Raw genomic sequence first — 112,932 nt, forward strand, 5'->3', positions numbered from 1 at the left:
GCCCCTCCTCGATCCCCAGGTACCCCCGCATCGCCCTAGCCACGCCCTCGGTCGAGTAAAGGTCGACGCGGTCGGGGAAGAACTCCACATCGACGTGGTCGTCGAAGGTCCGCTCGATGTCAGACCCGATGAGGGGCATGCGTTCGAGGATGGTCTCTTTATCGGTACCGACAAGCCGTTCCAGATATTCGTAGTTGAGGGTGATGACTGCCATGACTCACTCCTGCCTCCTGATCGCCGGGCTCTCCCTGAGCCACTCGATGTCGCTGCGGTAGAGTTGCCTGAGGTCTTTGAGGCCGAGCCGGAGCATCGCGATCCGGCTGATCCCGAGCCCCCACGCGAGGACCGGGGTCTCGATCCCCCACGGGGCGGTGACCTCCTGCCTGAAGATCCCGGCGCCGCCGAGTTCGACCCAGCCCAGGCCGTCGACCCAGACCTCGGGCTCGACCGAGGGTTCGGTGTACGGGAAGTAGCCCGGCCTGAACCGCACCTCGTCAAAGCCCATCCTGTTGTAGAACTCCTTGAGGAACCCGAGAAGGTGCCTGAACGAGACGCCCTCGTCCATGACGATCCCTTCCAACTGCTCGAACTCGGGCAGGTGGGTGGGGTCGATCGCCTCGCGCCGGTACACCCGGCCGAGGGCGAAGGCCTTGACCGGGGGGTTGGGGTGGGAGATGAGGTACTGGACCGAGAGCGGGGTGGTGTGGGTGCGGAGCACGCATTTCTGCGCCACCTCCTCGTCCCAGACGCCGCCCCACCCGGTCGAGGTGGTCTCGCCGCCGCAAAGGTGCATGTCGCGGACCCGCTCCCATCCCTCGGGCATCGGTTCGGTCCGGTCCAGGTAGAAAGTGTCCTGCATCTCGCGGGCCGGGTGGTCCTGGGGCTGGAAAAGGGCGTCGAAGTCCCAGAAAGCACTCTGCACGATCTCGCCCTGCATCTCCACAAAGCCCATGTCCAGGAGGACTCTCTTCACCTCGTCGATGATCCGCTGGTACGGATGAACCTTGCCCGGGTACACGCGCTTCGGCGGGGTCTCCAGGCTGTACCGCCTGAGTTTTGCCTCGCGCCACGACCCGGTGATGATCTCTTCCCTGGAGAGCGTGCCGGTCTCCTCGACCAGGTCGAGCCCGGCCTCGACGAGGGCGCGGCCCTCGGGGGTGATCGCGACACGGTACGAGACCGCCTCGTGCTCTTCGACGAGGTTGCGCTTGAGCAGGTCGGCGATGCCCGGCATCCCGTCCTTCGGGTCGGCGAGGGCGATCTCGTCCTCGCCTGCCGGGGCCTCGCCGGTCTTCTCGGCGACGCCTTTCGTGATCGCGACCCAGCCTTTCTTCCTGAGCCACCCGATCCCGATACGCGAGAGCGGGTGGGCCTGGAGATCCTTCATCGAGATCGCGTCCGCAAAACTCTCGTAGATCTGTCGCTCGGGGAGGCCGTGCTCCCGGTATTCCTCGCCCTCGGGGGTGAGGGTGTAGGTCGTCGTGCTCAGCCGCTCGACTGCTGCAAGCCCGTGCTCGGCGCAGAGGTTGGCATACTGGACGGCCGCTTCCTCCGTCGTCCCGAGGGCCGCGGCGAGGTCGCCGGCCCCGGCCTCGCCGAGCGGGGCAAGGGCGACAAGGAACTTCTTCTCATTCAAGGTGAGGTCAGCCATTATCCTTCCACCAGGTGTGCTGTTTCGTCCATCTTCTCTCTGAAGTCCTTCAGGAACTCCTTCGTCCGCTCGAGCGTCTCCTTCTTGCAGGTGCCGCACATCAGTTCGCCGTCCCGGCACTTGCGACAGATCTCGACGAGTTCCTCGTCGTCGGGCGTCATATGGAAGAGGTTGAGGAGATAGACCGGACACTTCTCGGGTTCGCCGCCGAGTTTCTTCTGCTCCTCCAGGGTCGTCCGCCCGCCGGTGAGCGCCCCCATCACCTTCTTCTTGAGGTCTTTGTCGCTCTCCCAGAAGGAGATGAAACTATCGGGGACGCTCGACGACATCTTGCCGCCCTGGAGACCTGGCATGAAGGTGTGGTAGGTCGCGGAGGGGAGGAAGAACCCGAACCCGCCGTGCTCGATCTCGATCCCGCGCACCCGCACTTCGACCTCGGCGAGGGCGGCGCCCGGGATGTCCACATGGCCCTCGTACCGCTTCGAGCCCGGATACGCGGCGTGGACGGCGTCGATCGCAGCCTCGGGGGCGTTCTTGCTCCGGACGCTGACATAACCCTCCCGCTGCTCCACGGTGAAGAGCCGGAGTTTGTGGGCGACGTCGCGCGTCAGCCTGATGTGAGGATCCTGGTCGATCCCGACCGGCACGACCGTCGGGGCCGGGCCGCCGTCGAGTTGCGGGTACAGGATGTCGCCGACCTGGGTGGCGACGCTCATCGCATGGGCAAGGGCCGTCTCCTGGCTGAAACCGTAGATCGCCGAGAGTTCGGAGAAGTTGATCTTGATGGCCGCCTCGAAGGCGAGGTCTTTGAGGGCGGTGTTCTCGCTCTGGTAGTAGGTGTGCCCCTCGTACCCGAGCGCATACAGGCAGGCGAGATATTCGCGCCCGTACTCCTTGCACTGCCGCCATGAGAGCCCCCGCACCGCATGGGCCTCGCGGTCGGCGACGCCGATGTACCCGGTGCCGCCCTGGGCGACGTGCCAGGCCACCTCTTTCATCACCATCAGGTGACCCAGGTGCGGGTGACCCGAGGGCATGAACCCGGTCATCACGTTGAAATGTTTCTTCTCCCTGATCGCCTCTGCGATCAGCCCATAGTCCCGGTGCCCGACGACGACCCCCCTGCGTATGAAGGAGGGGACGGTCGGGAGACCACCGGTGACGTCCTCAATCGGCTCGATGCCGAACTCGGAAAAAAGTTTTCCGACATCGATCGACTGGTTGCTTGCCCATGGATTGATCCCCTGTGTCATGTCGATTCTCACATTTTTATTCGTGCAAACTCGATATACTGGATATCGTTGTTATGTACACAACCAAACAACATCTTCTTTTTGACACTGTGTGCCAGACGGACCGAACGAGAGATCGCCGCCATGGTGAGGGTCGTCCCGGCCGGCAGGGCGTGGACGAGCATGAGGGAGTGCTTGACCCCGCCGCCGTAGACCCTGAAGTGGTGACCGAACTTGTACCCGGTCTTGGGGGCGTAGCCGCGCCGGCGAAGGTCGGTGTAGAGGACGGCTTTTTCGGCGATCTCACTGTCTGCGGCGGCGGCGAGGGCATGGTAGACCTCGCGAGTGAGTGGGGTGCCGTTTTCGGTGAGCGTGAGCCTTCCCTCGTCCATGAGATACAGCACCTCAGGCGGGGAGAGCATCGTCTGCTCCTGGTCGAAGGGCTTGCCGTACCCCTCCTCAGGAAGCCAGGGTGCCTTGCCGGTCCTGACCACAGCGACCGGGCCGAAAGCCTCGCCGCCTGCCGTACCCTTACCGGCCGGGGCCTCCCCCTCGGGCCCGGCGAGGTGGTCGACCTTCACCTCATAGTAGGTGAGTTCGCCCTCGTCGTCGACGGCGGCGACCAGGTAGATCTTTCGCATATTCCCGGCGGTCTCCACCTCGGCGGCGACCTGGGCGAAGTCGACGAGGTCGCGCTCGGCAAGCACCCGCACCAGGTGATGAGACTGTCCCTTGCCCGGACGTTCGCCCCGCCGGAAGACCCGGAAGTCATGCGGGCCGGTCTGCAGGGCATAGCCCCGTTCCCGAAGGTCGCGGTAGACGAGGTACCGCCTGAAGAAGACCGGGTCCTTTGAAAGTTCCTGCAGAAGTTTCTCGAAGTCGTAGCCGGGCAGTTCGATCCGCTTGCGCGCCAGGAGGTAGAGTCCCTCCTCAGGGGCGAGGCGGAGTTTCCCCTTGTCGGGCCGGCCGTAGCCACCGCTCTCGTAGAGAGCAAGCCCGTCCTGCCCGAGCCAGAGCCAGGTGCCGTCAAATGTCGCCTTCACGTAAGGAGAGTACTGGGGGGGCAGGGGATATATAGGATAGGGAATTGCCAGACCGCGGGGCGGCGTCTTTTTTCTCCGACCGGCAGGTGAATATATCAGGTGGGCGCGGCCGGGATGGTCGGGTCTGCGAAAAACCTTCCAGACATCTCCTCCGGGATGCCAGACCAATCCCGTGATATATTAATCTGATCATATCGCTAAAATTTCCATATTCTCCAATTCTGCGATAAAATCACGACCTTGCCGGGCCGAATGCCCTGCCGCCACCCCACCACCTTTATACCCCACAGGTCAACCGCGATCCAGGGACGATTCATCCATGAACGTGAGACTACCCGACCTGAAAGCCAGATATTTCGTGGCCATCGGCCTCATCATCTGCTCGCCCATGCTCTTCACCTATATGGCCTGGGAGGGGCAGAGCACTTCCACCACCACCCTCGCCTTCGAGGGGGCGCCCGGGGGCGTGGTCTTCATCGCCGATCCGCACCTGCGAGAGGAGAATCTCGACCATGTGAGAGGGATGATCCAGGAGATCAATGCCATGCATCCCTCGGTGGTGCTCATCGGCGGGGACTTTGTCTATGGCGAGGAACCCGATCTCTCCCTCCAGCAGGTCTGGCGGGAGGTGGATGCCCCGGTCTACGCCGTCCTCGGCAACCATGATTATAAGTCAGGGGTGGACACGGTCAGCGGACTGCAGAAGGTGATGGCGGTCTCGGAGTCCAACCGGAGCGTGGAGGGCTACGACATGAGCATGCTCAGGGACGAGACCACCGACACCGAACTTGCCGACGCCCTGACAACAGAACTTGAGAGCACCGGGGTGCATGTGCTGAGAAACGAGGTCGTGGACCTCTCCATCGACGGCACGCCCGTGCGGATCGTCGGCGTCGACGACGGGTGGGCCGGCATGGCCGATCCCCCTGAGGTGCCTGAGAGCGACGCCTTCACCATCTACCTGATCCACGAACCCGAGTGCCGGGCCGACTGGGACGCCGACCTGATCCTTGCGGGCCACACCCACGGCGGCCAGGTCATGATCCCTGGTGTGAAGGAACTGAACGATGCCGGATATTTTGAGTTCTCCGGGCTGATCCAGAAGGGAGAGACCCCCGTCTATGTCAGCCGCGGGATCGGGACTTCGAACCTCAAGACCGAACTGCGGTTGAACAATCCCCCCGAGATCGTGGTGATCGCACCGTCGCCGGGTGGGGCGGATCTGAAGGCTGTATAAAAATTCCTGACCAGGAAGGGGGCGGCACGCCTCTTTTCAAGATCTCTTTTTTCGGCTTTGCTGAATCAAGCATGAGCCGAGAGCACGCCTCAGACAGACCGCATGAACATTGTTCTGAGCAGCGCTTCGGAGTGGTGAAGGCACCACTCAACCGCCGCCCCCCGCCCATCTTCCCTGTGGGGGGTCCGGGGGGTCTCGCACCGGGGGTGCTGCCCCCAGACCTCCGGGATGAAGATGGGGCCGGGAAGACCTGTTGATCAGACAGCCCCCTCCGCCGGCAGATTCTGCCCTGCCGTCCCATGGGAACATGTCAAGATCCCTTGACTTAGAATCCGTCCCCCATCAATGCCCGGAGTTCAGGAACATCCTGACCATCTCCTCCTTCTCCACCCGCCGGAGATAGAAGTTCCCGACCGCGGCGATGATCAGCGCTCCCACCAGGTCGAAGATGAGGTCGTACATCGTGTCCTCAAGCCCGTGCTGGAGTTCGGTGCCGAAGATGGTGTCGAAGGCGAACTCGTAGATCTCCCAGAACGCACCGAGAGCCATCGTGAAGATCACGATGAAGAAGATGATCATCGGCCGCGTCAGTCGCAGACCGCTGTACCGGTCGACGATGAGGACCATCGCAAACCCGAGGACCGAGATGGTGATCGAGGAGACGAAATGGGCGATCTTGTCGTAGTAGGGCGAGAAGAGATCATAATATGCGGAGATGTGCCCGGCGACATGGAGGTAGAGAGAGATGGCGATGAGGAGGTTGACCTCCCAGGGCATGCAGATGTCGGTGCGTCTGCTGACGATGTACGGGACGGTGGTGACCAGAAATCCGAAAAATCCGACGATCGCCAGGAAGTAGTCCCCGATAGCAACGCTGTACCCGACGTTCAGGAGGATGAGTCCCTGGACAACATACGCAGCAACCTGACCGGGTGGCCACCGCCAGATCATCGCGGTGGAAGATGGTGCGCCGGGGATATATATCTGACACTCGGGGCCATTGCACCGCGCGGCAGGTTGCAGGCCCGAAAAATAAAATGAGTTCAGTCCCGCCGCATCACGAGGACGACGAGAGCAAAGGCCGCGGCCGCCGCCAGACAGGAGATGGGCGATGGCTGTGGCGCGGTCGTTTCGGCGGCATCGGGGGCCGTCGTCGCGGTCGTTGTCTCTTCCACCGTACCGGTCGTCTCGACTTCGGTCTCGGTCTCGGTGACGGTTGTGTTTTCTGCCTCAGCCTCAGCCGAGGCGTAAGTCACGACGGGCGTCGGGGTCACGGCTCCTCCCTTTGTCTCTGTGATCGCAAAGTAGGGGAAGCCGGACGCCTGTGCACGGAAGTATACTTTCCCGCCTTCAATACGGAGGAGTTCGGTCGGGAGGTCCTTCCACTCGCCGTCGTCGTAGTATTTCAGGACGATGTCCCCGGGATTCAGCCCATTCGCTGCAAGCCAACTCTCCGGGATCTCGAAGTAGATCCAGCACTCACCAGGATTGTCGACATATTTGAGCGAGATCTCATAGACGCCAAAGACCGCCCCGTCGCCGGGTGCGTCGGCATCCGGGGGAAGGTTATTCGGGGTGATCTGGATGAGTGCCCCGCTGACCGACGAGGTCACCAGGAGGTTGATGCGGGTGATCGGGCCATTGGAAAAGGTGAAATTTGCCCAGCCGCCCGCGGGGATCGAACCGCGAGCACTGGTAAAACCAGCCCAGTCATCGCCGTCGCCCCCCGAAGAAGTTCGGGTCGGCTCGGTCGTCGGCTCGGTCGTCGGTTCGGTCGTAGGAGGGACGGGCGGTTCGATGGTGAAGAAGAGAGGCAACATATCATAGAAAACCACTCCCTCATCATCATTATACACCTCATAGGGATCGTCGCAGAACCCGTCGCGATCTGAGTCGGTTGCCCCCGTGTATCTGGCCCAGTAGTTCCCGCCAATGGATGGGCCGCCGATGATGTTCGGGCCGGAGCGTCCGGTGACATTCCAGGTATTCGATTCGCCCGCATTCATCAGGTCTCCTTTCGTATTGTCCCTGAAGATGTTGTTGTAGATGGTGTTGGAATCGGAATAATAGAGGTCGAGGCCGATAAAATTGTCAGTGATATTGTTGCCGGTGATGACGATATTCTTCGAATGATAGAGGTAAGGTCCCGAGTAACTGCTCATCATAACCCGGCAGTCTTCGATCGCCCCGCCATCGGCATAGGTATACATGATGTTGCGATAGAAGCCCGAGATCGTAACGTTCCTGAGGGTGACATTGTTTAGATGGGCATCAGATCTTCCCTGGACCCAGATCCCGTTTTCTATCCCGGAACCCTCCGGTCCTCTGCCGTCGATGATGTATTCACCGCCATCGAGTACGACATCCGGGGCGTTGATGATGACCGCCCATTCACCGGAAGTGACATCGCCGGTAAGAATGTTCCCTTTCAGGTTGTAGTCCCCGGACTCGTTGATCCAGATCGGATAGTTCCCGTCCGGGACGATTTCTTTCGCCGCCGCGGGGACGGCACAGCTGCACAGCGTCGCAAAAATCAGTGCACATGCGAGCACGAGCACAAAACCATCATAATTCTTTTTCTTCATGACTTCAACCTCCTGCAGGGTGCCTGAAGGATCAGGCATAATCGAGAGGCTCATTGGAGAGATGGAGAGGGTGAATTCTGAGACGATTTAATCATCAAACCAACCATAAACCTTCAATGCCACATATGACGGCATTGAACCCTTTGGTTTTGATATAATTGAATAAGGTGACGGGCATATATTCGTTGTGGAATTCCGCTCGAGTTATATTCCGATGGAATATCCCCATATTGCCTTAGAGAGACCAAATACCGAGCAAAAAGGCAAAAAATAGACTTAAAAAATCACAAACGGTTGAAAATGATAATATACTATATTTCACACAATCGTTTCCCTCTACTCGCCTCTCTGATTCGGATATTATTCCGAATTCCCTCCTGGAAATATGACGACGCGGGATCAGATCCAGCTGATCCCCGCTATCATCATGGAGAAGAGGACCAGGTCATAGGTGGCATGGGTGACGGCGCTGACTGTCGTGGACGTCCTGGCCCGCAGAACGGCAAAGACCAGGCCGGCCAGGAAGACGGAGACGAGGCCGTCCCAGGCGTACTGGTAGGCATGGAGGGCGGCAAAGACCAGACAGGAGAGGAGGATCCCGAAGCGCGGTTGGAGTACGCCGCGGACCGCCACCTCTTCCCCGACGCCGGCGACGATCGCCGCCACGACCGCCGCAACCGGGGTGAGATATGAACTGAAGAGCGCCTCGGTGTAGGCCTCGTCGGTGACGTACCACCCGAAGTATTCCCAGACGGCGACGATGACATGGTCCACCACACCGAAGACCAGGACCAGACCGAGTCCCACCGCGACGGCGAAGGAGAAGGAACGGATAGTCGGCCTGACCAGGCCGAGACGGTCGAGGACTTCAGGGAAGGAGCGTTTCACAAAGAGCCCCACCGCGAGGAACGCACCGGCGAGGGTCCAGACCAGCCCGTAGAGGTCGGTCTTCGCCGCTTCCGTGGGGGTGAGTGCGCCGAAGTCCATGGAGGGATCGCCGATGAGATCGACGAGCGGCGGGTGCCCGAGGACCAGGAGGGGGACGAGGGGCAGGAGGGCGATGGCCGCAACGACGACAAAGGCCGTGGTGTGGACAAAGTTCTCGGGATCGATCGGGATCCACCTCGCGAGGAAACGCCTCACCCGCACCGAATAGAGGAGCAGACAGAGGGAGGCCGCCCCGATAGAGAGGATAAAACCTGCCAGGAGGGCCACCGCGGCCTCTACCGGCATCTCCCCGGCGTCCATGATGTCATACCAGGGAGCGATGGAGAAGAACCAGCCGACGAGCGCAAGTCCCAGGACGAAGAGTGCCGTCAGGAGAGAGACGACCGGCCGCAGGCGAGGGCGGTCGAGGGCGAGGAATGCCAGGGTGGCGATCAAAAAGATCGGGGCCGCTTCGGCACCGGTGGAAAAGAAAAGTCCAAGGTCGCCCTGCGGGTTGCCGGAGAGCCCGAAGACCAGGGCGACCGCCCCGGCCACGAGGGCGATGAGGACCAGATAGGGGTGAAATCTCTGTGTATCCATAGAATTCCCGTGCCGTCTAAATCTGTGGGCATCGGGTATAGAGGTGACTCCGGTTCCGGGTGTGTAGAATTGGGGGGCCAGGGAGCACGCCCCACGCATACTTGAGGCGAGATCTCCCGGCGTGAAGATGGAGGAAGGCATGATGATCTGATGTGCCGCCCTCATCGTCGAATCTCCCCCGCCGTCTCGCGCCGGGGGGCGTTGCCCCCCGGACCCCCCACGGCCAGAAGATAACCGAGGGGCGGCGATGGAGTGATCCACCTGTCGCGATTGAGAGGGATCCACCCACACCTTGAAACGCTACTCAGCAATCTTCATGGCGTACGCTTGAGCCCGGGGTTCATGCCCAATTCTAATGAGCCCGGTCTGCCGGACTCATTCCCCGGCGAGTTCCCGCACCACCCTGATATTCCCGGCGTCGTCCCGTCGCTCGTCCACCGGGGTCTCGCAGATGAGGGGGAGGCGCCTGATTGCCGCGACCGAGAAGAAGGCGCTAAAACCTTCCTCGCCGATCGCACCCAGACCGATGTGCTCGTGGCGGTCGAGGTGGGAACCGAGGGGGCCCTTCGAGTCATTGCAGTGGACGACCCGCAGGCGGTCGAGTCCGATGACGTCGTCGAAGGCGTCGAGGCTCTCGCCGACAGCGTCGGCGGTGCGCAGGTCGTACCCGGCGGCAAAGGCGTGGCAGGTGTCGAAGCAGACCGCGGTCCGCTCCTCAGGCAGGGCATCCAGGATCGCTCTGATCTCCTCGAAGGTTCCGCCGAGGCTGTTCTTCGTTCCGGCCGTGTTCTCCAGGAGGAGGAGGGTCTTGCCCTCCGCCTCTTCAAAGGCCTGCAAGACTCCTGCGATCAGTCTCCGTCTCCCACCCTCGATCCCGGTCCCGAGATGGCTGCCCAGGTGCATCACGAGGTACGGGATCTCCAGGGACTCGCACCGCCCGAGTTCCGCGGCGAGGGTCGTCACCGACTTTGCATAGACTTCTTCCTTCGGTGAGGCAAGGTTCGGGAGGTAGGGCATGTGGTCGACGACCGGCCCGATCCCGGAGGCGTCAAGGGCCCCAATGAAGGCGGAGATGTCGCCGTCGGTCAGCGGCTTGAACCGCCAGCCCCTAGGGTTCCGCGAGAATATCTGAAAGGTCGTGCATCCCCGTTCCCCGGCGCGGCCCACCGCCGCCGCCAGAGATCCGGCGATCGAGACATGACACCCGACGCGTAGCATGGGAGAAGCGTGGGGGAGGGGAGGAGATGAGGGTGACGATCCGGGAGGGGGAAGATAGCCGAGGTGGCGATAGGTGTGTTCTCACCCGATCCATCGCTTCGTCGAGATCTCCGGTGTAGCCATTTCATCACCCGCACGACGAACCTGCTGTCCCGCGGCCCGACAGAGACGATGACTCTTACACATCGCCCTAAGGTTATCCTCCGCCTTCCTCCTCAACGATCCGGCAGATCTCCCGCCGGAGTTCAGGCACGCGGTTGACGACCGTCCTCCAGACAAGCAACGTGTCGACGCCAAAATAGGTATGGATCAGTCTGTCCCGCATTCCGGCCATTTCCCTCCATGGAACGGCAGGGTACCTCTCCCTGATAGACGGAGGGATCTTTTTTGCCGCCTCCCCGATGACCTCGAACTTCCTGATGACGGCGCTCTGGGTCTTATCGTCATGGAGAAACTCGTCGTAGGTCATGCCCGCGGTGAACTCCTCGATCTTCTCCAGGGCAGCGGCGACATCCGAGAGATAGAGAATAGGGGCTCTCATGCAAAGAGGAGATCCCGCGTCACCTGGTTGCGGATCTCCGGGCGGAGTGCCGTTTCCGGTACGACATCGACGCTACGGCCAAGTTTTTCTTCGAGGTATTGCGACAGGCCGACAAAATCAAAGAGGTCGGCACCGGCGTCGAACGCGACGAGGACATCGATGTCGCTGCCCTCTCGCTGTTCCTCACGGGCATATGATCCGAAGAGGGCGATGCGCTCGACATGGTACCGCTCTCTGAGTTCGTCTTTCAGGGACCGGAGGATATCAAGGACTTCGGCGCGGTTTTTCATGGAGGTCATGTCTCTGTGGTATGTCCTCCTGTGCCGCCGGGGTGCTTTAAGGTATTGATCGCCCGGTCCCAATCCCTGATTCCTAAAAAAAGATCTGCGATATTCCAGACCGCCAGGGATTCCCGTGGACGACGGCAGAAACCATCCGCACACGAAAATGAGAGGATGTACCACCAGAGAGAAGCGATGAAACCCCTCACACAGATCAGGCAGAACCTCCGCACAATCAGGCGATGCTACGGCGTGGCACACATCAGAGTCTTCGGGTCTGTTGCACGGGAGGAGGACACCCCCGCACGCGGCATCGAGATCTCGGCGGAGTTCCGGGGAACACTTTCCAGTCGAAGGGACAATCGTTGATACGGCCTGTTAACGCGTATATTGAAAGCAATTTCCCTCTAAACCTCTTTCAAAGGCGAACCCGCGGGTCGATGTACCTCCATGCAGAGACTAAATTCTGGCTCTGTTGAATCGGGCATGAGCCGAGAGCATGCCTCAGGCATACGCAATGAACATTGTTCAAAAGATCTTCTGATCGACGTGCCGCCCCGACCACAGAATCTTCACCACCGTCTCGCACCGGGGGGCGTTGTCCCCCGGACCCCCCGCATCAGGATAGGAGCGAGGACGACAACCCCCTCTTCAGGTGCATCAATGGCGCCTTCCCGGCCCTATCTTCACTTCATCCCGGGGGTTCGGGTGCAGAACCCCCGGCGCGAGTGAGTGAGAAGGCGATGGATTCGGTCATAGGGGGGTTGAAGGGATGAAAAGAGGATGGTTTCTACAGGGCCAGAATTCGAAAACACTCTTTGACAGTATCCATCTCCGCCGGTTGCGACCATCTCATAGCAACTCCAGGACAGAGTCAAAAGAAAGCAGGCATAGCGTGCGCACGAAAAAGGAGGGGAGAGTGTATCAACGGACATTTTCGATCTATTTTCAGAAATAGTATGGTGTCAATCATAGTCCTCTCTGAGAGCGATAGAATCGGCATGTCCGAGAACATAGGGACAGGATTTTTCTATACACGTACGATCAGTCCAACTCGAATCGTTGCTTTCTAAGCGATACCCCCACGTACCCGCTGGAGCACTGTACGGATACCACCCATATTCACCGGTATCATATTCGTCCCATTTGAAGATCACATCTGTTTTATACGCATCATTTTGAGCGTCATAATCCAGAATTACCTCTGCAACGTCTGAATCCTGCTCATAAGAGATCACATCCCCTATCGCGTACGCAGGTTCCGACAAAGGTGCGGAAGGAACGGGGGGTGTCGTTGTATACGGCGTATTACCCGGTTGAACTCCTAGAGACGAAGATGGCTCTGGTTCGGAGTACACGACTTCGGCGTTATCCGCAAAAGCAACCCTCAAAACGTCCCACCCATCAGAGAGATCATCGGGATTCACAGAAAGATGGATCTTAATGGTTTCTCCAGGCCCTAACGCATCGACAAAATCCCGGTCCAGCATTAAATCCTCATTCTGAGAGTCATTCAGCGCCGTAATCTTTAAAATCTCAGTACTCTCCAGCGCAGAAGAGACATCAGATTCAGGCAGAGTAATCACAGCAACGACAATGTTATGCGCCGTGGTAGATCCGGTGTTCTTGACGGTCATGTACGTGTCAATGGAAGACATGCTCTGATCTTCAGCACCAACATCGAGTATGTGCAGGTGCGTATCACCTTCGCTGAGAGATGAATCGGTACATCCTCCCGTTAAAACAACCGCAATGACAGAAACAAATAGCAGAAACAACGGAGTTATTTTCATATCCATTTTAAAAGGCCTCGTTATCTAAAATGACACAGAATCGTGCGACATCTGGAGGGATAATCATTTTGATTTGGAATTCTTGAAATATAGACATTGAAGACCCCCAAAAAATATTGTGCATGAAAAAAGACTTCTTTTTAAGATCTAGGCTCTGTAAAAATCCTCCGGATAGTTTTCTTCGCCGGGGGGCGGCAATGTCCCCCTCATAGTCATTGATGGTGCCTTCCCGGCCCTATCTTCATCCCGGGGGTCCGGGGGCAGAGCCCCCGGCACCGATGTTTGGGAAGGCGTGATGATCGGATGTGCCGCCCCTCGTGCAGGATCTTCACCGTCATCTCGCGCCGGAGGGTTGCACCCCCCGGACCCCCACGACGAAGATAGCCGAGGGGCGGCATGATGCTCGACTTCTACTCCCTTCTCGAACGCAAGGATGAGGGTCAGGAATCGATCCAACTCCGATATGAAATTTTCATCCCCTATGCTTGAGGCATGATCTCGCCTCATGTTGAATTCTAAAAAGCCAAAAAAAAGTATAAAGCAATTCAAAAGGGCTTCTTTCCCTCGAATATCCTCTTCACCCCAGACGCCCCAGCACCGCCTCGCCGAACTCGACCGTCGTCGCCGACCCGCCCAGGTCGGACGTCTTCACCCCGGCACCGAGCGTGCTCTCCACCGCCGCCTCGACCGCTGCCGCTCCTTCGCGGTCGCCGGCATGATCGAGAAGCATCGCCGCACTCCTGAGCGCCGCCACGGGGTTGGCGATGCCCTGGCCGGCGATGTCAGGCGCCGAACCATGGACCGGTTCGAAGAGGGCGTGGTCGTCCCCGATATTTGCCGACGGCAGGAGCCCGAGGCCACCGACCAGGGAGGCGGCGGCGTCGGAGAGGATGTCGCCGAAGATGTTGGTGGTCACCACGACCGCATACCGGTCGGGGTGCATCAGCACGTCCAGGCAGAGGGCGTCGATGTACTTCTCCTCCCACTCAACCCCGGCCGCCTCCGCCTCCTCGACGGCGCACCGGCGGAAGAGAGCGTCGGACTTGAGCACGTTGGCCTTCGTCCCGATGGTGAGCCGACGACCTTTCGCAAGCGCCGCGGCGAAACGTGCGATCCGCCTGCTTCCGACCTCGGTGACCACCCGGAGGGTGCAGGCCGAACCTGGAAGATCCCACTCGATCCCCGAGTACAGGCCCTCGGTGTTCTCGCGCACGATGGTGAGGTCCGCGCCGGGTCCGCGGACCGGACGGATATTGGCATAGAGCCCGAGTTCCTTGCGGAGCATGACGATGACGCTCCGGTAGTCCGGGTCGGGCGGGGTGGTCACCGCCCCGAAGAGCACGGCGTCGGCGTCGCGGAGGGCCCGGAGTTCTTCGGCACCGATGGCCGCACCGCACCGCTTCCACCGCCCGTACCCCACCTCGACCGGGAAGTAGTCCCACTCCGGGTGGAGACGCCTGAGCGCCGCCTCGGCCACCGGGACGACTTCCTCCCCGATCCCGTCACCCGGAACGACCGCGACCTTCATCCTCTCTCCACTCCTCCAGCATCCTTCTCAGGACCAGATCGATGGTATGCGGCGACGCACCCCAGTGGACCACGCCACCGTACTTCTCGTTCCAGACGCCGACGCCCTCGCGCTCGCCCCGACAACACCTGGCGATAAACGGCTCCTCGGCCACCTGGGTGAGCGGACAGATCTCCGCGATCTCGATCCCATCGCCATAGTTCTCGGCGCAGAACTGCCTGGCCGTGAGGCACCCGGCCACCCGCTCGTTCCCTTCCAGACGGTCGGCGTCCAGCGTCCGGTCGAATCCCCCCGCCCGGCAGGGATAGACCTCGGCCTCCAGGTCGCGGATATCTCTGATATGATACTCGAAGGTGACATTGAGATCGCCAAAGAGCCCGGTGGCCTCAAGTTCCTCCAGCACCGCAGCCAGGTGGGCCCGCGGCGGGACGATGTCATAGACATGGACAGTGAGAAAACTCCCGGGTTCCGGGTCGAAGACAAAGGTCCGCGACTCGTCCGGACTTGTGAAGATCGTGCACCGCTTCCCGCTCTCGCTAGCAAGACGGAGCAGACGGGAACGGTCATTGATATTCACCGGTTCGGGCCAGACCGCCGTCTCTTCGGGGGTGGCGAGCACCCAACCGGCCTTCACTTCGCGCATCAATTCGTCTCCATCGGCGAGACTGACCGCGAGCACCTCCGGTCCCTCGTCCGTCTCCCTGATCAGCCAGCGGGAGAGGAAGTAAACCTTCTCGCCCAGGGGTTTCGTGGTGGCGAGTCCCACATATTTGCACTCTTCAGGAAATATCATTCATGTCCTCCGCTGAGATAGGGGACGAGGCCCCCGGCCCGGAGGATCTCCCGCATCCGCGGGGAAAGCGGTCGGAGAGGCCGGCGGACACCGGCGGCCTCGACCCACCCCTCTTCGAGATCGAAGCGCACTGTCTCGCCCTCCTGGCATGGGACCTCGCACTCAAGCACTGGAAGACCAATATTGACCGCGTTCCTGAAGAATATTCTGGCAAAGGTCGGGGCGGCGACCGCCACGACTCCCGCCTCTTTCAGGGCGACCGGTGCCTGTTCCCTGGACGACCCGCACCCGAAATTCGGGCCCGCGACGATCACCGCACCCCTGAGCCGTCCGGCAAGGGCGGGGTCGAGGTCCTCGAAGGCATGACCGGCCCAGACCGAACGGTCTTTCGTCCGCAGGTACCGCCCGGCGATGATCAGGTCGGTGTCGATGTCGCGGCCCAGACAGACCGCACGTCCCTCCCCCCTCACAGGCATCCCTCCGGGGAGGCGATCTCGCCGGCAAGCGCAGTCGCCGCCGCGGTCGAGGGGGAGGCAAGATAGATCTCGCCGCCGACGCCCATCCGGTTCCTGAAGTTCCGGTTCGCCGTCGAGAGGCAGACCTCGCCCTCCCCGATGACGCCCATATGCGCACCCAGGCACGGACCGCATCCGGGCGTCCCGACGGCGCACCCGGCCTCGACGAGGGTGGTGAGGACGCCGGTCTCGACTGCACGGAGGAGCACGGCCCTCGACGCCGGGACGACGACCGTCCTCACCTTCACCTTTTTTCCCTTCACGATCGCAGCAAAGCGCTCCAGATCCTCGTATCGCCCGCAGGTGCAGGTGCCCAGGAAGACCTGGTCGACCGCCATCCCCTCCTTCTCCGCGACCGGGCAGACGGTGTCCACCCGCGGCGGGAGAGCGAGGAGGGGTTCGAGATTTCCAAGATCGATCGTCACCTCGTCGGGGTAGCCGTCGACCTCCCGGTGTTGGACCCCGACCTCGTGCCCGAACCCGGCAAAATATTTCTGGGTCGTCTTGTCCGCATAGAAGAGCCCGGCCTTCGCCCCGGTCTCCACCGCCATGTTCGAGAGGGTGAGACGGTCGGCCATCGAGAGACCTGCGGCCCCCTCGCCCACGAACTCGAGGGCGCGGTACGTCCCCCCGTCCATCCCGAGGGCGGCCACATAGGCGAGGGCGAGATCCTTCGCCTCGACCGCCCCGGTGAAGTGTCCTTCCAGGAAGATCCCGATCGTCTCAGGCACCCGGAACCAGGACTCACCGGTCGCCCAGACCCCCGCGAGATCGGTCGCACCCACCCCGGTCGCAAAGGCGCCGAGGGCCCCGAGGGTGCAGGTGTGCGAGTCGGCACCGACGACCACCTCGCCGGGCAGGGCGCACCCCTCGGCCATCACCTGGTGGCAGACCCCGCCGCCGACGTCGGAGAAATGTATCTTCTGCTTCTTTGCAAAGGCCCGCAACTCGTGCTGGAGGTCGGCGGTCAGCGAGGTGTTGGCCGGGGCGATGTGATCGAAGATGAGATGTCGGCGGTCGGGATCGGTGAAGACCCCGTTGCCGATCGCACGCCAGGCCTCAAGGGCCAGGACACCGGTGCCGTCATGGGCAAAGGCCCGGTCCACCCGCCGGTCGAGATACTCACCGGCCGGTGCGCCGAGGATCTGTTCTGAGAGGGTGCTCATCCGTGCAACACCTCCCTCCCCCTCACCGCGGTGCAGAGGATCTCCTTGAGCACCTCGGGAGTCACATGACACTTCGCCTCGCTGCGCCGTTTCACTTCATGCAATACCCAGCGCACCCCCTCGTCGTCCAGATGATACCCGAGGGACGCCGCCACATGCTCGACCGCGTGCCGTCCCGTATGCTTGCCGAGCACAAAGGTCCGCTCCCGGCCCACCAGGTCAGGGGAGACATACTCGTAGGTCGAAGGGTCTTCGAGAAGGGCGGCGATGTGGATCCCGCTCTCGTGGGCAAAGGCGTTGGCACCGACCACCGCCTTGTTCCTGGCCACCTCCACCCCCGACGTCCGGGCGACCAGGTCGGAGAGGCCGCCGATCTGAGAGAGGTCGTACCGGTCGATCCCGACCTTCGTCGCAAGGACGACGAGCACCTCTTCAAGCGGAGTGTTCCCGGCCCGTTCGCCCAGGCCGTTGACCGTCGTATGGAGCTGGAAGGCCCCGGCCTCCGCGGCGACAAGGGTGTTTGCCGTGGCGCACCCGAGGTCGTCATGGCAGTGGATGCAGAGCGGGAGGTCGACCTCGCTGCGGATCGCCTGCATCCGATCAAAGGTCTCCATCGGGGTCATGCACCCGACGGTGTCGGCGAAGGTGGCGAGGTCGGCCCCGGCCTCTGTTGCCTGCCGGTACGCACTGATGAGGGCGGGGAGTGCAGTCCGCGAGGCATCTTCGGCCCCGAACCGCACCTGCACCCCGTGGTCGTGGGCGTACTCGATCATCGCACAGGTCTCGGCCATCACCTCTTCCCGGCTCTTCTTATATTTGGTCCTGATATGGAGGTCCGAGGTGGCGGCAAAGAGCCCGATCATATCGACGCCGCAGTCCAGGGCGGCGTCGACGTCCCCCTTTCTCGCACGGGAAAGCGCACAGATCCGGGCGTCGAGGCCCATCCGGCAGACCGCCTGCACGGCCTCCTGTTCCTTTGCAGAGACCGCAGGGAACCCTGCCTCGATCACCTCGACCCCGGTCGCGTCGAGGAGGGACGCGATCTCCATCTTCTCCTCGCGGGTAAACGTGACGCCCGGCGTCTGTTCGCCGTCACGCAATGTTACGTCACAGATCTCAATATGCAACTTTTTCATGACATTCACCAGCAGGGCATTCGCCGCTGACGATCACCGTCTGCGGACGATCCGGCGGGACAATCAACCGCCGCAGTCCGGGCAGGTCGTCGGCCCGGCAGTACGCGGGGTCGGCCCATCCGAGATACCGCCCGACACCGGGCGTCTCCTGGCCGCCGACCATACCCATACGCCTGTTCTCCAGCACAATACAGAGGAGCGGGAGCTCCTTTTCGTAGACATCGACGAGGGCGTTGAGCCCGGAGTGGAGGAGCGCATAGTCTCCGATGAGGGCCACCCCGGTACTCCGCGCTCCCACTCCCACCGCCGCACCGAGGCCGTAACTGGCGGTTCCGATGCGGTACGGCGGGTTGACGGCGAGGAGCGAACACCCGGCATCGACCGCCGTCCGCATCCCCCGTTCCACGAGCAGGGCAAAGAGCGGGCGGAAGGGGCAGTTCTGACAGAGGGTCCGGTAATACCCGCGGTCGGAGAACCGTTCGGGCGGGCCTTCGGGTGCGGTCACCGCCGGGCAGGTAATCCTGACACCCGCCGGGGCCGGACGTTCCGACGAGACGGTGGCCATGACCTGGAGGGCATGTTGCCATCGTCCCAGGTTGGTGAGGTCCGGATCGGCGAGTGCGCCTGAGCCCGGCGTCCTGGGGAGAGGCGTCCCCGCCGCCTCCGCATCGAGCACGTCGGGGACGACTCTGAGAACCGCAACTCTTGAGAGCGCTTCGGAGAGAGAGAACGCCTCTTCGACCGCAGCCGCAAGGGCGAACCCCCCCTCGGGCTCCACCACCGGAACCATCGCCACCGGGCCATAGGCACGGGAGTCTTCGGCCGCCTGCGATGCTCGTGCCAGGGGGTCGTCGCCGGCGATGACCACGACACCGGCACCGAGCCCCTGGGCCGTTGCCTGGACCATCGGGTCGGCAAGCAGATTCATCCCCACGTTCTTCACGACGACCGCCGCCCGTCGACCGACAAGCGAGTCGCCGAGGGCGTACTCCAGGGCCACCTTCTCGTTGGTGCAGACCTCGGCCCCGGCCGCGGCGGCGAGGTCGGTCACCGGATAGCCCGGCACGCCGTAGATCCGGTCGGCCGCCGCCCGCAGAGCGGTCGCCAGAGTCTCGGTCCCTCGCATCTCAGTCCCTCCCCGGGATCAGGTCGCACCCGGTGCAGGCCGCACACATCGTCCGTGCCGCCGCAGGGTCGAGCCCGGCCTCGTCCAGCGCCTTTTTCAGCACCGCATGGAGACGGAGCAACCGTTCGGCCGACGGTCGGGCAAAGTGAGCGAGCCCGGCGCCGGGCGAGAGCGGCCTGAGCACCGGGATCACCCCGATGGAACAGAGCCGACGGATCACGGCTTCCATTTCTTCATCGCTCTCGCCAAGCCCGACGATGACATTGCTCTGGACATGGTTCTTCCCGAAGAGCCCGACCGACTCTTCGAGCACCTCCCAGAGGAGGTTCCAATCCTGTCCCGGACACATCTCGGCGAAGAGTCCGGGCGTCGCCGCTTCGAGGTTGAACTTCACCTCAGCGACGCCCGCCTCCCGCAGCAGCCTCGGGGTCTGCGGCGTCGGGTAGATGGAGACTCCGATCGGAAGGCCGAACGGCACGAGGAGCCGAACGATCCCGATCGTCCGCCGCTCTTCCTCCGCCACGCTCCCAGCCACGCCGCTGGTGATCGAGATGGCGTCGATCTCTCCGAGGACCGAGCGCACCATCTCGATCACCTCGTCGAGCATCTTTATGCGGCCCTGGTTGAGCGGCACGGCGCAGTATTTGCACGAGAAGATGCACCGCTCGGAGAGGGTGATGTAGGCCTGGCGGGGACAGTGGAGAGGAGCGGGTTCGAGCACACCCCGCACCAGTTCTCCCCCGAAGGGGATGGTCGCCTTCCCCATCCCCTCGTGGATGAGCGTCAGGTCGGCTTCGGGATCGACCGAGAGCCTGACCCGTCGGCCGTCGACCGAGAAAAAAAGAGAACCCGTACCCCCGGCACCGGGCCCGGCCGTCGAGGATGAGACATACTGCTTCGCCGGCACCCCGACCACCTTCACCCGACCCCTGGCCAGGAGTTCGGCCTTCAGTCGGAGCCAGTCCATAGGGCAAGCGCCTCCTCGAAGTCGGTGTAGAAGGGGATCGCACCGACTGCTCCGATGAGCCCGTTCCCGTCCATCACGACCCTGACCTGCGGGAGCACGGCCTCAAGGTCGGCACGCGAGACCTTGCCCCGCTTCACCGCCTCGCCATACTCCCGGAGGGACGAGGGATCGAACCCCACAAAGGCCGCCATCCCGGTCTGGTCGGAGAGGGTGTAGCGTCTGAGTAATACCGCGAACCGCTCGATGAGAGCGTCGGGATCGGTGGAGGCGAACTCCACCGCACAGGCCACGCAGTTCTTCGTCCGTTCCGGCACCGGGAAGAGTTGCACGATGGTGTGCGAGAGGTAGACCGAGGCCTCGTCCGCGATCTGCCGGGCGATGTTGTGGACCAGGGTCCAGGTCGCCCCCGCCTCGGGAGTATCGGTGTCGTCCACCCCGATCACCACCCGTTCGCGGCGGGGGAGCCAGACCGTCGAGCCGGCCAGTTTCCCGCCACCCGACTCGTCACACTCGGCCCTGATCACGCCCCGACCCCGCGCCCGGCAGGCCGAGGCACCGACGCCCCCCCCGCCCATCCCGAGATAGGTGACCGAGACCTCGTCGCCCTCGACCGACGCTCCGGCAATGCCGGCAGGGAACTTCGAGCCTTCGAGCCCCAGGTCGACCGACCCGGTCCGCAGGAGGTAGCGCGTCGTCGGCCCGACAATCCGCGCCGACTCGACGAGCGGGCTCTGCGCATAGTGGCGACGGACCCACTGCGCACCGCCGGTACATTCGTAGAACTCAACGATCTCGGCCCGGTCGCCGCCGGCATCGGCGACGGCGACGATCCCGGGGTACGAGATCACGTATGGATCTTGAAGTTCCTCAGATGCTCCCTTCAGGTCGTTCGCCATAGAGACCAGCCGCCTCCACGCCGCGGTTGCCCCAGAGCACAGCGCCCAGAGCACCTATCCGGCCCTTGCTCGCCGCGGAGTCGATGAAGGTGATCCCGAGCCTCGCCGCCTCGGCCTCCACCTCGTCCTGGGTGAGCAGTTCGGTCTTGATCTTCCTGGTGTACTCGGTCTCGGGCAGGCCGATCCCGCGGTAGTAGGCGATCCCGGTGTCCCCCGAGACCGCGTGCTCCTCGATGTAGTCCTTCACAAAACCGAGGAGGTCGTCGACCGACCCCGGCCTGACCGCAAAGTTCAGCACCGAGCCGACACAGTTGGTCGTCTTCTGCGGGGCCTTCGGGTTGAGTTGAACCAATCTCATATTAAGGTACTCCGCTCCTTCGACCTTGCACGCCTCGGCACACTTGAGAGCCAGCACCCAGGTTGCCCCATCCTCTTTGGTATCGGTGTCGTCGATCCCGATGGTCACCTTCTCATACTTCGGGGAGACGATCCGCACCCGGCAGATACGCGCACCCCCGATGTGGAGATCGTCCTCACCCGGGTACTCGGCCCTGATCACCCCGGGTGCCTGCGGGAGACATGCGGCAACGCCGACACCGGCACCGGCGATCCCGGCCCAGGTGGTCACGACCTCGTCGCCCTCCACCTCGACGCCGGCAAGGGCCTGGCCCCCGATCTCCTGACCTGCCGCCCCGAAGTGAGGTTCGTACGCACCAAGGCGAGCGGCCATGGTCATCGACGAACCCTGGACGTCGGCGGCGGTCAGCGCCCCGCCGGCACGCCGTCGATTCATCACGTCCCACTCGATGGTGCCGCGGTGCCGGCAGGTCTCCAGGATCTCGGCCAGGCCTTTCTCCTCATCCACCATCACGATAAATTTCTCTGCAAAGAGCGGCCCAAAGCGCTCTCTCACTTCGTCGGGGGTCAGCACGATCATAGTATACACCGAAAATTTCGTTGACGAAATATTCGGTATCATCTAAGATAAAGGGATCGCAGGTGAGCGAGAGGAGCAGCCCCCCATATGCTGACCTCACTCAGAGAGAAACACGCCCATATCGCCCTCCGATCCGGGAGGAGGGGATCTGATCCGGGCTCATATTGAAGAGATTTCAGGATCCTGGCAGAGAAGGCCCCGTTCACGAAACGCCAGCAATATCATGAACTCTGTCGGCCCCATAAAGCCCCCGCATGATTGTGAGAGATATCAGGGCATATCTCCTCCAGGAAAGGCGACATCTGGCCGTCGTAGACGCATGGAAATCGCCGCGATTTTTCGGGCAGGCGAAGGCCCGAGGGAGGCAGAATCGTGGGTGAGAGGTCGGGATTCCGGCCCGCTTAACAAAAAGGGCTCTGTTTCTGAACGATTCGTCCTCTGCCTTCCTGTCCCCATCCTCATCGCGGCGGTCCGGGGGCAACGCCCCCCGCACGGAGGTCTGGGATGACGTGATGAATCAGACATCCCGCCACCCAATCGCAGAATTTTCACCGCCATCTCGCGCCGGAGGGCCTTGCCCCCCGGAGCCTCCCAGGACGAGGATAGGCAGGGGCGGCGAGGGGCGAGATTCACACCCCGGAGATCCATTCTGAACAATTTTCATCGCGTATGCTTGAGGCGTGCTCCCGGTTCATGCCCGACCCTACAGAGCAAAAAAAGAATTATCTTCTTCTCATCATGACCGCCGCGCCGAGGGCGAGGATCGCAAGCCCTTCCATCACCGGGGACTGTTTCGGGACGGTGGTGCCTGCCGGGGGCGCGGATGTTTCGGCGGTCTGCACCACCTCAGTTGCCGGGGCCGTCGTCTCTTCTAGTGGCACGGCCGCCTCTGCGGCGACGATCTTCCCCGCGACGATCGCGAAGTACGAGAACCCGTCGGCTTCGGCCGAGTAATAGACTCTCTCCTCGTCCTCCTTCAGGAGCGTCGTGGGAAGGCTCTTCCATCCCTCGTCGGCGTACTGCAGGAGCGTGATCTGACTGCCTGAAAGCCCGTGTGCATCCAGCCAGGTCTTCGGCACCGAGAACTCGATGACGAGACCCGCAACCGCGGAGGGGTCGGCGCGATACAGCGTCATCTTCTCGATCTCATAGACCGTCGAGCCGGGCATCTCGATGCTCGTCGGGAGGGACGCCTTCTCCACGGTGACCAGGAGGTTGGAGATGGCGTCCCAGGCCTTCACCGTGACCCGGTCGATTGCGGTGCGGTCCACCGAGAACGACCTCTTCTCCCCTGCAGGGACCGATCCCGCAAATGAAGCCACATCAGAGAGGCCGCCGCCCGAAGAGGATGACCCGCTTCCGGACGGTTGCGACGCCGGCCGGGATGTCGCCGACAGCCCGAAGAGCGAGAGGCCGTTGGGGGAATATGCCTCGAAGATCATGTTGCCGGCGGGATCGGTGCCGACCAGCCTGGTGTCCAGCACCTCCTTCGTGTCATCTTCCGCCCACCGGATGATCCGGATCGCACCGACGCCGCCGTGGGCGTCGACCCATGCCGGGCTGACGGTCATCCTGACAGAGGCGCCAGTGATCTCCTTCCCGTTCGTCAGGTTCGTCTTCTTGATATTCATCGTGAAGGCGACCGCATCCACCTCCAGGCCGTCGCCACTCGCAGCGAGCTGGAAGGCCGACTGCACATCCTCGGTTATGTTCTGGCTGAGGGTGGTCGTGATGCCCGCCCCGGCCGGCAGGCCGGTGAGGTTGGCGCGGATGCTCCCCGAGACGGTGCCGGGGAGGGGGAGGTCGGCGACGAGGGGATCGGTTTCGAGGACCAGTTCGTCGAAGGTCGCGTTGATTCGCCCGCCCGCCGGTTCCTCCATCGACGTGGTCCTGACGGCGAGGTTGAAGCCGTCGCCCTGCAGGACAAGGTGGCTGCCGTTGATGCCGGCGATGCTCGCGTTGACCGATATGAAAGGCGCCCCGCTGCTGTTCTCAGCGAAGGTGCAGTCCGGCACCTCGAAGGAGACCGTCTCCGTCTTCTTCGTCGCGGGGACCACGGTGACGATCGCAGAACCCGTGCAGCCGCCGCACCCGGCGGTGATCGTCACCTCTCCCGGCGAAAGTGCTTCAAAGCACCCGGTGGTCGCGTTCACGACACCGAGGGTCGTGTTGCCGCTCGACCACACCAGCACGGTGTCGGGAAGTTTCTCACCACGCTGGTCGAAGACCTCCGCCGTGAAGGTCACGCTCTCGGCCACTTCGAGGGTTTTGGCGGGCGGGGAGACGGTGATGGTCGTGGGGGTGAGGATGAGATAGGCGTCGATCGGGGAGATGAGGGGGTGGTAGTGATCTTTGCCTCCGGCCGTGAACGGCGTGTCGCCGAGGCCGTCGCCGTCGGTGTCGTTGCCGGCGTAGGTGGCAAAGTGGTTGCCGATGAAATTGGAGTATGCGGTATCGTTGTACACGTAATTGACCGGTTTCGTGGAGTTTAGAGTGAAGGGAGAAGAACTTCTACAGTAAAAAAAGCCACCGGGTTTTGCAGGGTGGGTGCTGATGGAATTCATATAAATATTGAAGGATTCTCCACCTTTTACTTTCTCGAGATAGAATGTACCCATTTTACCCCCTTTCAGTTCATTGCCAGTGAGCGTAAGGTTCTTTATAGACCCCTCTAAATAGAGATTCATTTCCGTGCATTCACCGATGGTATTATCCTTGATGACTATGTCTTGTCCCCCAAGAATGCCCAATCCACTCATTGCACCATTATAAATCACGTTATTTACGATTTTAACATCGTTACAGTACAAAGAGTCAATCCCCAGAACACTTCTACCTGGGAAACAGCTTATTGTATTATTCTCAACGATGTTTCCGGTGGATTGTCCTTTTCCCCAAACTGTAATTGCACTATCAAATACATTTTCGATGACATTATCTCTGACAACAGCATGATCACAGGTTTGCAAATATATCGACGTTGTCGGACTGTTGAATCTATTCCCTGCAATCGTTAGATAACTTACATGGTGCTTATATACGTAGATACAATACTTCGTTTCCGAAAAAATATTTCCTGAGATCGTGCAATTGTCGCCTTTCGTGATTCTTATTGCATTTTTACTTGCAATTGTTGCAAATCCAGTCTGCTTTAGAGTAAAACCCGATATCGTTACATTGTCAGCCCGAACTTCGATCATAAGGGCCCTTTTATTATTCGTGATGGTTGTGCCTGAAGGGCCGTTCTCCGATCTGAGTGTTATCCCTTTCTCAATCTTAAACAACTCATCATAGATTCCATCCCTGACGAGGACGGTGTCGCCATCCCGTGCACAGACGACAGCGTCAGTAATCGTTCTGAAATCACCGTTGCCGGACTGATCGACGATCCATGTATGCGGGGGAAGATCGTCGGGATAGACATACACAGTTGCTGAACCATTGACTCCGGCAAAACTGGCCTGAACTTCAGTTATGCCTGGACCTATAATGGTGAAGTATCCGGTTTGGTTCACGGTGCCAACTGAAGTGTTGCTGCTCGTCCACTTGAATGGAACAAACGGGATCTCAGTTCCAGATAGATCATATGCCTTCCCCTCGAACTGGAGAGGTTCACTACTCTCCCAGGTTCTTACAATATCAGGCGTGATGTTTATCTCTCTGATATCAGGGGGGAACTCAAGAGAAATTTCTGTGACCTCTTCGAGATTCTTACCAACATGCGCAATTCCCGAACCCGTCAACTTTAGCGGCCAGTATGTTCTTCCATCAATCGGCTCTTCTGGGATCTCGAACCCGTCCACTTTATAGGCGGCAATAAAGGTCTTATCACCATCGAGGAACTCACGACTGGCAATCTGGACGGTCTTATCATTGCCTGCTGCTTTGCCGATGACGGTGACAGTATAGTCGCGAGACGCCAGCGACACATTGAACATTGCAGGATCCTGATCGTCGACAAGCCCGACGACTGCAGAGAGATTGACCCCCTCCCACAACTTTCCGCTGGGGTCGGTATATGAGAGAAGTCCGCCTTTGGAGAGGTCGATGATCGTTGAACGATTCAGCGTTCCGTTCACCGCTCCGATCAGGTTGACATTCCAGTCAGGATGTGATTTGATTACAACCGTAGCATTCCCCGAAACGCTGCCGTTGGTCGCCCGGACAATGGCGGTTCCTTCTCCACGTCCGGTAAACAAACCATTTTCATCGATGGTTCCGACGGACGGAACCGTGCTGGACCATGTAACCAACACCGGAGAGATTTCGTCTCCGAACTGATCATACCCCGTTGCAGTGAACGTGCAGTTCTCAATCTGATCCGCGTACATCACGACATCTGACGGCTCTAAAAGAATGGATGTCAGAACCTTCACAACAGGAGCGGTTACTGTTACGGACGCGGTCTGGGATGCACCTTTTGTAGAAGCGGTAATAATCGTCGAGCCTTCGGCGACTGAAGTGAAAATTCCCTTATTATCGATAGTCCCGACACCAAGGTCGCTGCTGGACCATGAGATCTGTGCCCCTTTGATTTCATCGCCACTTGCATCATACGCTCTTGCCGTGAACCTCTGTTTTCCGTTTGCAGGCACTTCTGCGGAAGGAGGCGAAATCGAGAGCGTTGCAGCATCGGGCAGCGGAACACCGGAGACGTACCAGCCACTGAATTCTGTTGGATAAGGCCCGGTCAGTCGATTGGTCCAGGAGGTGAGATTATATGCCCCGATATCGGCGTTTTTGCCATAACCATAGACATTGAAGGCCAGGAGGGTGTTCAGATTTTCAACCTCGTACTGTACCCTGAGAGGATGAGCGCGAAGAATGCCGCCATTAAGGTCGACAAACATCAGCCTGAAGGTATTTGAGGTATCACTCAGGTTCTGACCGGGAAATATTGGATACTGAGTTTCTGCCGCCGGCCGCCACGTCTGCGGACCATAGATAAAATCGTCTTTTGTGAACCACTCATCAAGTGTCACCGGTTCGTAATGTTCTGTGCCGGGGGCGGGCTCTGCATGAGGGATCGGATTCGGTACCCACTGGTATCCATCAGCCCGAATATGCACCTTGAAATCGTCGGGAATCGTTCCGTTAACTGCAACACAGAGGAATATTTCGTCATGATAACCGCGTCCTCCAGTCTCTGTTACATAAAAAGTTCCTGACGGGTCGTGGGTGTTGGTGACCTGTCCATATTGCATATACCCGCTTGAATTCGAGATGTGAACCGCATTCAGACCCCCGCCGGTCCATTTGATCCGAAATGTATCGTTGCCGAAATCGTTGAACCTCGCCCCATCGTCGTTTGCAACCTTCAGGTACACGTCGTCCACTGCCTGAATCATGCCCCCGAAAACATCACGAACAGAGGACAACACCTCCATGGTGCCCACCGGTGTCGGCGAAACCTCGGGCAACGGAGCCGTCACCGTCGCCGCCGCACTCCCGTTCACGGTGCTGTTCGCGACCGTGGCGGTGATCACTACAGATCCCGGAGCACGCGCCGTGAACGAACCGGTGCCGTTCACCGTCCCGACAGACGGGTCACTACTCTCCCAACTGAACATGACATCGGGAACGACCGCGCCCGAAGGATCATATGCCGCCGCCGAAAACGGCCGCACCTCGCCCACTGTCATTTCGGTGGATACCGGCGTGACGGTCACCCACGAGATCACAGGCTGCATCGATGTCGGTGTCGTGGCATTCCCGTCTCCTCCGGACTCCGGATCCAAAGGAGAGAGCACGGTGCCGTTCATGTCGCCATTGATGCCGGAGACATTCGCGCCGGAAATGTTCTCCGCCCCCCCCGGAACGACACAGAGTGCGACCATAACAAAAATTGCAAAACTCAGCAATACGAAGGAGTAAACATTATTCCAGCATCTCTTGCCGGACCAGTAGACAATATCAAGAAGACTCATAATCCAACCCTTTAATCAATGATGTTCGAGTATCTTCCCAAATCAATACTCTGTGATCGATAGAGGACAATAAAATATAATCATTATTATTTGGCTCTTGGTTAAATATATCCCGATAACTCCAATTATCCACAACAATGATCCAAAACATAAAATGCACCGCATCACCCAAAACAATGCTAAAAACAGAAATATTAAATAAAAAAAGCAGAAAAATTCACGATAAAATCATCCAAACAAAATCATCTCCGAGCGCCTACGAGCACACCCACCATGCTAAAATCGCCCACAATGAGACCAAAAGCACCAACCACCAAAAAATAACCATACGAGGATATAATCGGACATTTTCAAACAATCCCTTTTCTTCGACCAATCGATTACCTCAATCGCCGGCCCTGAAAAATTACTCATGAAACTGAATCTCAGGCGGTCCTTTGATAAATCTCGCAAGAGTTTTCGTGGCGATCCACTCCCAAGAGGGAGTTACCACCACTCGAAACACTCCGGTGTTTCTTAAGATGGAGCATACCCCTTAAGTATCTGAGACATGAATCTTCGCCTGGATCAAACTTCTTCATTCCAGGAATCCTGAACGCGTATCTTCCGCAAGGGCGAATGCCCCCCCGAACCCCCACACATGAAGATTGGCAAGAGACGGCACCCCCTCTTCAAAATCATCTCTCCGCCTTCCTAGCCCTATCTTCGTCCCGGGGGTCCGGGGGCAGCGCCCCCGGCGCGAGGATAGAGGAAGGCCATAGATACATGTTCGCACTGCGAAGAGGTGAAGATCTCTCCACCATCATCCACCTCCATCTTCTGGAGGGTAGGGCCGGAGAGGTTTTGGGATGACCTCATGATGCATCAGCCTATGAGGGAGAAACAATCTGGCTCGATCAGGAAAACATCTGATACTTGGGATTATAAAAAGAGAAAAATGGGGGTTAGAAACCAATAGTCCAGCCACTGCTTCCTGTACCTGTTATTCTGTTCGTCCAGGAAACGGATTTCCCTTGTTTCGACTGGTTGCACCAGGTGTAGATGTCGAATAAGGCATTTCCGTTATAACCAGTAACGCCATAGTCAACTTTGATCATGCCATTGTCTGTCAGGTTGAGGCCGGTGGCGTTCAGGGTACCAAGCCCGGTGTCGATGAACATGACCTTGTACGTATCAGACGTATTCGTCATGTTCTGGCCGTAGTACATCGGATAGTCCTCATCGAAATACGGGCGCCACTTGCAGTTAACGAGATCACGACCATTCTTAAGGAAATGACCGTTACCAAACGTGCCGATACTGACATTACTATAGTGCGTGAGACTGCCCGACGGCGGGAACATAATCGTCGGTGTCAGAGTCCAGTTGTATCCGGAAGCCGTGATGCTCAATGCAAGATTCGTGGTATTGGCCGCTCCCGGGACTCCGAACATGAGGATGGCAGAATCACTGCATCCCGGATCCTTACTGGTGTCCGAAATGTAGAATGTCCCGTTCAGATTTTGATTGGCGTAGACAGCTCCATTTTTGTTCGTGATACTGTTCGTGATATGAATTGCTTTGAGGCCGCCGCCGGGCTTTGAGAAGTTGAAGTAGTAGGTGTCATCGCCATGAGGATCATAGAACGCCCCATTGGCCATCTCAATGTACGTCTGGTTGTTATCAGCAAAATCAACCGCAGAAGCCGGCGCGACACATGCGGCGAGCATCAGCACGACTGCCGATGCCATCGCCACCTTCAGTACCATTGCTTTTCCTTCATTTTTCATCTGAAATCCTCTCTTTCGTTCATATGATCCGGGCATCCGAAGAGGCACCGGGATCCTGCCAACAGAAGCCGGACAGTACTCAGTAAATCCAATAAGATTTACTTGAAGCCCCGGTCAACGATCAATACCACAAAACTAATACAATATATAATTACCGAATTAATATTGCATCTAATTCTTGACGTAATTACGTGCGAATATAGAGAGCAGCCAAAAATGGATCCACTTTAAAATAGAACAACCGTCTCTCTCGATACCAGATATCATTCCCCTCAGCACTGCATCCCACACAAAGAACCCAATCACAAAATAGCCATTTTCATTCCCGGTAGAGAGAAAAGAACCCATAGATACTACACGGCTCCCCACGACACACCGGTCGAAGAGATCAAATAAGAAAATGCTGCAAGCCACCGCTCCTGCGCGTTGCATTCGGCCCCCGATCACATACACAGAGAGCGACCAACCCGACAAAACCCACACGACCAGTCGGGCCTTCCAGACGACAGACACCGGCACACCCCTCCCGCCGGCGACACGATCGCAACGGACGCAAAAACCGCTCGAAGACAAAAACAAAAAAAAGATTAGAAGAGGTTCTTCAACTCGATCTTGAAGGGCCCGAGGTTGCCGCCGAAGTTGCCGGCGCTGATGAAGACGACGCCGGGCACCATGGCCGCGGCCTTGACACCTACAGCCATCGCTTCCGTCACCGACTCCTCGTCGACACCGTCGATGACGATCTCGTAGATCGCCTTCACGCCCTCCGGCACCATGGAGTCCTCGACCTGCTCACGCAGCGTCGGACAGTACTTCTCGTTCGTAGTGGCCGACATGAACTTGTACTTGGTGCTCCCGACCTTCGAACCCGACGCAACGACGCCGCCGGGGAAGGAGGTGATCACACCACAGACCGCACCGATCGCATCGACCGCAGCCTGAGCGCCCACAAGGGCGGCCATCTGGTTCTCGCCCATGATGAAGAAGTTGCCGCCGGCAACGCCCTTGACGATCCCGAAGTCCTCCTCACCGACGTACTCGCCGTTCATGATCGGGATAGCCCAGCACTGCCGGCCTCCGACCTCCTTCTTGTACTCGTAGCCATCACCGAAGAAGTGGAGTTTCAAGGGAATACGCTCCTCAGCCTCGGGCAGACCGTCGAAGGCCGCCGTCGTCGGGGCGGTGAGGATACACTCAGAGAGACGCTCGAGAACCCGCGCCTTGAGCTTCTTCTTGCCGGCACAGATGAGGATCGCATAGCCCGGTCTTCCGTCAGGGGTCTCTTCAGCCGGGACAAAACCCTCAACCCCGGCCTCGCACGGGCAGCCGATCGCCGAGGTGGCAAACCCGGTCGCTTCAACGGCGGCCTTGTACGCCCACTCCTCGGTCACGGCGGTAATGATCACCCTGGACACCCAGGTGGGGAACGCTTCAGCGTATGTCTCGTCGATGGTCACACCGTTATATTCCATATGTGTACACCGTTACAGAGTTGCAACAGGCAAACAGAAGAATATTTCTAAATCATCCGTGAGAACCGCGGCCGGGCCGACGACATTCGGAGATCAGATATGAAACCCAATACCCTCCTCTCAGAATTGGGCATGAGCCGGAAAAACGCCTCAGGCATGCCGCAGGAAAAGTCTTCCATAGCAATCCTGAAAAAAATAGAGTGAGACAATACGTAGTTAATATGATATCAAAATCAACATAATTGACTTGTCTGGGGACGTTTCCGGGTCTTTTTTAAGGATGTCATGATTCAGAAAGTTTATCTATATTATTTGCCAACTCTTTCTTAATCGATTTTCAATCGAGATAGCTGGTGCGTGAAACCATGGCATTTGCAGTGCACGTCAACATGGAACGTTGTACCGGTTGTAACAATTGTGTGGTCGCGTGCCCCGTAGACGCACTGGAGCTCAACACTGTAAATCCTGTCACCACCGACAAGATTTATAAGGTGATGAACGGCAAGGCAACCGTCCTTGACGTTGATCACGAGCTCTGCGCCGGGTGCGGCGTATGCGTCGAGGCATGCCCATACGGTGTGATACAGCTGGTCGTTGGATCAATGCAGTCCGGGTCTCCGGCCCCGATGACAGCAAAGGAGTGAGGGTTACTCATGGCGATCTTTCCGAAATTCTCGAAAACAAGAGATGGTGTGAATATCATCAATGAGCAGCGGCTCCTCAAGCAGGTCAACCACCTTATTCTCGACACCCAGCGGTGTACGGGATGTGGCATCTGCTCTGAGTCATGCCCTGAAGAAGCGATTACCGTTAGCATGGTCGGTGCGACCAAGAGGAACAAGGGTATCAGCTACGCAACCCCCGTGAACATTGACGAGGTCAAGTGTTCATACTGTGGTGTCTGTGTGGTTATGTGCCCCTTCAACTCGCTGACTCTCAAGATCGATGGCGAAGAGAGTCTCCCCATCGTAGAGCGGGAAGGCTTCCCGCAGTACGACATGCTCGCCAAGATCGACGAAGAGAAGTGTGTGCGGTGTACCGTCTGCGAAGACGTCTGTCCCCGTGACGCCATCGACCGCGACGTCCCCGCCTATGAAGGCAGCGTCGAGGGCGGGCGCGAGCGCCAGACCGCACTGACCGCAAAGACCACCTTCGAGGTCGACACCGACAAGTGTACGGTCTGCGGCATCTGCGGTTCGCTCTGCCCGGCAATTACGGTCAAGCGCAAGGAATTCTCTGCCGAGACCGGTGCGGTCGAAGGCGACGTCCTCTGGGACGAGAAACTCTGTGACGCCTGCAAGGTCTGTACCGAGGCCTGCCCCGAAGAGGCGATCACCGTCACCCGCGAGGTCGAGACCAAGAAGCTCCCCGGCAAGGTCAACATCATCGAGGATGACTGCTGCACCTGCCGCTGGTGTGCGGAGAACTGTCCGACCGAAGCGATCACCGTCGAGAAGATCTTCGAGGGTGAGATCGAGTTCCACGCCGAGAAGTGCCCTGGCGGCTGCTCGACCTGTGCCGAGATCTGCCCGGCCCACGCGATCTATCTCCCCTCCCCTGCACCCGCAGCCGAGATGAAGGGCGAGAAGGAAGCAAACATCGCGGTTAACAAGGATCTCTGTATCCTCTGTGGCGCATGTGTCAACGCCTGCCCCGGTGAAGACATCATCGTCCTGAAGCGGACCGGCGTCCGCATGAAGGGCAAGGAGACAGACCTGTTCAACAAGATCAAGGCAAAGCTCTTCACCCCGCGGACCTCCAGGGTCAAGGAAGGCGTCGCACCCGGCGAAGTAGAGCTCAAGGTTCTTGAAAACGCGTGAGGTAGTGACATGGCAAAAGGATATAATGACCCTGCAATGGAAGAGAAGTTCCAGGACAGGTATTTCCACGCTACAACGGAAAGCAACCCCGAATTTATCAAGGAAGTAGAGCGCCTCGGCCGTACCCCGGCACACATGTGCTTCCAGTGCGGTACCTGCACCGGTTCCTGTCCCTCGGCCCCCCGGTCGAGCTACCGGATCAGGAAGTTCATGCGCCGCGCAGTCCTCGGGCTCGAGAGAGAGGCCCTGACCGACCCGGACCTCTGGCTCTGCACCACCTGCTACAGTTGCAGTGACCGGTGCCCGCGTGACATTGCCCCGACCGACGTCATCATGGCAATGCGCAACCTCGCGTTCAAGGAGGACATCGTACCCAGGAACTTCCTCAAGACGATCCAGCTCATCTACAACACTGGTCACGGCGTGCCCAACAACGACGTGAACCGCGCTGCCCGTGTCAAACTGGGTCTTGAGGCCGAGCCTGAAACGACCCACAAGTACCCCGAGTTCATCCCGGGCATCCAGAAGATCCTGGACCACTATCACATGAAAGAAAATGCAGACAGAATCCTCTCAGAGGGTGAGCAGTAAATGCACGAGTATGCGTTTTTCCTCGGGTGCATCGCACCGAACCGTTACCCAGGCTGTGAAGCAGCCGCCATCAGGACGAGCCGGAACGTCGGCATCGAACTTCTCCCACTGAAGGGCGCGAGCTGCTGCCCGGCACCGGGTGCGTTCGGCGCAGTCGACCTCCGCGTCTGGTACGCGATGGCCGCCCGCAACATCTGTCTTGCCGAAGAGATGAACCGCGACATTGCCCTCATCTGCAATGGTTGCTACAAGTCCATCTACGAGGTCAACGAGCGTCTCAAGGAAGACGACGAACTCCGCGACGAAGCCAACGAAGTCCTCGCCGAGATCGACATGGAGTTCAAGGGCTCCATCGACGTCTACCACCTCGCCGAACTCTACTACGACCCCAAGGTCTGCGGTGTCGAGAAGATCCGCGAGTCCGTGGTCAGACCCCTCGACAACACCAAGATCGCAGTCCACTACGGCTGCCACCTCCTCAAGCCACTGAAGGAACGCCGGTTCGACGATTCCGAGAACCCGATGTGGATCGAGGCACTCGTAGAAGCAGTCGGCGCAGAGCCGGTCCAGTACCGCAACAAGATGCAGTGCTGCGGTGCAGGCGGTGGTGTCCGTGGCTTCGACCTGGCCCACTCGCTGGACATCACGAACGAGAAGCTGATCAATATCAACGAGGCAGGGGCCGACGCCCTCACCGAGGTCTGCCCGTTCTGTCAGCTTCAGTTCGACCGCGGCCAGATCGAGATCAAGGAGAAGTTCGGCATCGAATGGGGCATCCCGGTGCTCCACTATAATGAACTGCTGGGCCTTGCCCAGGGAATGAGTCCCCAGGAACTTGCACTTGACCTCCACGCCATAGATTGCAAGCCATTCCTGGACAAGGTTCTGTAAGGGAGGAATATCAATGGCAGAAGAGAAGAAACAACCTAGAATTGGTGTGTTTGTGTGCCACTGCGGTACCAACATCGCCGGCACCATTGACGTGGAGTCAGTCAAGGACTATGCCGCGACCCTCCCGAACGTCATCGTCGCCGATGACTACCAGTATATGTGCTCGACCCCCGGCCAGGCAAAGATCATCGACGCCATCAAGGACCACGACCTGACTGGCATCGTCGTCGCCGCCTGTACGCCCCGTCTGCACGAACCGACCTTCAGAACGGCCACGAAAGAGGGCGGTCTCAACCCGTTCAGGTTCGAGATGGCCAACATCCGTGACCAGAACTCCTGGGTCCACATGCATGACCCTGAAGGCGCCACGGCAAAGGCAAAGGATGCCATCAGGATCGCCGCTGCAAAGGCGTCCCTCCTCGAAGATCTGTACCCCAAGAGCGTGCCGGTCGAGCACGCAGCCATGGTCGTCGGCGCTGGTGTCGGCGGTATTCAGGCCGCACTCGACCTGGCGAACGCCGGGATCAAGACCTACCTTGTCGAGAAGAACCCGACCGTCGGCGGACGCATGTCCCAGCTCGACAAGACCTTCCCGACCCTCGACTGTTCGCAGTGTATCCTCACCCCGAAGATGGTGGACGTAGGACGTCACCCGAACATCGAGCTCCACACCTACACCGAGGTCGAATCAGTCGACGGATATATCGGCAACTTCGACATCACCCTCAGAAAGAAGGCCCGGGGCGTCATGAGCCAGGACGAAGCCACGGCCAAGGGCATCGTCGGCGGCGGCTGCAACGGCTGCGGCGACTGTGCGGCGGCCTGTCCGGTCATCAAGCCCAACCCCTTCGAGTTCGGGATGGCGCCGAGAAAGGCGATCTACATCTTCCACCCGCAGGTCGTGCCTCTGGTCTACACCATCGACTTCGACGCCTGCGTGAAGTGCGGGCTCTGTGTCGAGGCCTGTGGCGAGAAGAAGGCCATCGACCTGGAGATGACGGACACCTTCGAGACCGTCAAGGTCGGCACCGTCATTCTCTCCACCGGGTACGACATGTTCGAGATCGAGAAGAAGCGCGAGTGGGGCTACAAGCAGTTCGACAACGTCATCACCTCGCTCGAGTTCGAGCGCCTCATCTGTGCCTCCGGTCCGACCGGCGGTCACCTGATCCGTCCGTCCGACGGCGAGACCCCGATGAAGGTCGCCTTCGTGCTCTGTGCCGGGTCCCGTGACAACACCGGGGTCGGCAAGCCGTACTGCAGCCGGTTCTGCTGCATGTACTCGCTCAAGCACGCCCACCAGATCATGGAAAAGATCCCGGGCTGTCAGCCATACATCTTCTACATGGACATCAGGTCATTCGGCAAGATGTACGAGGAGTTCTACTACCGTATCCAGAACGAGGGCGCGAAGTTCATCCGCGGCCGTGTCGCCAACGTCCTTGAGGACGCGAAGACGAAGAACCTCCACGTCTATGCTGAGGACACGCTCCTCGGGCGCCCGGTCGATCTCGAGGTCGACATGGTTGTCCTTGCAGCAGCGGTTCAGCCCACCGAGAACATCGACCCTGTCAGGAAGATGTTCGGCGTCTCCTGTTCGCAGGACGGCTGGATGCTTGAGGCTCACCCGAAGCTCAACCCGTGCGGCACCACGACTGCCGGTGTCTTCCTTGCCGGTGTCTGTCAGGGCCCGAAAGATATCCCCGACACAGTCGCCCAGGCCGAGGGTGCGGCATCCGCAGCATCCATCCCGATCCACACGGGTAAGGTCGAGCTCGAACCCTACTTCGCCCAGTGCCTTGAAGAGAAGTGCGCTGGCTGCGGTATGTGCATAAGCCAGTGCCCGTATTCCGCTCTCGACCTCATCGAGAAGGACGGCAAGCAGGTCATGCACGTCACCGAGGCAAAGTGTAAGGGCTGCGGTACCTGCGGTGGGTTCTGTCCGGGAGGTGCGATCTATATGCAGCACTTCACCACCCCGCAGATCGTGGCTCAGATCGATGCATTCCTCCTTGGAGGTGAACAGTAATGGCAGAAGGAGAATGGCAGCCCAAGATCATTGCAATCATCTGCAACTGGTGTTCCTACGCCGGTGCCGACCTCGCGGGCAGTGCCCGTACTCAGTATCCGCCTGACATCCGTGCCATCCGTGTGATGTGCACCGGCCGTGTCGACCCGCTCTTCATCATGAAGGCCTTTGCCGACGGGGCTGACGGTGTCCTCGTTTCCGGGTGCCACTTTGGTGACTGCCACTACATCGCAGGCAACTTCAAGTGCGCCAAGAGGATGTTCCTCCTCAAGAGTGTCCTCAAAGACCTCGGCATCGACGATCACCGCCTCAGAATGACCTTCGTCTCCGCATCAGAAGGTGCGAAGTGGGCGATGGTCATGGAAGACGTGGTCAAGACGGTCAAGGAACTTGGACCCAGCCCGATCAACCAGCTGAAGCAGTAAATTCTGGAGGTTGTTACGGTGCCAGAAATCGAATTAAACCTCATATCCGGGCGGACAATTCATCAAGGAGTTTCCATGGAGGCGGGCAAGGAAAAGCCCGCCTATACCAAAGCTTGCGGCATCATCGAGATGGATGATGCCGACTTCAAGCGTCTGGGCGCATGGAGAAACACCAACGTCCGTGTCACCAGCGAATACGGCAGCGTCGTCGTCAAAGCAGTCCAGACCACCCAGGGTCCCCACCCTGGTCTCGCCTTTATCCCGATGGGGCCGTGGGCAAACATGGTCATCAGCCCGAACACCTACTCCACCGGGATGCCGACCTTTAAGGGCGTACCGGTCAAGGTCGATGTCGCCGGGGACGAGCCGGTGTACGATTCGCTCGACCTCGTCCGCAAAGCCTGCAGGGGTGAGATCTAATGGCGAAAATTATCACTGACGTAGTCTGTCCGTTCTGTGGGACACTCTGTGACGACCTTGAGGTCAAGGTCTCCGACGACGGCAAGGAGATCCTTGAGGTCTACAACGCCTGTGTCATCGGCACGGAGAAGTTCCTCCACTCACAGGCAGAAGACCGCCTGACAGTCCCGATGAAACAGGACGAGGAGGGCAACTGGAACGAAGTCTCAATCGACGAAGCCGTCGACTACACCGCCCAGATGCTCTGCAACGCGAAAAAGCCCCTGATGTACGGGTGGTCCTCGACCAACTGCGAAGCGCAGTCCGCGGGCCACGAGATCGCCGAACTCTGTGGTGCAGTCGTCGACAACACCGCAACGGTCTGCCACGGCACCACCCTTATCGCCGTGCAGGACGTCGGTGTGCCGAGCTGCACCCTTGGTGAGGTCAAGAACCGTGCAGACCGGATTGTCTTCTGGGGCTGCAACCCTGCCCATGCCCACCCGCGGCACATGAGCAGGTACTCGATCTTCCCGCGTGGGTTCTTCACCGGGAAGGGTCACAAGGCCCGTAAGATGGTCGTTGTCGACCCGCGGAGCACCGACACGGCAAAGATGGCCGATCTCCACATGCAGATCGAGCAGGGCCGGGACTACGAACTTCTCAGCGCCCTGCGTGTCGCCATCCGCGGCAACCCGCTGCCTGAGACCGTCGCCGGCATCCCGAGAGAGACGATCCAGGACGTCGCCGAGACCCTCAAGTCAGGCCGTTTCGTGGTCATCTTCTTCGGCATGGGTGTCACCCAGTCGCTCTCGAAGAACCACAACATCGACATCGCCATCGCACTCACCCGCGACCTCAACGACTACACCAAAGCGGCCATCATGCCGATGCGCGGTCACTACAACGTCACCGGCTCGGGCCAGGTGCTCGGGTGGCAGTTCGGGTTCCCGTTCTGTGTGGACCTTTCCCGCGGCTTTGCCCGTTACAATCCGGGCGACTCGACCTCGAACGACCTGCTTCGCAGGGGCGAGGTGGACGCGGTCTTTGTCCTGGGCTCTGACCCGGGTGCACACTTCCCGATCTCTTCGGTGAAGAAGATCGCACAGCTCCCCTCGGTCTGTGTCGACCCGCACTACACGCCGACCAGCGCTGTCTGCAAACTCCACATGCCGACCGCATTCGTCGGTGTTGAGGAGGGCGGCTGCGCCTACCGGATGGACAATGTCCCGATCGAGACCAGGAAAGTCGTCGAGCCTCCCGAGGGCATGCTCAGCGATGAAGGGTTCCTCGAACGTGTGCTCGCACGGGTAAAGGAGATCAAGGGAGTTGCGTGAAATGGCAGAATATCTGATCAAGAACGGTTTCGTCTTCGACCCGGTGCTCGGGATCAACGGGGACAAGGTTGATATTGCCATCAAAGACGGCAAGATCGTCCAGTCTACCGAGATCAAGAACCCGACGGTCGTCGACGCAGCCGGCAAGACCGTGATGGCAGGCGGTGTGGACATTCACGCCCACGTCGCCGGACCAAAGGTCAACGTCGGCAGGAACTACCGGCCAGAAGACAAGCTCTTCACCTACGAGCCCGGGAAGGGCGTAAAGAGGATGGCCGGCGGTTTCTCAGTTCCGACAGTCTTCAGGACCGGCTACAAGTACGCCCAGATGGGGTACACGACCGTGATGGAAGCGGCAATGCCGCCGCTGTACGCCCGCCACACCCACGAAGAGATGCGGGACACCCCGATCCTCGATCAGGGAGCCTACCCGGTCTTCGGAAACAATTGGTTTGTCCTCGAGTACCTCAAGAACCACGAGGTCGAGAACACGGCGGCCTACATCTCGTGGCTGCTGCGGACCACCAGGGGGTACGCGATCAAGATCGTCAACCCGGGCGGCACCGAAGCCTGGGGCTGGGGTCTGAACTGCAACTCGATCCATGACCCGGTCCCGTACTTCGACATCACCCCGGCCCAGATCATGAAGGGCCTGATGGACGCAAACGAGGCCCTGAGGCTCCCGCACTCCGTCCACATCCACACCAACAACCTGGGCAACCCGGGCAACTACGAGACCACCCTCGACACCTTCAAGCTCTTCCAGGGCGAGAAGCCGAACAACGACTTCGGGCGCGAGCAGGTCATGCACCACACCCACGTCCAGTTCCACTCCTATGGCGGTGACAGCTGGGCCAATGTGGAGTCGAAGGCCGACGAGATCATGAACTATGTCAACAACAATGACAACATGACCATGGATCTCGGCTGCGTGACCCTGGACGAGACGACGACGATGACCGCCGACGGGCCGTTCGAGCACCACCTCACCGAACTTAACCACCTCAAGTGGGCGAACACCGATGTGGAACTCGAAACCGCCGCAGGCGTCGTCCCGTATATCTACTCCCCGAACATCAAGGTCTGCGGTATCCAGTGGGCGATCGGTCTTGAACTCGGACTGCTCGCCAAAGACCCGATGCGGGTCTTTATCACCACCGACCACCCGAACGCCGGTCCGTTCTTCAGGTACCCGCGGGTCATGAAGTGGCTGATGAGCCAGGATGCCCGTGAAGCCCAGATGGACGCGCTCAAGTGGGCAGAGAAGGTCAGGTCTGCCACGCTCCTCTCCGGCCTCGACCGCGAACTCACCCTGTACGAGATCGCGGCGATGACCAGGGCGGGCACGGCCAAGGCGCTCGGCCTCAGCCACATGTACGGCAGTCTCAAGCCCGGCCTTGAGGCCGATGTTGCGGTCTACGACTACAACCCCGAGACGGCGGAGGATCCCGAACTTATCGAGAAGGCCTTCGGCAACGCGGCTTACCTCTTCAAGGGCGGAGAAATCGTCGTCAAGGAAGGCGAGGTCGTCAGCAACGGAAACAAGAAGACCCTATGGGTCGACGCCAAAGTCGCCGAGAACCCACAGGTCCAGCGGGACATCGCCGAGAAGTTCATGCGGTACTACACGGTCACCCAGGCGAACTATGAGGTGAACGAGAAGGTCTTCATGAAGAACCCGTACAGGATCGAGGTCGACGCAACCCAGTGAGGAGATGACGATGGAGACGGTAACACTGACACCAAAGGAGCAGCCCGAGCTCTTTATCGACGCGGAAAACATCACTCCCAATGCATTCGCAGGGAAAAACGCCGCGGAGATCGCCGGGCTGTCTGTCTTTGAAGGGAACCAGACCCAGACTCTCGGCCAGTACTTCGAGGTCGCCGGCAAGGCCGGGGCCACGGCCGAGGAGACAAAGATCGTCATCAAGGGCGATGTCACCAAGGTCAAGTACATCGGCATGAGGATGAACGGCGGCGAGATCGTCGTCGAGGGTTCAGCCGACATGTACGTCGGGGCCTGGATGGAAAGCGGCAGTATCCATGTGAAGGGTAATGTCGACGCTTTCTCTGGCACAGGCATGAAAGGCGGCGAGATCGAGGTCGACGGCAATGCCGGAAACTATCTCGGCGCCGCCTACCGCGGTGACTGGAGAGGCATGCAGGCCGGGACCATTCGTGTCCACGGCAATGCCGGCTCTGACATCGGAACCTTCATGAACGGAGGAACCATCATCGTCGAGGGTGACGTGGACGTCCACGTCGGCACCCACGCCGAGGGCGGTACCATCATCGTGAAGGGCAACGGCAAGTCCAAGATCGGTGGCCAGATGGTGAAGGGCGAGATCTACGTCTTTGGCACCATCGATGTCATGATGCCCGGTTATGTCTACCGGGAGGACGTTGACCTTGAAGTCGACGGTGCATCAGCCAGGTTTGCCCTCTTTGAGGGTGATATGGGTGAACGCCATCCCAAGCGGAAAGGTCAGGTCACCTACGGTAAAATCTACCAGAAATACTAAATTTCAACCTTCTTTTTTCTGGAAAGAGAGCGCGAGTCCGGATGTTATATTTATAGAAGTATAATATCATTCAGTAACACGCACTGCAAAATATCTCACACATGAATTCAATAGACTCCGAGCCGCAGGCTCCTCTATTTGAATCTTCTTTCTTGACCACGATATATCCGTGCATATATAAATCGGCGGACGCACCCCAAGATAGCAACGCTTATATGGCGGGATGGTGACTATGCAATTGTCCCTTGAGGGACGTGCAGTAGCAACAGCAGCGATTATCAGCGATTCCTTTAGTGATTCATTACACAGTTCCTGTATTGTATTGGAAAATACATCAAATCCGGAGGAATTATATGGCAAAATACTCAGACACGATCGACCTCTACGACGACGAAGGAAAACTTCTGAAGAGCGGGGTCGCACTTGAGAGGATCAGCCCGGTTGTCAACCCGGCGATCAAGAAGGTCATCGACATGACCAAGCGGACGATCGCGGTCAACGTGGCCGGGATCGAGAAAGGCATCAAGACCGGTGCGGTCGGTTCCAAGGCCGACTCAATCGCCGGGCGGACGATGGACCTTGACGTTGTCAAGGACGTCGATGCCATCAAGGCGAAGATCCAGGAGATGGTCCAGGTCGAAGAGGGCGACGACACCCAGATCAAGGACTTCGGAGGCAAACTCCTCCTCGTCGAGGTGCCGAAGGCCCGTATCGAGGCCGCCGCCACCTACGACGCGGCGATCACCGCCGTTGCGGCGGCGACCACCTACGCGATCCTCGACCAGTACGACATCGGGCCCTTCGACGCCCCGATGGTCAAGGCGGCAGTCTGGGGCACCTACCCGCAGACCATGGATATGAAGGGCGCAAACGTCGCTTCCATCCTGTCCATCCCCCAGAACAACGAAGGTCTCGGTTTCGCCCTGAGGAACATCCCGGCCAACCACGTCGTGATGATCACCGGTCGCAACGCCATGCAGGGTGCGGCCCTTTCCTCGACCTTCGAGCACGCGGGTCAGTTCGAGATGGGCAACGCCATCGGACCCTTCGAGCGCGCCCAGCTCCTCGGCTATGCCTTCCAGGGCCTCAACGCCAACAACCTGGTCTACGATCTCGTCAAGACCAACGGCCAGAGCGGCACGGTCGGCACCGTCGTCCAGTCCCTGGTCGAGCGTGCGATCGAGGACAAGGTTATCGCTCCAGGCAAGAAGGGCGGGTACTTCCAGTACTACGACACCAAGGACCCGATGCTCTGGAACGCCTATGCGGCAGCCGGCACCCTTGCCGGGACCATGGTCAACTGTGGTGCCGGGCGGTTCGCCCAGGCGGTCTCCTCGACGCTCCTGTACTTCAACGACCTGCTTGAGCACGAGACCGGTCTCCCCGGCTGTGACTACGGCCGTGTAATGGGTACCGCTGTCGGGTTCTCCTTCTTCAGCCACTCCATCTATGGTGGTGGCGGTCCGGGTATCTTCAACGGCAACCACGTCGTGACCAGGCACTCGGCAGGCTTCGCCATTCCGTGTGTGGTCGCCGCCTGTTCTGTCGACGCAGGCACCCAGATGTTCGCGCCAGAGGGCACCTCCAAGATCTACGGCGAGACCTACGGCCAGATCGAGGAGTTCGCAAAACCGATCCAGAACATCGCAAAGGAAGTATAAAGGTAGCAGCGGATGACAGAAGCCACATATCCCCAGTGTAGGATTGTGCCTGCGCGTTTCCTCAACCCGGAGACAGTGGAACGTCTCCTCACCAGGATCCTGGAGATCGGTGGGATCAGGAGGCTGATTTTGAACGGACCCCGCCTCCCCCCCACCGTCCCCTATGGCCCGGCCCGGGGTACACCAAACCCTCACCCCATGCGAAAGGCGATCAGGGTCGGAGACCAGGAGATGGAACTTCAGGTGCATGTGGGAACGATCCTCCTCGAACTCGAGGATCGGTCGTACATCGACTCCATAAGGCAGGCATGCGACGAAGTCTTCGTGAAATTCCCGTACGGTTTCTCGGAGGGGAAGTTCATAAAGACACAAGCGACCGTTTCAGACTATGCAAAGTACGGACCCGACGCGGACAAACTCATCCTCGGCATGACCGATCCGAAGAGCCGCAGCGGGCCCCTTATTATTCAGGGAACTAAGTGATTTCAATGCCGATCGGAAGGGTAACCCAGGTAGTGGACTGCAGAGAGAGTATGGGTATGGGCAAAGGCGGAGGCCTTGCCCAGCGAGGAACCATATCAGAATGCCGCCGCCCCGACGTAATCGTCGTCGGGATGTCGCCAGGACGCAGGCATGTGACAAAGCCGGTCTGCGACATCACGTCCGCCCTGAGAAGGGAAGGGGTGGAGTTCTCAGTGAGCACGCTCGTGTTGAACGCGGGCAGCGGTGTTCCCCCCGATGCCCCCGGCATTGCGGGGTCAGTCCTTGGCGCCTACTTCGGGCTCACCCCCCAGGAGATCGAGCAGATAGAAGAGCATAAGGTCGCGATCCTCCACCACGGGAATGTCCGATCCCATGTGGTGCAGAAGGTCAGGTTCATCCTGGAGCATGTCGACGTCAAGGCCGTCGTCGTCTCCCAGTGTCCGATCGACTACGAGGATCTCGCAAAAGAGGGCGTCAAGACCGCCCTCGTCATGCCTCCCCCGGACAGGGTCAAGACCAGAGGAAGTGTCGAGGCGATCGTCTCCGGCGTCACCCGTGGCCAGACCCCTAACAGGGAGAAGATGGCTGAAGTCATCACAGCCGTTACCAGATTGATGAAAGAACACAACCCAAGGTGAATTGTCTATGGCATATAAACCACAGTTTGGACCAGGTACGTCTGTCGTCGCCGAGAACCGGCGCAAGCAGATGAACCCGGACTACCAGCTCGAGAAGTTGCGTGAAGTAACTGACGAGGACATCGTCCTGATCCTCGGGCACCGCGCCCCTGGCGCAGCCTACCCGACGGCCCACCCGCCCCTGGCAGAGCAGCAGGAGCCGGACTGCCCGATCAGAAAGATCGTCGAACCGACCGAAGGCGCAAAGGCCGGCGACCGCGTCCGCTACATCCAGTTTGCAGACTCGATGTTCAACGCGCCCTCGCAGCCGTACCAGCGGACGTACATGGAGTGTTACCGCTTCCGCGGCATCGACCCCGGTACGCTCTCCGGCCGTCAGATCGTCGAGTGCCGCGAGCGTGACCTGGAAAGTTACTCCAAGGATCTTGTCAACACCGAGGTCTTCGACCCGGCCAGGATCGGTGTCCGCGGTGCAACGGTGCACGGTCACTCCCTCCGTCTTGCAGAGGACGGCATGATGTTCGACATGCTCCAGCGCTGCGTACTCGGCGATGACGGTATCGTCAGGTACGTCAAGAACCAGATCGGCGAGCCCCTGGACCGTGCGGTCGAGGTCGGCAAGCCGATGGACGAGGCCTGGCTCAAGGCGCACACCACCATGTTCCACTCACTCGCCGGAACCGGGTTCCGCGATGACCAGGAGTATGTCGAGTATGTGCAGCGGATCCACTCGCTGAGGACCAAGTACGGCTTCATGCCGAAGGAGGAGTGATTGACATGGCAAAGATTGAGAGGGCACAGAAACTGTTCCTGAAGTCGCTCAAGGAGAAGTTCCAGGACCAGGACGTTCAGTCCGAGAAGACCGAATTCTACAAGTTCGGTGGCATCCGCCAGTCCCCGAGGAAACTCGAGTTCATGAAGGCGAGCCAGGCAATTGAGATGCAGCGCGGGATCGCGATGTATGACCCCGAGCGCTGCCACCTTGGCGGACTGCCGATGGGTCAGCGCCAGCTGATGACCTACGAGGTCTCAGGCACCGGCGTCTATGTCGAGGGCGACGACCTGCACTTCGTCAACAACTCTGCGATGCAGCAGATGTGGGACGACATCCGCAGGACCGTCATCGTCGGCATGGACCTCGCGCACGCCACCCTCCAGAAGAGGCTGGGCAAGGAGGTCACCCCCGAGACGATCAACGAATACCTCCACATCCTCAACCACGCGATGCCGGGCGCAGCCGTGGTTCAGGAGCACATGGTCGAGACCCACCCGGGCCTTGTCGATGACTGCTATGTGAAGGTCTTCACCGGCGACGACGAACTCGCCGACGACATCGAACCCCAGTTCCTCATCAACGTCGAGAAACTCTTCCCCGGCGAGTCGGCGGAGGCCCTGAAGGCCGCGGTCGGCAAGTCGATGTGGCAGGCAATCCACATCCCGACCATCGTCTCCAGGACGTGCGACGGCGGTACCACCTCCAGGTGGTCTGCGATGCAGATCGGTATGTCCTTCATCGCCGCGTACCGCATGTGCGCCGGTGAGGCGGCAGTCGCCGACCTTTCCTTCGCTGCAAAGCACGCCGGCGTCATCCAGATGGCCGACATCCTCCCGGCCCGCCGTGCACGCGGTCCGAACGAGCCGGGCGGCATCAAGTTCGGTCATTTCTCCGACATGATCCAGGCCGACCGGAAGTACCCCAACGACCCCGCAAAGGCGTCCCTCGAGGTCGTCGGTGCCGGCACGATGCTCTTCGACCAGATCTGGCTTGGTTCCTACATGTCAGGCGGTGTCGGGTTTACCCAGTACGCCACCGCAGCGTACACCGACAACATCCTCGATGAGTTCACCTACTATGGTATGGACTATATCAAGGACAAGTACAAGGTGGACTGGCAGCACCCGAACGCCGCAGACAAGGTCACTTCCAGCCAGGACGTCGTCAACGACATCGCCACCGAGGTCACCCTCAACGCGATGGAGCAGTACGAGCAGTTCCCGACCATGATGGAAGACCACTTCGGCGGTTCCCAGCGTGCCGGCGTCATCGCCGCGGCGTCCGGTCTCTCCACCGGTATCGCAACCGGCAACTCGAATGCCGGTCTCAACGGCTGGTACCTCTCCATGCTCCTGCACAAGGAAGGCTGGAGCCGTCTCGGCTTCTTCGGCTACGACCTGCAGGACCAGTGCGGTTCAGCCAACTCGCTCTCGGTCAGGCCTGACGAAGGCTGTATCGGCGAGTTCCGTGGCCCGAACTACCCGAACTACGCAATGAACGTCGGTCACCAGGGCGAGTACGCCGCCATCGTCGGCAGCGCCCACTACAGCCGCGGCGACGCGTGGTCCATGAACCCGCTGATCAAGATCGCCTTCGCCGACCCGTCCCTCAAGTTCGACTTTGCCGAGCCGAGGCGCGAGTTTGCAAAGGGTGCGATCCGCGAGTTCGAGCCTGCAGGCGAGCGCTCGCTCATCATCCCGGCCAGGTAAATCCCACAAACACAATTTTTTTTGATCTACTTCAAATGGGCATGTTGAAATCCCAGAATTATGCCCAAAATAGTATTTTAAAGCATCTAAGGAGAGTATTCCAAATGCTTTCCGAAACCTTTAATTGAATAATAAACGACTGTTAAATGAACCACAAAGAGTTTGTACTCCATCTGTGTGGTAACGCGAACAGAAACTCTCGTGCATCGTTCCTGTGTGCGCTGGGAGGGAGACGAATGGAAAGCGTATTATTTGGCATTGGAGTAACAGCATTGGCAGGTGCCCTTGCTACAATTGCAGGCGCTGCTGAGGATACTGAGTCCAACATCGGGTCGCAGGGTGACCCGAACTCTCAGGTCCAACTGGCTCCACAGATGGGCTATATTCACCGGATTTACAACAAGGCTGTGTCCGGTGAGCCGCCCGCATATGGTCTGTGGGTCACCATCAGCGCAGGTGTAGCGTGGGCATTCATGGCAACGGGGATGAACCCGGTGCTTGCCCTTGTTATCGCTTCTGCACTCGCAATCTTCGTGCAGGGTGTGTATGCAACGACTGCCTACCTCGGAAGGACGGCCAGTCTTGCGAAGTTTGAACAACCGGTATACATCGATGTCATCAAGTCGGTGACCACCGTGACGATGGCGCACGCCTTTGTCGCCGTGTTCCCGGCAGTCGTGATGTGTTACCTTCTCATCGCGGCACTCGGTCACCCGTTCCCGCTGCCTCTTCTGGGCATCGTCTGGGGTATCGCTCTTGGTGCCGCCGGTTCTGCGACCGGAAACCCGTTCTATGGTAAGGAACGTCAGTACCAGTCCCAGAAGTTCGGCGCTGGTGTGCCGATCTCCGCGTCCGGCAACATCGTCAGGTACGCGGAAGCAGGTCAGCGCAGCTCTCTCGACAACGGCTGGTTCACCGCAAAGCTCGCGGGTCCGGCATCAGGCATCTGTTTCGGCCTGATCGTGTTCCTCGAAATCTGGAGAACCGTGCTCTTTGAGGACGTTGCCTCAGGCTGGGGCGCTATCATCGCCGGTGTCGTGATCATCCTGATCTTCACGATCATCGACCGGTACGTCGAAGTCTGGGCACGGAAGAATTACGGTCCGTACCAGGCAGAAGCAACTGAGGAGGTGTCCGCGTGACCGCAATTGCAGCAGGCTCAGGCGGAGGCGAAGGGATCAACCCCGTCGCATCAGCCATTGGTATTGTTCTTATTCTCATCACGCTCGCAATTACCTACTTTGCCGTTCCAGCCGGCCTGGCGGCACTTGTCGGCGTCATTGTCGGTGGCCTTCTCATCGGCTTTGGTATTCACTTCGTGCCGGTCGGCGGTGCCCCGGCTGCCATGGGGCAAGCCCCAGGTATTGCGACCGGTGTGGCAATGCTCGCCACCGGTGCCGGTCTCGCCGGCCTCTTCGGTGGGGCATGGGCCGCAGCCAACCCCGAGTTTAGTTTTGCGGTCGTCATCGCCGCCGGCGCTGTCGGTGGCGGTCTGATGATGGCGATCACCTGTCTGATGGTCAACATCATCTACATCTTCGGCATGGGTATCCCGGCCGCGTCCGGTAAGGTCGCAAAGGATCCGATCACCGGCGACACCCAGGAGGCATACAAGTCCCAGGGTACCGAGGGTCACGGTCTGCCGTTCATCTCCTATGTCGGAGGTGTCATTGGTGGTCTCCTCGGCGGTGCCGGCGGTACGCTCATCTACTACGAGCTCCTCCAGGTCTATACCGCGACTCTCCCCGGCATGTTCGGTGCCGACGCCGCTGAAGTGCTGCCGATCGCAGTCTCGCTCGCCGGGATCTTTGCCGTCGGTATGTTCCTGGTGAACGCCGTGCTCGCCGCGTACAACATCACGGGTACCATCGAAGGCCCCCACGACCCGAAGTTCAAGCGCTTCCCGCGTGCCATCATCGGGTGTGCAACCGCTTCGGCTGTCTGCGGGCTCTTTGCAATTCTGATTGTGATGGGGGTGTGAAAAGATGACCGTACAAATTACTGCATCCGAAGGCGGCATCCCGCACAACACGATCATGGCAGTCGGCCTGGTCGGCTCTCTGGTCTGTCTGTACCTGACCTATGCCAACCAGTTCCTCAACGCCGAGTATGCCGCGTTCTTTGGCGGACTCGCCGCAGTGTTCGCCCTTCTCTGGGGAACTGACACCATCAAGAACCTCTGCAGCTACGGTATCGGTACCGGTGTCCCGTCGGCAGGTATGATCGCCTTTGGTACCGGTGTCATTGCCATGCTGCTTGCAACCAAGGTCGAGACGATAGTCCCGTTCTCCGCCCCGATCGCCGCCGTCGTATTCGGCGCAATCGTCGGTGCGGTGGCAGGCTGGATCGCAAATGAGGTCATGCGGATGAACATCCCGGTCATGGTCCGCTCGCTCACCGAGATGGCCATCATCGGCGCTATCGTCCTCATGGGCTTCACTGCCGCCATGGCAGGCGGGTTCGGCTTCGACGCCCTCGCTGCGCGGGAGATCGCAATCCTCGGACCTCTCACCACGACGTCCTATGTCGGCTCGCTCCTTGGCGGCTGTCTGCTTGCGGTCTCGTTCATGCTCGGCAGCCTCGCCCTGCAGCACCCGTTCAACGCGTGCCTCGGACCTGGCGAACAGCAGGACAGAACCATGATGCTCGCTGCTGAGTGCGGGTTCCTCTCGATGATTGCCGTCGCTGCGATCTCGTTTGCGTTCATCGCCTTCCCGGCGGCTCTTCTCTCGCTGATCGTCGCTATCGTCGGGTGGTACTACACCTACGTCCGCTTCATCGAGCTCTCCAAGCGCGATGCCTTCGCGTGGCTCGACGCAAAGCCGATTCTTGAACCGAAGGGTGATGACTGATGGGATACGTGCAGGTACTGCCCGAATTCGGGCTGGTCGCTGACCCGATGGTCGGCGTTGTTACCACAGCAGGCGTCTCCTACCAGCCAGTGATCGATAAGGTCGAGTTACTTGAGAAGTACACCGACGACCTCGTTGGGATGCTTTCCGGAGAGGGCGCTTTCGTTGCTTCTTTCCCTGGCAGGGAGAAGTCACTGGCCATCGCCGGCAGTGTCACCGCCCTGTGGTATGGTATCGCAGTCGGACTGCTCATCGCAGGGGTTATCGCCCTTGCACTGATGTGAGGTGAAGAAATATGGCAGACAAGACATCACCGGCGAGTGGCTGGCCCCTGATCAAGGGCGACTTCCACTCTGGCGACGCAAATTCATGTGTCGCCGTCGTCACCATGGGCTCTCACCTCGACGAGCAGGGGATCTGTGATGCAGGCGCCGCACTCTGCGGTTCATGCAAGACAGAGAACCTCGGCCTGGAGAAGGTCATTGCAAACGTCATTGCAAACCCGAACATCAGGTTTGTCCTCCTCTGTGGTACCGAAGTCAAGGGCCACCTCTCAGGCCAGACCCTCAGGGCGCTCCACGAGGGCGGTCTCGAGGGTGGCAAGGTCGTCGGCTCCAAGGGCGCTATCCCGTTCATCGAGAACCTCGATGACGCAGCGGTCAAGCGTTTCCAGGAGCAGACCGAAGTCGTCGACATCATGGAGTCCGAAGACCTCGGCGAGATCAAAGCAAAGATCTCCGAACTCGTCGGAAAGGATCCGGGCGCGTTCGACGCGGCCCCGATCGTTGTCGAGGTTAAGGAGGAAGAAGGCGGAGCAGGAGAGGAAGCCGGAGAGGCTGTAGAACTCAACGGGGACCTCGCACTTATTCACGCCAGGTTCAAGACCATCGAGAAGATGGTGACCGACATCGGATACCGGGACAGGTTCGCCGCCGGTGTCTACTCAGGCAAGATCGAAGGACTGATGATCGGCCTGATTGTGTCGTTCTCCATCCTCGGGCTTCTCCTGCTGGGGTGATTTGAGATGGCGGAAGAAGACAAGAAGACAGGTGGCGCGATCAGGATGAATGCTATCGACAGCATCGTGGCAGACATCCAGTACAAGTCGCAGATTATCGCCAGGACAAACAAGATCGACTCAGGCATCATGGACTCCGGGATCCCCGGCTTTGCAGCCGGGCTGTTCATCTCGCTGCTCCTTATCGTGGTGCCTGTAGTGGTGCTGATGTGAGGTGGATAAAACATGGCAGACAAGACATCACCGGCGAGTGGCTGGCCCCTGATCAAGGGCGACTTCCACTCTGGCGACGCAAATTCATGTGTCGCCGTCGTCACCATGGGCTCTCACCTCGACGAGCAGGGGATCTGTGATGCAGGCGCCGCACTCTGCGGTTCATGCAAGACAGAGAACCTCGGTCTGGAGAAGGTCATTGCAAACGTCATTGCAAACCCGAACATCAGGTTTGTCCTCCTCTGTGGTACCGAAGTCAAGGGCCACCTCTCAGGCCAGACCCTCAGGGCGCTCCACGAGGGCGGTCTCGAGGGCGGCAAGGTCGTCGGCTCCAAGGGCGCTATCCCGTTCATCGAGAACCTCGATGACGCAGCGGTCAAGCGTTTCCAGGAGCAGACCGAGATCGTCGACATCATGGAGTCCGAAGACCTCGGCGAGATCAAGGCAAAGATCTCTGAACTCGCCGGAAAGGATCCGGGCGCGTTCGGCGCGGCACCAATAATCGTCGAGGTCAAGGAAGCCGAAGGCGGCGCAGAAGGCGGAGCAGTCGCCGGCGCAAGCCCACAGTTCCTTGAGATCGAGCAGAGACTCGACGAGATCGAAACAAAAATTGAGTTCGTAAACGCCGAGGTCGCCCAGCGTGTCGGCCGCAAGGTCGGCAGGGACATCGGCATTCTCTACGGATTAGTGGCAGGACTGATCGTCTTCATGATGCTGATTTTCCTGCTCCCCAAGTTGATGTAAAGGAGGCAAGATCAGAATGTTCAAATTCGAGAAGGAACAGGCCGTTTTCGACTTTAACGGCATCAAGATCGGCGGTCAGCCGGGCGAGTACCCACGGGTGCTCGGCGCGTCCATCTTCTACAACAAACACGAGACGGTACTTGACGACCACACGGGAAAGATCGACAAGGCAAAGGCCGAGGCGCTCTGGAACCGTTGTCAGGAACTCTACGACCAGACGGGCAACCCGTACTTCATCCAGATCATCGCTGAGTACGGTGAGGCCTTCGAGAGTTACTTCGACTGGTTCTGCTCCATCGACGACAAGACTCCGTTCCTGATGGACTCCTCCGCACCGGAAGCCCTTGTCCACGCATGTGAGTACGTCACCGAGGTCGGCATCGCAGACCGTGCGATCTACAACTCGATCAACGGCTCCATCGTCCCCGAGAACATCGAGGCCCTGAAGAAGTCCGATGTCAACTCCGCAATCGTCCTCGCCTTCAACCCCGGCGACCCGTCGGTCGTAGGGCGTGAGAAGGTGCTGACAGAGGGCGGTGTCGCCGGTCAGGCACAGTCCATGATCGGGATCGCCGAGGAATGCGGCATCACCCGCCCGATCCTCGACACAGCGGCCACCCCGCTCGGTATGGGTTCCGGCGGTTCGTTCCGTGAGATCCTCGCCTGCAAGGCGATCCACGGTCTGCCGACCGGTGGTGCATACCACAACATGACCGTCTCCTGGACCTGGCTGAAGCGCTGGAGAAAGAGGGTTCTTGCCGAGCAGTATGAGGGTAACGACGTCCTTCTTGAGCAGATGTCCCACCACCACTTCGGCGGGATGGATGGTATCAGACAGACCGCATGGGCTGCACCTGATATCGGCTGCAACATCATGGCCATGACCCTCGGTGCCGACCTGATCATGTTCGGGCCTATCGAGAACTGCGAGGGTATCGCCACCGCGGCCGCCTTCTCAGATATCGTCCTCACCGAGGCTCTCAAGGAACTCGGCGGCGATCTCCAGGCCGAGAAGCACCCGATCACGCTTCTCGTCTAAATTCAATCTCTCTTTTTTTCTCTGGTTTTGGAGCACTTCTTTCCCTTCTGTCGCGGCGAATCTTTGATCCCCGGCACCGCTGGATGGTGGTGACAGAAAGGCAACGATGGAGATCCCCGTTCACTCACTGTATCAAAACAGCGGACGAGGCAGCACCTCGCCGCCCCCCAGTTATCTTCTCGCGAGATGGCAGGAAATGATCGTGCGATCGGGGGCGGTACGCCTGATCATCATGCCTTCCCATACCCTCGCGCCGGGGGCGCTGCCCCCGGAACCCCCGGAATGAAGATAGGGCCGGGAAGGCTCAATCGATGCACCTGAAGAGAGGGTTGCCGTCCCCGGTCCTACCCTGATGCGGGGAGTCCGGGTTTCTCCTCCGGCGTGAAGGAGGGAGGGGACATTCTCCCTCCCGGCGCAAGACGGCGGAGACGATTCTGTGCCGCAATGGGGAACGGAATGGCACACCTGATGGGTCTGCCGCCCCGTATTCACGCCCTCTTCTTCTTCCCCTGCAAATAATCAAGACTCGGCCGCACGGCACGGGGGTCCAGCACCTCGACGACGGCTGTCGCCGACGAGGGGACGGCTGCCATGACGGCTGAAAAGTCAATGGACCCGCTGCCGCAGGCGGCATGGAGGTCATTGACCCCGTCGTTGTCATGAAGATGAAGATGGACCGGCCGCCCCTCAGTAAGGAAGGTCTCAAGGGTACCGGTGAGCGCGGCGTGCCCGACATCGAGGACAAACCCAAGGCCCAGGTCGTCGAGGACCGGGAGGAGAGCGGGGTCTCTGAAGTGACAGCAGGTCCATGAGCCCATGTTCTCGACCGCAAGGACAACCGAGACCTCGTCCTGGAGGGCGGCGAGGTCGTGGAGGGATCGGAAGAGGGCCTGCTCCGAGGCCTGCCAGAGGAAGGGTTCCATGCAGAATCCAGGATGGACAACAAGACGGCAGGCCCCGACCTCGTCACAGATCCGGGCAAGATCGGCGATCACCTCGACCGAGGCGTGCCGCATGCTTTCGTTCGCTGCGGCGAGGTTGATGTCGGTGGTCGGGGCGTGGACGGTGTAAGCGAGGTCGAAGGAGTCGCAGACCTCCTGATGAACGAAAAGAGTGTGGAGGGAATCGGAGAGCACCTCCACAAGATTGGTTTCGGCGGCGAGGAGCGCGAGGGCCTCGTCGAGGGGGCGGTCCATGAGGCAGTAGGTGGAGCAGCCCGGGAACCCCATCATACTGTCCCGTTCCTGAGGGCGGCGAGGTGCGCGACGAGGGACGGAATGTCCCTGACAGTGACGGCACCCCCCCTACAGAGGGACGAGAAGAGCGCGGTCGCATCGCCGCCGGTGTAGTCGCGGCTCGAAAGCGGGGTGCCGTCCCGTGCCAGCACAAATATTCTGAGGCCAGGAGATTGCTCCAGTGCCCTGAGGTTTGCGATGTTGCCGGGGCCGACCGGCATCTCGGTGATGACCACGGCGTCGGCTCTCTCAAGAAGCGCGACATATTCTGCAAGCGAGCGCTCGGAGACCGGGGCAAAGGGGGACTCCCTGACAACCGGGATCCCGAGCCCTTCGGCAGTGGTGCAGTCCGAATCATTGGCCGAGAGGACGCCGGCGGTGACCTGGTATCCCTGTGAAGAAAGGGCGTACATCGTCTCGGCCCCCGTCCCGCCGCCGCAGACGACATGGACGCGCAACGGCGTTCCGGTGGAGACTGCCGGGGCCGGTTCATAGCGCGGGACCAGGTACGGTCTGCCGGTGAGCGGGTGGATCCTGACCATCATCGGAACGTCAAAGACCTGCCTGATGTGTGCATCGGTGAGCACCTCCGCCGGCGTGCCGACGGCGACGATCTTTGCCTTCTCCATGAGGATCAGCCGGTCGCAGAAGTAGGCGGCGAGGTTGAGATCATGGAAGACCGCGATCACGGTCACCCCCGGAGTGAGGCTGCGGATGATCGACAGGATCTCAATCTGGTGGTTGATGTCCAGGTGGGAGGTCGGTTCGTCGAGGAGGAGAGCCTTCGGCTGCTGGGCGAGGGCGCGGGCGATGAGCACCCGCTGCCGTTCGCCCCCGCTGATCTCGGTGATGAGTCGGTCGGCGAGATGGGCGGTGCTGGTCAGGTCCATCGCCTCCCGGCAGATCGCATAATCCGCCTCTTTCATCGAGGAGAGACGCCCGAGGTAGGGGTGGCGACCCATCTGCACGATCTCCTCGACCGTGAACCCGAAGGAGACTGCAGTCTCCTGGGGGACGGCGCCAAGTCTGGTGGCCAGTTCGCGGGGAGAATATTCCCCGACATCTCTGCCGTCGACATAGACCGCTCCGGCCGCCGGGTTGATGACGCTCGATACCGCGCGGATGAGGGTGGTCTTCCCGCACCCGTTCGGCCCCAGGATCCCGATGAACGTGCCCTCGTTCACGGCAAGTGAGACCGCGTCCAGGACCTGGACGTCGCCATACCTGACGTCGAGATCCTCTGCCCTGATCATCTCTGCTGTCATGTCCGTGTCCTGCTCCGTAAGAGGTAGATGAAGAATGGTGCGCCGAAGAACGCCGTGACGATCCCGACCGGGATTTCGTTGGGCATGGTGCGGGCGAGGGTGTCGGCCCACATCAAGATGACCGCCCCGGCCATCATGGCCGAGGGGAGGAGGATCCGGTGGTCGGGACCGACAACGATACGCATCACATGCGGGGTGATGAGCCCGATGAACCCGATGGCCCCGGCGACCGAGACGGCGATCCCGGTGATGAAAGAGGAGAGAAGGAGAAGAGCGAGTTTGAGTTTTTCGACGTCCACCCCCAGGTGCAGGGCGTCCTCCTCGCCGAGGGAGATGACGTTGAGGTCTCTGGCAAAGAAGAAGAGCATGAAACAACCGACAAGGATGAGAAGGGCGACCCTGACATCGTCCCACCAGACATTCCAGAGGCCGCCCATCAGCCAGAACATGATCTGGTGAAGGCTTTTGCCTGAGATGTACATCACAAAGGAGAGGAGAGAGGAGAGGAAGAGTGAGACCGCGATCCCCGAGAGAAGGAGGGTCTCGACGGCCACCCGACCGTCACGTCGGGAAATAAGGTAGACGACGACGGTCGAGGCGGTGGCGCCGATAAAGGCGAAGATCGGCAGGCCCCATCCCATAAGAAAAACAATAGAAAGGGCCGCACCGAGGGCGCCGCCGGACGACGTGCCGATGATGTAGGGGTCTGCCATCGAGTTCTTGAAAAGTCCCTGCATCGCGGTTCCGGCGGCCGCCAGTCCCGCGCCGACGAGGAGGGCGGCGAGCACCCGGGGGAGACGGACATCAAAGAGGATCTGCATGATCCCCGCGGGGCCGAGGTCGAGGAGAGAGAGACCGCTGGTCCCTATTGCGGTGGTGAGGATGACGCTTGCACCCAGGAAGAGAAAGAGGGCGACCAGCACGATCCAGGTCTTCTTCTGCATGGTATTCTACATAAATGAATCTTACCCTAAGGAAAATAAAGTTACCCAAATGATCGGTTCCAGGCAGACTCCGGGGGGTGCGCCCGGTTCATAGACGACCGGGAATGCGTGGGGATTCCGGAGAGAAAAAAAGACCAAGAGCGCATGAAGTCCTCAGGTCTCATATTCGACACTTGACAACCCCGGTTCTGTCTCTAGTTCCCGGATCCTCTTGAGGTCCGCCTCCTTCAGCATCGAATAGTTCGTCCTGACGTACGCAAGGAGCGTCACTCCCATCTCCTTCTCAATATTCTTCACTTTTTCCACCTATTCGGGAGATCTGCTTGCATATCCCATAGAGATCATGGCACTCACCGTAGAGATAGCAGATATATTGAGAGATACTCTCGGGCACGCATCGAAAAAAATATTTACATAACTCCACATTATTTTATTAACGATCCATAATGAACACCTCTGTGGAGATAGAACTATGAAACACCATTCTTGTGCAGGGATGATATGCATCCTTCTGATCCTTCTTATCGCGCCTGCCACGGCCGACTACCTGATGTTTGGCGCGGACGAGGCGCGGACCGGGGCCATATCCTCCGGTGGCCCCCTGACCAATGCCACCCTCTGGGTGGCGGAGACCGCCGAGTACGCCGAGGGTTCTCCGGCGGTCCATGACGGCAAGGTCTTTGTCCCGACCTGGCCTGACATGAACTTCACCGACAACGAACCAATGGGACTGGTCTGCTATGACGCCGGCACCGGTGCAGAACTCTGGACCAACGAACTTGGTGGTGCTGCCGTCGGGGCAGTCTCGGGGGCGGCCGTCGCGGACGGGCATGTCTATCTCGGGGGGACTGACGGGAAACTCTATTGTGTCGACGAAGAGACCGGGGCCACACTCTGGTCGAGCGACACGATCGACGAGACCGGATACTTCGGTCTTTCCTCGTCTCCGCTGATCTTCAATGGCAAGGTCTACACCCTCTCGGCCTCAGACAGCGTGCTCCATGAGTTCAGCCCGGACGGCGACGAGACCTGGTCGTTTGCGATCGGCGGCGGAGCGGCATATTTTGTTTCACCTGCAGCGGCCGGCAGCAAGATCTACTGCTCGAACATGACCGCACTCTCCTGTATCGACCCTGCAACACAGAAAGAGGTCTGGAACACCACGCTTCAGGATGTCATTCTCTCGACACCGACCGTGAACGAGAACACCCTCTTCTGTGCCGCCGCCATCAAGACCCATGCCTTCGACCGCGAGACCGGAGACGAACTCTGGAATGTATCCATCGCCGGCACCTCGTCTTCCCCTGCACTCAACGGCGACAGTCTCTATGTCGGCGCAAATGACGGCCTCCATTGCCTGGACACCATCACCGGTGCGGAGCGCTGGACCTTCCCCTCTGCGAAGATCACGGTCTCCCCGGTGGTAGCAGACGAGACCGTCTATTTCGCGACAAATGAAGAGGCAGGATCTGTGTATGCGGTGAACGCCACCAGTGGTGTTGAGGTCTGGTCTTACACCCTTGAAGCACCAGGCGACGGCAATTTTGCCGCGTTCTATGCCTCTTCACCTGCAATCTCCGACGGCGTCCTGTACATCGGGGCAGAGGACAACCACTTCTATGCCTTCGGCGAAGGGGTACCCGGACCGGAGACCATCTTCGACGGCACCGTCAGCCTCACAGACACCACCTTCACCTTCGTGCCGTCGAACAATGTCACCGGATCCTACCAGGTCAACCGCACCACCGACCTCGGCGCGCTCGACGCCGCCGCCGACCTCGGGGGATTCACGTTCAACGCAAGCGATGCATGGTACGGTTCATACGGTTCCTTCAGCCTCGAATCAATCAACGGCATCGCCAACGAGGACTGGACACAACCAGCCGCACGCTCCTGGTCCATCTTCATCAACAACCAATCGGCAACCAGAGGCCTGGGCGGGAACACCCTCAAAGACGGTGACCTCCTCGCGTTCTTCTACTGCCCGGTCAACCAGACGACCTATGCCCCGCTCATCGAGGAGGCCGACGCTGTTGTCAGGTGCAGGGTGAGCATGACGGACGCCACGCTCTCGGCACTGAAACTCACCGGCGGCAGTCGTGGCGGGAGTGTCCGTGCCGATGTCACGGTCTCCGCCGTGAACGGAGGCGGCTATGTCGTCGTGGTGAGCGGAACGGACGGGAACGGTGAGACTCTCGCAGGGGCCGGCACCGTCCACCTCGCCGCCGGCCAGAGTGCCGGGATCCCGGTCATCGTCACCATACCTCTCCAGGCCAGGACCGGCGCCTACACCCTCCATGCAGGCATCTATCACATCGAAGACTATCCACAGCACTGTCTCTTCACGAGCGAGGGTATCGAATGCACGGTAACATGACGTGGGCCTTTCCCCTTCTCCTCCTCATGCTTGCAGCACCGGTGGCGGCACTCAGCATGGACGTCGCCGGATCGTCCCCCGGTTCGGCCGTCACGGTCGCCCTTGACAGCGAGGCCGACGTAATCTTTCAGGTGAACGGGGGAACCCCATACTACGCGCACGGGACGACGGTGAAGTTCGTCCCGCACATCACCGGCACGCTCTCCGTCACCGCCATGGCAGAGGGGCAGACCATCCAGAAAACAGTCCGGATCACCTCGGGAAGTAGTGGAGACGGGGGGAGCGACGATGACGACTCAGGTCTCTGGAAGAAAGTTGTCCTCGGCCCTGAAACCTTCAATGTGACCGCAGAGAGCGGTGAGACGTACGAAGTGAAGCGACGCACCGCCCTCGGTGCCCTTGACGCCTCGGACGCCACGTACGTCCTCAACGACGAGTGGTACGATCAGTATGGCACGCTGTACCTCAAGTCCATCAACGGCCGCGCGGGTGAGGGTCTGGCCGGGTGGGTCTACCAGGTGAACGAAAAGTCGCCGTCGGTCGGCGCCAATACCTATAGTGTGAAGAAAGACGACAGGGTCGTCTTCTACTACAGCGAGAGCATGTCGGCACAGCCCGAGGACTCGGTCGAAGCGATCTATCTGAAGGTCGCCTTCGGCACCAGCACCTCAAACGGGGACGATGGAGAGGAGTCGAAGATGATGCGAGGGAGTCTGAAACCGGCCGATAGTTCTGAGATCAATCTCGGTCTCCCCGAGGGCGTGACCATGACCTTTGGTGCAGGTGGAGCGCGGATCTCGGTCCTCCAGGGGGCTGGCGGCGGCGACGAGGAGGTGATCGTCAGGGGTGACCGAGTCATCATCATGCGTCCCGGCCTCCTGCTGACCGTCCTGACCGGTGATCTGAAAATGGAGGACAACTCCTCGACCGGACAGGTAAGGAGCGTCACCGCCGAACTGATGCCCAACACTGAAGGCCTTGGCGGCCTGAGTGGTGCGGGAGGAAGGATCATCCTCACTCTTGCCGGAATACCCGGCGACGGATCCATCACCACCGGGTTCAGCGACCGACCGTCCTCAGAGATGACAGAATCCCTCGAAGGCCTTGCCGCCACAGAGGGCCGGTCCCTCCTGGGCGTCGCCTATGTGATGGAGATCAACAAAACCAACCTCAAGAACGGCGAAGACATTCTTGGCACCGTGATCAGGATGGAGGTCGACCCGGCCTGGGTGAAGGAGCACGGCGGCACCGGCGCGATCCGGATCGTTCACATCGCCGACGACGGAACGATCGAGTTCCTTGAGACCAGAAAGATTCTGGAGACTGAAGACTCCGTCACCTTCGAGGCGGAGTCAAAGAACGGTCTCTCGTCATTTGTCCTCGGCGCCATCGGAGGGGGAAAGAGAGCCGCGACGCCTGTGATGACAGCACCCGCAACAGGGAGTGAGGCGGGCACCACACCGGCACCGACCGCTCCGCAGCAGACACCCCTCTGGGCCTGGGCCACCATTCCGGCGCTCTTTATTGGGGGCGCCGCATATCTCATGAACAGGAAGGAGGAATAGAACTGAAGAAACTCTGCGCACTCGTCATCCTCATCTGCACCGCCTGCATCATGAGCGGTGCGGCCTACCCGCTCGATGCGGAGGACGACACCATACAACACAGTCTAGAATATCTCAAGACCTGTCAGCAGCCTGACGGAGGTTTTGCCGAACCAGGACGAGAGACCAACCCCGGCACCTCGTGGTTTACGATGATGGCGATCGTCGCCGCAGGTCAGGATCCCCACACCTGGACCGTGAACGGCACCTCAGCGGTCGACTACTGGGCACACCCCGGTGAGGACCTCAAGACCGAGGGGACCGCCGAACTCGGCCGGATGGTAACCCTCATCACCGCCGTCGGCGGTGACCCGCACGACTTCGGTGGAGAAGATTATCTTGCCGACCTGAAGGCGCGGATGAAACCTACGGGCCAGTTCGGCGACTTTGTCTACACCTCGTACTGGGGGATCTTCGGGCTCGCCGCCGCGGGCGAGGATACCGCAAAGCCCCTCGCCTGGCTGAAAGAACAGCAGAACGAAGACGGCGGGTTTGGCTGGATGCCGGGCGCCGAGAGCGACTGCGACGATACCGCCGCCTCCCTTATGGCGATGATCGCCGCCGGAGAACCGAGAGACTCTCCACCGGTGAAGAAGGCACTTGGGTATCTGAAGAACGCCCAGATGGACGACGGTGGGTTCAACTATGGTGGCTCTTCCTCCTCGAACGCGGCGTCGGCCGCATGGGCGGTGCAGGCGATCGCCGCAGCAGGTCAGAACCCCTCGACCTGGGTGAAGGACAATAAAAATGTCGTCACATACCTCACCTACCTCCAGCAATCCGACGGTTCTTTCAAGTGGACGGCCCAGGTCACCGACAACCCCTGCCGGATGACGGCCGCCGCAATCCAGGCACTCCTCGGTCGGCCGTACCCCATCCTGCCCGGTCAGTCCGCTCCCGCACTCTCGGGACAGACCGCAGAGGCGGAGAATACTCCTGCCGCCGCGACTCCGGTCGTCGCCGCCACGAGCGCACCGGCCACCGGCGGCCCCTGGGAACCGGTCACCGTCACCGACGACTTCGGTGAAAAAGTCACCATCACGAAGGAACCCCTGCGGATCGTCTCCCTTTCCCCGGCCAACACCGAGATCCTCTTTGCCCTCGACCTGGGCGACCGGGTGGTCGGGGTGACCGACTTCTGCAACTATCCTGAGGAGGCCACCGAGAAGCCGAAGGTCGGCGGGTTCTCCACGGTGAACATCGAGCGAGTCGTAGCGGCAAAGCCCGACCTGATCTTTGCAGCCCTGGGCAACACCGAAGAGGTGGTCGACCACCTCAGGAAACTCGGCCTGACCGTCGTCAGCCTCAACCCCGACTCGGTGCAGGGGACGCTCAAGGATATCAAACTCGTCGGCAAGGCCACCGGGAAGGAGGCAGAAGCCGAGACGCTCGTCACCTCAATGCAGACGCGGATCGATGCCGTTGAAACAAAGGTGGCAGGCGCAACCGAACGTCCGACCGTGATGCATGCTGTCTGGTACGACCCCATCTGGGTGAGCGGCAACGGCACCTTTCAGGACGAACTGATCGAGATCGCCGGCGGAGAGAATGCCTTCCCCGATGTTGAGGGATGGCAGATCATCACCCTCGAAAAGGTACTCACCAATGATCCGGAGGTGATCCTGGTCAATTCAGGCACCGGGATGGGCGGCGCGGAGAACGACCTTATCTATCGGTACTTCGCCGAGGAGCCGCGGTTCCAGAAACTTCAAGCAGTGAAAGAAGACCGCCTCTCCATTGTGCCCTCCGACATCATCGACCGCGGCGGCCCCAGGATCGTGGATGCCATCGAAGCGGTGGCGGCGGACATTCATCCGGAACTCTTCGGGACAGAGGAGGAGACATCGGCCCCGTCCGGCGCACAGAGTCCGGGCTTCGGGCTTCTTCCGGCGATAGCCGGACTGCTGGGTGCATGTCTCCTCCTCAGGAGGGCTCGATGAGAGTCACCCTGTCCATCCTCTTCCTGCTCCTCCTCTCGGCACTCCCGACTCTTGCGGCCGCGGCTGCACCCGGAGAGATCCCGCTCTGCGAGGTGACCGTCCCCGGAGAGATAAAAGAGATTGCACTGAACACCGACGGCACCGGGATGGCCGTCCTCTCGGATCAGACGCTTTCATGGCACAACAGCGACGAGACACCAGGCTGGGAAGTCCCGGCAAACAATGCAGAAACCATCGGAGTCTCTGAAGACGGTTCGCTCCTTGTCTCAGGCGGCGCCGACCTCAGAACCTACGACCGTGACGGTGGTCGGGCCTTCAGGTTCGACACGGGATACTTCGCCCTCGGGACCGCCGTGTCCCCGGAAGGTTCCTGCATCGCCGCCGGGTTCGACAACAAGAGTCTGACCGTATTCAGGGCCGACACACAGGATGGGTTTGAACCGGTCTGGACGGCCGGGACCACGGAAGACGTCATCAGTATGGCGCTCGCCGACAACGGGTCACATCTTGCGGCCTGCACGAGAGACGGGATGGTCAACTCCTATACCGGAGACGGGAGATTGCTGTGGCGCTACGACACCGGGAGCGAGAGACTCACCTGTGCCGTCACCGGCGACGGTTCGTATGTCGTCGTCGGCGCCGACCACGGCGTCGTCCTTCTCTTGAACAGGAACGGGATCCTCATCAGAGAAGAGGTTGTCGGGGAACGTCTCCCCGCGGTCTCGATCTCGGCCGACGGATCGGTCGTCGCCATCGGCGGGGACGACGGGGTCGTGCTCCGCTCTCTCCAGGGCGACGACCTCGGCACGATCGGGAATGGGAGCGTGCAGGCGGTTGCGCTCTCGGCCGACGGGAGTCGAGTCGCCGCCGGACAGGGGGAGCACCTTGCCCTCTTCTCGACAGGCACCGATGAGATCATGCCGGTGACCGCGGCCGCAGCCTCGACCACCGCAGGGACCGACACCACCGGGGGAGAACCTGTCCCGGCCCGGACCCAGCAGGCCGGGCTTTCTGTTCTGCCCGCCCTTGCGGCCGTCGCCCTCCTTCTGGGGGGAAGGCGTTAATCCTTTTTTCATTCACCATCATCGGCCTCTCTGAGATAGGTCTCCCTGACATCGACGGCCCCCTCAGGGCAGAGTTCCTGACAGCAGAAACACCTGATGCAGCGGGCCATGTCGATCGCCGGGAGACCGTCCGGGCCGGAGGCGATGGCGCCTGGAGGGCATCCCCCCACACAGACGCCGCATCGCCTGCACCGTTCACCGTCAATGACCGGGCGGGCCGGCACCAGTCTCCCGTCCAGTTGTGTGACAAACGAAGGGAGAACAGGATGAAGAGCGGTCGGCGCGGGGACAAAGTCCCTGACCCGCACCATCTCCAGCGGCGGGCCGACGATCTCGACCTCCGCCAGGCACCCTGGCCCCTCGCCGCGCGCCGCGGCCCGCGCAAGCGTCGGGAGGGTGGCGGGGTCGAGGCCGACGACTGTTGCGGCGATATAGTCGAGGGCCGTGCAACTCTCTGAGGCGAGGAGCAGTCCGATCTCTCTGGGATCTCCATGTTGTGGCCCCTTGCCCTCCATCCCGACAACCGCATCCATGATCGAGAGCGTCGGCCGAAGGAGCGTATGGAGATCGAGAAGGAGGTCGGCAAATGTCTCCTGATCCTGGCCGGCATGGAGGTGATAGGCCGCCTTGGAGACCCCCGGCACAAAACCGTACAGGAGTTTGACCGCCCCGGTGTATCCGGTGAGGGCATGGGTCTTCAGTTTGGGCAGACCGATGACGACATCGACATCGAAGGGGACCCGCGCCACGGTGAACCGGCGGAAGGTTCTTGCCTCCGGGGCCATGACCGTCACGGTCTCACCATCAAAATAGATAGACCCACACCCGGTCTCCTCGATGACCCCCGCCATCCCGGTCGTCCTGAGAAGACTCTGATATGAGGCCCGGGTCTGACCGCCGCCAGGTGAGTCCCCGATGACGGCGGTGCCCCCACATCCCTGGACCAGCGTGACCACCGCCTTCGCGAGAGCGGGATGGGTCGTCACCGCCCGTTCGGGCGGTTGGGCGGAGAGAAGATTCGGCTTGATGAGGACGCGCATGCCGGCCTTGACAAAGGTCTCCATCCCTCCGAGGGGTGCAAGGGCCTGCTTCACCGCTTCCAGAACGGTCTCTTCGTCATAGGTCGGGCACCGCGCCAGGGTGACTGTGGGACAGGACATCTGAGAGAAAGGTGCACGTCCATCAGGGATAGAGGTACTTCCGGATATGGCTGATCACTTCAATCTCACCAGAAACACCCCGACTCCATCCATACTTTCATATCCGCAGACCTCTACTTTTCAGGTACGGTGAATCCATGGACTTAGCCACCATTATTGTACTCGCAGTCGTAGTGCTGATCATCCTCGCCCTCGTCGGCTGGATCATCAGCATCTACAACCGTTTCATGAACCTGAAAAACTCTGGCGAGGCGACCCTCGGCCAGATCCGCGTTGCCATGAAGAAGCGGCTCGACCAGATCGAGCAACTTCTCGGGGCCGTCAAGAGTTACGCCTCCTTCGAGAAGGAGACCCTCACCAAGGTCACCGAGATGCGGGCCGGCGTCGGCAAGGCCGATCCCGGCGACCTCAACGAGGTGGAGCGGCAGTCGCGCTCGATCGTCGGCCGCCTCTTCGCAGTCGCAGAGGCCTATCCCGACCTCAAGACGCAGGCAACGGTCTCCGAACTGATGGCATCCATCAGGCAGATCGAGGACGAGATCGCCCGCCAGCGCTACACCTACAACAACATCGCCCAGCAGCTCAACACCATGACCGAGACGATCCCCTCCAACATCGTCGCCTCCATGGCCCACATCCAGAGACTCGATTATCTCGAGTTCGAGGAGAAGATCGAGCAGGCGCCGAAGATCGAGTTCTGAGGTGGACGTGGTGAGTGAAAACCGGCAGATCGCTGCCCTCATCATCATCACCCTTTTTCTCGGCGTCGCGGCCCTCGGCCTCAGCGCCGCCCTGCCCTTCCTCACCGAGGGCGACCTGGTTGTCGACGATTACCAGGCGGTTCTGTACGAGAACGGGACACTGATCGAACGCTACACCTATGATGTCGGATCCTCGGGCGATTATAGGATGCTCTTCCGCTTCTTCGACGACCGCCTCACCTTTGTCGACACTTCAAGTCCGCATGTGAAGTTCGAAGGGATGACCGCACCCGAAGGGGTGATCGGGTATGCAAAGGACGCTTCAGGCGAAGTCAGGACTGTGCCAGAGGCCAGCGAGGCCGAGACCGAGTTTATCAGGAGCAGGGCCCTTCCCAACGAGGTCGGGCTCTACAACCCGGGATATTTCAATGCCGGGAAGTATACCGTCGAGTACCGCTTCGTCATGCGCCCGCCGGTGGAGTACGATGCCGAGGTGGCCCACGTCAACCTCAAACTTGTCCGTCAGCACATCCCATACCGCCACCTCGCCATCACCCTCCCTGACTGGGAGGGGATCGAGACAGTCTATGCCTATCCACCCGGCCTCACCGTGGAACGGCAGGACGGGACGGTGACGATCACGGGAAGCGCCGCCGAAGACGATCCGGTGGCGGTCGAACTCCTCCTGCCTCTCTCCTATCTGGATCAGACCGGCGGGTTCCCGCACCAGATCGAGGAGGTGAGGCAGAAGACCGAGGACGGTGCCTTCTGGTATAACCTCCCGTACCATGCGGCATCGACCCTCCAGATGCTTGCCGCCCTCCTGGTCCTCCTCCTCCCCTTCGGCCTCCTCCTGCTGTATCGCAGGTATGGCCTTGAGAAGGCCTTCACCGTCCCCGAGTACCTCAGTTTCACGCCCAACACCGCCCTCAAGCCCTGGCAGGTGAACCTCCTCTTCAAAGATGACGTGAACGACTTCGACGAGAACGGGTTCTACGCCACGCTCCTCGACCTCCATAGACAGGGCGCGGTCACCATCAAGGAGAAGGACGATGCAAAAGGGATCACGGTCACAGTCAACCGCAACCATTCCGACGATCCCTACGAACAGCGGGCGCTCAACTACATCTCCAGCGTCGCCGGCAACGGTGTCTTCGACTCCGGGAAACTGGAGAAGATGGCGACACAGGCGGCGGAGGGCAGAACCGACCTGGCCGCGGTGCAGGGCTACCAGCGCAGCCTCCAGGCGCTCTTCAGCGCGGTGGACACGCGTCTCTCCGCCCGGTATGCCGTCGACGGTCGGAAGTTTGTCGCGCCCCTCCTCTTCCCACCTGCGTTCCTCCTCGGCCTCGCGGTCCTGGTCTTCGTGCTCGCTCCGGCCACCGGGGCTGCGACGGTACCGGCGATCGTCCTCTCGATCGCGGGCCTCGTCGAGGTGGCCATCGCCCTCATGATGCCCTCGACCCTCTTTGGCCACTGGAAGGACGACCACTTCAAGGAGAAACTGGAATGGGACAGTTTCTCCAGGTTCCTCTCAGACATGGCACAGATCCAGAAGTATGCCCCAGAAGATCTCTCGATGTGGGGCGAGTGGATGGTCTACGGCACCGCCCTGGGCCTGGGCGACCAGGTCGAGAAGGCGATGGAGAACCTGAACATCTCCTATGCCGAGGTGGGAATGCCGGTCTACTCCCATATGCCCCTGGCCTTCATGCCGATCGCCCACTTCTCCGCGCCCTCCAGCGGCGGCGGTGGCGGTGGGTTCGGTGGAGGCGGCGGCGGATTTGGCGGCGGCGGCGGGTTCGGCGGCGGCGGAGTCGGCGGCCGCTGAACCGGGACTATCACCTTTTTTGTGGTGTAGAAGCGGATATGAACCCTGGACTCAAGCATACGCGATTGGACATTATTCAGAGAACCCCTATCCTCGCGACAGTGGCGGTGAAGATTCTGCGATGAGAGCGGCCGATCTGATCGACGGGCCTTCCCGCACGCTCTCGCCGGGGGCGCTGCCCCCGGGGTTCCTGCCCGATTCAACAGAGCCGATCTTCTTTTTTCCAGGGGGCAGGCCGATCCCGACACCCCGCGGGCGCCAGAGAATTTATGAGGTCACATGGCAGAAGGGGCCTCATGCTCAGGACATGCGTCGTCTATGAGAGCAAATACGGGACAACGGCCGAGGTGGCCAGGGCGTTCGCCCTTGTCCTCGGGCCGTCCAGGATGTGCCGGCCCGAGATGTTCTCAGAGGATCTGAAATCCTCTGACCTCTTCGTGATCGGCACTCCCATCTACAATGGTGAGGTCGCCCCCTCGATCCGGCGGTTTGTCGAGACCAACGCCTCATGGCTGCGGGAAAAACCGGTGGCCCTCTTCTGCACCTGCATCAAACTCCACAAGGGACGGACGTACCTCACAGAACTGCACACCTTTCTCGGGGATGAAGTGCCGGCCGTCGCCTTCGGCGGGAGACTCAGGACCGCCGACCTTGACCGCGACGACAGAAATGCCCTCACCTTTTATGCGAAAAGGACCGGGTTCATCCTGCAGGACCGCGACCTCCTCGATATGAAGGCGGTCGCCGCGTACGCCCTGGCCCTCCGCGAGAGACTGGAGTGCATCGACCTGATGCCTGAAAAAGAACTGAGGGCCAGGGCCGACCGTTTCCTCCGCACCCATTCGGAGTGTGTGCTCGCCACCGGCCACGGAAGAGCGGTGCGGGCCACGCCGGTCGACTACCTCTACGCCGACGGGCGGATCTACATCTACAGCGAGGGCGGGGCGAAGTTCGCCTACCTGGTCCAGAACCCCCGCGCCTCGGTTGCCATCTACGACCACCACACCTCTATGGAGGACGTGCGCGGCATGCAACTCACCGGCGGCGTCGAGGTGCTCAGGCCGGGCGAACCGGGCCATGAGGAGGCGCTCGCCCTCCGCGGTCTCACCGCAGACGAGATCGCCGCCTTCCCGGCAGACCTCAACGTGATCAGGATCACTCCCGACGAGACGGTCTACCTGGACACCTCCCTCAAAAAAGAAGAGTATGCCGTGCGGCAGGTTCTGCGGGACCGGACGTTCAGCCTTTCACCGCGGCAACAAAGGCCCTGACCAGGGCCGGATCCTTCACCCCCGGCTCGATCTCGACACCGGAACAGACATCCACCGCATACGGGCGGACGGCCCTGACGGCGGCGCGCACATTCTCAGGAGTCAGTCCCCCGGCAAGCACCACCGGCACCCTGCTCTCCTCCACAAACGAGCGCGCAGAGGCCGGGTCGAAGAGGTGGCCCCGTCCCATGCTCTCGTCCACAATGTAGGCGTCCGCATGGAGGGGAGGTGCCGGACGTTCCCGGCCGACCACCCTCATCACCGCCGTCCCGCACCCGGTGGGAACCCCATGGGGGTACGAGATCTGGACCGCGGTCGGATGGAGGGCGAGCACCCTCGCAAGATCCTCCGGCGAGGTCGTGTGAGTGACCACCACCCGCGCCGTAAACGGCCCGAGGGCCGAGAAGACCGCCGCCGCCTCGTCAGGACCGATCGACCGGGGGGAGTCGGAGAACATCACCACCCCGACGGCGTCGGCCCCGGCCGCCTCCGCCACCCGTGCATCTTCCGGCCTTGTCACCCCGCAGATCTTCACCCGCACATACCCATGCTCCATGCCGTACTCTCTCACCCTCCTGCCTGATGGAATCTCCGCGTGGCGATGACAGAGAGGCGGAGAGTCCAAAATGCTATAAACCACCCCGCCACCTCACGGGTTGATGACACGGAGGTACTGGGACGAGACGATCGAGACGATGGAACGGGGCGACCTCGACGCCCTCGTCGACGAGCGCATCCGCTACACGGTCAGGTACGCCGCCGAACATTCCCCCTTCTACAAAAAATGGTTTGCAAAAGAGCAGATCGACCCGGCTGCCGTCACCTGCCACGAAGACCTCCTCGACCTTCCGGTCATCTCAGGCCAGGTGATCAGGGAGCACCAGCCCCCGGCCGCCGCCGACTTCGCCTTCCGCTCGGTGGGATGGGAAGAGGTGTTCACCGTGCACGAGACAAGCGGGACGAGCGGCGTGCCCAAGACCTTCTTCCTCATCTGGGAGGACTGGGAACGATATGCCGAGAAGTATGCGCGAGCCTTCACCGCCCAGGGAATCGGCGCGGGCGACCGTCTTGTTCTCTGCACCTCCTATGGGATGAACATCGGGGCGAACACCATGACCCTCGCCGCACGGGACCTGGGGGTCGCCGTCATCCCGGAAGGAAAATGTACCTTCCCGGTCCGGGTGGTGAGGGACTATCACCCCACCGCCATCGTCGGGAGCGTCTTCAAACTCCTCAGGCTTGCCCGGCGGCTCAGGGCAGAGGGGATCGAACCGCAGGACTCAGGGGTGCAAAGACTTGTCATCGGGGGGGAGGGGTTTGCCGCGGAGTCTCGCGCCCACCTGGAGAAGGTCTGGGGCTGCGAGGTCTACAACACCTATGGCTCCACCGAAGGAACGATGTGCGGAGAGTGCCAGGCCAAGAACGGGCTGCACTGTCCCGAAGACCTTGTCCACGTCGACCTGTACGATCCTGCACTCCGGCGTTTCGTCAAAGACGGAGAAGACGGACGCCTTGTCCTCACGACGCTCCTCCCCCCCGGAGGGAAAGCCGGCACCCTCCTTCTCAACTATGACACCGAGGACTGGAGCAGGGTGGTGAGCCGCGGCACCTGCCCGTGCGGCCGCACGCACCTCAAGATCGAACCCCCCTGGCGGGAGACCGAGACGGTCACCGTCGCCGGGTGTGCGATCAACCGGGTCGATATCGAGCGGGCGGTCTTTCAGCCCGAGAACATGGCATACCTGACAGGCGAGTATGAAGCCTTCGTCTACGGTGAAGAGGACGAGACCGTGCTTCGGGTCAGCATGGAGTGTGAAGACCTTGCCACGGCCGACCGGAACACCATCAAAAACCGTTTTCTTGAGACGATCTTCAAAGATAAACCCACACTTGCAGAGGCCTGCGAGGAGAGCAGGTGCAGAGTGCTCTTCCATTTCACCGCGCCGGGCGGGCTCGAACTTGCCTCGGTGAGGGGACGGCCGAAACGTCTGGTGGACCGGAGATGACATTTAAGTCATTTAACACGAGAACAAAGTTAAATAGACAGATTTAATAGTCCTAACGACAAGATGATGAATAACCGGAGTTGTTAAGCGCACCTTTCGGGCACCAACTTCGGGCTCAGTTTCTGGCACCCAACACCCTTTTTTTCGATCCTAAAAGGGGAAAAAGAAGAATTCAGGAACTGCCCAGGACCGGTGTCCCGTCAGCAGTCCAGAGGTTACTACGCGACCAGATGACCTCGCCGCTCTTTACTGCATAGGACTCGAGGAAGAAGAGGTCGATCCCTTCCATCTCAGCAGAGATCTCAACATCCTGCGGAACAACCAGGAGCATCTTCTTGACCGGCGCCTTCTTTGAAAGAAGGCTTTCGGCCGCAGTCCGCATACGAGTTACATCAGCAGACCCGATCAGAGCGGCAATCCTGACGTTCACCGCGATCAGTTCGAGAGAACCGGGGCGGCCCCTCTTCAAAAGGAAGTCTGGCGCGATCCCGTCAACTTCAGAACTGCGCTCGAGTTTCCAGCCGTCTTCACCTCTGTACGCCCTTTTCAGGTCACGTTCTACCGTGTTGTAATACGCCTCTTTACACGCACCCATTGTAAATTCACTCTCATTACCTATTCCGCAAGCAACATTAAAAGCGTTGTTCAATGTACCTGATGGTTCATGAACGGACAACATCGCAAGGACATCAAACCAGGGATTACCGTGGACATTGTCCTTAAAGCAGACCAGAAAACCGGCAAACTTACCCGGGGCATCGTTGCGGCCATCCTCACCAACTCATCCTTCCATCCTCATGGGATCAAAGTCCGCCTCAGGGACGGAAAGGTGGGGAGGGTCCAGGAGATCCTCACATCTTCAGGCGACCAGGAGAGCGACAAAGGGGATGGTCCCAACACAGAAAAGCGTTGAGAGAAAGACCCCTCTCGAAGCGAGTCTCGTATCTGCATGACACTCCTCTGCAAGGATAGCCGCAAAGGCAGCGGCAGGCATCGCCGCCATGATCACCGGCACTCCCAGCAGATAGGGATCATGAACAAAGGGTACGAGGACTGCCCAGACAATGACCGGCATCAGGAGAAGGCGTGCTGCCGTGACCGCATAGACCCGCCACCCTGCAAAGACCTCGGCCGGATCGATCCGTGCCAGCATCGCTCCAACGACAATCATGGAGAGGGGAGTCGTCAGAGAACCAAGAGACTCAAGCGCCCCTGTGATCGGGAGGGGCGGGCGCATTGAGGTGACGAAGAGAATCAGTCCGATGATGACCGAGACGATCCCGGGGTTGAGCAGAATTTTCGGGTCAAGGTGACCCTTCTCCCCTGGAGCACCCCACCTGAGCATGATGATCCCGATGGAGAAGACCAGCAGGTTGAAGGGCAGGTTAAAGACTGCAGTATAGAAGAGAGCCTCTTTGCCGAAGATTGCTTCAATGACCGGGAATCCCATGAACGCCGTGTTCGAGAACATCAGGATGAACCCGTACACCCCGCGGTCGGTCTCAGGCGCCCTGAGAATCCTGGGGAGTTCCCAGGCAACGACCAGAGAGATCGCATAGAAGACAACCGAGATGATAAGCATCTCGCCACATGCCGTCAACCGCTCCGGACTGAACGGAACCATCATCGAGGAGATGATCAGGGCCGGGAGGGTTACCTTCACCAGCAGACTACAGAGGCCGCTGGTTGTCTCATCGTCAAAGACCCCAAGCCACCGGGCCCCGTACCCAGCCAGCACCAGGAGGAAGAGAAGTAAAATCTGGTCAAAGACCGTGACAAAGTCCATAACATAAGCCTCTGTATGGGACATTTATTGAATGCGCCTGCCCAAAATCCTTTAATTCCCGATATATATGGAAAAAGGAGGGTGGAGATCATTGGGTCGGCGGTCTCACACACCAGAGAGGGCATTGTGCAGTGCCTTTATAAATATTCTTTTTTTCTATAAGAATGTTCCTCTGAGAGGGATAGAGTAAAAGAGGATAAATTAACATACGTCATTTATTTGAGAAAATCCATTACCTTAGATGAGTGAGAGCAATGCATCACTTTGAAGACAAAACGGTATTCCAACTCTACCTATCGGCCAAAAATGACACTGAACCGATGGTCAACGATATCCAGCGCGACGCAGTCGACCTTCTTGGCATCATGGCACAGAAAGGCAATGCAGAGGCCTATGACGCCCTCAATGCCCTTGCTGACGCACCGATGATCCACCCGCTCCTCCGGGAGCAGATCCGGCAGACCGCCAGGATCGCGCCGCCGGCTACGAAATAAGTGATCTGCGCCGACAGGCAGACACCACTCAGGACTTTTTTCCGGTGCGGCCCCCCCGCACCGGGTTATACCCCACACGCCGACATTACAGATAGGCTGGTGACCTTCACACAAAAAAAGTTTTGTTGACTCGGTATGAACCTTGGGCTCAAGCATACGCGATTAAGCATTGTTCTGAGTAGCATTTCGAGGTTTGGATGGATCTCTCTCTCCGCAACAGAGCACCCGGGAGGATACGGTTCAATCGCCGCCCCTCGGCGATCCTTTGTCCGTAGGGGATTCTGGAGGGCAAAGCCCCGCGGTGCGAGACGGCAGCGAAGATTTTGCGATGGGGGCGGTCCTTCTGATCGACGTGCCTTCCCACACGCTCGTGCCGGGGGCTCTGCCCCCGGATCTCTGCCGACCCATCAACGGAGAGGCAAGGGTGTGAGCAGCCCCTCATGTTCACTCCTGAAGAGGAATTACTATGAAATACTTTTCATCCGGCATGCTTGAGGCGCGTTTTCGCCCCATGCTCAATTCTACACAGCAAAAAAAGAATTATTCGTGCAGGGAGGCAATCGCCGCATCGACAATCGCACCCAACCCCTCGACGTCCCAGCGCTCGGAACTGAGGACCAGATCATACGCCGAAAGATCCTCGATATCGATATCATAATAGGAGAGGTAACGCCCCCTCTCGCAGGCCTGCCGTTCCTCAGTATGCCTGCGCGCGTCGTCCTCTCCCTCGCCGTCCCGCGATGATATCCTAGTCGTCCGGCACTCCATCGACGCCGACAACCAGATCTTCAGATCAGCATTCGAGACCATCCAGCCCGAAAGCCTCCCCTCGGCCACGATATTGTCCTCGGCCTCGGCCGTTTCTTTCTGGCGTGCATCGATGAGTTTGTCCACCGCAGGGTCGGACTCGGCAAGTTTCCCGAACCTGGCAAGATCCATCCCGCGCTCTTTTGCAAGCGTCCGGAACATCTCACCGGCCGAGATCACCCTGAGCCCGTGCTTTTCAGCGAGGTACCGGGCAAGCGACGTTGTACCACTGCCCGGCGGCCCGCTGATCGTGATCCGCATCTACAGTCCCCCGATATTGAGCGACTTCCTGATCACCTGACTGATCGCAATCGAACAGATCATATACCACAGGATCCAGATCGGGAAGAACCCGAGAACCACATCCATGAAATTCAGCGTCCCCGCATAGGGGAGGGTCATCGTCTGTTCGACACCCGGCAGACGGAAGAGAAGCCAGAAGAAGATCGGCACCGTCAGGAGGAGAATAAACGCCATCGGCTTGAACTGCTGCTTGGAGAGTTCCATCTGCTCCTGCATCATCCGGTCCCTCTTCGCCTCGAGTTTCTTCAGCTTTTTCTCGTCGCCACCGAGTTGAGCCTCACGGAACTCCGTCTGGAACTCCTTCATCCTCCCCTGGACCCGCTGCATCTTCTCATAGTCGATGGTATACTTCTGGATCAGCGAGGAGTACAGACCGGTGACCGCCGAGAGGATCATAATCAGCACAAAGAATGGGATACCATAAACGTCCACGAGGTGCCCGAAGATCAGATCCATTGCACCGCCGACGCTCTCCCTCACCCACGGGATGCCGTACGAGGCCATCAGCACCAGCGTGAGGACGATCAAGATCATGCTGCTACGATCCTTAACTGCCATACCTCACCTCAGGATCTGAGTCATCGCCTCGACCGCATGATCGAGGAGGTAATTCTCGTTCCTGACGATCTGAACCGTGCACCCGGTCATCATTGCATATGCCGCCGCAAAGGCACGGTTGATCCCCTGATGCTCTGCAATGGACCTGCTGCCCTCAGGATCACGGCGACGACTCTCGTCGCCCATCCGGCGCATCAGGATCTGGTCATCGTCAGCCTCGACCAGCACCACCATATCAGGCTGCAACTCGCTGAGCACCCACTCAGGCAGACCGGGCAGATACCCGGCCGGCGTCTTCACCGAAGCATGGGTATCGACGATGATATTTCCTTCCATCTCACCGATTCGCTTTCCGGCGAGCCGCTGGAGTTCTTTCTGGACATTTCTATCAAGGGCCCGCATCTGGTCGCGGTCCTCGACATGCCCCTCCGCCTTTGCGGTCTCGAACATACAGGTGCCAAAATTGATGGCTTTGTAGGGGATCCCCTCCCCTGCAAGCCGTTTCATGGACTCTTCGATCACCGTGGTCTTGCCCACACCAGGCACACCGGTGATCACTACTCTCTTTCCGGTCATTCACTCTCTCCCAAAGAACTGTCGCATGAACGGATACATCTCCATAATCTGTTCGCTTGCCACTTCTTCGTACAGGCGGTAGGTGATACTGACCGTCAGCAACAGTCCGGTACCAGTCACTCCACCTATCACACCAAAGAGGTTTGCAAAGACACTCAACAGACCGATGAGTACCCCACCAATGACCGTGACCCTGGGGATATAACGGTCAAGGTACTTGATCAGCACCTGGGTGTTCCGCCGATATCCAGGGATCTGCATCCCCGACATCTGGATCTGTCTGGCCACATGACTCGAGTCGAGACCGGCCGTCTTCACCCAGAACAGCGCAAAGATCGCACCACCCACAACCATGAACGTGGCATCGATCCCGAGCCTGAGCATGACCTCCCACGGGGCATGCCCGAGATCGTGGACCCACCACATCCAGTCCTGCGGGCTATTGATCGGTGCCAGGAAGTACATCAATCCGTCCACCGGACTCTGGTTTTCAAACCGGCCGAGCACCGTGATCCCGATATTGGAAAGGAACATCCCGAACATCTGAATATTCGCCTGAAGCACCCTCACCAGGATCATCGGCAGGACAGATGCATAGATGAGTTTCACAGGGAAACGTGCCCGTGCCCCCCTGACCCGAGCGTGAGCCAGCGGGATCTCGATCCTCGTCGACTCCACATAGACAACGATCAGGAAGATCGCGATCGTCGTCACAAATGCCAGGAGGTCGGCCCCGAAGTACTGGAGGTAGTTCCCGCCAGAGACGCCAATCGCAAAGATCCTGGGGAAGAAACCCACCGGATAGGGGTCGGCCACTGCTTCCCAGTTCAAGAAGCCGTTGATCAGACTCTGTGAGATTCCGGCGATGATAAAGAGCCCGACACCAGAGCCAAGACCCCACTTCGTGACCACCTCATCCATGAGGAAGATCAGCACTCCGCCGAGACAGATCTGCAGGAAGATCAGGAACGAGACCGCAGCCGCGCTCCCTCCGAAGAGTGCCTGGGCTATCTCCATATCGGGGCGCATAAAGCCACCGAAAAGGTTCGGCGCCGCCTCAAGGACGATCATGACGAAGATCAAGAGCTTCTGGAGCCCCATGTACATGATCTGCCCGCGCGCTTCAGAGGTATCGATCTGGATCAGGTCCGCACCCTTCAGGAGCTGGAGCACGATGGACGCTGTCACGATCGGCCCGATACCCAGGTGCACAATAGACCCGCTCGCACCCGCAAGAAGGGCACGGAAATACAGGAATGTGTCCTGGGAACTGGGGTCGAGCCCGAAGACAGGAATATTGGTCAAGAAGAAGTACAGCAACAGGATTGCAGCGGTCCACACCAACTTGTTTTTGAAGTGGACATGACCCTCCGGAGACTTTACCGCCGGCATCGCCGCCAGCAAAGGCTCCATTCTATCCAGCAGATTCCCCATGTGGTTCCCACCAAAAAATGAGGAGCTCAGTCGGTCAGTGCCTGACCGCCGGCCGCCTCAATCTTATCCTTAGCTTGCGTTGAAAACGCCGCTGCGGTCAGTTTCAAAGCACGGGTGACCTGCCCGCCGCCGAGAAGCTTCTCGACTCCGATCTCAGTGAGATCAAGGGCGATAACGCCCTCTTGTTCCTCGGCGATCCCGATCTGGAGGAGGAAATCGACCATCTGGTCGACATCCCCGACATCCAGCACCGGAACTTTTGTGTTGTTGATGCTGAAGAAACCGTGCTTACCGTTGTGGACCTCACCTGCGAGGAGGAAATGACTCCAGCGGTGGTCACGGTGTCCGGCCCGTCCTCTACCACCGCGGTTACCCGCACCACGGCGGTTTTTGTGAGTCCCACCACCGCAGGTCTTGGAACCGCGGTACTTTGAGCGTGTGTTTGTGGGCATCGCATTCACCTCATCCTGTAGAGGAGGTCATTGATATCCTCCCCATAGTTTCCAAGCGCCCCGCCCTGCTGGAAGGTGCGCTTGATCGTCCGGTACCCCTTACGCGGGGGGTGGAGACGCAGGACCGGCTTCAATTCAGGGATATCCTGCATCGCAACCTCGCCCTTGCAGAGCGCCGCCGCAAACTCCTCGATGTTCCCGTACTGGGAGTGGTCACGGACATACTCGTCGGTGATCTTGATGTTCCCGGCCAGACGGCCGCGGGTTGAGAGGAGCGTCGCAATAGTCCGCTCGTCCACCTCACCATAGGCGACATAGTCCTTGACCTTCCGGATCATCCCCAGATACGCGGGGGTGTCAGGGACCAGGACACAGTGGTTGATATGGTGGAGACGGAGCATCTTGAGCGTGTCCTTGATGTCGCGGCGGGTGTTCACGACGCCACGTACCTGCACGACTGCAAACATTTTACTCTGCCCCTCCAGTCCGGATCATGTTTGTTGCCTTCAGCGCATTGAAGGTCGCCTTGGCATAGTTGATGGTCGTCCGGGTGTTCCCGCTTGAGGAGGCCCAGACATCTCTGACACCCGCGAAGTCGAGCACCTTTCTGCCGACTTCACCGGTGACCAGACCGATCCCCTGCGGTGCCGGCATCAAGGTAACCTTGACACTGCCGGCCTTGCCCTTGACCTGCATCGGGATGGAGTGCCTGGTTCCACACCCACACTCCCAGCTCCCGCAGCCACGGCGTACCTTGATGATGTTGGTCTTTGCGTTATCAATTGCCTTTCGGATTGCGTTTCCGACCTGCGCGTCCTTGGCCTGTCCCAGACCGATGTAACCGTCGTGGTTGCCGACAATAACAACGGCCCTGAACTTGACACGCCTGCCGGAGTCGGTCATCCGCTGGACCATCGAGATGTCGATGACCTCATCGTCCAGGTCGGGGAGGAAGGCATCGACGATCTGAGCCTCCTTAATTGGCTTCCCGCTTTCGAGCACCTCGTCGATGCTCGCGATCTCGCCTGCAGCAACTGCACGGCCGATTCCGGTCAGCGGAACCCAGGGTTCCTGTTCGTACGCCATTTCACTCCAGCTCCTTCATGATGGCCTCTGCCACTTCTTCAACGTTCTCAACGAGGTTACCGGCCCTTTCAGGAGCATATGCCGCAATGACCGAACCGCTGGTCCGCTCGTCGTCCGGGAGAATCTCCTCGCCGTGAGGCACCTCAAGTCCTCCATTGACTGCACCCTTCAGTGCAGCAAAGACCCGGGCACCAGACTGCGCGCGTGCAAGCCCGATGTCAAGGACAGCCTCATCGTAGCCTGCTGCAAGAGCCTTCCTTGCAAAGAGCATCCCGGTCAGGTATGCTGCCGGGGTGCTCGAAGTCGAGCCCTCGTAGCCCAGACCGATCAGTTCCTTGGAGTAGGTCGAGATCAGAGTCTGGTCTCCCTGTTCACCAGGCACCACCAGTTGACAGATGATCTGGCGGTTGGTCTTGCGAACGACCATCCGGGGGGTTTCGGAGAGAAGGAGTTTTGTCCGCGCATAATAATCGGTCCGACCCTCTTTCCTCCTGCGGAATGGAACAAAATACCGTGCTCCAGACGCCATATTTACTCAACCCTCCCTTTGGTAATCATCTCAATGTGGGTTTTCAGATGGGCCCGGCTCCTGAACTGACCACCGGCCGCACGCCGATAAAGACGACGGTAGGTGTGGCGATCAATGGAACCTTCATCCCGCATCTCGCGGAGTGTCCCTCTGATACCCCGAATTCTCTGCATCCACTGGCTCTTCGACGGGTTCCGTGCTCCAGCCGTACCCTTTCTCCGGCCATATCCCTTCTTGTGACCGTAAGAACGCTTGGCAGTCCGGATCCGTGCACGACCGCGGCTGTTACCTTTCGCCACTGCCGTCTTGATCACGCCTTCTCCAACAAGTTCACGGATCTCGGCGCGCGAGATTGCGGCCTCAATGTCAGAGATACGCTCGGGGTCGAACCTGACGCGGTTGACCCCACAGTTGAGTACAGCCGCTGCAAGCCGCTTCTGGGTTGAAAGATTACTCATCTGCTTCAACCTCCTCAACATTCTCTTCGACAGCCTCTTCAACCGGTGCCTGCGAGAGGTCTTTTGCATTCAGCACTTTCAGCCCGGCTTCGAGGGCCTTCTGCTGGATATCAATCCGCTTCTTCTTCCCGACGCCGCTGGCGATCCGCACCGCCTGCTCCTCCGGGTTGAGTCCCTCAAGCTCGGTCGGGTTGTTGACCAGCACCTCGAAGTATCCACTCGGGTGCATGCCGCGCACTGCCACCGGGGCACCGTACCCGGCCTGCGGGTGTGCGCCCTTTGCCTTGTACTGCCTCCGCTGCTTGCTGGTCAGACCGCGGGGTTTCCTCCAGGTGTCCTTCAGTTTCCTTTTTGAATGGAGACACTGGCGCTGGAACTTGCATCCGGTCTTCTGGGACCGGACACGGATTAACCGAATCTTCTCGTCTGCCACGTCCATCACGCCCTCTGCACAATGTAAATTCCGTCCTGGAAGACCCGCGTATCGCGCTTACGGACCTTCGTTGCCCGCTCGATCTTCGCTGCAGTCGCCCCGACACGCTCTTTGTCGATGCCAGTGATGGTCAATTCGTCGTTGCCGATCTTGACCGTAACGCCAGGGAGGACCTTTGCGACCCTCGGCTGCTTCTCCCCAAGGAAGTTGTTGATGGAGAGGAGATCGCCCTGGAGTTTAATCTGGATCGGGAAGTGAGCATAGACGACCTTCATCTGATACTCAAAGCCCTTGGTGACACCCTCGACCATATTCCGGATATGTGAGGCATAGGTGCCGATCATAGCGACAATACGCTTTCTGGTCGATTCAGTGGAGACGACGACTTCACTGTCCTCAAGAACAATGGAGACCCCGGGGTAACGCATGTCACGTGAGATCTCACCCTTCGGACCATTCACCGAAATCGTGAAACCCTCGATCGAGACCGTGACCCCGTCAGGCACCGCTACTCTCTTCTCAGTTGTCATTCTCCTCCACCTCAGTAGACATATCCCAACAGTTCGCCGCCGATACCGTCACGGCGGGCCTGTTCGTGCGACATGACGCCCTTCGAAGTCGAGATCAGGAGGACCCCGAAACCCTTTGCCGGGAGATACCTCGTTTCCCACGATTCCATCTCTTCAAGAGTCGTGGCAAAGCGCGGGGTAATCGCACCGCACTTGTTGATCCGACCAAGAAGCGTGACCTTGAACTGGCCGCCGCGGCCGTCCTCGATGTACTCGAACTCGCCGATGTACCCGCCTTCCTGCATGATCCCGAGCATGGCGCCAAGGAGTTTGCTCGCGGGCTCGACGATAACTGAGGACTTCCCGCCGTCACTGGCGTTCTTGATGGCGCTCATCGCATCTGCAATCGTGTTCAGTCGTGCCATTTCACTCCACCTCAGTTCATCTTCTTAAAGCCCATCTTGGGCGCCCACTCACGGAAGCACTGCCGGCAGAACATGATGTTGTACCTGCGGACAAGGCCCTGTTTCCTGCCACAGATCCGGCACTCATTTGCGCCGCGTCCGAAATTTTTCTTCTGTTCTTTGTCTGCCATCACTGCACCTCCATGCCATACCGCTCGGTCATAAAGGAGACCGCTTCGTCACGGGTGACGCGCTGCTTTGCCGGAAGTTTTCGGCGTGCGATCATCCTGCGTGCGATCCTGACACCATTCTTCTCAAGGATGACATTGACGTCCATCCCGTAGATTCCGATCTGCGGGTCGTAGGACTGACCCGGGAAATCGGTGTGTTCTTCGATACCAAAGGAAAAGTTGCCCTGGTTATCGAAGGCTGAGCTTGAGAGCCGCCTTTCGGCGATGTCGAAAGCGGTCTGGACGAATGTCTCGGCTTTCTTGCCCCGCAGGGTCACCTTGGCACCGATGGGTGCGCCCTTCCTGGTCCCGAAGGCCGGCTGGGTCTTCTTTGCAAAGGCACGCACTGGTTCTGCCCCGGTGATCGCACGGATGATGTTCTCGCCATTGACAAGCCTCTCACCGCTCTCGCCGACGCCCATGTGAACGACGACTTTATCGATGTGAAGTTCCTGCATCGGGTTCGTCATCAGGCCTCAATCCCCCATTCAGCGATCACAGGCGTCTCACGACCGATCATGAAGATATACCCCTCGACCGTCTCGAAAGACTCCTTGTTCTCGTCTTCAAGGAAGACTCTGTTCGGGATGCTGCCAGGGACCGTTCTGATCTCGGTGATCGTGCCGATCTTGCCTGAGTGCTTCCCGCCGATGACCATTGCCGTGTTCCCGACAGCGAAGGGGAAGTGGTCAACGATCTTGAACCGGTCCTCTCCCTCACCGAGAGTGAGGACGATCGAGTCCTTGGGCTTGTAGGTGTTGTCGGCAATGAGGTTGGCGCCGAAGTTGAGGTTCAACTGGACCTTGCCGCCCTTGACAATGGTCTTGTTCCTGATCTTGCACAGCCTGGTGCTGGCGGCCTCGGCATCGATCTCGACCGAGACCAGATGGCCACGCTTGTCCATCAGGAGACGGTAGTGCTTGTCCATCTTCGGGATGGAAATGATGTCGAAGATGCCAAGCCCTATCTTGGGGTCGGTCACCGGCTTGCCGTTGACGATGATATCGCGCTGGTGGAGGATCCGCTTGATCTCCTTCATGTTCCCGGCAAGTTCCATCATGTCCCTGAGCCAGACGGCGACCGGCATTGCAGCCGCGTTGTGCGGGCCAGGGCAGGTCCTGGTGATGAACGTGTTCTCTTTCTTGGCGATCTGCCAGGCCATCGGCGCGGTCAGTCTCTTCAGATGTGACATTTACTTCCTCTCCTCAAGCTTTGCCACCCGGCGCGGGTCTTCGGTCTTGAGTTTGGTGATCATGACATTCGAGGCGTTTACCGGGCGCGGAACTTCGGTTCCGTCGGTCTTGGCCACGGTGACACCGTGCACCTCGATCATGCCTTTCTTCGTGTCCACACTATCGACGACGCCTTCGGTCCCGGCGTGCTCGCCGCGGAGCACCTGCACGGTGTCGCCGCTGACGACACGAGCGCGGCGCCTCTTGTATTCCTCACGGAGATCCTTCGAAAGGGGTGCTGAGAGGAAACGGCTCCGCTGATGCGTGGATGCATTGTAGCGTATCTTACGCTGTTTTCTAGGCTGTTTGCTTGCAATCCTTACCATGCACCACACCTCACACGATGATCGTCGCTGTGGACCCGATCTTCGGGAAACGCTCGGCAACCTCACGGGCCACCGGTCCCTTGATCTCGGTTCCCTTCGGTTCGCCGCGTTCGTCGACGATCACGGCAGCGTTGTCGTCGAAGCCGACCCGCAGTCCGTTCGGGCGGCGCATCTCTTTGCGCTGCCTGATGACGACGGCCCTGAGAAGTTTACGCCGCATATCGGGCGTACCCTTCTTAACAGAGATCGTCGCAATGTCGCCGATACCGAGTTTCGGCTGACGCCTGCGGACACCGTGGTACCCGACCACTGAGATGATCTCAACGACCCTGGCCCCGGTGTTGTCAGCACAGACAAGTTTTGTCCTGGTGCTGATCGCCCTCGGGATCTTCGATATCTTTGCTTTCATCTCAGATCACCTCGACAACAACAAAGTTGGTTGTCTTGGACAGGGGCCTGCATTCGGCGATCCTGACCGTGTCACCCACTTTAATGTCGAGGCAGTCCGGGAGGTGGGCATGATACTTGGAGGACCGCTTCTCATACCGCTTATACTTCCGCACAAAGTGGAGGTAATCTCGCCCGACTACCACCGTCCCGTTCATGCGGTCGCTCACGACCTTGCCGGTGATCACCTGGCCGTGCACCGGCAGGGTGCCGTGAAACGGACAGTTCACGTCGCTGCACTCCTTTTCAGGAAGCGGGACGTTTAACCCAATATCTCTCGCCATTCTCTATCCTCTATCTGGTTTTGCGCATGCTGATCCGTTTTTCAGGTCGTGCCACAAGGGCAGACCCATCCACTTCGACGCATACCCTGGTGGGGAGGGCGAAGAGAAAGACTGTGCCTTTCTTCTCCACCTTCTTCTCTCCCCCAGGGGTGAGGACCGCCAGCATATTGCGAGTCTCATCTACAATCCGGCCAGACATCCCGACATATGTCGGGTTCCTGGCCTTCACCACAGAGACTGCAAGTCCGGTGAGCTCGTGCCGAAGGAGGGTCTGCGAGGTGATCATGCCTGGTTAACGGCCTCCCGTGCGTTCTGCTCGGTCTGGATGCGAGCGATGGTCCTCCTGACCTCCCGGATATGACCCGGGTTCTCAGGAGCACCACCTGCACTGACCTTTCCGCGAGCCTGCATCAGGTCGAGTTTCAGTTTCTCGAGTTGTTCGGCCAGTTCTACGTCAGAAAGCTGGCGGACTTCGTGTGCCCTGAAGATAGCCATTTACTGCTCCTCCTCAACGAATTCTGCAGCTTCAGGAACTTCTTCCACGAACTCCTCGAGTTCGGCGTCGACGTCTTCACCGATGTCTTCGACGACCTCAGGTTCCACGACCTCAGCCAGCGGCTTTGGTTCGAGGATCTCGAACTCGTCAGGAAGGTGAGCGTCGCCGGGGATGATCATGACCTGGACCCCGATGGTGCCCAGTTTCTTGACGGCCACAGCAAAGCCTTTCTCGACGATCGTCTCGCTTGGTTCACCGGCGTGCTTGATGTGCCCGTCGACAAACTTCTGGACCCTTGACCGGGCCCCGGTCACCTTGCCGGAGAGGACGATCTCGCACCCGAGAGCGCCCGACTCCATGACACGACGGAGCGTGCTCGACCCGGCCTTTCTGAAGTACCAGCCGCGCTCAAGGGCGGTGGCAAGTCTCTCGGCCATGATCTGGGCGTTGGTGTTGGGGTTGGGAACCTGCTGCACTTCGACCTGCGGGGAGTCGATGTTGAAGTTGGTGGCCAGGTCCTGGGTGAGCTGCCGCACGAGTTTGCCGCCTTTCCCGATGACAATTCCGGGTTTTTCGGCGAAGATCGTGATCTGCGTGCCGAGCGGGGTGCGGACGATGTCCATCCCGCCATAGCCGGCGCGCTTGAGTTCACGGTTGAGGAACTGCTCGATGCGTGCCCTGGTAACGCCTTCACTGACGAATTTACGCTCTATTGCCATGTTCACTCAGCCTCCTTCACGATCAGTTCGACGTTCACGCTCTGACGCATCTTCGGGGTTGCTCTACCCATCGCACGCGGGAAGATCGCACGCATCGCACGACCGCGGTTGGCGGAGGTGTGGACGATGACAAGCTTCTCGGGATCGAGCCCGGCGTATTCCGCGTTCTTCTTCGCCTGCTTGATGAGTTTGATGAACTCACCGGAGGCCTTAACCGGGTAGCGGCCGGCGTCCCACCCTGGGAGATTCTTCTTGTGCGCCACATCTCTGTTAAAGCGCTTGAAGGGGATTGCCTTCTTCTTCGCCACCACGGCTTCCAGGTACTCGATGGCCGCGTCGGCCTTCATGTCCCTGATAAACCGGGCAATCTCGATGGAGTGCTTCGGGGAGACAGACAGTTCGTTCGCCTTGGCGCGAGCGAAGTTCTCTCCCTTGACCTGCATTGAATATCCAGTCCGTGCCATTGCCATCACTTCAGGGGTACGTACTTGGAAGACCTGGTCGCACCGATACCGGCGGTACCGTGGTTGACTCTACCTCTCGTCAGAGAGAACTCGCCCAGATAGTGGAAGACCGCCTCTGGCTGGATCTCTACGGCGATGAATGTCTTGCCGTTGTAGATCTCGATCGTCTTGCCGATCATCTCGGGCATGATGACCATGTCGCGCACATGGGTGCGGATGTGGTCGTCGCCGGCTCTCACCTGGGCAAGGATCTTCTCGTGCTCACGAGAGAGGCCGCGGGTAAACTTGCGGCGCACTCTGGTCGGCATCAGGGGAATCAGTTCGCTCGTCCCCATCTGCTGGAGATCCTCAATGGAAAGGCCGCGGTAGGTAAATGCCTCACGCCGCCTCGGAAGCCTCTTTTGTGTTTTCTTTGCCATTCAATCCCCTCACTTCTTCCATTTCCCAGTTCTGCGGGCTGCGATATGCCCGACCTTGCGGCCTGGAGAGGTGCCGCGGGCGACAGTCTTCGGCCTGCCCGGATGCTGGTGGCCACCGCCACCGAACGGGTGGTCGATGACGTTCATCTTCACACCAGATGATCTGGGCCACTTCTGGGCCTGCGACTTCATCTTGTGATATTTGTTCCCGGCCTTGACAAATGGCTTCTCGCCACGTCCGCCACCGGCAACGATGCCGATCGTGCCCATGCAGAGTTCGTGGAACCACTTCTGCTTGCCGCTGGGCATCTGGACCGCGACCTTGCCGGTTGTTTTGCCGACGACCATGGCCTGGACACCGCTTGAACGAACGAACTTACCGCCGTCGTTCGGCCTTGACTCGATATTGCAGATGTAGGCGCCGACCGGGATGTCACGGAGCGGCAGGGTGTTGCCGTTCTGGACACCGGCCTCCGGTCCCCAGGCGACTTCGTCGCCGACGCCCATGCCCTCGGTGACAAGCATGTAGATCTTCTTGCCGTTTTCAAGAGCGACAAGGGCGATCGGAGCATGCCGTGCAGGGTCGTGCTCGATATCGGTGATCGTGCCCTTCACGGTCTCGGTGTTCCGGCAGGCGTGCTTGAGTGCAGCCTTGTACTTGTGGGATGGCGCCCGGTAGGTCGGGCCGCCCCGGCCACGGTTCTGTGAAATAATTCTATGTCCCATCTCCACCACCTTACATGACGCCAAGCCTGCTGAGGATCTCCTCGGCGGCGTTGTCGTTTTCGAAGCTGACGACGGCCTTCTTCTGGCCCTTCATCGTCATCATGGTCCTGACCGACGTGACCGGCTGTTCGAAGGCCTTCTCGACCTCGCGCTTGATCCCGTCCTTGGAGGCGGACCGCTCAACGAGAACCTGAAGTTTGTTCTCGTTCTCGAGCATCATCATCGCTTTTTCCGTCACGTACGGATGTTTGAGCGCCATTCACTCCACCTCTTCCATCAGTTTGAGTGCGCTCTCGGACCAGACAGTCAGCCTGCCGGCCTGGGTGCCCGGTGCGAGGAGCTCGGTGTTCAGGTCGTAGACCGAGACCGCGTCGACACCGGCAAGGTTGCGGGCTGCACGGAGTGAGTCTTCACCAGTGACAATCAGCAGGCTCTTGCGCTGCTTGTACCGGCGACCACGCATCTTACCGCGGCCGGCACGGACTTTCTTGCTCTCCTTTGCCCGTTCGACATCGGCATAGAGGCCGAGTGCCTGAAGGGCGTTGATGACGTCGGAGGTCTTATCGAGGGCCTCGAAGGTTTCGTCGACGATGAATGGGACTTCACCCTCAAAGCGGTGGCCGCGGGCGGTGACGAGTTCCGGCAGCGTGGTTGCTGCAACCGCAGAACGCAGGGCCAGCCACTTTTCCTGCTTATTGATCTTCCTCTTGAGCACCTTTGCGACCTTCGGCGGGTGGGCCGCACGGCCGCCCTTGGCCTGCGGGATCTTGGCTGCTCGTGAGCCGTTCTTGATCCTCGGCAGTTGCGCAACGCCGCGCCCTGAACCCCAGCTCACGGCTGAACTTCTGATCCCGGCGAATGGGTCGGTGCCATGGGGCTGGAGCCTCATGCTCTGGATGGCCAGGACCGCCTTCTTGATCAGGTCGGGCCGGTAGAGTTCATCGAAGACAGCCGGAAGTTCAATCTCACGGACGACTGACCCGTCGGTTGATCTGACATTTGCTTTCATCCGTTATTCACCCCTGCTTGCTCTCCAGGCTGACAAAGTTCACTGCCGGTGCCCGCACCTCGTGCTCACCCTGACGGATTGCCGGGCGAATGCGCACAAGACGCTTGACCGGACCGGGGACCGAGCCTTTGATCATGATGTACGAGTTCCTGACGATACCGTAGTGGAGGTACCCTCCCTCAGGCATGACGTCAGCACCGTCGGTGCCTGCCTTGAGGATCCGCTTGTTGAATTCGGTCCTCTGCTGGTAGCCCAACTGGCCCATCTGTGGAACCTGCCACCTGACGTGGTGCGGTGTCCATGGACCGAGGTTGCCGATGTGGCGCTTCTTGCCGCCGCGGGAGTGCTTGCCCTTTCTGACCTGGATACCCCAGCGCTTGACCGCGCCCTGGGTGCCCTTGCCTTTGGTGACGGCGGTGACGTCGACGTACTGACCCTCTGAGATGAGAGAGAGCGGGTCGACTTCCGCACCAAGAATGGAGGTCGCAAGGTTGAGACGGTCTTCGATTGAGCCGCCGTCGATCCTGGTCTCCATCAGTTCGGGCACCTTCTTGGGGACACCGGTGAGTGCCGCCGGTTGGGTGTACATCAGGGCAAAGATCTCAGTGACCTGTCCTGCCGCAACGGCGTCCTGGATGGTTTTGAGAACTGCCGCACGGTCGTGCGTCTTCGGCAGCGTTACCCGCCTGGCGAGGGCAGCGTCAAGATCCTCAGCCCAGACTTCGGTCAGCGGGTGCTTCCCATAGGTGTCAGTCACATAGGCGCGCACGGCAGCGACTTTCATGGCGGGGACTTCGATGATGGTGACGGGCACCATGATCTCGCGTCCCTCGCTCGGGCTGCTCTTGTGATCGTCGACAGCGACGACGTGCGTCATACCTACCTTATACCCTGCAATCGCCTGCAGCTTGGGCTCGCCCTCGTGCCTGGGCCAGGACTGGTACTTTGGCACCTGGCTCTTTGCCCGCTTGCGCGGACTGTAGGCAAGGGAGCCCCTGCGCGGTCTGTGTATGTTCGGCATGTTCTAATCAATCCTCTACGTTTGGTTCTATCCGAGCTTGCGACTCTGTCGCAAATCTGCATCTCTTTCGAGGTGCAGGTGTGCCAGATTCCCACCGGGATTGCACAAACATCGCGAACCGGGACCGCACCACTCCGATTTCCCCGAAGGGGAACGGACGATCGGGCGCGCTCTCCGCACAATAGGAATATCTCCTATTGCGGTGGTGTCGGGAGCGAGTATGCCGTGGTGTAGTCTCCTGTGTATGGAGTCCATTCCGGTGTGCTCCGGAATTACCTCGTCTCGCGAAGAGATCCTGATACTGTGCATGCCGGGTCGAAACCCGGACCGGGCTCGTCTGCACTGACGGAGGCCCATATGCAGCGATCAGATCCTGCGTCTGTCAGCTCCTTGGGACTGGGATGAGTCCTTCTCGGTCACGCCCCTGCCGGGGCGGGCAACCGGGGCATTGCAGCCTGACCCGCGGCGGGTGCAGGGCTGTTGTACTTCCGGCAAACGGTTACAGAATGGCCATTCTACCACCATGTGGCCATTATTCTGTGTCCGGTTGCACGGGATACCATCGTCTCCGGTTCTGTAATTATTCATCAAAATTGAATATAAATGTTTGTGACTCTTCCAGGAGATGCCGGTCTGCACCCCCGCGGTGCAGAGACCGGGATGCTCCGCACATTGGTGGGACAGGGAAGGCGAGACACCTCTTCAGCCAAAGAAGAGGTCGCCTTCCTGGTTGATGTAGACCTCGACGTCCTCCCGGACATAGCGCGCCCGGAACTTGCCGGGATTGGAGTCGTGAAGTCGGTTGATCAGTTCGATGGTATTGTACTTTACCTTGGTCCCGTGTTTTTCCGCTTCCTGGAAAATGTCAGAGGTCGCTTCGATAAGGTCGGTCCCGGCCTTGACGGTGCAGAGGTGATCCGAGTCAAGGGTGTACAAAAATTCAAGGGTTTCCTTTGCCCGGCTGATATTTTCGTAGGCCGCTTTTTCGATGGTGCATACATTTGCTTTTGAGGTCTGGATGATGTCGGCGACCTGCTGTTGGGTAAGCCCCATCTTCCGGTACCGCAGCACTTCTTTCTGCCTGTCGGTGAGAAGCCCCTGTTTCATTAGAGTATAAATTTAACTTCATGTATCATAAACAATGTTCTTTAACTCCGTCATGACCGGAAGAGGACGGGGCTTTCACAATCTTTATATGAGAACTTGCCAATAGTTAGTCTGTTCTCAAATTTGAGAGGTGTATAGATGGTAGTTAAAGTAGGAATTGCCAAACTGGGCAACATTGCCAGCGGCGTGATGGCAGAGCTCCTCCTCGATGAGCGTGCAGACCGTGAAGACATGCAGACCTTCATGGCCACGAGCGGTACCAAGCTCCAGCCCGAGGACATCGACCGTGTCGTCGTCAACATGAAGGCGTGGGAACCTGACTTCTGTGTTGTCGTCTCCCCGAACGGCATCCTTCCCGGACCGACCGGCGCTCGTGAGCAGCTCGCTGAGGCCGGCATCCCGTGCATTGTCATCACCGACGATGTCACCGGGAAGAAGGAGCAGTTCGCCGCCCTGAAGGAGAGCCAGTTCGGCTACATCATCATGAAGGCCGACTCCATGATCGGAGCCCGCCGCGAGTTCCTCGACCCCGTCGAGATGGCAGACTTCAACGGTAACCTCGTCAAGGTCCTCGCCCTGACGGGTGCGTTCCGCAAGCTCCAGTTCGAGCTCGACAAGGTCATCGACCAGGTCAAGGAAGGGAAGAAGGGTGCCGACCTCGTCCTCCCGAAGGTCGTCATGACCTCCGACAAGGCTGTTGCAGACGAGTTCTCCAACCCGTACGCCTACGCAAAGGCCCGCGCCGCCTACGAGATCGCTCAGGCGGTCGCCGGTGTCAATGTCAAGGGCTGCTTCATGACCAAGGGCTTTGAGAACTACGTCCCGATCGTTGCTTCCGCCCACGAGATGATGCGCCAGGCTGCGTACCTCTGTGATGAGGCCCGCGAGATCGAGAAGGCCGGCGACGGTATCATCCGCAAGCCGCACAAGAAGGATGGCGTCATCGTCTCCAAGACGACGCTCATCTCCAAGCCGGAGTAAATATTTTCTTTTCTTTTTTTCTGTTCTGTCTGATCTCTGAACTGGTGCCGACCTGAAGGTCTGCGATAGGCGGTAAGTGGGTCGGAGGTTCACCGTGAGAGAGGATTTCTCCAGAGTTGATCCGTTCCCGCCCGCTGCGTCACCACACTCTTCAAGGTTTTCGATAGAGTTGTCCCTGCCCAATCGCGGGGGTCAAAGGGGGGGGGTGCCCGGTGCAAGAGAACAAGGTATAGTTTCTCGTTCTTCTGTGGGGGAAGGCACGTCGATCAGATGGGCCGCCCCACCTGACCGATCTGAACCTGCCGTCTCGCGCCGGGGGGAGACCCCACGGACCCCCCCACGACGAAGATAGGGGCGGGGCGGCAATAATCTCTTGAACAACACCATGTGCTTTCTGAAAATTCTTCCACTCACCTCTCAGGGTCAGGCGAGTTTTGGGAGGACCTCTAAGAAAAGGATCAAAGATCCCTCAAAACTTCGAAACACTACTCAGAACAATGTTCAATCGCGTATGCTTGATCCCGGGGTTTATGCCCGATTCAAAAGAGCCCCCGAGCCTTTTTTTCAGACTTGTATCAATCCCTCAGAGTCCATTTCCCTGAAGGTCTGCCCCAGGCCCTCGGGCAGGGTCATGACCACGGGCTCAAGGTGGAGGCGCTCCATAAAGGCCGAGTCAGTCATCGAGGAGGGGTTGGGATTGACCCGTGCGATGAGGGAGCAGAAGGCAGAAAAGTATTCCGCGTCTTCGGGACGCCCGAAGTAGATCGCCATATTGAATGCCCGCGTGCCCAGGGCACGGTAACACTCGATCACCCGGAGGACGCCGCGGGCGAGGGCCGGGACAGAGGGGCCGAGGTCTTCAAGGGTCGTCAGAGGCAGGACACCCCGTACCTCACGTTCGCCGATCGGGACCGGGCTTGCAAACCAGACGGTCCCATCGTCTTCAAAGAGAAACCGGTCGGAGGCGCGTTCGTGTTCGACGAGGTCGGTCCAGTACGACCGGCCGTGGCCTCCATAGTATCGCCTGCTTTCCCCGAGGTACCTGCCCTGGAGGGCGGTGGGGCCGGGGTCGGCGATCCCCTGGAGATGGGGATGGGCAATGCTCGCACCGGCGGAAGGAAGGAAGTTCCAGTTTATGGAGGCATAATGTTCCTGTCCGGAGAGTGCGCGGGATATTCCCAGGAAGGCGTCTTCGAGTTGTCGCCGGGAGAATTGATCGACGGTGTGGGCCCCGGTGATCACGGTCACCACATGCCAGGAGGCGAAGGGGTAGAGATTCGGGAAGGTCACGCTCTCCCCACACCGGATCCTGGTGCCGTCAGGGAACGTAGGGGTTTCTTGCTCGACCCTGCCCGGGCAGAACGGGCACTCCTCTCTCAGAGGAGGCACATAGGGCGGGCTGATATCTCGCTTGATCCGTTCCGGCGAAAGCCTGGCGGTGAGACCGGTCAGGTGTTCCCGACGGATCTGGACGCGGCCGGCCGCATATTCTTCAACCGAAAACATGCCTGTAGTCCAATTGTGGGGGCCGGAAAAGATAAATTCATCCAATTGGTCTGGAAAGAGGTCTTGAAAATAAGGAGGATGGGGAACTTCCTCCAAAAAATGGTTCTATCTGGAAGCCCTGGAACAGGGTTCAGACGACGTACTTGCCGAGCAGACGGATCGAGTTGGTCATGTCGGGACCGAGTGGGGACCCGAAGATGATCTGGGTGACACCGGCAGCCTTGAGATCTTCGCACTTCTGGGCAACCATGTCAGGGGTGCCTGCGATGGTGAAGGCGTCGATCTCGGCGTCGGTGACGAGGCCACCGACGGCCTTGAAGTCGAAGCGACCAAGGGCGTCCTTGATGGCGGCAACATTGCCGGCGTCGAGGCCGTGGCGCTCAAGGAGTGCTGGCGGGGAGCCTGCGGCGATGAATGCAGCGACGATCTTCGCGGCGTTGCGGGCCTTCTTCTCGCTCTTGTCGATGGACATAGCGGTGTAGGCACCGACGTCGTGCTTCTTGCGACCTGCGGCTTCCTGGGCTGCCTTGATGATCGGGATGGCGATCTCGAAGTCCTTGGGGTTGGAAGCGTTGATGAGGGAACCCTCACCCATGGTTCCGGCGAGCTCGAGCATCTTGGGGCCCTGGGCACCGATGTACACGGGGATACCCTTCTTGCCGGGGAGCTGGACGCCGGTGAGCTTGGCACCGTCGTAGTCGAAGAACTGCATCTCGCCGGTCTTCTTGACTTCTTCACCTGAACAGAGCGCACGGATCTGCTGGACACCTTCTCTCAGACGAGCGACGGGCTTCTCGCCCTGGATCGCGATCTTCGGGAGGGTCGAGAGGTCGCCGGGTCCGATACCGAGAACGGCACGGCCGTCGGAGATCTCGTTCAGGGTGCACATGAACGACGCAATGGACGCCGGGGTGTCGGTGAAGGTGTTCATGATGCCCGGGCCCATCTTGATCGTGTCGGTGCTCATTGCAATAGCCGCCAGGGTCGGGTAGCAGTGGCGGTTGTTATAGTGGTTGGTGATCCACGCGTAGTCGATGTCCTTCGATTCCGCGAGCTTGGTGTAATTGACAACCTGCTTTACGCTGATGTTGCCTGGCACAAATTCAATTCCATAACTCAAGGCATTTCACCTCAGAGAGAGTAGTTATCGCACAAAGATAAAAGTATTGTCATTCGAACTAGAATACCAGAGAATAAAGGGGATACAGACCATTCCCGGACATCACAGAGATTTGACATAGGACATGAGGTAGAGAAGCCCTATGCATCGCGAACAGAGAAAAGGAGAAGTATTTATGATCACCGGCCCAAATACCCAAGATATGTTTACAGCTCGGGCGGCGAATCGATCGCAATCGCACCGGGCGGAGTGGGTATAGATGCGAGTCTTGGCAATCGGACTGGGGGGTGCGGGCAGCAGGATAGTTGACCGCCTCTACGACCATGACCGACGCAGCAAGGTCTTTTGTATGAGCGCTCTCGCCATCGATCTTGATACAAACACGCTCCTCCAGCTCGATGCCCTTCCTTCCGATTCGCAGGTCTTCTTCCCGCCGATCGATCCTGCCAATCCCTATGATGTCGAGACGAACATCGATATCGAGGAGGTGATGACGAGGATCCAGAGGGTCGATACGGTGGATATCGACGCAATCCTGATCTTCGCGGGTCTTGGCGGGACGATGGTCGACCTGATCCCACGCATCATGCCCCAGATGCGTGAGACCTTCCTCGAACCGATCTTTGCGGTGGTCACGCTCCCTTGCGTAGCAGAGGGAAAGAAGTGTTCGGCAAAGGCGGCGGACGACCTGGAGATGATCCAGGAACTCACCGACGCCACGATCGTCTTCGACAATGAGACATGGTACAAGAAGATCAGGACGTCGGGGGCGCGAGGGATCGCCGATCCCTTCGGCAACGCCTCGTACGATCGGAATCCTCGCCTCGTAAACTCGCTCCTCAACGAACAGATCGCCCGCCGGATCGGTCTTCTCCTCAGGGCCGGCGAGTTCAATAACGAGGGGCTTGATGTCGGAGAACTCGTCCTCGATGCAGGCGAGGTGCTCAACACCCTCACCGGTATGGGGACGGTCGCGGTCGGGTATGCGGTCGAACGTCTCCACACCAGTCCGCTGGATATCCTAGGTTCCTGGAAGACGGCCAGGCAGTATATGGAGGGGTCGCACCAGAGGGCGGCGCGGATCGTCAAACTGGCAAAGAGGGCGATATACGAGGAGATTTCAGTGCCCTGCGATCTCACCAGCGCCCAGAAGGCTCTTGTCCTGGTGGCGGGACCGAGCCATGAACTGAGTCTCAAGGGTTTTGTGACGGTGAGGAAGTGGATCGACCGGAGCATCGCCGGCCTGGAGATGCGGTCCGGAGATTACCCGGTGAAGAACACCAGGTTCGTGGGGATTATCATCGTCCTCGCCGATGTGCAGAATGTGCCCAGGATCGAGGAGTTGAAGCTCCTGCGTGAGGAGTACAGGCAGGAGCTTGAGGAAGAGGCGATGCATGCCAGGACAGAAGAGGAGTTCCTGGTCGTCGGGGATAATGTGGAAGTGGGAACAGGAGGATGGACCAGAGAAGATCCGCTCGCCCCGTTCATGGTGCCGTCATCAGGTGGAGATCGCGTGACTGAAGAATATTCTATGCCCGGAAAGTATGACGCCCCTGAGAGGCATGATGAGATGCTCGAACTTCATGGGGGGAAGAAGACCAGAAAGCGCGAAGAGGATGATGGAGTTCTCAGGCTCAATCTCTCAAGCGATCATCTGAAGCGAACAGAGGATGATGACAGGCCGGTCATCGTCTCGGGTGTCGGGAAACAGCAGCCGCGGGAGATCACCAGGATGACCTCGGTTGGTCTTCCCCAGGCACCGAAGGACTCGGCCCTCGGGATGACCGAGAGTCATGCTTTTGTGAAAAAACCAAAGGAGGTCGATTTCACAGGAGTCAAGGTAGATACCATCCCGATGGCAAAGGACGATGTGCTCAGCGGCAAGGGCATCCATCTCAGGGATACGGTCAAGAAGGCAAACGACGATGTCTTCAATGGGGGGCGTATCCGTCTCAAAGATGTCGTGAAAAAGGCAAAAGATGACATCCTGGAGGGGAAGAAGGTCAAACTCTCCGATGTGACGATGCCGGTCGATGCGGTCCTGCGCGGAAAGAAAATCGCTCCGAAAAAGGCTCCAAAGGAGATCAAACCCGGTAAGGGGAAGATCTCGGTCTTCGAAGATACAGAGGAGAACGGGGGAGAGGAGCGGACGGACGGGCTCGACTGGATCACGTAGAGAGGATACGGGAGAACGGGATGGTGCCTGCGCCGATCTCGGTCCTGATCGCACATCCCAGTTCGAAGGCATGGCCGACGAGGTTCATGCTGGAATATGAGACGATGGAGAGTCGATAAGGTTCTTCTGAAAGGTTGAACACTTTTTCTCCCATGCCAACCGGGAAGAGGAAGCCGGCCGAACGCATGGCGCCGGCGATCTCTTCGACATATTCTTGTGCAGGGAGCGGGACTTTTCTGACATTTGCAAGGGCGGTGCCGGTGCCGGTGGTGACATACTCGCGGATCGAGGTGAGGCCGGCAGAGATGAAGAGCTGGAGCGGGTCGATGCTTGTCCCGCGGTAGGAGACGAGGTCGGTGAACCGGGCGGGGCGGCCGTCGCGGACGGCGAGTCTGCCGCCGTATTTCATCTCCACCGGGACGCCGAGGCGCTGGAGGACGCCGTCCATGGTGACTGAGCAGACGGTGATGAACCCGGTGTGGCCAGGTGGGACGCGAGGGTCGTTGTCGACGAGGCGGTATGAACTGAAAAATCCGCACCTGGTTGCAAGTACCGCGTCAAATGCTTCTCTCACCCGGTCGACTTCGGGGTCGGGGACGATCGAGAGGTTGTAGGCGACGTCGCCGGTGCAGGTGGTGGGGTCGAAGGTGGTCCTGACCGCAAGACGTTCCAGTTTGGAGATGATGAACCCGATCCGCTCGCCGACGAGGGCACTCTCTATCTCAGAGACCCCCTTCGGGGTGAGAACCCGGCCGCGGTTGCCGACCTTGTTGGTGAACCCCATCTCGTCGAGGGAGCGGAGGTAGTACTGGACCGCACGGTCGGAGAGGACGAAGCCGTGTTCGGCCATCAGTTCAGAGAGCCTCTTGGCGCCCATCGGGTCGGGGTGCTCTTTGAGGATCCTGAGGATCTCGATGTATTTGCGCTCGGTCCGGATCTGACTCATCTGGCTTCGACCACTCCTTCGCTGTCCTGGTAGCGCCCGTTGTAGCAGGCGGCACCGTCGCCGACTTCGTGGAGGATCATCTGCACGACCCGCTCGCCTTCAGGGAGGACGACTTCCTCGGCCCCCATGTTGACGAGGCAGAGGGTGAGTTGTCCCCTGAACCCGGGGTCGACAAAGCCACCACCGAGGAGGAGGCCGCGTCTGGCATAGGAGGAGCGGCAGCGGAGGGTGGCGGCGACGTCGCCGGGGATCTCCACGTGTTCCATGCTCGGGACGAGGGTGACGGTGCCGGGCGCGAGGACGATCTCTTCACCGGCGCGGAGGTCGTAGGAGGCGGGCTGGAGGGAGGCATCATTGAAGGGCGTGATGACCAGCCGTCCCGCCCCCCCGGGCATCATCAGGCGCGACTGGATCTCGGCAGATGAGAGGATCATTGTAGTAGTTGATGGTGCCGGAAAAGGCTTAATATCTTGTGATATGATATATAGCAGGACACAGCCCATTTGTTCTTTCCGACCGGCTTCTTTTCCAGACCGGGGAGAGGATCATGCGGCAAGACCCGCAGGTCATGGACCCATGGGGTAGAGGATATCCTCCTGGGCTTCGAACCCAGGGACGCGGGTTCGATTCCCGCTGGGTCCGTTTTTGTGATTTTGTACAATTCATAGGTGACACCTCTGATCCCACCGGGATTGGAGCCAGGAAGACAGATGAGGAGAACCTGAAGGTGGAGATTGTCATCCGGTCCCCCGAGTGAAGAGAGCGGCCGGGTCGACACTATCCTCTTCATGATCTCCCCGCTGCCTTCCTGTCTCTATCGCAATCCGGGGGGGGCGGGGGGCAACGCCACCGGCGCGAGTGGGAAGGAGGTGGGCGATCCGAAGATCCGCCACTATGGAAGGATGAGGGATGCTCCAACTGTCCCATAATGAAAAGAGGTAGAGGATGTTATACGATCCATCAACTATTATTCAAGTCTGATATACGCACGTTCATCCTTCCCCACCTGGATGATTCCGTTATAGGTCACCTCGTCACATACCCCACCGGGAATGTCTTCCAGCGCAGAAATCCGGATCTTGTACCATCCTTGTTTCCCCCTCTGGTCAAGGCTGGACGAATATGTGCCATTCATTTCCACGCCTGAAGAGAGAGAGATCATATCGGCCACTTGCCATGTGCCATCCCACCAGACATTATCCGGGCTGATCTGGTATGTGACCTCCTGTATCACATCTTCATTCCCGGTATAGGTAAGATGCCAGGAGAGATCAAGGATGCCGGAGTCCACCGAAGTGTTTAGAGAGTCCACCTGAATATCCGCCGTGGTGACATTGGTCTCTTTGAGCACCTGGACAGCAGTGATAAAGGTGTGGGGGAGACCCAGTTCTGTCTCTCCAAGCGTACCGTTGAAATGGATCCTGGATTCGTTGCCGAATATATCGATATTGCCCTCTTTGAGAACCTTAAGGCAGAACGTGGTCTCCCAGGTCTGGTTGAGGTAGATGTCCTCGATATTGAAGGAGAGCGTATTATCTTCCCAGTCGGAACTCTGGTCATAGGACTCAGGCCCCCAGAAGACCGAGTTGTTATGTGTCCAGTACTTTTCTTCCCGCGTCGATACCGGATCCTGGTACTGATATTCGAAGACATCGCTGGTGGGGGTGGTATTGATCATGACCCTATCGAAGTACAGGTCCATCGTGGTATTGACACCCGCCGCCTCCTGGAGTTTCTGGGCGATGTCCTCATAGACCCGCGTCAGGTCGTCACCTGCGGTGGCGCTGTAAAACTTACCGCCGGTGTCTTCGGCGTAGCGCCGGAGTTCTTCATGGCTCGGTTCGTCGCCGAGGGCGATTGTAAAGATCTTGATGTCACTTTCGTTTGCGTACTGGATGACGTTTCTATTGCCCAAATCGCCCAAAGACTTCGCTTCATCTCCTCCTTCTGGATTCCCACCTGTGTTCCACTCTCCGTCAGTCAGGAGAACAATCGCTTTAACTGGATTGTCAGAGGGCCGCGGGCGGTCGATGATCATCTGCACCGATTGGTACAGGCCTTCTCGCATTGGTGTTCCACCACAAGGAAGCCAGTTGTCAATTTCGGTGTTGACAGTCCTGTACGTTGATATCAACTCGAGGTCGCGTGTGGCGGGACCACTATATGTTTGCGAGTTATTGTAGTGTTTAGAGATGTAGTCATTGTCATCGCTTTCATCAGGTTCCCACTCACTGTAAAGTTCGATTAATTTCCAATCATTTTTTTTAATATCCCATACGGGAACATAATATATTTCATAGATATAATCCCGTCCCGCCCAATACTTATAATAGTAACCATCCAGATTAGTTGTGCCGTTCTGACCAAACGATACCAAGCCGATCCTGTCCTTCGCCGATTTCATCTTCGAGACAAAGACCTTCGCCGCGGCCATCGCATGGACCATACGGTCATCAATCGACTCTTGCTTAATCCACTCTTGATCATATTGATTATACCCAGAAATCGTGGTGGTATTCTTCAACATACTCCCCGACCGATCAGTACAGAGCACCACATCGATCGGCCTTGACTGGAGGGCCCACCCGTCGCCGGTCAACTGAACCGTGACATTCACCGTGCCGTTCACGGTCACGGTCCGGGGCTCGACAGAGGTACTGACGCTGAGATACGGATAGTTCCTGAAAGAAATGGTAATGTTCTCTTTTTGATCTCCCCATACAGCCTGAATGGTTGCATTCCCCGAGGCCATGCTGCTGTACCGTGAATTCTCTGGATCCACGGTGAAGGCGCCGGGGTAAAAATCAATAGTGGCTAATCCGTCCTTATCGGTAGTAGCAAGAAGGGACACACCTTTTATCTCGGATGTGCGGGTGTTATTCGAGATTTCCGGATCATCAGTCACCAGATATATCCCATTGTCGACACCGATAAGCCTGAATGAAACACTTTCATTTCGGACGGGATTGCCCCTCGTGTCAGTTACTTTCGCCTTGACATGAGAGACGAGATCCTTTTTCACATCTCTGCTTGCGATGGTCTGGGGGACGGCGGTGAGGATCATATTGGTCGGTGTGGTGCTGTAGAAGCCCACGCGTTGCGCGCGTGTAACACTGCTGTTATCGACAGCAGTCGCGACAATATCTACAACACCGGCTCGCTCCGAAGGCCCGTACGTGATCATCGCCTTTCCCTGACTATTTGTCGTGACGATCCACTCACCTGCCGTCAGGGAACCGGAAACCGAACGGACATTTATTTTTATCTGACGATCCCCGGCAGCATTTCCATGCTGGTCATAGAGGGCGTAGGTGATGGAAAACGATCTGTCCAGCGGTTGTTCGGGATAGTCGTCCTCATCTAAACTCTCCGCTTTTGGAGAAACCATCTGGTAGATGGTGGATGGTTCGCCGTTTGCAAGCCCGGTGATGGTCAAATAGCGTGAATCGATGGCACCTGGAAAGTCTATGTAGACAATATTCTCCCCCGCCGTCGTAGCGGTGGTAAGGCTGACACGAACCTCCCCCCCTTCACTAACCGGGACGACGATCTCCTTTTTCCCATTCTCAAAATAGGCACCATCCCCCGGAGACCCGACATAGAAGGCCACCGCCTCAACTTCATTTATATTGCGAGCATCGATCAGGTTCCCATACTCGTCCTCCATTGAAAGAACGATCCCTGTCGTCGAACCGGCCGTGACCTCATTCTCACACTCTAAAGAATGAAGCCGGTACGGTGACGCATGATCGATCTCCTGTTCAAAGGTGCTGGCCCCCGTGTCCACGCCGTACCTGGCCGTCACATTGATCTGTGCGATGCCGCTCTTCTCCCCCGGCAAAAACGTCGTCACCGCCAACCCGTTCTTATCGGTCTCGACCACCATCCGGGAGAGCGATCCCATAGTAGTGTCACACGAGAAGGCAACATTGACCCCCTTCAGCGGATGACCGTCGCTGCCGTTCACCGTCGCAGTCACCACCGCCCCCCCGGTGTCGCCCGCGACCAGCCACTCAGTATCGGTCTTGACCGAGATCTGCAGACCTTGCGCGGGCGTGACGGCCATGCAAATGATAAGAAGCCCGATAAAAACGAACAGGCATCCGGCACGGGATCGATCCTTCATACAGCGATCAGATTATCTTATCTAATATATATCTTGCCCGGATCCTATGATCATTTAAGACACTTTTTTCAAAAAATAATCTTCATAAATGCCCCGATGAAGATATAATTGATCCATAATAAATAATCTCAATTGCCATATGAAAAAAAAGATATAGGGCATATCAAAAATAATGCCTGCCTCCCCGGCACCAGCCCGAGAAAAACCACATAAACCCACAAAAAAAAGAAAAAGGAAAATAAATCAGACGAGAACCCTATTCAAGCCTGATCTTGGTGCTCTCCCCGCCGTTGATAGAAATCGGCTCGGAGGTATATTCATCGTCGAACAGCGTATCCGTGGATTCTGCCCGGATCCAGATATCATACTGACCCGCAGGGAGGCCGCGCACATCCAGGTCGGCCGTCTGCGCGCCGACTTCGGCGGCAGACCGCGGGGGCATCGTCTTAAATGGCGTCCAGGTGTGCCGATCGTCAGTCGAGTACGAGAGCGTCTGGGTCACCGTCCCGGTCCCATTATACTCAAGGTTCCACTTCAGTTTGAGGAACTCAGTGACCGACCCGGTGCCGACCTGTTGAGGGGGGGAAATGTCAAGGTACGCATCCCCAAAGACCGGTTCAACACCCTCAGGACGGACCGAGATGAAAGTATCGGGGAGGTTGAGTTGATCGGCACCGCCGTTGAAGGAGATGGTCGAACCAGGGCCGAAGACATTGATGTTGCCGTCGGTCTTCACCTTGAGACGGTACGTCGTCGTCCAGGTCTGGCCGAGTTTGACGGTCCCGACATCATAGTGGAGGGACTGGTCGTCCTGCCAGTCGGCGGTCTGGTCCTCGGTGTGCCGCGGGACCACCACGTACCTGCCCGACTCGTTCTCGACCCAACTCTCGATGACCGTCGAGATGCCGTCCTCGTAGATGTACTCGAAGACGTCCTCGCCAGGCACCGAGATCCCGTTCACCTCGACATTCTCGAAGGAGAGGTCGATGGCGGTGTCGACGCCCGCCTCGGTCTTGAGTTCTCCGGCGATACGTGTGTAGATCCCGGCGAGTTCGTCGCCACCAGGAGCGTGTTCATAGAACCCACCGGTCAACGAGGCCAACTCCTCCATCGTGCTGGTGACTGTCTGACCCGGGCTGTAGGCGAATGTGATGGGGTAGACTTTTATGCCGTTGTCCAGAGCAAAGCGACCCATATTCTGGTTTGTATCCTCGCCATCCGAACAGGTCCAGTAAGGATAGGTATACCACCGTCTATCCCAGTACGAATAAACCCGTTTTTCATGAGACTCCAGCGTTCCACCAAGACCGTCATAGTACCGGTAATTGTTAGACTCCAGTTCACTGCCTGAGAAGCGATAAGCCACATTGTACGGGTCTTTCCATCCTGTCCCGTGAGCGAGTGGACTGCCATCATAGTTCCAGTCGCCGTCGGTCATGACAATCACCGCCTTGACCGCATCGTCCCGCCCCTGCTCCTGGAGAAGCCTGACAGCCTCGTAGATCCCCCGGCGCAGTTGCGTCGCACCGTCTGCTCTAAGGATATTCAACCTACTCTTAACATCAGATAAATCATCGGTCAGGCCTTTGTCAAGGGTCGTTGATGAGGAAAAGGAGACAAGCCCCACCCGGTCGCGGACCGGATTCATGGAGTCGATAAAGGTTGAGGCGGCATATTTTGCACTGACCAACCTGACCTGTCCGGAACTGTCTGTTTGCCGCATGCTCCCCGACCTATCGATGACCAGCACCACATCGATCGGCTCAGGCTGGAGCGCCCACCCGTCGCCCTTAAGAGCGAGGTTCACATCGATCGTCTCGTTCACCTCAACCTGCCCGCTCTCAGGCTCCACCCAGGCGGAGACCGAGAGGTAGGGGAAATTCACCCAGCGGAGCGTGATCTCCCTGGTGACGTCGCCCCATGTCGCAGAGACCACACCGGTCCCGGTGGCGGCCGAAGAGTAGTTCAGGTCGTTCCGGTCGGTGGTGAAGCCTCCGGGCCTGAAGGACACGGTGGCGTACCCGTTCTCATCGGTTGTGGCAACACCCTCCAGAAGAGCGGGCGCGTCCGTCACTGTGTACGATCCCGTCTCGACCGTGCCGAGCGAGAAGGTGACCGTCTCATTCGGGACCGGGTTGCCTTTCACGTCGATCACCTTGGCCCGCACCTCAGTGACACTCTCGGCGTTCACGTCATAACTCGGCATCGTCTGGGGGTTGGCAGTGAGGAGCATATCCACCGGGTCGGTGTGGACAAACTCCACCACCACCGTGCAGGAGACCGCAGGGTCTTCCACCGAGACGGCGGTGATCGTCACGAGCCCGGTCACGTCCCTGGGTCCGAAGGTGACCTGGGCCAGGCCGGCCGAGTTGGAGGTGGCGTTCGCCTCGGTCCCCACGTTTGAGGTGATCCGCACCGTCTGGCTCCCGGCCGGGTTGCCGTATTGGTCCTTCATCGTATAGGTGATCGTGAACCGACTCTCCCCATCGGCAGGGACATAAGGTGGACTGCCACCCGGACTGACCGAGGCGGTGATCGAACTGGGGGCCCCGTCTCCGATCCCGTAAAACGTCAGGTAGAGGTCTGCCACCGGGTCGGGAAGGTCGACAAAGACGATGTTCTCCCCCGCGGTGCGGGCGGCCCTGAGTTCTGCCCGGACCATCCCGTCAGAACCCACCGGCAGGACCACTTCGTCGCGATACTCGCTGCCATCGAAGAACCCGGCGGTCCCGTCCGGCGATCCGACGGCGAACATGAAGGACTCTGCACTCCTGCGGGCGTCGACCAGGTTGCCATACCGGTCTTCCAGGGAGAAGACGATCTCGGTCGTGGTGTCGACGCTCACCCTGCTCTCATAGTCGAGAGACTTCAACCGGTACGGCGCCGCATGGTCGATCTGCTGCTCGCAGGTGCCGGAGACCTCACCACCCTCATACTCGACCGCCGCGGCGATCAGGACCGTGCCGCTCGCGGTCCCCGGCGTGAAGGTGACCGTCGCTGTCCCGTCAGGGCCGGTCGTGGCTGTGACAGGCGAGAACGCATCCATGGCGGCGTCACAGGAGAAGGTGACGCTCATCCCGGAGAGCGGACTGCCGCCTGCATCGGTCACGGTGGCGGTCACGCCGGTCCCGTTGTCGCTGCCCGCAACGAGCCACTCGTCGGCGGACGCGACGACGACCTGGGGAGCCTCCGCGGCCATGGCCCCCGTACAGAGGAGGAGAAGCCCCACCAGGAATGTCCAGTATTGTATTTGACCCATAATCTTCCTCAAGGTACGTACACTTTCAGCCCCGCCATATAAAGGCATTCTTTTTATAAATTCAAATTTAAAGCGACATTTTAGAGAATAAATTAAAATTATTCTTTAGAATAGATCTCAAGAATAAAAGACAGAAGATCAAAATAGAACACTATTATATAGAGTATCGAAAAAAAGAGGAGATGATCAGAACTGCCGACGCTTCGGCGGAGCCCGGCGACCAGGCTTGCGACGGTTCGGGATCTCGACCCGACCGGTGGCAACCGCTCCGGCGATGCCAACCACCACCACGACCACGATCAGGAGGAGAGCGATGACTCCCATCGGCAGACCCTGGGGCTCAAGAGTCAGGACCACCGACTCACCCGACGAACCGGCCTTCACCGCCGTTTCCAGCACGGCCTGATGATAACCGTCCATCGTGCCGGTGATATTGTACGTCCCCGGCGCAAGGTCCAGCGAGACCATGCCAGCAGAGGAAGTACTGCCCGCCGCAGCACCGTTCACGCAGATCTTTACCTCGCCGACCGGTTCGTGGGAGGGGTTCTCGACGAGCACCGAGACCGGAACCTTCGCACAAGCCAGTTCGAAGACCAGATCAGAGGTTGTCTCTCCAGTCTTGCGGTTCTCTTTCTGACCGACATATCCTGGAGCGCTCACTTCGAAGGCATGGGTGCCGGTGACGACCGCATCAAGGCCAAGTCTTCCGAAGGCGTCGGTGGTGCCCGCATCCTTCCCGTCGACCAGCACCTTCGCCCCTGAAATCGGCTTTTTCTCCGTGTCAAAGACCAAGACAAAGAGTGAAGCGGTGGACTTCGTGAGGAGGATATTCTCAATCACAGCATTCTCGCCCAGGTAGACTTCCTTGGTGTACGTGAGGTACGAAGGGTGGGCCACCTCGACATCATAGTAACCGTCACCGTCAAGGACCACGGTCACCACCCCGTTGCCGTCGGTCGTGCCCGCACCCTTCCCGTCGACCTTCACCGCAGCGCCCTCGATCGGGGAGTTGCTCCTGGCGTCCATCACCTTGAAGGCGAACTGGCCCTCGGGATAGAGCCAGTACTGGACACTCTGGGTGTCGCTGTCCACCTCGATCTCACGGGTGATCTCCGCATAGTCGTCGGCACTGATCTCGACCGAGTACTCTTCTCCGTCTTCGAGATCAAAGGACGCACACCCCGATGAGTCGGTCCGTTCATAGTCGTCGAAGGTGGTTGAGATACCGGTGATGTCCACCCTTGCATCCCTGATCGGTTGGACAGTCCCGGCGTCGTATACCGAGACCTTAAAGTCCACGGTGCCCGAGTCCATCCGCACGACGACCGTACGCTCTTTTGCATCGATACGGTCGTCCCAGTCCTCGTATCCAGACTTTGTCACCTTGAGGGTGTAGCGACTGTTGCCGTCGTACTCATATGAGAACTCGCCGTCAGAGTCGGTCTTGCCCTCATAATGGTTGTCGATATAGACCGACGCACCCTTGATGTATGACCCGTCTTCTGCATCCTTTACGGTGATATCGACGTCGACAGCCTGCACCGCACTGCAGATCAGTGCAATGGCCACGACCCCGAGTATGAGATAGGTGAATGTCGACCCCATCTTACTGTCCATACTGTTGTCCACCTCGTGTTGTCCAGTGCCGACCCGGCACGCGGTCGAGAAGCATCCCCTCGACGACGACCGGCATCAGGCGACGTCCTTCTTCGAGCGCCTTCTGGAGGCGCCACTTTCGATCTGCATAGACCGTGATGATCGGTTCGCCGGCCTGCACGCGCGTCCCCTTCTTGGCATGGATGCAGACCCCCGCACCCTGGTCCTGGGGGGCGCCGGCAGCCCTGGCCAGGCTGATCAGCGCCTTGTTGTTCAGTTCGATCACGTATCCAGTGGTGGGGGCCTTTACCACATACTGGTACGTGCCAGGAACTATATCAGCTGCGGTCACCGCCGGGTTTCCGCCCTGGACCTCGATGATCTCCTTCATCTTGGCAAGGGCCTTGCCCGAGGCGAGGATCTCCTGCGCGAGGGTGTAGCCCTGGCCCGGCGCCGCCTTCCCCGCCATCTCAAGAATGATCCCGGCGATGGAGAGGCTCTTCTGGATGAGAGAGTTCGGTTCGGTCGCTCCTTCCAGGACAGAGAGAGCCTCCTGCACCTCGATCTTCGGGCCGATGGTGCGCCCGACGAGGGACTCGCCGTAGGTGAGGGCGCATTCCACCTGCATCCCGAGTCGTTCGCCGAGTTCGATGAACTCGCGGGAGAGGCGGCGCCCCTCTTCCACCGTCGGCACCTTGGTCTGCGCCCCGACCGGAACGTCGATCGCCACCAGGTTTGCCCCGACGGCGTACTTCTTGGCCATCACCGAGGCGAGCATCTGGCCCCTGGCGTCGATCTTGAAGGGGTATTCGACGGTGATGAACCGGTCGTCTGCCGGGGCGATGTTCGTCGCCCCGCCCCAGACGATCACCGCACCCACCTTCTCGGTCATCTGCTGCACCTGGGTGGCGGTGAACTCCACCGGGGCGAGCACCTCCATCAGGTCGGCGGTGCCGGCGGCGCCGGTGATCGCCCGCGAACTGGTCTTGGGGATCTTCAGTCCGGCGGCGGCGACGATCGGGACAACCAGCAGGGAGATCTTGTTGCCCGGCACCCCGCCGATGGAGTGTTTGTCCACGATCGGATACGAAGGAAAGCGGAGCTGGTCGCCGGTGTCCACCATCGCCCTGGTGAGGTATTCCACCTCGTCCATGTCGAGGGGGTTGGTGTAGGTGGAGACGATGTACGCGGTGAGTTCGCTGGGGGAGAGGTCGTCGGCGACGACGTCCCTGATGATCGCATAGGTCTCCTCCTGGTTCAGCCGCTGGCCGTCCATCTTCTTCTTGATGTAGGCGAGGCTTGCCGGACGGTCGGCGGCCCGCACCTCCACCTCGGCGCCGTCGAGGACGTCGACCCGCACCTGGGTCGGGCGGTAAACCCCGATCGTGCCGGGCCCGATGATCGAGGCGGTGGTGTCGACGAAGGCCGAGACCGTCTCGCCGGTGGCCAGGCTCTTCACCTCCACGCGGTCACCGTCCCGCACGCTGATCTCCCGGGCGTCGGCGGCGTTCAGGAGGACGCCACGGTTCCCGATATCGATCAGCCTGGTCGTGAGTTTCATACGTAGAGAATATATCTCCGGTCTCTAAAGGGTATCGGCCCTGTGTCCCCGGATCGGAGTCTGTTCACCCGGAGACCCGGTATGAAACGGTACTGAGAAGCGTGCAGAAAAAAAGGGGGTAGTTTAAGATTAGTCCCTGCGCATGACCAGGAACGCAACCGCACCAAGGCCAATCAGGGCCACAAGGGCACCGAAACCAGGCGCTGCAGGCGTGGTGGTCTCTACAGCAGTGGTCGTGGTCTCGACCGTGGTCACGGTCTCGGTCACGGTGGTCGTGGTCGGGGTCGTCGGAACCTTCTCGAGAACGTTGAAGGTAGCACTGGTGCTGACGTCAGCGTCCACGGACTCAACAGAAACAGAGTACTGGTCGGCCTTGAAGTCAGCTGCGTCGACTTCGTAGGACCACTTGTTGTAGTCGTCGCCAGCCTCAACGGTCACCTGACCGGAGTCGCCGGAGAAGCCAGATGCCTGGGTCTTCTCGGACGGACCGAAGGACGCACCGCTGACATCGACCTGCAGTTCGTCGCCAACAGCTAGGTTAGTGGTGCCGGTGATGGTGAACTTGGTGCCGATGGCCTGGTCGCCGATAGCATCGATGATGATACGTGCATCCTCGACCTGGAAGGAGACCTTGGCGTAGGTGTCGTCACAGTTCTGTGAGTTAAGGGCGTCGATCAGCGCGGTCGCAGCCTCGGAGGCAGGAAGCTTGCCGAGGTCGATAAGGCCGCCAGTGGCGTCGCGAATGACATAATCAGTCGGGTTATCGAGATCGGAATCAGCGACCTCCTTCGCAGTTGCCGGACGGACATTGAACACGCCGTCGGTCATCGGGTGCTGGATGACAAGGAAGTACTGCCCGGTGGTGAGTTCGTCGGTCTGGTCCCGCTCGAGGGTGAACTCGAAGGTGCCGTCGTCCTCAACGCTCTCGGTGCCGTCAATCATCCTGTAGTTCTTGCCGAAAACCCAGACATGGACATCGCTGGGCTTACCCTCAGCGACACCGGTCACCTTGAGCTCGTCGCCCCTGGCGACTCTGGACGCAACATCGTCAAGAGTCAGGAACGGCTTCTTCAGGTAGACGCCGATGGTCTGGTATTTGACGTCCTTCAGGTTCCTCTTGTCAACAGGATTGTCAAGATCCCCTTTGGCGCTGACAGCGTAGACGGTGTAGGTACCAGATTCAAGGACGCTGCCCTTGATAGCAGAGGTGTCCCAGCGGTATTCCCACGTGTCGTCGGACTCAACAGAGCGCTCGACTTTCCCGTCAGCTTTGTATGCATCGATAGAGGTGTCGACGAGCGAAACGCCATTGTCCTTCCCGAGGTTCGGGCCGGTCATGAAGAGGTAGACGTTGTCGCTGTCGGTGTTGGTACCGGAGAGCTTGATCTCCTCACCGAGGTAGTAGGTGCCTGCGCCCTCGGCAGTGATGGTGACTTCACCCTCCTCGATCTTCACCTTGACATCGTCGTCCTTCGTGGCATCGTCAGGGTCGACGACCTTGAAAGTGAAGGACCTGTCCTTGGTGTCGCTGCTGGTGGTGAAACCAACAGTCCTCAGACCGCCTGAGGAGGTTTTGACAAGCGCATAGGTCTTGGGGGCACCGGTGTCGATCTTACCGTTCACTGTGGTAAGGGCACTCGCGTCCTTGCCCTCATAGGCAAACTTCATGTCTGCGTCGAAGGCCGGAAGACCACTGTCAGAGTACGTCACACCGATCTGACCCGGCTTAAGTGTCGGGTACTGCTCAGGCTCAAGGCCACTGACCTTTTCGATGTACAGGTAGTAGTTTGCCTTGGCCGCACCACGGATGGTTACGGTGAAATCGTTGTTCCTGACAACATTCTCCTTGTTGGCCTCAATAGCGAGGTCGACGGTGGAGATGGTGAAACTGGCCGCCTCAGAGTCCTTGGCGTAGTCGTCAAAGCCCTCCGGACCGGTCCAGGAAGCCACAATCTGGTAGGACTGGGAGGTGAGGTCGCTAAGGTAGAGACCGTTAGCCTCAACAGTTCCACTGTAATCAGTGGAGTTGCCAACATAGAGAACCTGCTGCGTTACGTCAACCCCAGAGAGTTCCTGGTTGAAACCGTCATGGGGAATCACGACGACTTCAGAGCCGTCCTTTCCAATGAGCTTGATTTCGAAGTTGAAGTATCCATTGGGAGTTGCAGCAGCGCTGTATGTAGACCCGACCTTGCCGGTATCGACCTTGAAGAAGATCTTGTTGTCCTTGGTCACGGTCTTGCCGGCGACCGAGGATGACTTGTCACTAGCAAGGACAGGAGTGATCTTGAGTGTGGGCTTCTCGAAGTAGACTTTGGTATCGGTGACTTCAGTTCCGTTCTGGACGAAGTATGTGCCGTAGATATCGTCAGCGAAGTCTACACCCTGTAGTTCGTCAGTGATTTTGTCATTACTGACCCTAAAGGATTTTTTCTGACCTTTTGATTTGTCATCTTCGTTGTACTTTACCAGACGGTTCATAGATCCACCAACTGCCGCGTTAACCTTAGAGAAGTTGAGGTCAGTTGGATTCTCATTTGCAAAGAAGGTGTCATCGACGTCGATCATCCTATCCTCAGCGCTTGCCGGCATGACCAGCAGGGCAGCTGCGACGAGGAAGACAGCGGCGAACACCATCATCTTTGACGTACTCTTCATGCAATTCCTCCTTAATGTGAAACGTGGTGAGCGCGATGAACGTACTTCGACAGGTGTCGAATTCTGGTTCACCATGCCCAATACTCCGATTGCCGGAATATACGACATTATTAGGGTAACACTTAATATATCCTTTGTGGTCGAGCCCGCAGGATGACGGCCGTCAGACGGCGCAGGATTGCTCAAATTCGAATTTATCCGAGGATTTAAGGATTTCAGAGCGACAACACCGTGCCCCCCGGCGGCGTGCCGGGCATGACCGGAGGGGAGAGGAAGAGGAGGAATGGATGACATATCCCCAGCCCCCCGGGAGACGGTGGGCGTGATCAGGGCCACCACCCCGCGGTGAGAGAGCGCACCAACCAGAAGTGAATACAGTGCTCCACAAGACCTAAGACCAGGGAGGGGAGGGGGGCCAGAGAGAACCCACCTTCGCCGAACCAATAACAAGTCCACGCTTGCCGAACCTCCATGTCGACACATCCCTCCGTGGTGCTGAATCTGTTTCGAGGTACGGCAACCATACCGAAGTGTCACAACTCAGGACAAGAGCCGCGGCCCACGCCGATCAGTTCTGTGAGAGAGATCAGTCCCGAATCTTCTGCGGGGTGCAGAACCGGAGGGGAGTTTGAAAAGCGCGGGGTGGTTCGAGGGGTTGGTTGCCCCCCTGCCCACCTTCATCATGGGAGGTTCCCCCCAGCGCGAGAGAGCATTCGTCCTTCTGGTGGGGCGCCCCCCGGGTCGATTTTGCATCTACCATCGGGCGGGATGTTGTGGATCTGCGAGACAACCTGGAGCACCTTCTTGGCCTCAAAGTTGACCCCGTTCTGAAAGAGGGATCCGCCAGCGCGGGAACCTCATCATCTGTTTCCAGAGATGTCGTCAATGTTTGAGATACGAGATTGAAAAGATACGCTGCGTGCTGGAGCGCCACGAGAGCGAATGACCCCTGCGACCATTCAGGAGACGGCGACCCGCCGGCGCGAGAGAGCAGGGTAACATCCCTCCTCCCTCCGTTGGGGGGCGGCCCGCGGATCACCCGCACCGTTCCCTCACCTCGAGTGGTCTCACGCCTTCCCTCATCATCCGCATCGATGCGCTGCCCCCGGACCATTCTTTCAGCAGACCCCCCTGTTTTTCAGCGATCTTCAGCAGGTTTCAGCATGTGCTGCCATTCAACGGGCGACGAAGCATGGTTTGATCACTATTTTCTCCATCATACGATGAGATCACAGGATCATTTCAGCATCCCGGGGTTCGCACGCACACACTCCTCCGGACAGCGAGGAACCGGTGATGCCGTGTGGGGGGGTGTTTTGCTGTACTTTAGTATTGAGAGAGAGATCTATCTCTCTCTCAATACTGGTACAGTGGAATTCAGCGCTTTTCCTGGCCCTTTGATCATGACAGCACCTGCTGAAAATCTGCTGAAAACCTGCTGAAATGCTGAAAGAATGGTCCGGGATCACCGCACCGCACACACATGAGAGGATGCCCCCCTGAGGATTATAATATCAAGTGACGCAGGGCGAATGTGAGGTAATGCTCAAGAACTCTCGTCATGACAGGGAGGGGGACGGGAACAGAGCACATCACCCCCCTATCCTCACCATGGAGGGGTCCGGGCGGTCAGCCCCCCAGGGCGAGAGCGTGACAAAAATTTCTTCGGTTTTCTGTGAGGCGGCCCGTATGATCGACGTGCCTTTCCACACGCTCGCACCGGGGGCGCTTCCCCCGGACCCCCGGGATTGCGATAGGGCCGGGAAGGCAGCGAGGAGATCATCAAGATGGTGGTGCTGTCCCCGGCGCTCTCCTCATGTGGGGAACCAGAGGGGTCAGACCCCCGCACAAAGACCCGTACAGACAATTTTTTCACGGCCAAAAATTTCTGTCGTTCAATCGCATGCTCCTGGCGACCTTTTGTTCTTGACTTGCCACCGCGATTGATCAGAGCGACCGGGCGAAGATGCCCGCGCTCCGCACACCGCCACCGGTTCACTCCCCAAATTCACAGGCCCCATTTCTGCAGAAAAAAACCAGAGTGCCCGCCGGATCTTCGGCGTCTTCGAAATGTCCGGGGGGCGGAGAGGGCCAGGCCCATCCGTCACCTTTTTCTTTTGTGACGTAGAACTTATAGAGGCCCATAGCCCGGTAGTGTAGCGGTCAATCATGGGGGACTCTGGATCCCCCGACAGCAGTTCGAATCTGCTCCGGGCTACTCCTTTTCCGACAGACTGATGCTTGAGCCGGTGCTATCGTCAGGCATGAAACGGCCGTACCTGGTCGGGGCCGGCATCCGCTCCGACGACGAGAAGACCTTCCCGGCCCTGGCAGCGATGTACCACACGGGCGAGATCGACCACATCCAGGTCCAGATAAACCCCGAAGATCAGCAGACCTTCAAACGGCACATCGAGACGATCGCTGCAGGCGGGGTGAAGGTCGTCGTCCACGCCCCCCACCACGGCCACGGCCTCAACCCCTGCGCACCGACCGCCTACGAGACCTGGTCAGAGGTCGAAGCGCGGGCCTGGACCGAACTCGCCCTCGCAGAGACCGCCGAGGCCGCGGATCTCACCGGCGCGGAGACGATCGTCCTCCACACCGGACGCTACCTGCCGGGCAGAGAAGAAGAAGCGGTGGCCACCTTCGAGACCTTCCTCGACGAGTTCTTCGACCCACGGTTTGTCCTCGAAAACCTCCCCTCCGTCTACGCCGACTACCCCCTCCTCGGCAACACCGCCGACGAACTCAAGAGCCTCGGGGGCGGGCGGATACGCGGCTACTGCCTCGACTTCGCCCACCTCTTCTGCACGGCAAATTATCTCGGGGTTCCCTACGCCGACCTCCTCGCCCCCTTCGCCGACCTCCCCCTCCTCCTCTTCCACCTCTCCAACAGCAGGCGGGGTTCGATCACCGACGAACACCTCGCCCTCGACCACCCGGAGGGGGGCCTCAACTTCGCAGAGGTCGTCCCCTTCATCGCCGCGCACCCGACGATCGAGACAAGCCTGGAGTACAAGGAGAACGATCCGGCAGTCTACGTGGCGCAGCTCAAGGCCTTCGACGCGCTCTACCGGGAACATCTCTGAGAACGAAAAATCAGTTGCGTATAAAATCTTGATCGCTCTCCTCCCGACAGGGGAGCGGGCAGAAACCGGGGCATTCTGTCGTCCCCGGCGCGAGACAACGGCGAAGGTGTTGCGATGGGGATCGCACGTCGGACCATCACGGGGATTGATCGACGGGTGTGAGAACGCAGGGGATGAGATCAGAACAGCCGGCCGTCTTCTCTGAGCCCCGCGATGTGGAACTCGATTGCCTCGCGCATCCGCGCATCCGCTCCTCCGCCTCCTCCATGCTCGCCCCCGCGACAACACATCCCGGAAGGTCAGGGGAATATGCCGAATAGTTCCCGTCGGCCTTTTCGACGATAACAGAAAACTGATCCATGCACTCCTCCTCTCTTTTTCAGAGCCTTTCGCACAAAAAAAGATCAGGCCAGGAAGGCCGCGAGCACCCCGCTGAGGAAGACCCCGTCGAAGGTGCCCGCACCCCCGATGCTCACCATCGGAGCGCCCAGTTCACCAAGCCGTCTGAGGTTGAGGAGGTCGGCACCGATGAGCGTCCCGAGCGTCCCCGAGATATAGGCGATCACCGGCGCGGCGATCACCGCCGCCTCGCCCCCGCCCACAAAGAGCGAGAGGACAAGGGCGACGATGAGGGCGGCCAGTGGCGGGACGAAGAAGGGCGTGGCGATCCCGAGGCCGGGCACCGGACGGGCCACCCGATGCGTGATCAGGGCAACGATCAGCACCCCGACCAGAGCAAGGAAAAAGACCGTGGTCCCGCCCGGGATCAGCAGCGCACGGCCCAGGAGATAGACCGAGATGAAGAGAGGGATCAGCGCCCCGCCGAGATTGATCGCCACCGTCGTCTCGGGCGCGACCTCCGGTATCCGGTAGACCCACCCGTAGAAGGGGCTGTAGGTCTTCTCCATCCGCACCGGTCCGCCGGTCTTGAGCGTGGTGAGCGGGATGTTCACCAGGCTCCCGACCAGCGTGAAGATGAGGATGAGGAACACCGTGCCCGCCGAGAAACCGAGTTTGGCAAAGGCCGAACCGATGATGCTGAGGAAGAGGAACGGGATCAGGAAGAGGAGTACAAGGAAGAGAAAACCGATCATCAGCAGGCTGAACGGATTGAAGAAACACCTGCGGGCCATGAAGAAAAGAAGGTGAAGATCTTATTTCAGGGCTTCGCAGACGATGGCCGCGTGATCGTGATGGTAGGGCTCAAGCCACTTCACCTCTTTCACCACAAGCCCGCCCTCCTCCAGGGCCCTGACCGTCTCGTCCGCAACCTCCTTCGGACTCTTCCTGATGTCCACACTCCTGGTCTTGAGCATCAGGATGAACGTCCCACCCGGCCGGAGGAAGGGGAGGTTTGCGAGAGCGATCCGCACCTGATCGGGTTGGGCTACGTCCTGGTAGATGAGGTCGACTGTCTCGACGACTCCCTGATAGGCCGCGGGCCGCCCGGCATCGGCCATGATCGGGATGATGTTCTTTCTGTGCCGGCAGACTTCGAGGAGATCCTGCATCGGCCGCGGGGCGAACTCCACCGCATAGGCCACCTCCACATAGTCGGCAACATGGGAGACCGTCGTGCCGTTGGCCGCACCCAGGTACAGCACCCGCAGGTCTGCGGTGAGGTCGAAGGTGCCGCCCAGCATCGCATACGCCGCAAACTTCGAGCGGTATGGGTTCCATACGCGGCACTCCCCGACCATCCGCTCCCCATATACCCC

The 112,932-nt window shown here is 59.3% G+C and carries 109 protein-coding genes, 2 tRNA genes and 1 pseudogene (2 of these 112 cut by a window edge); 40 read left to right on the forward strand and 72 right to left on the reverse strand.

Annotated elements, in window-relative coordinates; all coding sequences use genetic code 11:
• The 4 genes in view from pheT to endA are tightly spaced (at most 8 nt apart) and all read right to left on the reverse strand, a layout consistent with a single transcriptional unit that may run on beyond the window.
• On the reverse strand, positions 1-214 hold the 5' portion of the coding sequence (gene pheT / locus RJ40_RS05945; RefSeq protein WP_265582430.1) for a phenylalanine--tRNA ligase subunit beta. It extends 1,427 nt beyond the left edge of the window; 214 of the gene's 1,641 nt are visible here — the first part of the coding sequence; its start codon is at positions 212-214; its stop codon lies off the left edge, out of view.
• Positions 215-217: 3 nt separating this feature from the next.
• Complete coding sequence (pheS, locus tag RJ40_RS05950) at positions 218-1,651, reverse strand: phenylalanine--tRNA ligase subunit alpha (protein ID WP_265582431.1); 1,434 nt, start codon at positions 1,649-1,651, stop codon at positions 218-220.
• A complete protein-coding gene (locus RJ40_RS05955) occupies positions 1,651-2,904 on the reverse strand; it encodes a tryptophan--tRNA ligase (protein WP_265582432.1) in 1,254 nt (417 codons plus the stop codon). Before RJ40_RS05955 ends, pheS begins: the two co-directional genes overlap by 1 nt.
• A gap of 8 nt (positions 2,905-2,912) precedes the next feature.
• Entirely contained in the window at positions 2,913-3,926 is a 1,014-nt protein-coding gene (endA, locus tag RJ40_RS05960; RefSeq protein ID WP_265582433.1) for a tRNA-intron lyase, read from the reverse strand.
• A 319-nt stretch (positions 3,927-4,245) separates the two neighbouring features.
• On the opposite strand from endA, the gene RJ40_RS05965 reads away from it, so the two are divergent.
• Entirely contained in the window at positions 4,246-5,163 is a 918-nt protein-coding gene (locus tag RJ40_RS05965; protein WP_265582434.1) for a metallophosphoesterase, read from the forward strand.
• 342 nt (positions 5,164-5,505) lie between these two features.
• Here RJ40_RS05965 and RJ40_RS05970 read toward each other — a convergent pair whose 3' ends face one another.
• The 6 genes from RJ40_RS05970 to RJ40_RS05995 form a co-directional block, all read right to left on the reverse strand.
• Positions 5,506-6,114 (reverse strand): DUF2238 domain-containing protein, encoded by a 609-nt coding sequence (locus RJ40_RS05970; RefSeq protein WP_265582435.1) that lies wholly within the window; start codon positions 6,112-6,114, stop codon positions 5,506-5,508.
• Between the two features lie 92 nt (positions 6,115-6,206).
• The gene (locus RJ40_RS05975; RefSeq protein WP_265582436.1) at positions 6,207-7,748 is read right to left on the reverse strand and encodes a NosD domain-containing protein; all 1,542 of its coding nucleotides are present in this window, start codon (positions 7,746-7,748) and stop codon (positions 6,207-6,209) included.
• A 399-nt stretch (positions 7,749-8,147) separates the two neighbouring features.
• Complete coding sequence (locus tag RJ40_RS05980; protein ID WP_265582437.1) at positions 8,148-9,275, reverse strand: CPBP family intramembrane glutamic endopeptidase; 1,128 nt, start codon at positions 9,273-9,275, stop codon at positions 8,148-8,150.
• A 375-nt stretch (positions 9,276-9,650) separates the two neighbouring features.
• Positions 9,651-10,493 (reverse strand): deoxyribonuclease IV, encoded by an 843-nt coding sequence (locus tag RJ40_RS05985; RefSeq protein ID WP_265582438.1) that lies wholly within the window; start codon positions 10,491-10,493, stop codon positions 9,651-9,653.
• Positions 10,494-10,689: 196 nt separating this feature from the next.
• The gene (locus RJ40_RS05990) at positions 10,690-11,034 is read right to left on the reverse strand and encodes a HepT-like ribonuclease domain-containing protein (protein ID WP_265582439.1); all 345 of its coding nucleotides are present in this window, start codon (positions 11,032-11,034) and stop codon (positions 10,690-10,692) included.
• Complete coding sequence (locus tag RJ40_RS05995) at positions 11,031-11,333, reverse strand: nucleotidyltransferase family protein (protein WP_265582440.1); 303 nt, start codon at positions 11,331-11,333, stop codon at positions 11,031-11,033. Before RJ40_RS05995 ends, RJ40_RS05990 begins: the two co-directional genes overlap by 4 nt.
• 177 nt (positions 11,334-11,510) lie before the next feature.
• On the opposite strand from RJ40_RS05995, the gene RJ40_RS06000 reads away from it, so the two are divergent.
• Positions 11,511-11,684, forward strand: a complete 174-nt coding sequence (locus RJ40_RS06000) for a hypothetical protein (RefSeq protein WP_265582441.1) — start codon at positions 11,511-11,513, stop codon at positions 11,682-11,684.
• 596 nt (positions 11,685-12,280) lie between these two features.
• Here RJ40_RS06000 and RJ40_RS06005 read toward each other — a convergent pair.
• The 14 genes and pseudogenes from RJ40_RS06005 to fhcD form a co-directional block, all read right to left on the reverse strand.
• Entirely contained in the window at positions 12,281-13,114 is an 834-nt protein-coding gene (locus RJ40_RS06005) for a hypothetical protein (RefSeq protein WP_265582442.1), read from the reverse strand.
• Between the two features lie 571 nt (positions 13,115-13,685).
• A complete protein-coding gene (locus tag RJ40_RS06010; protein WP_265582443.1) occupies positions 13,686-14,636 on the reverse strand; it encodes an isocitrate/isopropylmalate dehydrogenase family protein in 951 nt (316 codons plus the stop codon).
• On the reverse strand, positions 14,611-15,429 hold the full coding sequence (locus tag RJ40_RS06015) for a DUF7714 family protein (RefSeq protein ID WP_265582444.1): 819 nt from the start codon (positions 15,427-15,429) through the stop codon (positions 14,611-14,613). The genes RJ40_RS06010 and RJ40_RS06015 overlap by 26 nt, the downstream gene beginning before the upstream one ends.
• Positions 15,426-15,899 (reverse strand): LeuD/DmdB family oxidoreductase small subunit, encoded by a 474-nt coding sequence (locus tag RJ40_RS06020; protein ID WP_265582445.1) that lies wholly within the window; start codon positions 15,897-15,899, stop codon positions 15,426-15,428. The genes RJ40_RS06015 and RJ40_RS06020 overlap by 4 nt, the downstream gene beginning before the upstream one ends.
• Positions 15,896-17,110 carry an aconitase/3-isopropylmalate dehydratase large subunit family protein gene (locus RJ40_RS06025; RefSeq protein WP_265582446.1) on the reverse strand — a complete coding sequence of 405 codons (1,215 nt, stop codon included), beginning with the start codon at positions 17,108-17,110 and terminating at the stop codon, positions 15,896-15,898. Before RJ40_RS06025 ends, RJ40_RS06020 begins: the two co-directional genes overlap by 4 nt.
• Positions 17,107-18,246: a homocitrate synthase family protein gene (locus RJ40_RS06030; RefSeq protein WP_265582447.1), complete on the reverse strand. Its 1,140-nt coding sequence runs from the start codon at positions 18,244-18,246 to the stop codon at positions 17,107-17,109. The genes RJ40_RS06025 and RJ40_RS06030 overlap by 4 nt, the downstream gene beginning before the upstream one ends.
• Complete coding sequence (locus RJ40_RS06035) at positions 18,227-19,372, reverse strand: thiamine pyrophosphate-dependent enzyme (RefSeq protein WP_265582448.1); 1,146 nt, start codon at positions 19,370-19,372, stop codon at positions 18,227-18,229. The genes RJ40_RS06030 and RJ40_RS06035 overlap by 20 nt, the downstream gene beginning before the upstream one ends.
• A 1-nt stretch (position 19,373) precedes the next feature.
• The gene (locus tag RJ40_RS06040; RefSeq protein ID WP_265582449.1) at positions 19,374-20,339 is read right to left on the reverse strand and encodes a radical SAM protein; all 966 of its coding nucleotides are present in this window, start codon (positions 20,337-20,339) and stop codon (positions 19,374-19,376) included.
• Positions 20,321-21,235, reverse strand: a complete 915-nt coding sequence (mmp11, locus tag RJ40_RS06045; protein WP_265582450.1) for a methanogenesis marker protein 11 — start codon at positions 21,233-21,235, stop codon at positions 20,321-20,323. The genes RJ40_RS06040 and mmp11 overlap by 19 nt, the downstream gene beginning before the upstream one ends.
• Complete coding sequence (locus RJ40_RS06050; protein ID WP_265582451.1) at positions 21,207-22,172, reverse strand: tRNA(Ile2) 2-agmatinylcytidine synthetase; 966 nt, start codon at positions 22,170-22,172, stop codon at positions 21,207-21,209. The genes mmp11 and RJ40_RS06050 overlap by 29 nt, the downstream gene beginning before the upstream one ends.
• 722 nt (positions 22,173-22,894) lie before the next feature.
• The gene (locus RJ40_RS06055; RefSeq protein ID WP_265582452.1) at positions 22,895-24,637 is read right to left on the reverse strand and encodes a PGF-pre-PGF domain-containing protein; all 1,743 of its coding nucleotides are present in this window, start codon (positions 24,635-24,637) and stop codon (positions 22,895-22,897) included.
• A gap of 51 nt (positions 24,638-24,688) precedes the next feature.
• Positions 24,689-28,099: pseudogene (locus RJ40_RS13025) on the reverse strand (Ig-like domain-containing protein); the annotation flags it as partial.
• 944 nt (positions 28,100-29,043) lie between these two features.
• Positions 29,044-29,868, reverse strand: coding sequence for a hypothetical protein (locus tag RJ40_RS06070; protein WP_265582455.1), 825 nt, complete (start codon positions 29,866-29,868; stop codon positions 29,044-29,046).
• Positions 29,869-30,455: 587 nt separating this feature from the next.
• A complete protein-coding gene (gene fhcD, locus RJ40_RS06075) occupies positions 30,456-31,340 on the reverse strand; it encodes a formylmethanofuran--tetrahydromethanopterin N-formyltransferase (RefSeq protein ID WP_265582456.1) in 885 nt (294 codons plus the stop codon).
• 365 nt (positions 31,341-31,705) lie between these two features.
• Here fhcD and RJ40_RS06080 point away from each other — a divergent pair, with 365 nt between their 5' ends.
• From RJ40_RS06080 to mtrH, 23 genes are all read left to right on the forward strand, one after another.
• Positions 31,706-31,984 (forward strand): 4Fe-4S binding protein, encoded by a 279-nt coding sequence (locus RJ40_RS06080; protein ID WP_265582457.1) that lies wholly within the window; start codon positions 31,706-31,708, stop codon positions 31,982-31,984.
• Positions 31,985-31,993: 9 nt separating this feature from the next.
• Positions 31,994-33,160: a 4Fe-4S binding protein gene (locus RJ40_RS06085; protein ID WP_265582458.1), complete on the forward strand. Its 1,167-nt coding sequence runs from the start codon at positions 31,994-31,996 to the stop codon at positions 33,158-33,160.
• A gap of 9 nt (positions 33,161-33,169) precedes the next feature.
• Complete coding sequence (gene hdrC, locus RJ40_RS06090; protein ID WP_265582459.1) at positions 33,170-33,751, forward strand: CoB--CoM heterodisulfide reductase subunit C; 582 nt, start codon at positions 33,170-33,172, stop codon at positions 33,749-33,751.
• Positions 33,752-34,642, forward strand: a complete 891-nt coding sequence (gene hdrB, locus RJ40_RS06095) for a CoB--CoM heterodisulfide reductase subunit B (RefSeq protein WP_265582460.1) — start codon at positions 33,752-33,754, stop codon at positions 34,640-34,642.
• A 13-nt stretch (positions 34,643-34,655) separates the two neighbouring features.
• Positions 34,656-36,671: a CoB--CoM heterodisulfide reductase iron-sulfur subunit A family protein gene (locus RJ40_RS06100; protein WP_265582461.1), complete on the forward strand. Its 2,016-nt coding sequence runs from the start codon at positions 34,656-34,658 to the stop codon at positions 36,669-36,671.
• On the forward strand, positions 36,671-37,096 hold the full coding sequence (locus RJ40_RS06105) for a hydrogenase iron-sulfur subunit (RefSeq protein WP_265582462.1): 426 nt from the start codon (positions 36,671-36,673) through the stop codon (positions 37,094-37,096). The genes RJ40_RS06100 and RJ40_RS06105 overlap by 1 nt, the downstream gene beginning before the upstream one ends.
• A gap of 18 nt (positions 37,097-37,114) precedes the next feature.
• Positions 37,115-37,516 (forward strand): molybdopterin dinucleotide binding domain-containing protein, encoded by a 402-nt coding sequence (locus tag RJ40_RS06110; protein WP_265582463.1) that lies wholly within the window; start codon positions 37,115-37,117, stop codon positions 37,514-37,516.
• Positions 37,516-38,832: a formylmethanofuran dehydrogenase subunit B gene (locus RJ40_RS06115; protein ID WP_265582464.1), complete on the forward strand. Its 1,317-nt coding sequence runs from the start codon at positions 37,516-37,518 to the stop codon at positions 38,830-38,832. The genes RJ40_RS06110 and RJ40_RS06115 overlap by 1 nt, the downstream gene beginning before the upstream one ends.
• Before the next feature lies 1 nt (position 38,833).
• Complete coding sequence (locus RJ40_RS06120) at positions 38,834-40,543, forward strand: formylmethanofuran dehydrogenase subunit A (protein ID WP_265582465.1); 1,710 nt, start codon at positions 38,834-38,836, stop codon at positions 40,541-40,543.
• 10 nt (positions 40,544-40,553) lie between these two features.
• On the forward strand, positions 40,554-41,354 hold the full coding sequence (locus tag RJ40_RS06125) for a formylmethanofuran dehydrogenase subunit C (protein ID WP_265582466.1): 801 nt from the start codon (positions 40,554-40,556) through the stop codon (positions 41,352-41,354).
• A 353-nt stretch (positions 41,355-41,707) separates the two neighbouring features.
• Complete coding sequence (gene mcrB / locus RJ40_RS06130; protein ID WP_265582467.1) at positions 41,708-43,015, forward strand: coenzyme-B sulfoethylthiotransferase subunit beta; 1,308 nt, start codon at positions 41,708-41,710, stop codon at positions 43,013-43,015.
• Between the two features lie 12 nt (positions 43,016-43,027).
• Complete coding sequence (gene mcrD, locus RJ40_RS06135; RefSeq protein ID WP_265582468.1) at positions 43,028-43,498, forward strand: methyl-coenzyme M reductase operon protein D; 471 nt, start codon at positions 43,028-43,030, stop codon at positions 43,496-43,498.
• 5 nt (positions 43,499-43,503) lie between these two features.
• Positions 43,504-44,136, forward strand: coding sequence for a methyl-coenzyme M reductase I operon protein C (mcrC, locus tag RJ40_RS06140; protein ID WP_265582469.1), 633 nt, complete (start codon positions 43,504-43,506; stop codon positions 44,134-44,136).
• Positions 44,137-44,143: 7 nt separating this feature from the next.
• Positions 44,144-44,908: a coenzyme-B sulfoethylthiotransferase subunit gamma gene (gene mcrG / locus RJ40_RS06145; RefSeq protein WP_265582470.1), complete on the forward strand. Its 765-nt coding sequence runs from the start codon at positions 44,144-44,146 to the stop codon at positions 44,906-44,908.
• Between the two features lie 5 nt (positions 44,909-44,913).
• A complete protein-coding gene (mcrA, locus tag RJ40_RS06150; protein WP_265582471.1) occupies positions 44,914-46,620 on the forward strand; it encodes a coenzyme-B sulfoethylthiotransferase subunit alpha in 1,707 nt (568 codons plus the stop codon).
• A gap of 236 nt (positions 46,621-46,856) precedes the next feature.
• Complete coding sequence (gene mtrE / locus RJ40_RS06155) at positions 46,857-47,762, forward strand: tetrahydromethanopterin S-methyltransferase subunit E (RefSeq protein WP_265582472.1); 906 nt, start codon at positions 46,857-46,859, stop codon at positions 47,760-47,762.
• On the forward strand, positions 47,759-48,601 hold the full coding sequence (gene mtrD, locus RJ40_RS06160) for a tetrahydromethanopterin S-methyltransferase subunit D (protein WP_265582473.1): 843 nt from the start codon (positions 47,759-47,761) through the stop codon (positions 48,599-48,601). Before mtrE ends, mtrD begins: the two co-directional genes overlap by 4 nt.
• A 4-nt stretch (positions 48,602-48,605) precedes the next feature.
• Positions 48,606-49,472 carry a tetrahydromethanopterin S-methyltransferase subunit MtrC gene (gene mtrC, locus RJ40_RS06165; RefSeq protein WP_265582474.1) on the forward strand — a complete coding sequence of 289 codons (867 nt, stop codon included), beginning with the start codon at positions 48,606-48,608 and terminating at the stop codon, positions 49,470-49,472.
• A complete protein-coding gene (mtrB, locus tag RJ40_RS06170) occupies positions 49,472-49,756 on the forward strand; it encodes a tetrahydromethanopterin S-methyltransferase subunit MtrB (RefSeq protein WP_265582475.1) in 285 nt (94 codons plus the stop codon). The genes mtrC and mtrB overlap by 1 nt, the downstream gene beginning before the upstream one ends.
• Positions 49,757-49,767: 11 nt before the next feature.
• Positions 49,768-50,490: a tetrahydromethanopterin S-methyltransferase subunit A gene (gene mtrA, locus RJ40_RS06175; RefSeq protein WP_265582476.1), complete on the forward strand. Its 723-nt coding sequence runs from the start codon at positions 49,768-49,770 to the stop codon at positions 50,488-50,490.
• A gap of 6 nt (positions 50,491-50,496) precedes the next feature.
• Positions 50,497-50,703 (forward strand): tetrahydromethanopterin S-methyltransferase subunit F, encoded by a 207-nt coding sequence (locus tag RJ40_RS06180; protein ID WP_265582477.1) that lies wholly within the window; start codon positions 50,497-50,499, stop codon positions 50,701-50,703.
• 12 nt (positions 50,704-50,715) lie between these two features.
• Entirely contained in the window at positions 50,716-51,447 is a 732-nt protein-coding gene (mtrA, locus tag RJ40_RS06185) for a tetrahydromethanopterin S-methyltransferase subunit A (RefSeq protein WP_265582478.1), read from the forward strand.
• A 16-nt stretch (positions 51,448-51,463) separates the two neighbouring features.
• Positions 51,464-52,486 carry a tetrahydromethanopterin S-methyltransferase subunit H gene (gene mtrH / locus RJ40_RS06190; RefSeq protein WP_265582479.1) on the forward strand — a complete coding sequence of 341 codons (1,023 nt, stop codon included), beginning with the start codon at positions 51,464-51,466 and terminating at the stop codon, positions 52,484-52,486.
• 488 nt (positions 52,487-52,974) lie between these two features.
• Here mtrH and RJ40_RS06195 read toward each other — a convergent pair whose 3' ends face one another.
• The 4 genes from RJ40_RS06195 to RJ40_RS06210 all read right to left on the reverse strand — a co-directional run bounded on the left by RJ40_RS06195 (position 52,975) and on the right by RJ40_RS06210 (position 56,227).
• Positions 52,975-53,718: a sugar phosphate isomerase/epimerase family protein gene (locus RJ40_RS06195; RefSeq protein ID WP_265582480.1), complete on the reverse strand. Its 744-nt coding sequence runs from the start codon at positions 53,716-53,718 to the stop codon at positions 52,975-52,977.
• Complete coding sequence (locus tag RJ40_RS06200; RefSeq protein WP_265582481.1) at positions 53,715-54,986, reverse strand: heme ABC transporter ATP-binding protein; 1,272 nt, start codon at positions 54,984-54,986, stop codon at positions 53,715-53,717. Before RJ40_RS06200 ends, RJ40_RS06195 begins: the two co-directional genes overlap by 4 nt.
• The gene (locus RJ40_RS06205; protein WP_265582482.1) at positions 54,983-55,930 is read right to left on the reverse strand and encodes a FecCD family ABC transporter permease; all 948 of its coding nucleotides are present in this window, start codon (positions 55,928-55,930) and stop codon (positions 54,983-54,985) included. Before RJ40_RS06205 ends, RJ40_RS06200 begins: the two co-directional genes overlap by 4 nt.
• A gap of 153 nt (positions 55,931-56,083) precedes the next feature.
• On the reverse strand, positions 56,084-56,227 hold the full coding sequence (locus RJ40_RS06210) for a hypothetical protein (RefSeq protein WP_265582483.1): 144 nt from the start codon (positions 56,225-56,227) through the stop codon (positions 56,084-56,086).
• A gap of 199 nt (positions 56,228-56,426) precedes the next feature.
• Between RJ40_RS06210 and RJ40_RS06215 the strand changes: the two genes are divergently transcribed.
• Genes RJ40_RS06215 through RJ40_RS06230 form a run of 4 tightly spaced genes read left to right on the forward strand, consistent with a single transcriptional unit; the run spans position 56,427 to position 62,915 of the window.
• A complete protein-coding gene (locus RJ40_RS06215) occupies positions 56,427-58,307 on the forward strand; it encodes an outer membrane protein assembly factor BamB family protein (protein WP_265582484.1) in 1,881 nt (626 codons plus the stop codon).
• Positions 58,292-59,872 (forward strand): DUF4430 domain-containing protein, encoded by a 1,581-nt coding sequence (locus RJ40_RS06220; RefSeq protein ID WP_265582485.1) that lies wholly within the window; start codon positions 58,292-58,294, stop codon positions 59,870-59,872. The genes RJ40_RS06215 and RJ40_RS06220 overlap by 16 nt, the downstream gene beginning before the upstream one ends.
• A 50-nt stretch (positions 59,873-59,922) precedes the next feature.
• Positions 59,923-61,851 carry a helical backbone metal receptor gene (locus RJ40_RS06225; RefSeq protein ID WP_265582486.1) on the forward strand — a complete coding sequence of 643 codons (1,929 nt, stop codon included), beginning with the start codon at positions 59,923-59,925 and terminating at the stop codon, positions 61,849-61,851.
• On the forward strand, positions 61,848-62,915 hold the full coding sequence (locus RJ40_RS06230; protein WP_265582487.1) for a WD40 repeat domain-containing protein: 1,068 nt from the start codon (positions 61,848-61,850) through the stop codon (positions 62,913-62,915). Before RJ40_RS06225 ends, RJ40_RS06230 begins: the two co-directional genes overlap by 4 nt.
• A gap of 8 nt (positions 62,916-62,923) precedes the next feature.
• Here RJ40_RS06230 and RJ40_RS06235 read toward each other — a convergent pair whose 3' ends face one another.
• Complete coding sequence (locus tag RJ40_RS06235; protein WP_265582488.1) at positions 62,924-64,075, reverse strand: DUF362 domain-containing protein; 1,152 nt, start codon at positions 64,073-64,075, stop codon at positions 62,924-62,926.
• 137 nt (positions 64,076-64,212) lie between these two features.
• On the opposite strand from RJ40_RS06235, the gene RJ40_RS06240 reads away from it, so the two are divergent.
• The 3 genes from RJ40_RS06240 (at position 64,213) to RJ40_RS06250 (ending at position 67,878) form a co-directional block, all read left to right on the forward strand.
• Complete coding sequence (locus tag RJ40_RS06240; protein ID WP_265582489.1) at positions 64,213-64,776, forward strand: LemA family protein; 564 nt, start codon at positions 64,213-64,215, stop codon at positions 64,774-64,776.
• Between the two features lie 10 nt (positions 64,777-64,786).
• Positions 64,787-66,607 (forward strand): DUF2207 domain-containing protein, encoded by a 1,821-nt coding sequence (locus tag RJ40_RS06245; protein WP_265582490.1) that lies wholly within the window; start codon positions 64,787-64,789, stop codon positions 66,605-66,607.
• A gap of 296 nt (positions 66,608-66,903) precedes the next feature.
• Complete coding sequence (locus RJ40_RS06250; protein ID WP_265582491.1) at positions 66,904-67,878, forward strand: flavodoxin domain-containing protein; 975 nt, start codon at positions 66,904-66,906, stop codon at positions 67,876-67,878.
• Here RJ40_RS06250 and RJ40_RS06255 read toward each other — a convergent pair.
• Positions 67,847-68,449, reverse strand: coding sequence for a phosphoribosylanthranilate isomerase (locus RJ40_RS06255; RefSeq protein ID WP_322743901.1), 603 nt, complete (start codon positions 68,447-68,449; stop codon positions 67,847-67,849). The genes RJ40_RS06250 and RJ40_RS06255 overlap by 32 nt on opposite strands.
• An 88-nt stretch (positions 68,450-68,537) precedes the next feature.
• Here RJ40_RS06255 and ftsA point away from each other — a divergent pair, with 88 nt between their 5' ends.
• Entirely contained in the window at positions 68,538-69,884 is a 1,347-nt protein-coding gene (ftsA, locus tag RJ40_RS06260) for a coenzyme F390 synthetase (protein ID WP_265582492.1), read from the forward strand.
• Positions 69,885-70,056: 172 nt separating this feature from the next.
• On the opposite strand, the gene RJ40_RS06265 is transcribed toward ftsA, so the two are convergent.
• Positions 70,057-70,479: a hypothetical protein gene (locus RJ40_RS06265; protein ID WP_265582493.1), complete on the reverse strand. Its 423-nt coding sequence runs from the start codon at positions 70,477-70,479 to the stop codon at positions 70,057-70,059.
• Between the two features lie 69 nt (positions 70,480-70,548).
• On the opposite strand from RJ40_RS06265, the gene RJ40_RS06270 reads away from it, so the two are divergent.
• Positions 70,549-70,797, forward strand: coding sequence for a YwbE family protein (locus tag RJ40_RS06270; RefSeq protein ID WP_265582494.1), 249 nt, complete (start codon positions 70,549-70,551; stop codon positions 70,795-70,797).
• On the opposite strand, the gene RJ40_RS06275 is transcribed toward RJ40_RS06270, so the two are convergent.
• Entirely contained in the window at positions 70,744-71,670 is a 927-nt protein-coding gene (locus RJ40_RS06275; protein ID WP_265582495.1) for an AEC family transporter, read from the reverse strand. The two genes, RJ40_RS06270 and RJ40_RS06275, sit on opposite strands and share 54 nt — an antisense overlap.
• Positions 71,671-71,924: 254 nt before the next feature.
• Here RJ40_RS06275 and RJ40_RS06280 point away from each other — a divergent pair, with 254 nt between their 5' ends.
• The gene (locus RJ40_RS06280) at positions 71,925-72,164 is read left to right on the forward strand and encodes a hypothetical protein (protein WP_265582496.1); all 240 of its coding nucleotides are present in this window, start codon (positions 71,925-71,927) and stop codon (positions 72,162-72,164) included.
• 540 nt (positions 72,165-72,704) lie between these two features.
• On the opposite strand, the gene cmk is transcribed toward RJ40_RS06280, so the two are convergent.
• From cmk to RJ40_RS06420, 28 genes are all read right to left on the reverse strand, one after another.
• A complete protein-coding gene (gene cmk, locus RJ40_RS06285; protein WP_265582497.1) occupies positions 72,705-73,232 on the reverse strand; it encodes a (d)CMP kinase in 528 nt (175 codons plus the stop codon).
• A complete protein-coding gene (locus RJ40_RS06290; protein ID WP_265582498.1) occupies positions 73,233-73,832 on the reverse strand; it encodes a DUF106 domain-containing protein in 600 nt (199 codons plus the stop codon). It abuts the gene before it with no gap.
• A gap of 3 nt (positions 73,833-73,835) precedes the next feature.
• Positions 73,836-74,408 (reverse strand): adenylate kinase, encoded by a 573-nt coding sequence (locus RJ40_RS06295; protein ID WP_265582499.1) that lies wholly within the window; start codon positions 74,406-74,408, stop codon positions 73,836-73,838.
• Entirely contained in the window at positions 74,409-75,842 is a 1,434-nt protein-coding gene (gene secY, locus RJ40_RS06300) for a preprotein translocase subunit SecY (protein WP_265582500.1), read from the reverse strand.
• A 26-nt stretch (positions 75,843-75,868) separates the two neighbouring features.
• The gene (locus tag RJ40_RS06305; protein ID WP_265582501.1) at positions 75,869-76,294 is read right to left on the reverse strand and encodes an uL15m family ribosomal protein; all 426 of its coding nucleotides are present in this window, start codon (positions 76,292-76,294) and stop codon (positions 75,869-75,871) included.
• A gap of 5 nt (positions 76,295-76,299) precedes the next feature.
• The gene (locus RJ40_RS06310) at positions 76,300-76,761 is read right to left on the reverse strand and encodes a 50S ribosomal protein L30 (RefSeq protein ID WP_265582502.1); all 462 of its coding nucleotides are present in this window, start codon (positions 76,759-76,761) and stop codon (positions 76,300-76,302) included.
• A gap of 1 nt (position 76,762) precedes the next feature.
• Positions 76,763-77,380 (reverse strand): 30S ribosomal protein S5, encoded by a 618-nt coding sequence (locus tag RJ40_RS06315; protein ID WP_265582503.1) that lies wholly within the window; start codon positions 77,378-77,380, stop codon positions 76,763-76,765.
• A 1-nt stretch (position 77,381) separates the two neighbouring features.
• Complete coding sequence (locus tag RJ40_RS06320) at positions 77,382-77,909, reverse strand: 50S ribosomal protein L18 (protein WP_265582504.1); 528 nt, start codon at positions 77,907-77,909, stop codon at positions 77,382-77,384.
• Positions 77,910-77,911: 2 nt separating this feature from the next.
• Entirely contained in the window at positions 77,912-78,367 is a 456-nt protein-coding gene (locus RJ40_RS06325; protein ID WP_265582505.1) for a 50S ribosomal protein L19e, read from the reverse strand.
• Complete coding sequence (locus tag RJ40_RS06330; RefSeq protein WP_322743902.1) at positions 78,360-78,806, reverse strand: 50S ribosomal protein L32e; 447 nt, start codon at positions 78,804-78,806, stop codon at positions 78,360-78,362. Before RJ40_RS06330 ends, RJ40_RS06325 begins: the two co-directional genes overlap by 8 nt.
• Positions 78,806-79,330: a 50S ribosomal protein L6 gene (locus RJ40_RS06335; RefSeq protein ID WP_265582506.1), complete on the reverse strand. Its 525-nt coding sequence runs from the start codon at positions 79,328-79,330 to the stop codon at positions 78,806-78,808. The genes RJ40_RS06330 and RJ40_RS06335 overlap by 1 nt, the downstream gene beginning before the upstream one ends.
• A gap of 11 nt (positions 79,331-79,341) precedes the next feature.
• Complete coding sequence (locus RJ40_RS06340) at positions 79,342-79,734, reverse strand: 30S ribosomal protein S8 (protein ID WP_265582507.1); 393 nt, start codon at positions 79,732-79,734, stop codon at positions 79,342-79,344.
• An 11-nt stretch (positions 79,735-79,745) separates the two neighbouring features.
• Complete coding sequence (locus RJ40_RS06345) at positions 79,746-79,904, reverse strand: 30S ribosomal protein S14 (protein ID WP_265582508.1); 159 nt, start codon at positions 79,902-79,904, stop codon at positions 79,746-79,748.
• Positions 79,904-80,413 carry a 50S ribosomal protein L5 gene (locus RJ40_RS06350; RefSeq protein WP_265582509.1) on the reverse strand — a complete coding sequence of 170 codons (510 nt, stop codon included), beginning with the start codon at positions 80,411-80,413 and terminating at the stop codon, positions 79,904-79,906. The genes RJ40_RS06345 and RJ40_RS06350 overlap by 1 nt, the downstream gene beginning before the upstream one ends.
• Entirely contained in the window at positions 80,413-81,135 is a 723-nt protein-coding gene (locus RJ40_RS06355) for a 30S ribosomal protein S4e (protein ID WP_265582510.1), read from the reverse strand. Before RJ40_RS06355 ends, RJ40_RS06350 begins: the two co-directional genes overlap by 1 nt.
• Positions 81,136-81,501, reverse strand: a complete 366-nt coding sequence (rplX, locus tag RJ40_RS06360) for a 50S ribosomal protein L24 (RefSeq protein ID WP_265582511.1) — start codon at positions 81,499-81,501, stop codon at positions 81,136-81,138.
• Positions 81,502-81,511: 10 nt separating this feature from the next.
• Positions 81,512-81,910, reverse strand: coding sequence for a 50S ribosomal protein L14 (locus tag RJ40_RS06365; RefSeq protein WP_265582512.1), 399 nt, complete (start codon positions 81,908-81,910; stop codon positions 81,512-81,514).
• A 1-nt stretch (position 81,911) separates the two neighbouring features.
• Positions 81,912-82,232: a 30S ribosomal protein S17 gene (locus RJ40_RS06370; RefSeq protein ID WP_265582513.1), complete on the reverse strand. Its 321-nt coding sequence runs from the start codon at positions 82,230-82,232 to the stop codon at positions 81,912-81,914.
• A 10-nt stretch (positions 82,233-82,242) separates the two neighbouring features.
• Positions 82,243-82,518 carry a ribonuclease P protein component 1 gene (locus tag RJ40_RS06375; protein ID WP_265582514.1) on the reverse strand — a complete coding sequence of 92 codons (276 nt, stop codon included), beginning with the start codon at positions 82,516-82,518 and terminating at the stop codon, positions 82,243-82,245.
• Entirely contained in the window at positions 82,515-82,727 is a 213-nt protein-coding gene (rpmC, locus tag RJ40_RS06380) for a 50S ribosomal protein L29 (RefSeq protein ID WP_265582515.1), read from the reverse strand. The genes RJ40_RS06375 and rpmC overlap by 4 nt, the downstream gene beginning before the upstream one ends.
• The gene (locus RJ40_RS06385) at positions 82,728-83,447 is read right to left on the reverse strand and encodes a 30S ribosomal protein S3 (protein ID WP_265582516.1); all 720 of its coding nucleotides are present in this window, start codon (positions 83,445-83,447) and stop codon (positions 82,728-82,730) included.
• Between the two features lie 2 nt (positions 83,448-83,449).
• A complete protein-coding gene (locus RJ40_RS06390) occupies positions 83,450-83,911 on the reverse strand; it encodes a 50S ribosomal protein L22 (protein WP_265582517.1) in 462 nt (153 codons plus the stop codon).
• A gap of 5 nt (positions 83,912-83,916) precedes the next feature.
• The gene (locus tag RJ40_RS06395; protein WP_265582518.1) at positions 83,917-84,330 is read right to left on the reverse strand and encodes a 30S ribosomal protein S19; all 414 of its coding nucleotides are present in this window, start codon (positions 84,328-84,330) and stop codon (positions 83,917-83,919) included.
• A gap of 9 nt (positions 84,331-84,339) precedes the next feature.
• Positions 84,340-85,056 carry a 50S ribosomal protein L2 gene (locus RJ40_RS06400; protein ID WP_265582519.1) on the reverse strand — a complete coding sequence of 239 codons (717 nt, stop codon included), beginning with the start codon at positions 85,054-85,056 and terminating at the stop codon, positions 84,340-84,342.
• A 10-nt stretch (positions 85,057-85,066) separates the two neighbouring features.
• On the reverse strand, positions 85,067-85,315 hold the full coding sequence (locus RJ40_RS06405) for a 50S ribosomal protein L23 (protein ID WP_265582520.1): 249 nt from the start codon (positions 85,313-85,315) through the stop codon (positions 85,067-85,069).
• Complete coding sequence (rpl4p, locus tag RJ40_RS06410) at positions 85,316-86,065, reverse strand: 50S ribosomal protein L4 (protein ID WP_265582521.1); 750 nt, start codon at positions 86,063-86,065, stop codon at positions 85,316-85,318.
• 7 nt (positions 86,066-86,072) lie between these two features.
• The gene (locus tag RJ40_RS06415; protein WP_265582522.1) at positions 86,073-87,086 is read right to left on the reverse strand and encodes a 50S ribosomal protein L3; all 1,014 of its coding nucleotides are present in this window, start codon (positions 87,084-87,086) and stop codon (positions 86,073-86,075) included.
• A gap of 702 nt (positions 87,087-87,788) precedes the next feature.
• Positions 87,789-88,193, reverse strand: coding sequence for a Tfx family DNA-binding protein (locus tag RJ40_RS06420; RefSeq protein ID WP_265582523.1), 405 nt, complete (start codon positions 88,191-88,193; stop codon positions 87,789-87,791).
• Positions 88,194-88,331: 138 nt separating this feature from the next.
• Here RJ40_RS06420 and RJ40_RS06425 point away from each other — a divergent pair, with 138 nt between their 5' ends.
• Complete coding sequence (locus RJ40_RS06425) at positions 88,332-89,174, forward strand: F420-dependent methylenetetrahydromethanopterin dehydrogenase (RefSeq protein ID WP_220682877.1); 843 nt, start codon at positions 88,332-88,334, stop codon at positions 89,172-89,174.
• 564 nt (positions 89,175-89,738) lie between these two features.
• Here the strand turns inward: RJ40_RS06425 and RJ40_RS06430 are convergent.
• Together RJ40_RS06430 and RJ40_RS06435 are read right to left on the reverse strand one after the other, a co-directional pair.
• The gene (locus tag RJ40_RS06430; protein WP_265582524.1) at positions 89,739-90,680 is read right to left on the reverse strand and encodes a galactose-1-phosphate uridylyltransferase; all 942 of its coding nucleotides are present in this window, start codon (positions 90,678-90,680) and stop codon (positions 89,739-89,741) included.
• A 130-nt stretch (positions 90,681-90,810) separates the two neighbouring features.
• The gene (locus tag RJ40_RS06435; RefSeq protein ID WP_265582525.1) at positions 90,811-91,800 is read right to left on the reverse strand and encodes a 5,10-methylenetetrahydromethanopterin reductase; all 990 of its coding nucleotides are present in this window, start codon (positions 91,798-91,800) and stop codon (positions 90,811-90,813) included.
• Between the two features lie 259 nt (positions 91,801-92,059).
• Here RJ40_RS06435 and RJ40_RS06440 point away from each other — a divergent pair, with 259 nt between their 5' ends.
• A complete protein-coding gene (locus RJ40_RS06440; protein ID WP_265582526.1) occupies positions 92,060-93,976 on the forward strand; it encodes a tubulin/FtsZ family protein in 1,917 nt (638 codons plus the stop codon).
• Here RJ40_RS06440 and RJ40_RS06445 read toward each other — a convergent pair.
• Positions 93,969-94,922, reverse strand: a complete 954-nt coding sequence (locus RJ40_RS06445) for a DUF128 domain-containing protein (protein WP_265582527.1) — start codon at positions 94,920-94,922, stop codon at positions 93,969-93,971. The two genes, RJ40_RS06440 and RJ40_RS06445, sit on opposite strands and share 8 nt — an antisense overlap.
• Positions 94,919-95,356 (reverse strand): dCTP deaminase, encoded by a 438-nt coding sequence (locus RJ40_RS06450; RefSeq protein WP_265582528.1) that lies wholly within the window; start codon positions 95,354-95,356, stop codon positions 94,919-94,921. The genes RJ40_RS06445 and RJ40_RS06450 overlap by 4 nt, the downstream gene beginning before the upstream one ends.
• A 136-nt stretch (positions 95,357-95,492) precedes the next feature.
• Between RJ40_RS06450 and RJ40_RS06455 the strand changes: the two genes are divergently transcribed.
• Positions 95,493-95,564, forward strand: a tRNA-Arg gene (locus tag RJ40_RS06455).
• 325 nt (positions 95,565-95,889) lie between these two features.
• Here the strand turns inward: RJ40_RS06455 and RJ40_RS06460 are convergent.
• The 5 genes from RJ40_RS06460 to RJ40_RS06480 form a co-directional block, all read right to left on the reverse strand.
• Entirely contained in the window at positions 95,890-99,048 is a 3,159-nt protein-coding gene (locus RJ40_RS06460) for a VWA domain-containing protein (protein ID WP_265582529.1), read from the reverse strand.
• A gap of 256 nt (positions 99,049-99,304) precedes the next feature.
• Positions 99,305-102,307, reverse strand: a complete 3,003-nt coding sequence (locus RJ40_RS06465) for an Ig-like domain-containing protein (protein ID WP_265582530.1) — start codon at positions 102,305-102,307, stop codon at positions 99,305-99,307.
• A 186-nt stretch (positions 102,308-102,493) separates the two neighbouring features.
• Positions 102,494-103,924 carry a PEGA domain-containing protein gene (locus RJ40_RS06470; protein WP_265582531.1) on the reverse strand — a complete coding sequence of 477 codons (1,431 nt, stop codon included), beginning with the start codon at positions 103,922-103,924 and terminating at the stop codon, positions 102,494-102,496.
• On the reverse strand, positions 103,914-105,464 hold the full coding sequence (locus RJ40_RS06475; protein WP_265582532.1) for an AMP phosphorylase: 1,551 nt from the start codon (positions 105,462-105,464) through the stop codon (positions 103,914-103,916). The genes RJ40_RS06470 and RJ40_RS06475 overlap by 11 nt, the downstream gene beginning before the upstream one ends.
• Before the next feature lie 129 nt (positions 105,465-105,593).
• On the reverse strand, positions 105,594-108,122 hold the full coding sequence (locus tag RJ40_RS06480) for an MEMAR_RS02690 family S-layer glycoprotein (RefSeq protein ID WP_265582533.1): 2,529 nt from the start codon (positions 108,120-108,122) through the stop codon (positions 105,594-105,596).
• 2,145 nt (positions 108,123-110,267) lie between these two features.
• Here RJ40_RS06480 and RJ40_RS06485 point away from each other — a divergent pair.
• Positions 110,268-110,340, forward strand: a tRNA-Gln gene (locus RJ40_RS06485).
• A gap of 46 nt (positions 110,341-110,386) precedes the next feature.
• Positions 110,387-111,214, forward strand: a complete 828-nt coding sequence (locus RJ40_RS06490) for a TIM barrel protein (protein WP_265582534.1) — start codon at positions 110,387-110,389, stop codon at positions 111,212-111,214.
• 136 nt (positions 111,215-111,350) lie between these two features.
• On the opposite strand, the gene RJ40_RS06495 is transcribed toward RJ40_RS06490, so the two are convergent.
• The 3 genes in view from RJ40_RS06495 to RJ40_RS06505 are tightly spaced (at most 43 nt apart) and all read right to left on the reverse strand, a layout consistent with a single transcriptional unit that may run on beyond the window.
• Complete coding sequence (locus RJ40_RS06495) at positions 111,351-111,575, reverse strand: type II toxin-antitoxin system HicB family antitoxin (RefSeq protein WP_322743903.1); 225 nt, start codon at positions 111,573-111,575, stop codon at positions 111,351-111,353.
• 43 nt (positions 111,576-111,618) lie between these two features.
• The gene (locus RJ40_RS06500; RefSeq protein WP_265582535.1) at positions 111,619-112,347 is read right to left on the reverse strand and encodes a DUF1614 domain-containing protein; all 729 of its coding nucleotides are present in this window, start codon (positions 112,345-112,347) and stop codon (positions 111,619-111,621) included.
• 21 nt (positions 112,348-112,368) lie between these two features.
• Positions 112,369-112,932, reverse strand: the 3' portion of a protein-coding gene (locus RJ40_RS06505; protein WP_265582536.1) for a fibrillarin-like rRNA/tRNA 2'-O-methyltransferase. Its footprint extends 42 nt past the window's final position; 564 of the gene's 606 nt are visible here — the last part of the coding sequence; the start codon falls outside the window, past its right edge; the stop codon is at positions 112,369-112,371.

This window comes from Methanofollis aquaemaris, assembly GCF_017357525.1.
Taxonomy (GTDB): Archaea; Halobacteriota; Methanomicrobia; order Methanomicrobiales; family Methanofollaceae; genus Methanofollis; species Methanofollis aquaemaris.

What these genes read in the sequence shown, in the direction of transcription:
- RJ40_RS06230 (WP_265582487.1), top strand. Translation starts at nt 61,848, where the DNA reads ATGAGAGTCACCCTGTCCATCCTCTTCCTGCTCCTCCTCTCGGCACTC.
- RJ40_RS06430 (WP_265582524.1), bottom strand. Translation starts at nt 90,680, where the DNA reads ATGTTTTCGGTTGAAGAATATGCGGCCGGCCGCGTCCAGATCCGTCGG.
- hdrB (WP_265582460.1), top strand. Translation starts at nt 33,752, where the DNA reads ATGCACGAGTATGCGTTTTTCCTCGGGTGCATCGCACCGAACCGTTAC.
- RJ40_RS06050 (WP_265582451.1), bottom strand. Translation starts at nt 22,172, where the DNA reads ATGATCGTGCTGACCCCCGACGAAGTGAGAGAGCGCTTTGGGCCGCTC.
- RJ40_RS06325 (WP_265582505.1), bottom strand. Translation starts at nt 78,367, where the DNA reads ATGAGTAATCTTTCAACCCAGAAGCGGCTTGCAGCGGCTGTACTCAAC.
- RJ40_RS06205 (WP_265582482.1), bottom strand. Translation starts at nt 55,930, where the DNA reads ATGCAGAAGAAGACCTGGATCGTGCTGGTCGCCCTCTTTCTCTTCCTG.
- RJ40_RS06235 (WP_265582488.1), bottom strand. Translation starts at nt 64,075, where the DNA reads ATGTCCTGTCCCACAGTCACCCTGGCGCGGTGCCCGACCTATGACGAA.
- RJ40_RS06080 (WP_265582457.1), top strand. Translation starts at nt 31,706, where the DNA reads ATGGCATTTGCAGTGCACGTCAACATGGAACGTTGTACCGGTTGTAAC.
- RJ40_RS06295 (WP_265582499.1), bottom strand. Translation starts at nt 74,408, where the DNA reads ATGACCGGAAAGAGAGTAGTGATCACCGGTGTGCCTGGTGTGGGCAAG.
- mtrB (WP_265582475.1), top strand. Translation starts at nt 49,472, where the DNA reads ATGGGATACGTGCAGGTACTGCCCGAATTCGGGCTGGTCGCTGACCCG.
- RJ40_RS06495 (WP_322743903.1), bottom strand. Translation starts at nt 111,575, where the DNA reads ATGGATCAGTTTTCTGTTATCGTCGAAAAGGCCGACGGGAACTATTCG.
- RJ40_RS06270 (WP_265582494.1), top strand. Translation starts at nt 70,549, where the DNA reads ATGAACGGACAACATCGCAAGGACATCAAACCAGGGATTACCGTGGAC.
- RJ40_RS06470 (WP_265582531.1), bottom strand. Translation starts at nt 103,924, where the DNA reads ATGGACAGTAAGATGGGGTCGACATTCACCTATCTCATACTCGGGGTC.
- RJ40_RS06345 (WP_265582508.1), bottom strand. Translation starts at nt 79,904, where the DNA reads ATGGCAGACAAAGAACAGAAGAAAAATTTCGGACGCGGCGCAAATGAG.
- pheS (WP_265582431.1), bottom strand. Translation starts at nt 1,651, where the DNA reads ATGGCTGACCTCACCTTGAATGAGAAGAAGTTCCTTGTCGCCCTTGCC.
- RJ40_RS06220 (WP_265582485.1), top strand. Translation starts at nt 58,292, where the DNA reads ATGCACGGTAACATGACGTGGGCCTTTCCCCTTCTCCTCCTCATGCTT.
- RJ40_RS06310 (WP_265582502.1), bottom strand. Translation starts at nt 76,761, where the DNA reads ATGTTTGCAGTCGTGCAGGTACGTGGCGTCGTGAACACCCGCCGCGAC.
- RJ40_RS05995 (WP_265582440.1), bottom strand. Translation starts at nt 11,333, where the DNA reads ATGACCTCCATGAAAAACCGCGCCGAAGTCCTTGATATCCTCCGGTCC.
- RJ40_RS06200 (WP_265582481.1), bottom strand. Translation starts at nt 54,986, where the DNA reads ATGACAGCAGAGATGATCAGGGCAGAGGATCTCGACGTCAGGTATGGC.
- RJ40_RS05955 (WP_265582432.1), bottom strand. Translation starts at nt 2,904, where the DNA reads ATGACACAGGGGATCAATCCATGGGCAAGCAACCAGTCGATCGATGTC.
- RJ40_RS06290 (WP_265582498.1), bottom strand. Translation starts at nt 73,832, where the DNA reads ATGGCAGTTAAGGATCGTAGCAGCATGATCTTGATCGTCCTCACGCTG.
- mtrA (WP_265582476.1), top strand. Translation starts at nt 49,768, where the DNA reads ATGGCAGACAAGACATCACCGGCGAGTGGCTGGCCCCTGATCAAGGGC.
- RJ40_RS06330 (WP_322743902.1), bottom strand. Translation starts at nt 78,806, where the DNA reads ATGGACGTGGCAGACGAGAAGATTCGGTTAATCCGTGTCCGGTCCCAG.
- RJ40_RS06250 (WP_265582491.1), top strand. Translation starts at nt 66,904, where the DNA reads ATGCTCAGGACATGCGTCGTCTATGAGAGCAAATACGGGACAACGGCC.
- RJ40_RS06370 (WP_265582513.1), bottom strand. Translation starts at nt 82,232, where the DNA reads ATGGCGAGAGATATTGGGTTAAACGTCCCGCTTCCTGAAAAGGAGTGC.
- RJ40_RS06365 (WP_265582512.1), bottom strand. Translation starts at nt 81,910, where the DNA reads ATGAAAGCAAAGATATCGAAGATCCCGAGGGCGATCAGCACCAGGACA.
- RJ40_RS06425 (WP_220682877.1), top strand. Translation starts at nt 88,332, where the DNA reads ATGGTAGTTAAAGTAGGAATTGCCAAACTGGGCAACATTGCCAGCGGC.
- RJ40_RS06215 (WP_265582484.1), top strand. Translation starts at nt 56,427, where the DNA reads ATGATATGCATCCTTCTGATCCTTCTTATCGCGCCTGCCACGGCCGAC.
- cmk (WP_265582497.1), bottom strand. Translation starts at nt 73,232, where the DNA reads ATGCGGATCACGATCAGCGGGCCGCCGGGCAGTGGTACAACGTCGCTT.
- RJ40_RS06030 (WP_265582447.1), bottom strand. Translation starts at nt 18,246, where the DNA reads ATGAAAAAGTTGCATATTGAGATCTGTGACGTAACATTGCGTGACGGC.
- RJ40_RS06465 (WP_265582530.1), bottom strand. Translation starts at nt 102,307, where the DNA reads ATGGGTCAAATACAATACTGGACATTCCTGGTGGGGCTTCTCCTCCTC.
- fhcD (WP_265582456.1), bottom strand. Translation starts at nt 31,340, where the DNA reads ATGGAATATAACGGTGTGACCATCGACGAGACATACGCTGAAGCGTTC.
- mtrC (WP_265582474.1), top strand. Translation starts at nt 48,606, where the DNA reads ATGACCGTACAAATTACTGCATCCGAAGGCGGCATCCCGCACAACACG.
- RJ40_RS06440 (WP_265582526.1), top strand. Translation starts at nt 92,060, where the DNA reads ATGCGAGTCTTGGCAATCGGACTGGGGGGTGCGGGCAGCAGGATAGTT.
- mcrC (WP_265582469.1), top strand. Translation starts at nt 43,504, where the DNA reads ATGCCGATCGGAAGGGTAACCCAGGTAGTGGACTGCAGAGAGAGTATG.
- RJ40_RS06500 (WP_265582535.1), bottom strand. Translation starts at nt 112,347, where the DNA reads ATGGCCCGCAGGTGTTTCTTCAATCCGTTCAGCCTGCTGATGATCGGT.
- RJ40_RS06375 (WP_265582514.1), bottom strand. Translation starts at nt 82,518, where the DNA reads ATGATCACCTCGCAGACCCTCCTTCGGCACGAGCTCACCGGACTTGCA.
- RJ40_RS05970 (WP_265582435.1), bottom strand. Translation starts at nt 6,114, where the DNA reads ATGATCTGGCGGTGGCCACCCGGTCAGGTTGCTGCGTATGTTGTCCAG.
- RJ40_RS06035 (WP_265582448.1), bottom strand. Translation starts at nt 19,372, where the DNA reads ATGCGAGGGACCGAGACTCTGGCGACCGCTCTGCGGGCGGCGGCCGAC.
- RJ40_RS06490 (WP_265582534.1), top strand. Translation starts at nt 110,387, where the DNA reads ATGAAACGGCCGTACCTGGTCGGGGCCGGCATCCGCTCCGACGACGAG.
- mtrA (WP_265582478.1), top strand. Translation starts at nt 50,716, where the DNA reads ATGGCAGACAAGACATCACCGGCGAGTGGCTGGCCCCTGATCAAGGGC.
- RJ40_RS06010 (WP_265582443.1), bottom strand. Translation starts at nt 14,636, where the DNA reads ATGAAGGTCGCGGTCGTTCCGGGTGACGGGATCGGGGAGGAAGTCGTC.
- RJ40_RS06000 (WP_265582441.1), top strand. Translation starts at nt 11,511, where the DNA reads ATGAAACCCCTCACACAGATCAGGCAGAACCTCCGCACAATCAGGCGA.
- RJ40_RS05975 (WP_265582436.1), bottom strand. Translation starts at nt 7,748, where the DNA reads ATGAAGAAAAAGAATTATGATGGTTTTGTGCTCGTGCTCGCATGTGCA.
- RJ40_RS06070 (WP_265582455.1), bottom strand. Translation starts at nt 29,868, where the DNA reads ATGAAAAATGAAGGAAAAGCAATGGTACTGAAGGTGGCGATGGCATCG.
- RJ40_RS06335 (WP_265582506.1), bottom strand. Translation starts at nt 79,330, where the DNA reads ATGACAACTGAGAAGAGAGTAGCGGTGCCTGACGGGGTCACGGTCTCG.
- rplX (WP_265582511.1), bottom strand. Translation starts at nt 81,501, where the DNA reads ATGGTAAGGATTGCAAGCAAACAGCCTAGAAAACAGCGTAAGATACGC.
- RJ40_RS06265 (WP_265582493.1), bottom strand. Translation starts at nt 70,479, where the DNA reads ATGGGTGCGTGTAAAGAGGCGTATTACAACACGGTAGAACGTGACCTG.
- RJ40_RS06355 (WP_265582510.1), bottom strand. Translation starts at nt 81,135, where the DNA reads ATGTCACATCTGAAGAGACTGACCGCGCCGATGGCCTGGCAGATCGCC.
- RJ40_RS06025 (WP_265582446.1), bottom strand. Translation starts at nt 17,110, where the DNA reads ATGAGCACCCTCTCAGAACAGATCCTCGGCGCACCGGCCGGTGAGTAT.
- RJ40_RS06005 (WP_265582442.1), bottom strand. Translation starts at nt 13,114, where the DNA reads ATGGATATGAAAATAACTCCGTTGTTTCTGCTATTTGTTTCTGTCATT.
- RJ40_RS06405 (WP_265582520.1), bottom strand. Translation starts at nt 85,315, where the DNA reads ATGGCGCTCAAACATCCGTACGTGACGGAAAAAGCGATGATGATGCTC.
- RJ40_RS06460 (WP_265582529.1), bottom strand. Translation starts at nt 99,048, where the DNA reads ATGAAGGATCGATCCCGTGCCGGATGCCTGTTCGTTTTTATCGGGCTT.
- rpmC (WP_265582515.1), bottom strand. Translation starts at nt 82,727, where the DNA reads ATGGCTATCTTCAGGGCACACGAAGTCCGCCAGCTTTCTGACGTAGAA.
- RJ40_RS06225 (WP_265582486.1), top strand. Translation starts at nt 59,923, where the DNA reads ATGAGCGGTGCGGCCTACCCGCTCGATGCGGAGGACGACACCATACAA.
- RJ40_RS06480 (WP_265582533.1), bottom strand. Translation starts at nt 108,122, where the DNA reads ATGAAGAGTACGTCAAAGATGATGGTGTTCGCCGCTGTCTTCCTCGTC.
- RJ40_RS06195 (WP_265582480.1), bottom strand. Translation starts at nt 53,718, where the DNA reads ATGATGGGGTTCCCGGGCTGCTCCACCTACTGCCTCATGGACCGCCCC.
- RJ40_RS06450 (WP_265582528.1), bottom strand. Translation starts at nt 95,356, where the DNA reads ATGATCCTCTCATCTGCCGAGATCCAGTCGCGCCTGATGATGCCCGGG.
- hdrC (WP_265582459.1), top strand. Translation starts at nt 33,170, where the DNA reads ATGGCAAAAGGATATAATGACCCTGCAATGGAAGAGAAGTTCCAGGAC.
- RJ40_RS06120 (WP_265582465.1), top strand. Translation starts at nt 38,834, where the DNA reads ATGGCAGAATATCTGATCAAGAACGGTTTCGTCTTCGACCCGGTGCTC.
- mcrA (WP_265582471.1), top strand. Translation starts at nt 44,914, where the DNA reads ATGGCAAAGATTGAGAGGGCACAGAAACTGTTCCTGAAGTCGCTCAAG.
- RJ40_RS05965 (WP_265582434.1), top strand. Translation starts at nt 4,246, where the DNA reads ATGAACGTGAGACTACCCGACCTGAAAGCCAGATATTTCGTGGCCATC.
- RJ40_RS06385 (WP_265582516.1), bottom strand. Translation starts at nt 83,447, where the DNA reads ATGGCAATAGAGCGTAAATTCGTCAGTGAAGGCGTTACCAGGGCACGC.
- RJ40_RS06085 (WP_265582458.1), top strand. Translation starts at nt 31,994, where the DNA reads ATGGCGATCTTTCCGAAATTCTCGAAAACAAGAGATGGTGTGAATATC.
- RJ40_RS06475 (WP_265582532.1), bottom strand. Translation starts at nt 105,464, where the DNA reads ATGAAACTCACGACCAGGCTGATCGATATCGGGAACCGTGGCGTCCTC.
- RJ40_RS06100 (WP_265582461.1), top strand. Translation starts at nt 34,656, where the DNA reads ATGGCAGAAGAGAAGAAACAACCTAGAATTGGTGTGTTTGTGTGCCAC.
- RJ40_RS05985 (WP_265582438.1), bottom strand. Translation starts at nt 10,493, where the DNA reads ATGCTACGCGTCGGGTGTCATGTCTCGATCGCCGGATCTCTGGCGGCG.
- mcrB (WP_265582467.1), top strand. Translation starts at nt 41,708, where the DNA reads ATGGCAAAATACTCAGACACGATCGACCTCTACGACGACGAAGGAAAA.
- RJ40_RS06280 (WP_265582496.1), top strand. Translation starts at nt 71,925, where the DNA reads ATGCATCACTTTGAAGACAAAACGGTATTCCAACTCTACCTATCGGCC.
- RJ40_RS06040 (WP_265582449.1), bottom strand. Translation starts at nt 20,339, where the DNA reads ATGGACTGGCTCCGACTGAAGGCCGAACTCCTGGCCAGGGGTCGGGTG.
- RJ40_RS06015 (WP_265582444.1), bottom strand. Translation starts at nt 15,429, where the DNA reads ATGATATTTCCTGAAGAGTGCAAATATGTGGGACTCGCCACCACGAAA.
- mtrH (WP_265582479.1), top strand. Translation starts at nt 51,464, where the DNA reads ATGTTCAAATTCGAGAAGGAACAGGCCGTTTTCGACTTTAACGGCATC.
- RJ40_RS06315 (WP_265582503.1), bottom strand. Translation starts at nt 77,380, where the DNA reads ATGGCGTACGAACAGGAACCCTGGGTTCCGCTGACCGGAATCGGCCGT.
- RJ40_RS06445 (WP_265582527.1), bottom strand. Translation starts at nt 94,922, where the DNA reads ATGAGTCAGATCCGGACCGAGCGCAAATACATCGAGATCCTCAGGATC.
- rpl4p (WP_265582521.1), bottom strand. Translation starts at nt 86,065, where the DNA reads ATGAAAGCAAATGTCAGATCAACCGACGGGTCAGTCGTCCGTGAGATT.
- RJ40_RS06420 (WP_265582523.1), bottom strand. Translation starts at nt 88,193, where the DNA reads ATGAAACAGGGGCTTCTCACCGACAGGCAGAAAGAAGTGCTGCGGTAC.
- ftsA (WP_265582492.1), top strand. Translation starts at nt 68,538, where the DNA reads ATGACACGGAGGTACTGGGACGAGACGATCGAGACGATGGAACGGGGC.
- RJ40_RS06125 (WP_265582466.1), top strand. Translation starts at nt 40,554, where the DNA reads ATGGAGACGGTAACACTGACACCAAAGGAGCAGCCCGAGCTCTTTATC.
- RJ40_RS05990 (WP_265582439.1), bottom strand. Translation starts at nt 11,034, where the DNA reads ATGAGAGCCCCTATTCTCTATCTCTCGGATGTCGCCGCTGCCCTGGAG.
- RJ40_RS06305 (WP_265582501.1), bottom strand. Translation starts at nt 76,294, where the DNA reads ATGCCCACAAACACACGCTCAAAGTACCGCGGTTCCAAGACCTGCGGT.
- secY (WP_265582500.1), bottom strand. Translation starts at nt 75,842, where the DNA reads ATGGGGAATCTGCTGGATAGAATGGAGCCTTTGCTGGCGGCGATGCCG.
- RJ40_RS06240 (WP_265582489.1), top strand. Translation starts at nt 64,213, where the DNA reads ATGGACTTAGCCACCATTATTGTACTCGCAGTCGTAGTGCTGATCATC.
- mmp11 (WP_265582450.1), bottom strand. Translation starts at nt 21,235, where the DNA reads ATGGCGAACGACCTGAAGGGAGCATCTGAGGAACTTCAAGATCCATAC.
- RJ40_RS06415 (WP_265582522.1), bottom strand. Translation starts at nt 87,086, where the DNA reads ATGCCGAACATACACAGACCGCGCAGGGGCTCCCTTGCCTACAGTCCG.
- RJ40_RS06275 (WP_265582495.1), bottom strand. Translation starts at nt 71,670, where the DNA reads ATGGACTTTGTCACGGTCTTTGACCAGATTTTACTTCTCTTCCTCCTG.
- RJ40_RS06180 (WP_265582477.1), top strand. Translation starts at nt 50,497, where the DNA reads ATGGCGGAAGAAGACAAGAAGACAGGTGGCGCGATCAGGATGAATGCT.
- mtrE (WP_265582472.1), top strand. Translation starts at nt 46,857, where the DNA reads ATGGAAAGCGTATTATTTGGCATTGGAGTAACAGCATTGGCAGGTGCC.
- RJ40_RS06105 (WP_265582462.1), top strand. Translation starts at nt 36,671, where the DNA reads ATGGCAGAAGGAGAATGGCAGCCCAAGATCATTGCAATCATCTGCAAC.
- RJ40_RS06395 (WP_265582518.1), bottom strand. Translation starts at nt 84,330, where the DNA reads ATGGCAAAGAAAACACAAAAGAGGCTTCCGAGGCGGCGTGAGGCATTT.
- RJ40_RS06390 (WP_265582517.1), bottom strand. Translation starts at nt 83,911, where the DNA reads ATGGCACGGACTGGATATTCAATGCAGGTCAAGGGAGAGAACTTCGCT.
- RJ40_RS06340 (WP_265582507.1), bottom strand. Translation starts at nt 79,734, where the DNA reads ATGGCACGACTGAACACGATTGCAGATGCGATGAGCGCCATCAAGAAC.
- RJ40_RS06400 (WP_265582519.1), bottom strand. Translation starts at nt 85,056, where the DNA reads ATGGGACATAGAATTATTTCACAGAACCGTGGCCGGGGCGGCCCGACC.
- RJ40_RS06115 (WP_265582464.1), top strand. Translation starts at nt 37,516, where the DNA reads ATGGCGAAAATTATCACTGACGTAGTCTGTCCGTTCTGTGGGACACTC.
- mcrD (WP_265582468.1), top strand. Translation starts at nt 43,028, where the DNA reads ATGACAGAAGCCACATATCCCCAGTGTAGGATTGTGCCTGCGCGTTTC.
- RJ40_RS06320 (WP_265582504.1), bottom strand. Translation starts at nt 77,909, where the DNA reads ATGGCGTCTGGAGCACGGTATTTTGTTCCATTCCGCAGGAGGAAAGAG.
- RJ40_RS06350 (WP_265582509.1), bottom strand. Translation starts at nt 80,413, where the DNA reads ATGACGAACCCGATGCAGGAACTTCACATCGATAAAGTCGTCGTTCAC.
- mcrG (WP_265582470.1), top strand. Translation starts at nt 44,144, where the DNA reads ATGGCATATAAACCACAGTTTGGACCAGGTACGTCTGTCGTCGCCGAG.
- RJ40_RS05980 (WP_265582437.1), bottom strand. Translation starts at nt 9,275, where the DNA reads ATGGATACACAGAGATTTCACCCCTATCTGGTCCTCATCGCCCTCGTG.